We start from the raw sequence: 115,343 nt of genomic DNA, 5'->3' as shown, positions 1-115,343 counted from the left end.
ATACAACTGATCCAGGTTACCCGGCTCGGGCGCGCGCCCGCCGCGGCGCGGGAACAGGGCGAAACGGAAGCCGCCATGCTCGAACAGCGTCTCTCCATCGCGCACCAGGGGCGCCACCACCGGCACTTCGTGCTCGGCCAGCTCCAGGCTGAAGGCATGCTCTTCGCGTATGGCCGCATCGCTCCAGCGATCCGGGCGGTAGAACTTGGCGATCAGTGGCGTTTCCCCTTCGATGCCCACCTGATAGACGCGGTTTTCGTAGCTGTTCAGTGCCAGCACGCGGGCATCGCTCAGATAGCCGAGGCTCTCCACGGCATCGAGCACCAGATCCGGGGTGAGGGTGGCGAAGGGATGGCTCATGGCGGGCTCCTTGGGCATGGCTGCACAGTCTAGCGGCTTGGCAGGGGCGCGGGTTCGCTTCGCGGAAAATTCACGCCACCTAGCGCAGCCCGTAGCCCGGATGCAATCCGGGGCTTTGTCCGGGGTGACTCCCGGATTGCATCCGGGCTACAACTGCGTACCCAGCAGCACCTGGCTGGCAGCGAACTGCGCGCGTACCGCCGTGCCGACCGCCAGCCCCAGGCGCTGCAAGCGCTCGGCCTCGGCCTGGGCGCAGAGGGTCTGGCCGTTGGCCAGGGCGATACGCACTTCGCTGGGCCCGTCGCTGGCCGGGATGATCTGTTCGATCAGGCCTTCCAGGCAGTTATCGGCCACCACGCCGGCAGAGGACACAGGCTGCAGCTCCAGCCAGCCGGCCTTGATCAACGCCACCACGCTACTGCCGATCGCCAGTTGCAGGCGCTCGGTACTGCCGCGGGTGATCTGCGCGCGCAGGCTCAGGCCGCCAGGCAGTTCGATGTCGATGAGGTGGTTGTGGCCTTGGGCCTCGATGCCGCTTACCCGCCCGGCCAGTTGGTTGCGCGCACTGGTACGCAGCATCAGACGCCCCAGCAGTTGCAGGTCGGCATCGTCCTCGGCGGCCTGCAGCAATTGCGCTTGCAAGGCCTGCAGCCGTTGGTGCAGGGCCAGCAGGCGGGCACCGGCCGGGGTCAGGCTGGCGCCGCCGCCACCCTTGCCGCCGACGCTGCGGCTGACCAGCGGCTGGTCGGCCAGGTTGTTCAGCTCGTCGATGGCGTCCCAGGCGGCCTTGTAGCTCAGCCCGGCGGCCTTGGCGGCGCGGGTGATCGAGCCCTGCTTGGCGATCTGTTCCAGCAGGGCCAGGCGCTGCGGGCGGCGGTTGAGCATCTGCGCGAGAGGGTCGAGCTGCGGCATGGCGGATGGAGTCGGCAAGCGTGGGCGACAAGCATACCCAATCGCTGGCGCTCGTTCAGTCTCCGGGTGGCGGCGTGCGCGCCAGGCAGTAGACATCCACGCGCTCGGCACCTGCGCGCAGCAGCAGGCGGGCGAGGGTATTGGCCGTGGTGCCGGTGGTCAGCACATCGTCGACCAGAGCCAGATGTTGCCCTGCGATCTTCGCGGCGTCGACCACCTGGAAGGCCTGGCGCAGGTTGCGTTTGCGTGTGGCGGCGTCCAGGCCCTGCTGAGCGGGTGTGTCCTGCGTGCGCACCAGCCAGTCGTCGGGCGCGGGAATCTGCAAGGCACGGCCCAGCCAGTCGGCGAGCATGCGCGCCTGGTTGAAGCCACGCTGGCGTTCACGTCTGCGCGCCAAGGGCACGGCCAGTAGCGCCTGTGGGCGTGGCAGGCCCTCGTCGTAGGCATGCTGCAGGTGTTCGGCCAGCAGCTCGCCGAGCAGACGGCCGAAGGGCCATTGCCCCTGATGCTTGAAGCGGGTGATCAGGTTGTCCACCGGGAAGGCGTAGCGCCAGGGCGCCTCGACACGGGCGAAGGCGGGTGGCTTCTTCTGGCAGGCGCCGCAGATCATGCCCTGAGCGGGCAATGGCAGCGCGCAGATCTGGCAGTGGCTGCCAAGCCAGGGCAGCTCGGCCTCGCAGGCCGTGCAGATGTCATGGCGCGGATGATCGGTGGTTTCGTCGCAGAGCTGGCAATGACGGCGCGGCGCCAGCCAGGCGGGGCGTTGCAGGGGGAAAAGTCGCAGTGGGGCCATGCTCGCTCCTCCCTGAGGCGAAGCCCTCAGCCTAGTCGCACATCAGCGAATCAGCCAGCCCATCACCATCAGCCCCAGCAGCAGCCAGATCACTCCGCCGATGATGGAGCGCCTGAGCAGGGCGCGCACGCCGTTGTAGAGAAACAAGAGGCCAACGATCAGCAGGAGGATGCTGAAGATCGAACTGTCCATGCCGATGGCGTTGGCCAGGCCATGGAGGAAGTCGTCGATGGCATCGGCCACGGCGCTCAGCGCGCCGGAGAGCATGTCGACGACGAAGCGGATGACCCGGCCGAGCGCCTCGCCCAGTCCCTCGAAGAAACCTTCTACCTGCATGTCGTGCTTCCTGTTCTGCGTTGATCATTGGGCCTTGGGCCATCAGGGAAGTTCTGTGGCTATTTTTTGCTCATATGTAAACTCGTGTCTTTTTGGTGGTTGACAGCGTTCCAAGGCTTTCTATGATGGCCTCAGCCTGAATGCCCCCCCATGGGCCCGACAACAGACGCAAGCAAGCGTCGAGGGACTTCGCTGATGAGCGCAACCGCCACCCCCACCCGTCACGACTGGACGCTCGCCGAAGTGCGTGCGCTGTTCGAGCAACCCTTCAACGACCTGCTGTTCCAGGCGCAGAGCGTGCATCGTGAGCACTTCGACCCCAACCGCGTGCAGGTTTCCACCCTGCTGTCGATCAAGACCGGCGCCTGCCCGGAAGATTGCAAGTACTGCCCGCAGTCCGGCCACTACAACACCGGCCTGGACAAGGAAAAACTGATGGAGGTGCAGAAGGTGCTGGAGGCGGCCGCCGAGGCCAAGGCCATCGGCTCCACGCGCTTCTGCATGGGCGCGGCGTGGAAGCATCCGTCAGCCAAGGACATGCCCTACGTGCTGGAGATGGTCAAGGGCGTGAAGAAGCTCGGCCTGGAAACCTGCATGACCCTCGGCCGCCTGGATCAGGAGCAGACCCAGGCGCTGGCCGACGCCGGCCTGGACTACTACAACCACAACCTCGACACCTCGCCGGAGTTCTACGGCAACATCATCACCACCCGCACCTATGGCGAGCGCCTGCAGACCCTGGCCTACGTGCGCGAGGCGGGGATGAAGATCTGCTCCGGCGGCATCCTTGGCATGGGCGAGTCGCTGGATGACCGCGCCGGCCTGTTGATCCAGTTGGCCAACCTGCCGGAGCACCCGGAAAGCGTGCCGATCAACATGCTGGTCAAGGTCAAGGGCACGCCGCTGGCCGAGGAGAAGGACGTTGACCCCTTCGACTTCATCCGCACCCTGGCCGTGGCACGCATCATGATGCCGAAGTCCCACGTGCGCCTGTCCGCCGGTCGCGAGCAGATGAACGAGCAGATGCAGGCCCTGGCTTTCATGGCCGGCGCCAACTCGATTTTCTACGGCGAGAAGCTGCTGACCACTGGCAACCCCCAGGCGGATAAGGACATGGCTCTGTTCAAACGTCTTGGCATCAAGCCGGAGGAACGCGAGGAGCATGCTGATGAGGTACACCAGGCGGCCATCGAGCAGGCACTGGTCGAGCAGCGCGACTCCAAGCTGTTCTACTCGGCCGTCTGACGACGGCCGCCATGAGCCGCAAGTGTCGCTTGCTTGCCTCTTGAAGCTTGTGGCTTGCCGCTTGGAGCTTTGTAATGCCTTTCGATTTATCCGCCCGCCTGGCAGAGCGCCAGGCCGCCGATCTGTTCCGCCAGCGCCCGCTGCTGCAGAGCCCGCAAGGGCCGCAGGTGCATGCCGATGGCAAGCAACTGCTGGCCTTCTGTTCCAATGACTATCTAGGCCTGGCCAATCACCCGGACGTCATACGCGCGCTGCAACTGGGGGCGCAGAAATGGGGCGTCGGCGGCGGCGCCTCGCATCTGGTGATCGGCCACAGCACACCGCATCACGAGCTGGAAGAGGCGCTGGCCGAATTCACCGGCCGGTCGCGTGCACTGCTGTTTTCCACCGGCTACATGGCCAATCTGGCTGCCGTCACCGCGCTGGTGGGGCAGGGCGACAGCGTGCTGGAGGATCGCCTCAACCACGCCTCGTTGCTCGACGCCGGCTTGCTGTCCGGCGCGCGCTTCTCCCGTTATCTGCACAACGATGCGGTCAGCCTGGCCAGTCGTCTGCGCAAGGCCAGCGGCAACTGCCTGGTGGTCAGCGATGGGGTGTTCAGCATGGACGGCGACCTGGCCGATCTGCCGGCACTCTGCGCTGAGGCACGCGCCCGCCAGGCCTGGGTGATGGTGGACGATGCCCATGGCTTCGGCCCGCTGGGGGTGAGCGGTGGCGGTATCGTCGAGCATTTCGGTCTGGGTCAGGATGACGTGCAGGTGCTGGTTGGCACCCTGGGCAAGGCCTTCGGCACGGCCGGGGCGTTCGTCGCCGGCAGCGAGGAACTGATCGAAACCCTGATCCAGTTCGCCCGGCCCTATATCTACACCACCAGCCAACCACCCGCCGTGGCCTGCGCCACCCTGAAGAGCCTGGAGCTGCTGCGCAGCGAGCACTGGCGTCGGGAGCATCTGAACCGGCTGATCTCCCGCTTCCGCCAGGGGGCTGCCGAGATCGGTCTGCACCTGATGGAGAGTCCTACGCCGATCCAGCCGATTCTGGTGGGCGACAGTGCCCGTGCGCTGAAGCTTTCCGCTCTGCTCAAGGAACGCGGTCTGCTGGTGGGCGCCATTCGCCCGCCGACGGTGCCGGCAGGCAGCGCGCGGTTGCGCGTCACGCTGTCCGCCGCGCACAGCGAGGCGCAGCTCGAACGCCTGCTGGAGGCTTTGTCCGAGTGCTGGCCGCTGGTGAGCCCCGATGACTGAGCGGCTGATCCTGTTGCCAGGCTGGGGGCTGGACGGTGCGCTGCTGCAACCTCTGGCCCAAGCCCTGGGCGATACCCTGCAGGCAGAGATTGCGCCATTGCCAAGGCTGACTACGGCAGACCCCAACGCCTGGCTCGACGAGCTGGAGGCGCGGCTGCCCAGCGATTGCTGGCTGGCCGGTTGGTCGCTGGGCGGCATGCTGGCCAGCGCTTTGGCGGCGCGCCGTGGCGCGCGCTGTCGTGGGCTGATCAGCCTGGCCAGCAATGCCTGCTTCGTCGCGCGCGAGGATTGGCTCAGTGCAATGCCTGCTGACACCTATGCCGCCTTCCATGCCGGCTGCGAGGCCACTCCAGCCGCCACCCTCAAGCGCTTCGCCCTGCTCTGCGCCCAGGGCGCTGCCGATGCACGCGGCCTGTCACGACAACTGCAGGCTCACCTGCAGACGCACGCTGACGAGCACCTGCTCGCCGGGCTCGAGGTGCTGGCCCGCCTGGACAACCGCAACGCCCTGGCGAGCTATGCCGGGCCGCAACTGCATCTGCTGGCCGAGCAGGACGCCCTGGTGCCGGCGGCGGCCGGCGAAGCCTTGCTGGCGCTGCTGCCGGCAGGCGAGGTGGACGTGCTGGAGGGGTGCAGCCATGGCTTCGTGCTGGAGCAGCCAGCCAGCCTGGCCGCACTGATGCTCGACTTCATCTGCGAGGCCCATGATGGTGACCTGTAGGGTGCGCCCTGCGCACCGGCTGCCTGAATCTCAGGAAGCACAGCCCGGACTGCTGCCGGACAAACGCCAGGTAGCGGCGTCCTTCTCCCGTGCGGCGGCCAGCTATGATGCCGTCGCCGAATTGCAGCGCAGTGTCGGTGACGAGTTGCTGGCGCGCTTGCCGACGGATATGCAGCCAAGGCGTTGGCTGGATCTGGGCAGCGGCACCGGGCACTTTACCCGGGCCTTGGCTGCGCACTTCAACGCCGAGGGCCTGGCCCTGGACATTGCCGAGGGCATGTTGCGCCACGCCAGACCCCTGGGTGGCGCTGCGCACTTCATCGTCGGCGATGCCGAGGCGTTGCCCTTGCAGGACGCCTGCCTCGACCTGCTGTTCTCCAGCCTGGCGCTGCAATGGTGCGCCGACTTCGCCCTGGTTTTGCAGGAGGCCACGCGGGTCTTGCGGCCAGGTGGCGTGCTGGCCTTTTCCAGCCTGTGCGTCGGTACCCTGCAGGAACTGCGTGATAGCTGGCAGGCGGTCGATGGCTTCGTCCACGTCAACCGTTTCCGTCACTTCGAGGACTACCAGCGTCTATGCGCGGCCAGCGAGCTGCAGGTGCTGAGCCTGCAACGCCAGGCCCATCGCCTGCATTTTCCCGATCTGCGCAGCCTGACCCGTTCGCTCAAGGACATCGGCGCGCACAACCTCAACCCCGGGCGCCCGGATGGCCTCACCGGCCGCGCCCGTATCGCCGCGCTGCTGTCGGCCTACGAGCGTTATCGCGAGACGGACGGCCTGCCGGCCACCTACCAGGTGGTCTATGGCGTCCTGCGCAAGCCCTTCTGAACCCTCCTGCGCAACGGAGAAACAACCTGCCATGCCCCATGCCTATTTCGTCACCGGCACCGATACCGAGATCGGCAAGACCACCATCGCCGCCGGCCTACTGCATGCCGCGCGCCTGCGCGGCCTGAGTACGGCGGCGGCCAAGCCGGTGGCCTCCGGCTGCGTGATGACGGCGCAGGGCCTGCGCAACGACGACGCCCTGGCACTGCTCGGTGAGTGCTCGCTGCCGCTGCGCTACGAGGAGGTCAACCCGCTGGCCTTCGCCCCTGCCATCGCCCCGCACCTGGCCGCCCGCGAAGCGGGGGTGACGCTGGATGTCGCCACGCTGCAAAAGGCGGTGGAGGCCATACTGGAGCGTGGCGCGGACTTCACCCTGGTGGAAGGGGCGGGTGGCTGGCGCGTGCCGCTGGCAGGGCAGCAGACCCTGTCCGACCTACCCGTGGCATTGAACCTGCCGGTGATTCTGGTGGTGGGCGTGCGCCTGGGCTGCATCAACCACGCTGTGCTCAGTGCCGAGGCCATTGCCCGTGACGGCCTGCACCTGGCCGGTTGGGTGGCCAATATCGTCGATGCCGATACCTCGCGCCTCGCGGACAACCTCGCCACTCTTGGCGAACGCCTGCCAGCCCCCTGTCTGGGGCAGGTGCCCTGGCTGAAGCAGGCCACGCCAGCGGCTGTCGCCAAGCACCTATACCTTGATGGCCTGTCGCTATCGTAATAAGCGGTAACGCGAGCATAGCCATTTCTCTGTACATTTTTTAGGCAGTATCTGCTTCAATACAGTCCATCAGCTTCCAACCCCGCGAGGGCGTTCATATGGAAATTTCTTCCAGCGCATTCAGTTCCGGTCTCAGTGGCATTCAGTCCGGTCAGCGCCGCGCTGAGCAAGCCGCCGCCGAAATTGCCGGCAACAGCCTGCCCGCTGCCCAACCGGCGAACCCGAACCCTGCGCAGAATCAGGTCAATCCGACCCGGCAGAGCGCCGAGCCGACCAGCCCCGATTTGACCGAAAGCCTGGTCTCGCTACGTGTTGCCGAAAACGAAGTACGTGCCAACTCCAAGGTGGTCAAGACCGCCGACGAGGCGTTGGGCACCCTGATCGATACCCGCGCCTGACGGCGGCCTCGTGCCCCGGTCGTTGGCTGTCATGCGGGAAGGTAGGCACAGATGCAGATTGCCAGCAGCACGGCCTATATCCCCGCCCAGCCGATAGCCTCAGCGGCCCGGCCGCTTTCTTCCGACGCCACTCCCGACCTCGCTCGCTCCGATCTGGCTCCGGCCGCGCCGACGCAGGAGGCGCAGGCCGATAATGCCGCTTCACCCCGCGAAGAGGCCGATCAGTCCCCTACAGATGGCCAGTCCGCCAGGCGCGATCAGCAACTGCTCCAGGAACAAGCCGAAATCTCCCAACTGAGCCGACGTGACCGCGAGGTGCGTGCGCACGAGCAGGCGCACGCCGCCGTGGGTGGGCAATACGCCGGCGCCCCCACTTACGACTTCAAGCGCGGGCCCGATGGCCAGCGTTATGCGATATCCGGTGAAGTCAGCATCGACGTCAGCCCGGTGCCCAACGATCCCGCAGCGACCCTGCAGAAAATGGAGATCGTCCGGCGCGCCGCGCTGGCCCCTGCCGAACCCTCCGCCCAGGATCTGAGCGTTGCCGCCATGGCGCAGGCGCAGGCGGCCCAGGCGCGCGTGGAGTTGGCGCAACAGCGCCGCGAAGAAACCACCGAAGCCAGCGACGAAACGCAGCAGGGCGAGGAGCAGGCGGCGGATGGCGAGAAGCCCACCAGCAGCGATTCCCAGCAGCCCTCCACGGCAGCACCTAGTCTTGATCTATATCGGCGCATCGGTGCCGAGCAGACGGTGGTATCGCGCATCGATCAGGTCGCCTGACCAGCCGATTGCCAGTGCTTGACAAAGGGTGAGCCCTAAACGTATGTTTCAAACGCCTGTTTGATTGCCGGCCCGCTTTCAGTGGCTAGGCAGCCGGGAGCGATCCCGCAGAGACCGAGAATCCGGTCACCCTGACAACTGACTCCATCGCAGAGGTTTACCGTTATGCCTGACTACAAGGCCCCCTTGCGTGACATTCGTTTCGTTCGTGACGAGCTGCTGGGCTACGAAGCTCACTACCAGAGCCTGCCAGGTTGTCAGGACGCCACCCCGGACATGGTCGATGCCATCCTCGAAGAGGGCGCCAAGTTCTGCGAGCAGGTACTGGCTCCGCTGAATCGTGTGGGTGACACCGAAGGCTGCACCTGGAGCGAGTCTGGCGTGAAGACCCCGACCGGCTTCAAGGAAGCCTATCAGCAGTTCGTCGAAGGTGGCTGGCCGAGCCTGGCGCACAGCGTCGAGCACGGTGGCCAGGGCCTGCCGGAATCCCTCGGCCTGGCCGTCAGCGAGATGGTCGGTACCGCCAACTGGGCATGGGGCATGTACCCCGGTCTGTCCCATGGCGCGATGAACACCATCGAATCCCACGGCACCGACGAGCAGAAGCACACCTACCTGACCAAGCTGGTGTCCGGCGAGTGGACCGGCACCATGTGCCTGACCGAGCCGCATTGCGGCACCGATCTGGGCATGCTGCGCACCAAGGCCGAACCTCAGGCCGACGGCACCTACAAGGTCAGCGGTACCAAGATCTTCATTTCCGCGGGTGAGCACGACATGGCCGAGAACATCGTCCATATCGTGCTGGCGCGCTTGCCCGATGCACCGGCCGGTACCAAGGGTATCTCCCTGTTCATCGTGCCCAAGTTCCTGCCCAATGCCGAAGGCGGCGTGGGTGAGCGCAATGCCGTGGCCTGTGGCTCCATCGAGCACAAGATGGGCATTCACGGTAACGCCACCTGCGTGATGAACTTCGATGGCGCCACCGGCTTTCTCATCGGCCCGGCCAACAAGGGCCTGAACTGCATGTTCACCTTCATGAACACCGCTCGCCTGGGCACCGCGCTGCAAGGCCTGGCCCATGCCGAAGCCGGTTTCCAGGGTGGTATCAAGTACGCTCGCGAGCGTCTGCAGATGCGTTCGCTGACCGGCCCGAAAGCGCCGGACAAGGCCGCCGACCCGATCATCGTGCACCCCGACGTGCGTCGCATGCTGCTGACCATGAAGGCCTTCGCCGAAGGCAACCGCGCCATGGTCTACTTCACCGCCAAGCAGGTGGACATCGTCAAGTACAGCCAGAGCGAAGAAGAGAAGAAGGCCGCTGACGAACTGCTGGCCTTCCTCACCCCGATCGCCAAGGCCTTCATGACCGAAGTGGGCTTCGAGTCCGCCTCCCACGGCATGCAGATCTACGGCGGCCACGGCTTCATCGCCGAGTGGGGCATGGAGCAGAACCTGCGCGACTGCCGCATCTCCATGATGTACGAAGGCACCACCGGCATTCAGGCGCTCGACCTGCTGGGCCGGAAGGTGCTGATGACCCAGGGCGGTGCGCTGAAGAACTTCACCAAGATCGTGCACAAGTTCTGCCAGGCCAACGAAGGCAACGAAGCCGTCAAGGAATTCGTCGAGCCGCTGGCCAAGCTGAACAAGGAGTGGGGCGACGTCACCATGAAGATTGGCATGGCGGCGATGAAGGATCGCGAGGAAGTCGGTGCCGCTTCGGTGGATTACCTGATGTACTCCGGTTACGCCTGCCTGGCCTACTTCTGGGCCGACATGGCGCGTGTGGCCGCCGAGAAGCTGGCAGCCGGCGAAGGCGATGCCGCGTTCTATCAGGCCAAGCTGCAGACTGCGCGCTTCTACTTCGCGCGCATCCTGCCGCGTACCCGTACCCATGTCGAAGCCATGCTTTCGGGTGCCAGCAACCTGATGGACATGGACGAAGAGCACTTCGCGCTCGGCTTCTAAGTTTCAGCCTGCTGCAAGAGGAGCGCCGCCCACTGGGCGGCGTTCCCGTTTCTGCCTTAGCAGGCTGTTGAAAAACTACCTGCGTTGGCAATACTGCGTTAAAAACAGCCTCGTGTGCGAGCCCAGTCAAAATGCTCATTTACAGCACGTAAACTGCGCTTTTTCGGCTGTTTTTGCCTTGTCTTGCCTGCCTCGCCTACGTTTTTCAACTGCCTGCTAGGAATGTCGCATTCCGTCGCTGTTTTCCTCCTGGGAAGCAGGCAGAATGCTTGCATCTTCCATCTCGGGTGCCGCCGTGATTCGTCTGGCCCGCTTGCGCTTCAGCCATTTCGTCTCGTCGTTGCCGTTTCTGCTCGGTGGCATGGTGGCCGCGCGCCTGCCCGTGCTCAACGAATTCTTCATTTCCCTGTTCAACGTGTTGCCGACCCTGCTGTTGCTGCTCGGTGGCGCCTTCTGCATGGTCTATGGCCGGCAACGCGAAGTCGTGCTGCTGGCGCTGCTTTATATCGGCTACTTCCTGCTCGATATCCAGGTCGATCACTTCCGCGAACATGGCCAGGTGCGCAGCGATGCGGTGCTGGTGTTCCACCTGATCTGCCTGCTGCTGCCTGCGCTCTATACCCTGTATGGCTGCTGGCAGGAGCGCTCGCATCTGCTGCAGGATCTGTTCGCCCGCGCACTGGTGCTGCTGGCGGTTGGCGCGGTGGCGCTCGGCCTGGCGCGACGCTATCCGCAGGGCATCGCCGACTGGCTGGTGCAGGTGCACTGGCCGGCGCTGCACGGTAGCTGGATGAGCCTGGCGCAACTGAGCTATGGGATGTTCCTGGTCGCCTTCATCGCCTTGCTGGTGCAGTACCTGCGTCTACCCAGGCCGCTGCATGCCGCACAACTGGTGGGGCTGCTCGGCCTGCTGTGGATGCTGCCGCAAGTGTTCATCCTGCCCCATGCATTGCAGGTGATGAGCAGCATGGTGATGCTGGTGCTGGTTGCCGCCGTGGCCCACGAGGCCTACCAGATGGCCTTTCGCGACGAACTCACCGGCCTGCCGGGGCGGCGTGCGCTCAACGAGCGTTTGCAGCGTCTGGGGCGTGACTACGTGATCGTCATGGTCGACGTCGATCACTTCAAGAAATTCAACGACACCCACGGCCATGACGTCGGTGATCAGGTGCTGCGCCTGGTCGCCAGCCTGTTGCGCAAGGTGGGCGGCGGTGGCAAGGCCTATCGTTATGGTGGCGAGGAGTTCACCCTGCTCTTTCCCGGCAAGAGCCTGGAGCAGTGCATGCCGCACATGGAAGCCGTGCGCCTGGCCATCGAGCAGTACCGCATGCAGTTGCGTGACAAGCAGAACCGGCCGCGCGACGATCGTCAGGGCAAGCAGCATCGTACCGGCAAGAGTGCCAACGAAGTTTCGGTGACCGTGAGCATGGGGGCGGCCGAGCGCCAGGCGCAGCAGCGCCGCCCGCAGGAGGTGATCAAGGAGGCGGACAATGCCCTGTACAGTGCCAAGGCGGCCGGGCGCAACTGCATTCGCAGTGCCGCGCAGCGGCGTGGCGCGGTGCGGGTGGTGGTGGACGGGGACTGAGCCTGGCTGCGTTCGCCCATGCTGGCAGAATGCATACGGATGCTGAATGTTTGGTCACAACACGACCCTATGTGTCTGTCGAGTTGTTGTATTAAGCTCGGTCTCCTGTCGTCAGTCCGTTTCCCGAGGATATGCCATGGCCGATTACAAAGCCCCCCTGCGCGACATGCGCTTCGTGCTCAATGAAGTATTCGAGGTCTCCAAGCTCTGGGCCGAGCTGCCGGCCCTGGCCGAGGTGGTGGACGAAGACACCGCCAATGCCATTCTCGAAGAGGCCGGCAAGGTCACTGCCGGCAGCATCGCCCCGCTGAACCGCAGCGGCGACGAGGAAGGTTGTTCCTGGGACAACGGCGTGGTGAAGACCCCCGCCGGTTTCCCCGAGGCCTATCGCACCTACGCCGAAGGCGGCTGGGTCGGCGTCGGTGGTTCGCCGGAGTTCGGCGGCATGGGCATGCCCAAGGTGATCGGCGCCCAGGTCGAGGAGATGGTCAACTCGGCCAGCCTGTCCTTCGGCCTGTACCCGATGCTGACCGCTGGCGCCTGCCTGTCGATCCTCAATCACGCCAGTGAAGAGCTCAAGGCGCAGTACCTACCGAACATGTATGCCGGCGTCTGGGCGGGCTCCATGTGCCTGACCGAGCCGCACGCCGGCACCGACTTGGGCATAATCCGTACCAAGGCCGAACCGCAGGCCGATGGCAGTTACAAGGTCAGTGGCACCAAGATCTTCATCACCGGCGGTGAGCACGACCTGACCGAGAACATCATCCATCTGGTATTGGCCAAGCTGCCGGACGCACCGGCTGGCCCGAAAGGCATTTCGCTGTTCCTGGTGCCCAAGATCATGGTCAATGCCGACGGCTCGCTGGGTGAGAAGAACGCCCTGGGCTGCGGCTCCATTGAGCACAAGATGGGCATCAAGGCCTCGGCCACCTGCGTGATGAACTTCGACGGCGCCACCGGCTACCTGGTGGGCGAAGTGAACAAGGGCCTGGCGGCCATGTTCACCATGATGAACTACGAGCGCCTGGGCGTCGGCATCCAGGGCCTGTCCCTTGGCGAGCGCAGCTATCAGAGCGCCATCGAATACGCCCGCGAGCGCATCCAGAGCCGCGCCCCGACCGGCCCGGTGGCCAAGGACAAGGCGGCCGACCCGATCATCGTGCACCCCGACGTGCGTCGCATGCTGCTGACCATGAAGGCGCTGAACGAGGGGGGGCGTGCCTTCTCCAGCTACGTCGCCATGCAGCTCGATACGGCCAAGTACAGCGAGAACAAGGACACCGCCAAGCGTGCCGACGAACTGGTGGCGCTGCTCACCCCGGTGGCCAAGGCCTTCCTCACCGACATGGCGCTGGAAACCACCGTGCATGGCCAGCAGATTTTCGGTGGCCACGGTTTCATCCGTGAGTGGGGTCAGGAGCAGTTGGTGCGCGACTGCCGCATCACCCAGATCTACGAAGGCACCAACGGCATCCAGTCGCTGGACTTGATGGGGCGCAAGATCGTCGGCAGCGGCGGCAGCTTCTACAAGCACTTCGCCGACGAGATCAAGGCCTTCATCGCTTCGGCCGATGCCAGCCTCGCCGAGTTCACCCAGCCACTGGCCGCTGCCGTGCGGAACCTCGATGAGCTGACCACCTGGGTACTGGAACAGGCCAAGAACAACCCCAACGAGATCGGTGCGGCCTCGGTCGAATACCTGCAGGTGTTCGGCTACACCGCCTATGCCTACATGTGGGCCTTGATGGCGCGAGCTGCGCTGGGCAAGGAAGGCGAGGACGAGTTCTATGCCAGCAAGCTGGGCACCGCACGCTTCTACTTCGCCCGCCTGCTGCCGCGCATTCATTCGCTGAGTGCTTCGGTCAAGGCGGGTAGCGAGTCGCTGTATCTGCTGGATGCTGCGCAGTTCTAAGCGCTGTCGCTACATCCCGAACCCCGGCCTTCGCGCCGGGTTTTTTTATGGGTTGTTCGTGCGGGGCTCGGGAAGTCAGTGTGATACTGGACTGGCAAGTTTGTGTGTTGGCTTGTTCGGGTGCTTGTTCCGGATTGCCGCGTTTTTGCTGATATTTCTGGTTTCGCCCTCCCGGGCGAGTCACTTTGCGGGCAAAGTAACCAAACCCTCCGCCCTTTCATCCGGCCCTGGCTGCGCCAGGGTTCGCTCACTCCATCGCCGCTCCAGAGGCCCGCCGCGGTGGGCCATCCCTGGCCCATCGCGGCTCTCGCGACATCCATGTCGCTCAACCTCTTCCACGACGATTCCGTTCGCCCTCCTGGGCGGGCTCTGCACGCGCCTGAACCCTAGGTAACCCAGAAGTAGTGTGGAGTGCTTGAAGATTGGGTCAGCCGTAGGGCTGACCGGGATGCAGGCTGAAAACCGGCAAGCTATCCAGGCGAATGAAACTACGTGAATGAAAGTTTTGGTTTAACTCGACGACCCAATCGCGACTTCATCGCTACTAGAACACGCCGAGCAACCTATGGAGTGCATACTCGTTCAGGCGCGCGAATGGCCCCTTCAGGAGGGTGAGTGGAATCGTTGCGCAGAGGGGCGAGCCGCAGGGATGCGGCGAGAGGCTTAAAGGGCCAGGGACGGCCCTTGTAAGCCGACCCTCGGAGCGACGATGGAGCGAACGAACCCCGGCGAAGCCGGGGCCGGATGGCGGGGCCAAGCCTTTTTGCCTTCTTTTGTGGCGTTTGACAAAAGAAGGTCGCCGGGGGGCGAAACGGGAGACATCAGCTAAACGCTGATAAGCAGCTTAAACACCGAAACAACTGAAAACCAGCACACAAACTTGCCAGTCCGGTATCAACCAAGCATTCCCCACAAAATGCGATGAACCTTCTTGTTTTCAGGGGGCGGCGTTCCTGTCGACAGGCGGGGAGGTTGGTCGTGGACTGACGTAGTCGCCTTGCCTTGTTTAATGTATATACATATTGCTCTGGCCCTTTCTCACCAGAGGTGCCCTTTCCACAGCAGACGCTAAGAAGACTCCGGTGGTGCATTGGTTTATACGAGAGCGATGATCCAGACGGATGTCGCTTGACGTCCATTCGATCTGCTCATAATGTATATACAAATTGAGCCGAGAGAATCCCATGCCGATGCAATCCACCGCGAAACAGCTCTGGCGCGATGTACAGGTCTTCGATGGCCTGACGCAACTGGACGAGGCGATGAACCTGCTGGTCGAGGACGGTTGCATTGCCGGCCTGTGGCCGTCGCGCACCTTCGACGAGGCGCTGGCTGAGGGCGCTGTCGAAGCAGGGCGCGGCGGCGTGATGACGCCCGGTCTGGTCGATTGCCACACCCATCTGGTGTACGCCGGCAATCGTGCCGGTGAATTCGAGCAGCGTCTGGAAGGCGTCAGCTACGAAACCATCGCCCGCAATGGCGGCGGCATTCTCAGCAGCGTGCGCGCTACCCGTGCCGCCAGCGAGGACGAGTTGATCGCCGCCAGCCTGCCGCGTCTCGATGCGCTGCTGGCCGATGGCGTGACCACGCTGGAGATCAAGTCCGGCTATGGGCTGACCGTCGCAGACGAACTGAAGATGCTGCGCGTGGCCCGCCGCCTCGGCGAGCTGCGCCCGGTGCGGGTGCTCACCACGCTGCTCGGCGCCCATGCCCTGCCACCGGAATATGCCGGCCGCGCCGACGACTACGTCAGCCTGGTCTGCGACGAGATGATTCCGGCCGCTGCTCGTGAGCGGCTGGCCGATGCGGTGGACGTGTTCTGCGAAGGCATCGGTTTCTCCCCGGCGCAGTGCGAGCGTATCTACCAGGCAGCCCAGGCCCACGGCCTGGCGATCAAGGCCCATGCCGAGCAACTGTCCAACCTCGGTGGCAGCGCCCTGGCTGCAAGCTATGGCGCGTTGTCCACCGACCATATCGAGTACCTGGATGAGGCCGGTGTGCAAGCCATGGCCGAGGCGGGCACCGTGGCGGTGCTGCTGCCCGGCGCCTTCCACGTGCTGCGCGAAACCCAACTGCCGCCCATCGACCTGCTGCGTCAGTACGGCGTGCCGATGGCGGTGGCCAGCGACGCCAACCCCGGCACCTCACCGATCTGCATGCCGACGCTGATGGCCAACCTGGCCTGCACGCTGTTTCGCCTCACCCCGCGCGAAGCCCTGGCCGGCATGACCGCCCACGGCGCCCGCGCCCTCGGCCTGCCCGACCTCGGTCGCATCGCAGTAGGGGCGCCGGCGGATCTGTGCCTGTGGGATATCCAGCAACCGGCCGAACTGGCCTACGCGGTGCAGGCCGGGCGTCTGCGTCAGCGCGTGTTCAATGGAGTCGTGACCTATGCTCGCTGATCGTCACTCGATGGCCGCCTGGAGCGGTCGCACCGACCCGGAAGCCGACAGCGCGCGCTGGCACCAGCGCATCCAGGTGCTCGCCGAAGACAGCCAGCCGGGCCTGGCCTTGCTCGGCTTCGCCTGCGATGAAGGTGTGCGCCGCAACCATGGCCGGGTCGGCGCCGCCGCTGCGCCACAAAGCGTGCGCAAGGCCCTGGCCAACCTGGCCTGGCATCGTCAGGCGCCGGCCTTTGACGCCGGTGACGTGACCTGCGAGGACGGCGACCTGGAGGCGGCCCAGGCGCGTCTCGGCCAAAACGTCTGCGCGCTGCTGGACGCCGGCCATCTGCCGCTGGTGATCGGCGGCGGGCATGAAGTGGCCTTCGGTAGCTGGTCAGGCCTGGCCGAGCATCTGTCTGGCAACCCAGCTCCTAAAATCGGCATCATCAATTTCGACGCCCATTTCGACCTGCGCGACCCGGCCCATGTGCACTCCTCCGGCACGCCCTTCGCGCAGATCGCCGAGCAGTGCGCCGCACGCGGCTGGCCGTTTCGCTACGCCTGCCTCGGCGTCAGCCGCGCCAGCAACACCCGCGCGCTGTTCGCCCGTGCCGCCGAGCTGAACGTGCTGGTGCGCGAGGATAACGAGATCCGCGAGTCGACCCTCGATGCCATCGGCGCCGAGCTGGACGCCTTCACCGCCGAGTGCGACGCGCTCTACCTGACCATCGATATCGATGTGCTGCCGGCTTGCGAAGCGCCGGGCGTCAGCGCGCCAGCCGCCCGTGGCGTGCGCCTGGAGCTGCTGGAGCCGCTGCTCGAACGGCTCAAGGCCAGCGGCAAGCTGCGCCTGGCCGACCTGGCCGAGCTCAACCCCGAATACGACATCGACAACCGCACCGCCAAGGTGGCGGCGCGGCTGATCCATCTGCTCAGTCTCTGAGCTGGCAAGGACCGCGCTTCCCGCACAACAACAATTACGAGGAAACCCCGATGTTCATCACCGCCCGCCGCGGCCAGGAGCCGCGTCATGTCTGAATCCCTGCCATTGAGCGGCAGCGTGTCGCGCCCACGTGCCCTGGCGCGCTTGCTGGGTTACAGCCTGATTGGCCTGCTGCTGTTCTTCGTGCCGTTCGAGATCGCCGGGCGCTCGACCATCCTCCTCGACCACGCGGCCAGCGCCCTGCAGCTGCATGCGCGGCCACTGGTGATCGGCGTGGCGCTGCTGTTCATGCTCTACGGCGCGCTGGCGCCCTGGCTCGACGGTAGCTGGCGGCGTAGCCTGACCCACAGCGTATTCAGCGTGCTCAAGGTGTTTGGCCTGCTGATCGGCGCCGTTTACCTGCTGCAGCTCGGCCCGCAGGCGCTGTACCAGCCGGACATGCTGCCGTTCCTGTTCGACAAGCTGGTGCTCAGTCTAGCGCTGATCGTGCCGCTGGGTTCGCTGGCCCTGGTGTTCCTGATCGGCTTCGGCCTGCTGGAGCTGATCGGCGTGCTGATGCAGCCAGTGATGCGGCCGATCTGGCGCACGCCGGGCAAGTCGGCCATCGATGCCGTGGCGTCCTTCGTCGGCAGCTACTCGGTGGGCCTGCTGATTACCGACCGCATGTACCAGCAGGGCCACTACAGCGTGCGCGAGGCGGCGATCATCGCCACCGGGTTCTCCACCGTGTCGGCGCCGTTCATGGTGATCATCGCCAAGACCCTGGGCCTGATGGGCCAGTGGAACCTGTATTTCTGGGGCGCCATGGCGGTGACCTTCGCCGTCACCGCGATCAGCGCGCGCCTCTACCCGCTGTCGCGCCTGCCGTCCGAGTCCACGCCCGAGGCGCAGCTGCAACCCGGTGAAAGCCGCCTGGGCAGCGCCTGGCGCGCCGGCATGCAGCAGGCCAGCGTGGCGCCATCTCTGGGCTCGGCGCTGCGCGAAACCTTCGTCGATGGCCTGCGCATGACCGCCGCCATCCTGCCGAGCATTCTCGCCGTCGGCCTGCTCGGCTTGCTTGCCGCCAAGTACACGCCGCTGTTCGACGCGCTCGGCGTGCTGCTTTACCCGCTGACCTGGCTGTTCGGCCTGGAAGAACCCATGCAGGTAGCCCGCGCCATCTCCGCCGGGCTGGCGGAAATGTTTCTGCCGGCAATGCTGCTCAAGGATGCCGACGTGCTGGTGAAGTTCGTCAGCGCCATCGTCTCGGTCAGCAGCGTGCTGTTTCTCTCCGCCTCGATTCCCTGCGTGCTGGCCACGCGAATTCCCCTGAGCCTGGGCCACCTGCTGCTGATCTGGCTGCAACGCACCCTGCTCAGCCTGCTGCTGGCCATCCCGCTGGCCTACCTCGCGCAATTTTTGGGTTGGCTCTGACCACCCACCCCTGACCCGTTCCCACAGGAGCCCGCAACATGACCAAGTTCCGCGACACCGAAATCCGCGCCCCGCGCGGCACCACGCTCACCGCCAAGAGCTGGCTGACCGAAGCGCCGCTGCGCATGCTGATGAACAACCTCGACCCGGACGTGGCCGAGAACCCCAAGGAGCTGGTGGTGTATGGCGGTATCGGCCGCGCCGCGCGCAACTGGGAGTGCTACGACAAGATCGTCGAGAGCCTGACCAGCCTGAATGACGACGAGACCCTGCTGGTGCAGTCCGGCAAGCCGGTCGGCGTGTTCAAGACCCACAGCAACGCGCCGCGCGTGCTGATCGCCAACTCCAACCTGGTGCCGCACTGGGCGAGCTGGGAGCACTTCAACGAACTCGACGCCAAGGGCCTGGCCATGTACGGCCAGATGACCGCCGGCAGCTGGATCTACATTGGCAGCCAGGGCATCGTCCAGGGCACCTATGAAACCTTCGTCGAAGCCGGTCGCCAGCACTACGCCGGCAACCTCAAGGGCCGCTGGGTGCTGACCGCAGGCCTCGGCGGCATGGGCGGTGCCCAGCCGCTGGCCGCCACCCTGGCCGGCGCCTGCTCGCTGAATATCGAATGCCAGCAGAGCAGCATCGACTTCCGCCTGCGCAGCCGTTACGTCGACGAGCAGGCCACCGATCTGGACGACGCCCTGGCGCGCATCGCCAAGTACACCGCAGAGGGCAAGGCCATCTCCGTCGCCCTGCTGGGCAATGCCGCCGAGATACTGCCGGAACTGGTACGCCGTGGTGTGCGCCCGGACATGGTCACCGACCAGACCAGCGCCCACGACCCGCTCAACGGCTACCTGCCGATCGGCTGGACCTGGGAGCAGTACCGCGACCGCGCGCAGACCGACCCACAAGCGGTGGTCAAGGCCGCCAAGCAGTCCATGGCCGTGCATGTGCAGGCCATGCTCGACTTCCAGAAGATGGGCGTGCCGACCTTCGACTACGGCAACAACATCCGCCAGATGGCCAAGGAAGAAGGCGTGAGCAATGCCTTCGACTTCCCCGGTTTCGTCCCAGCCTACATCCGCCCGCTGTTCTGCCGGGGCATCGGCCCGTTCCGCTGGGCGGCGCTGTCCGGCAACCCCGAGGACATCTACAAGACCGACGCCAAGGTCAAGGAACTGATCCCGGACGACGCCCACCTGCATCGCTGGCTGGACATGGCCCGCGAGCGCATCGCCTTCCAGGGCCTGCCGGCGCGTATCTGCTGGGTTGGCCTGGGCCAACGCGCCAAGCTCGGCCTGGCCTTCAACGAAATGGTGCGCTCCGGTGAACTGAGCGCGCCGGTGGTGATTGGCCGCGACCATCTGGACAGCGGCTCGGTGGCCAGTCCCAACCGCGAGACCGAGGCCATGCAGGATGGCTCCGATGCCGTGTCCGACTGGCCGCTGCTCAACGCCCTGCTCAACACCGCCAGTGGTGCGACCTGGGTGTCGCTGCACCACGGCGGTGGCGTGGGCATGGGCTTCTCCCAGCATTCGGGTATGGTCATCGTTTGCGATGGCACCGACGAAGCCGCCGCGCGCATTGCCCGCGTGCTGACCAACGACCCGGGCACCGGCGTGATGCGTCACGCCGACGCCGGTTACCAGATCGCGATTGATTGCGCCAAGGAGCAAGGTCTGAACCTGCCGATGATCGGCTGAAGCTCGACGCCGGCCCGCTGGGCCGGCCCATCAATCACTACACGTATCGCGATTTCAGCCATCATTCGGCTCTGATTCGCCAGGCGCGAACTCACCCCGTGGAAGAACAGAACATGACCACCCTGAACCTGAAACCCGGCCAACTGACCCTGGCCGACCTGCGCGCCGCCTACCAGGCGCCCGTGCATCTGACCCTGGACGCCAGCGCCCACCAGGCCATCGACGCCAGCGTCGCCTGCGTCAACCAGATCATCGCCGAGGGCCGCACCGCCTACGGCATCAACACCGGTTTCGGCCTGCTGGCCTCGACCCGCATCGCCAACGACGACCTGGAAAAGCTGCAGCGTTCGCTGGTGCTGTCCCATGCCGCCGGCATCGGCGAGCCGCTGGATGACGCCATGGTGCGCCTGATCATGCTGCTCAAAATCAACAGCCTGGCGCGTGGTTTCTCCGGCATTCGCCGCCAGGTGATCGAGGCGCTGATCGCCCTGGTCAACGCCGAGGTCTACCCGCATATCCCGCTGAAAGGCTCGGTCGGCGCCTCCGGTGACCTGGCGCCGCTGGCCCATATGTCGCTGGTGCTGCTCGGCGAAAGCCAGGCGCGGCACAAGGGTCAATGGCTGCCGGCCAGCGAGGCGCTGGCCATAGCCGGCCTGGAGCCGATGACCCTGGCTGCCAAGGAGGGCCTGGCCCTGCTCAACGGCACTCAGGTGTCCACTGCCTATGCCCTGCGCGGCTTGTTCGAGGGCGAAGACCTGTACGCCGCCGCCAGCGTCTGCGGCGCGCTCAGCGTCGAGGCGCTGCTCGGCTCGCGCTCGCCCTTCGATGCACGCATTCATGCCGCCCGTGGTCAGCGCGGGCAGATCGACGCGGCGGCTGCGTTCCGTCACCTGCTCGGCGACAGCAGCGAGATCGGCCGTTCCCACGCCGCCTGCGACAAGGTGCAGGACCCGTATTCGCTGCGCTGCCAGCCGCAGGTCATGGGCGCTTGCCTGACCCAGTTGCGCCAGGCTGCCGAAGTGCTCGGCGTCGAGGCCAATGCGGTGTCGGACAACCCGCTGGTGTTCGCCGCCGAAGGCGAGGTGATTTCTGGTGGCAACTTCCACGCCGAGCCGGTGGCCATGGCCGCCGACAATATCGCCCTGGCCATCGCCGAGATCGGCTCGCTGTCCGAGCGGCGCGTCTCGCTGATGATGGACAAGCACATGTCGCAACTGCCGCCGTTCCTGGTGGCCAATGGCGGCGTGAACTCCGGCTTCATGATCGCCCAGGTCACCGCTGCGGCCCTGGCCAGCGAGAACAAGGCACTGTCCCATCCGCACAGCGTCGACAGCCTGCCGACGTCGGCCAACCAGGAAGACCATGTGTCCATGGCCCCGGCTGCCGGCAAGCGCCTGTGGGACATGGCCGCCAACACCCGTGGCGTGCTGGCCGTGGAATGGCTGGGCGCCTGCCAGGGCCTGGACTTCCGCGAAGGGCTGAAGAGTACGCCGGCACTGGAACAGGCCCGGCAGGCGCTGCGCGCCAAGGTGCCGTACTATGTCGAGGATCGCTTCTTCGCCCCGGATATCGCCGCCGCCGACGAGCTGCTGGCCGAGCGGGTGCTGACGCCGTTGCTGCCGGCCGGCATGTTGCCGTCCGTGAGCTGAACTGCGTAGCCCGGATGCAATCCGGGAGCCTCAAACTCAGGCCCCGGATTGCATCCGGGCTACGGCGCTGGGAGCGGAGCGCTTAGCTCCGCTATCATCCGCGCACTCGGTCTTGCCAAGGAGCTTTCGTGACCACCACCCCGCGCTACAAGGCCATCGAGGCATTCCTGCTGGATCGCATCCAGGGCGGCGCGTTTCCGGTCCATCATCAGATCCCGCCGGAGGAGCAACTGGCGCGCGACTTCGGCGTCAGCCGCATGACCGCCAACAAGGCAATCCAGAATCTGGTGCAGCAGGGTTACCTGATACGCCAGGCCGGCCTGGGCACCTTCGTCACTGACCGCAAGGCCGAGTCGCCGCTGCACGAGGTGATGAACATCGCCAGCGAAGTGCGCGGCCGTGGTCACACCTACGGCAACCGCGTGTTGCGCTGCGAAGCCATCGCCGCCGACGATGAGGTCGCCTTGCGTCTGGGAGTGCGCCTGGGTACCGAGGTGTTCCACAGCGTGCTGGTGCACCTGCAGGACGGCCTGCCGATCCAGCTAGAGGATCGCTTCGTCAACCCGCGCTGGGTGCCCGATTACCTGCAAACCGACTTCAGCCAGCGCACGCCCAACGAGGTGCTGGTAGCCAGCAGCCCGATGTCGGACGTCGAGCATGTGGTCGAGGCCGTGCTGGTGGATGCGCAAACCGCCGAGCATCTGCAGATCGATCCGGCCATGCCCTGTCTCAGCGTGATTCGTCGCACCTGGTCCGGCGATCACCTGATCAGCTACGCGCGGCTGCTCCACCCCGGCGAGCGCTACAAGCTGCGTTCGCTGCACAAGCGGCGGGGATAACCGCTGTAGGGTGCGCCGTGCGCACCGCGTCCTCGGTTGCCGGTGGTGCGCACAGCGCACCCTACGCGGCGGGGATATCGAAAGCAGCGAGACCTCAATCGGCGATCAGTCGATCCACCAGTGACGGGTCGTCGATAAAGCGATTACGCGTTCCTTGCAGCGCCTCGATCCTGTCGTTGCGGGCTTTCTCTTCAGCATCCGGCGGATCCAGCCTGTGCCAGGCCTTGTACATCGGCACCAGGCCGACGATGGGCAAGTCGTACTCGACATGCATGTAGAAGATCGCCCGGGCGATATTGCCCTTGGCTTCGTCGCGCGGCTCCACCAACTGGTAGCTGGTCTTCATATCGCAGTCGATATCGGCGAAGGTGCTCGGTACATCGTCGCTCAGTTCGGCGAATTGCGCGTTGCGCCGCTTCAGCTCGACCCGCGCGAGGGCCGGGTAATGGTTGTGCAGATCCGCCTCGATGAAGGGATAGCGCGGATTCATGATGGTGCATTGGCGTTCGGTGATGCAGCGCATTGCGCGCTTGAGCTGCTTGATGCTGTAGATCGGGCTGGCGACCAGGGTGCCGTCTTCACCGGTGAATGCCTTGCCGCAGTAGAGGGTGCTGCCGCCCTGGCCGTAGAGATCTTTCCAGAAGGCCTGGGCGATGGCCTGTTTGGGGTCGCTTAGCTGATTCTGGCCGCCGGCCAGGACGACAGTGCCGATGCAGGTTGCCAGGCAACTCAGAAGCAGGGTGACGACGCGCATGCTCTAGCCTCGGTGACCGCCGTGGTCGGGGGTCTGTTGTTGTTCTACGACGCGGGCAGTCTAGCAAGAGGCTTGTAGGGAATAAACGCGCCCCATCGATTGCCAATCCTAGGGTATGGCAGCGTCGTGCTGCGGGCTGGGTCACGGCTCGATCGTGAAGACGTCGTGGTTCGAGGGCATGTAAGCCATGGCTTACATGTTGTCGCGATGATCGCCGCTTTCAGGCGATGCGGTACGGGCGTACTGTGCATCCATGGATTCGGCGCAGGAAGCGCATCGACGATCAAGGACACACTGGACAGCCACCAGGACGGTGAGCAGATCAAGGACGTCAGGACAACAGTCTGCAGAGCCCCGCTAATGCGGGGTTTTCTTTTTTCTGCCTGGCGCTTTTCCACCGGCTCCTGCTTTCGAGCCGCTCGCTGTTCGAGGCGCAAGCGCTCGAACCAGTCCAGGGGCTCGTCCCATAGCTGCTGCGCCGCAGGGCGGAAATATCCCCTATGACCGATAGTGCCCAGGCCCTCGGCTTCGGAGTCGAGCGTGCGCGCCTGATAGGGCGCGTTGACGTAGGCAGCCATGAAGGCAGCGCGTGAGGCGGGAGCCACAGGTCGTCCAGCGTATTGAGCGCCACGATGGGGAGGCACCTGAGCGAAGCGTTTGGCCGGCCCCAGGGCGAGCGCTGTCTTGCCACCGGGGAAGTGGTGGTAAAGGCTGCCCTTGGGCGCTTCGGCGATGGCCAGCAGTTCGTTCAGGCCGAGGCCATGCAGGCCGCTGATCAGGCCATATCGGCATCGGTCCCGCTTCAGGGCGTTTCCCAGGCGCCGTCGAGCGCGCTGCGCAGCAGGTCGATCATCGCCTGCTGGCGCTGTGCATCGCGATACACCAGGCCGACCTGTAGCGGGATGCGTGGCTCGCTCAGGGGCTTCCAGAGCAGGCCGTGGTGGGCATGCATCTGCCTGGCGCGCCCGGGCAGCACGCTGGCCAGGGTGGTGTGCGGCAGGCTGTCAAGAATGCCGTTCATGTGGTTCAGCTCCGCCTGCACGTGTGGCCTTCGGCCGAGCAGGGCGAGCTGCTCCTGCCAGATCTGGCGGATGCGAAACTCCTCGCCCAGCAGCAGCATCGGCAGGTCCGCTGCCTGGCTCAGCGACACCTTGCGGAAGTCGCGCAGGGGATGGTTCTCCGGCACCACCGGCTGTAGCTCGTCCTCGTACAGCGCCAGGCTATGCAAGCCCGGCTGACGCGGCGGCAGGAAGCCGATGCCAATGTCCAGGCCGCCGCTGAGCAGGCGCCGCTCGATGTCCACGCCCGAGAGTTCGTAGAGCTTGACCACTAGCTGCGGCTGGGCCTGCTGCAGGCGTTCCAGCAGTAGCGGCACCAGGCTGGCGTTGACCGTCTGCAGGACACCGATGGACAGGCTGCGTGGCCCCGGTCCGCGGAAGCTGCGCAGTGCCTCGCGCGCGCGCTCCATGCCATCGAGCAACGGTACGGCGTGGTTGTACAGGGTGTGTGCGGCCAGTGTGGGCAGCAGGCGCCTGCCGCTGCGCTGGAACAGGCCGACATCCAGATCGCCTTCTAGCTGGCGGATCTGTTGTGACAGTGCCGGTTGGGAAATGCTCAGGCGCTCGGCAGCACGGCCGACATGGCCCTCCTCATAGAGCGCGACGAAATAGCGAAGTTGACGAAAATCCATAAGATTCCGTTATGAATCAAGCAGGGAAATCGAAATGTCAAAATTGCCCGAAGCTCCTTAGTCTAGCGGCATGATCAACAGCCGATAAGGCCGGAGCGGTCGGTGAAGCAGGTCGAGATTCAAGGTGTATTCATAGGGAAATCCGAAGAAATTGGCGGTGGGCTCAGTGTCGCGCAACGCAAGCAACGGGTCGATCATCGCCTGTGGTTGTGGCCGCAGGGCCTCGGCCAGGACGAGCAGGGCGACGCCCGCTTCCACGGCGGCCCCGAGCGCGCCCTGCACCACTACCCGGCGGAGCACTATGAGCACTGGCAAGCGCTTTACCCGCAGCTGGACTGGTCACGGCCGAGCTTCGGCGAGAACCTCTCCAGCCAGGGGCTGACCGAGGCACAGGTGTGCATTGGCGATGTGTTTCGGTGGGGCGAGGTGCTGCTGCAGGTCAGCCAGCCACGCTCGCCTTGCTATCGCCTCAACCGTGAGGGGCTGCACCCGGAACTGGCCCAGGTGGTTCAGGACAGTGGTCGCTGCGGCTGGTTCTATCGCGTACTCAAGCCGGGCTTCGTCAGTGTCGAGCTGCCATTCGAGCTGGTGCAGCGCCGCTATCCCAGCCTGAGCGTGGCGCGGGCGCTGCAGCATTTCTATCACTCGCCCATGGAGCGAGCCGGCCTGCAGCAGTTGCAGCTATGCCCGGCGCTATCGGCGCGCTGGCGTGAAATCGCCGCGCAACGTTTGCGCAGCGGCCGTCTGGAAAGCTGGTCGGCGCGTCTGCTCGGCCTGCCGCTGGAGGGGGCGGTCGCCGAGGTGGAGCGTCGTTATGCGTGATGGCATGGCACGGCTGCAACTGATGGGCGAGCACGCTGCACCTCTGTTCGTGCGCGGGCAGGGCTCCTGGCTGTGGGACGCCGACGGGCGCGCCTATCTGGATTTCGACCAGGCGCAGGGAGGCAACAGCCTGGGCCACAGCCCGACCCTGCTGCTGGATGCTCTGCGCCGTCAGGCCGAGCAATTGATCGGCCTTGGGCGCGAGCAGTGCAGCCGGGGGCAGCTCAAGCTTGCCTCACGCCTATGCCAGGCCACGGGTAGCGAGCAGGCAGCGTTCTGCAGCGACGCCGCGCAGGCCAATGCGCTGGCCGTACGCCTGGCCTTGCAGACGGCGGCAGAACAGAAACCCGCGGCCGATACCCTGGTGTTGCTCGATGGCAGCCACCTCGGCTTATCGCCTCAGCCGGGGGCGAAGCGGGTAGTGCGGGTGCCGTTCAACGATCTCGACGCCCTGGTCGCCGTGGTCGATCTGCATTGCGCCGCCGTATTGCTCGAACCGGTGCAACAGGCTGCTGGCGTGGTACCGGCGACTCTGGAATACCTGCAAGGCGCGCAGCGGCTCTGCCGCGAGCAGGGCGCCGTATTGATCCTCGACGAGACTGGCAGCGGTATGGGGCGTTGTGGCGCGCTGCTGGCCGAGGAGCTGTACGGCGTGCGCGCCGACCTGTTGACCCTTGGCGGCGCGCTCGGCGGCGGCCTGCCCCTGGCCGCCGTGCTGGCCCGTGGGCGGATCGCCGAGGCGTCTGCGGCCTTGCTGCCCGTCTATCCAGCCGAAGCGTTGCTGACAGCCGCCGGTGTTGCGGTGCTCGGCGCTGTGCTCGAAGGCAGTTTCTTCAGCCAGGTGCGCGACGTCAGCGAGCATTTGCGCGAAGGCCTGGCGCGATTGTCTCGGCGTCATGGCCATGGCTCGCTGCGTGGTCACGGCCTGTTGCTTGGCTTGCCCCTGATCGGGGTGTCGGCGCGTTCGGTGCAGCGTGCCGCATGTGAACAGGGGTTGTTGATCGGCGTTGCACGTAGTGACTGCCTATGCCTGTCGCCGGCCCTGACGGTGAGCCATGGCAACGTCGAGGAAATGCTGCGCCGACTGGGCCGGGCATTGCAGCGGGGCGAGCAGCGCTGCGAGGAGGTGGCCTGATGCGTATTGCGGTGATTCAGCACAGTGCGGGTGTAGGCCCTGCGGCAATGCAACAGTGGCTTGGCGGGCACCAGGTTAGCTGGCACCGGGTTTTCGCCGGTGAGCCCTTGCCGAGCCTGGAGGATTTCGAGCTGCTGCTGTTGCTCGACGGCTCGTTGAGCGTACATGACGAACGCCAGCACGGCTGGATGGGTGCAGAGAAGTGCCTGATTCACCAGTCGCTGATGGCGCGCAAGCGGGTGTTCGGCAGCGGCTTGGGCGCCTTGCTCCTGGCCGAAGCCTTGGGCGCACGCATCGCAGGTGGCCCGCAGGCAGCGCTAATCGGCTGGTGGCAATTGGAAAAGGACCCGCAATCGCGCCAGTCGCCCCTTGGCCGCATGCTGCCGCAGCGTCTGCTGGCGCTGCACTGGCAGCGTGAAAGTTGCAGCCTGCCGCACGGCGCGATCGCCCTGTACGGCTCTACGGCTGCGGCCTTGCAGGGCTTCGTCTGGCAGGAACGCGCCATCGGTTTGCTCTGCCAGCTAGAAAGCGATGCCGAGAGTCTCGATGAGCGCCTGCCGCGGGCGTCTGCCGATCTCGCTCTGCCGGGCGAGGTGCAGGATCGCGCCAGCATTCGTGACGGCGCGCCACATGCCGCATCGACCAACGCCACCCTGTTCCGCCTGCTCGATTACCTCTCGGGTGCCCACGCCCATATGACCTGAACACCCTTTTGCGAGTCTGTCGCAGCGCCCCGTTCTACCGTCGGGGCGTTTTTCTATCCTTATCTGCGTCTGGCATGTAGCGTTCCAGAAGCATGGCGACTCCTTGTTCATAATCGTCGGTATCCATCACGCGACTTTGCTTGGGCAGCACATAGGCAACGCCCATCAACTTTTGAGCCCGAGTGGCCAGGCGATAAAAGCTGGCTGTCTGGCTTAAGTGAACGAGAGGACGTCTGGGAATCACGCTCTGTTGCCCATTGGGCAATACGATCTGCAGCGTGTCGGGGGTGATGTGCCAGGTATGCACGCCTGGCAACGTGGTACGAGCATGTTCCATCCGTTTGCGCATGCTGGCACTCAGAGAAGTATGGCTGCGCAGACGGATACGCTGTTCCCGTTCCTGGCCTCTTTTTTGGCAGAACGCTACGAGGTCAGTGCTGTAACGCCGCAGGATGATGAACGCCAATGGTAATACGAGCACCAGAGCAATGATGCTCTCCACCGTATAGCGGCCATATAGCAGCCAGGGCGACAGTGCTGCGCCGAGCAGGCCCAAGCCCATGAGCAGCCTGGCCAGGTAACGTCCTTGCCAGTCGGTTAATGCAGTGAAGTATGTGCCGTTGCGTTTCACCCGAGCATCGACGGTCTCGTCGATCAGTGTCTGAACGTCCTCCGGGGTTAGTTCAAAATGGACTTCCATATCGCGTCATTCTCTGAGTGAAATAGGCCTGCTTAGGCTATTCGGGATGATTCAGGCACTGCTCGCTGCCTTGTGCTGAGCAGTGCCTGATCCTGGCTTAACCGAGGTGCTTGGCCACCCACGCCGCATAGGCGTCGATGAATTTCTGCAGGAAGGGTTTGATATCGTCGCTGAGCTTGCCGTCATCATCGAAGAAATTGCCGGCACCGCCGAGATAGGCCTCCGGTTGCTGCAACACATGCACGTCGAGGAACACCAGGCACTGACGCAGATGGTGGTTGGCACCGAAGCCACCGATGGCACCAGGCGAGGCGCTGAGCACGGCGCCCGGCTTGCCGCTGAAACCGCTCTGGCCGTAGGGACGCGAGCCCACGTCGATGGCGTTCTTCATCGCCCCGGGAATCGAACGGTTGTACTCGGGGGTGACGAACAGCACCGCATCGGCCGCCTTGAGCTTGCTGCGAAAGGGCGCGTAGGTCGCCGGTGCGTTGTCGCCGTCGGCATCTTCGTTGTACAGCGGCAGGTCGCCGATCTCGAGGAGTTCCAGCTTCAGCGAGGCGGGCGCCAGGTCGGCCAGCGCCAGTGCCAGCTTGCGGTTGATGGAGGCCTTGCGCAGACTGCCAACCAGTACGGCGACGTTGTAGGTCTTGCTCATGTTTACTCCAGAGGCTGTGGTGGGGAAGGAACAATCACTATAGACCCCGGATGTTTCCGCAGGTGCCGGGCATGGGCATCATCAGGGCGCTGGATGCGTCCGAGCGAGCTCCGCTCGCTAGCCTCCGTCGCATCGGTAGATACAAAAAAGCGGGCCCGTTCAGGCCCGCAAGTTCACGCTCAAAGGCTTTGCAGGCACCGCGCCAGGCCGATGAGCTCTGGCTTGAACAGCCGCGCTTCCATCAGCTTCGGCTCACGCACGAGGGGGGCGAAGTCCATGCGCGCGAGGATGTCGCGCTCGATGTCCACGCCCGGCGCCACTTCGATCAGTTCCAGCCCTTCGCCGGTCAGACGCAGCACGCAACGTTCGGTGACGTAGAGCACCGGCTGGCCACGTTCGGCGGCCAGACGCCCGGCGAAGGTGCGGTGTTCCACTTCGGTGACGAACTTGCGCAAGTCGCCGTCCTGGACGATACACAACTGACCGTGCTCGATGCGGATATCCTGCGCGCCGGCGCTGAAGGTGCCGACGAACACCACCTGCTTGGCGTTCTGGCTGATATTGATAAAGCCACCGGCGCCGGCCAGGCGCGAGCCGAATTTCGATACGTTGAGGTTGCCCGCCGCATCGGCCTGGGCCAGGCCGAGGAAGGCGATATCCAGGCCGCCGCCGTCGTAGAAGTCGAACTGGTAAGGCTGGTCGAGCAGGGCGCTGTGATTGCTCGCCGCGCCGAAGTCCAGGCCCGAGGCTGGCACGCCGCCGATCACGCCAGGCTCGGCGGTCAGGGTCAGGCGCTCGATCACGCCTTCTTCGGCGGCGACTGCGGCGACGCCTTCGGGCATGCCGATGCCGAGGTTGACCACCGCGCCGGCTTGCAACTCCAGCGCGGCGCGGCGGGCGATCAGCTTGCGCACGTCCAGCGGCATCGGGGCCAGGCTGTCCACCGGTACGCGGGTCTCGGCGGCGAAGGCAGGGTTGTAGGCGGTGGCGAAGGTCTGCTGGTGATTGGCCGGCTCGGCCACCACCACGCAATCCACCAGGATGCCGGGGATCTTCACCTGGCGCGCATTCAGCGAGCCGCGCTCGACGATGCGCTCGACCTGGGCGATCACCAGGCCGCCGCTATTGCGCGCGGCCATAGCGATGGCCAGGCTCTCGATGGTCAGCGCCTCGCGCTCGAAGCTGAGGTTGCCGTCAGGGTCGGCGCTGGTGGCGCGAACGATGCCGACGTTGATCGGGAAGGTTGGGTAGAACAGGTAATCCTCGCCATCGATGGGCATCAGCCGCACCAGATCGACGCGGGTGCGTTCGTTGAGCTTGCCGCCGCCATGGCGCGGGTCGACATAGGTGCCCAGGCCGACGCGCGACAACTGCCCCGGCTTGCCGGCGGCGATATCGCGAAACAGTTGGGAGATCACCCCCTGCGGCAGGTTGTAGGCCTCGATGCGGTTATCCACCGCCAGTTTCTGCAACCCCGGTACCAGGCCCCAGTGGCCGCCGATCACCCGGCGCACCAAGCCTTCGTGGGCCAGATGATTGAGGCCGCGACCCTTGCCGTCGCCTTGGCCGGCGGCATACACCAGGGTCAGATCGCGCGGCGCCTGTTCAGCCATGAAGCGCTGCTCCAGGGCGATGGCGATCTGCTCGGCGAAGCCGATGCCGACGAAGCCGCCAGTGGCCAGGTTGGCGTTGTCCGGGATGCGCGCCACGGCTTCGGCGGCGGTCATGATCTTGCTCATTGCGGGTACTCGAAAGCGATTGAACAGAGTTCGGTACAGGGCGCGTCAAAGCGTAGCGAGCGAAGGTCAGGCAAGGCGCGTTCAGGCGAGGATGCGCAGTGTACTGATGTACATGAGCAATCCGAGTCTGAGCGCAACGCCGTATGACCGAGCGCAGTAGCTTTGTCGCGTCCTGTCAGAAGCTGCCGAACAGCGTGCCTAGGGTAATGACCACAGCCAGTGCCATCAGCGGGAAGGCCACGGTGTTGACGAAGATGAACTTGTACGACTCGCGGTGGGTAAGCTTGCAGATCGCCAGCAGCGAGATCACCGCGCCGTTGTGCGGCAGGGTGTCCATGCAGCCTGAGGCCATGGCGGCGACGCGGTGCAGCAATTCGGGGCTGATGCCGGCGGCGTTGGCCATTTCCAGGTACTGCGCGCCGAGGGTCTTCAGGGCGATGGACATGCCGCCAGAGGCGGAGCCGGTGATACCCGCGAGGATGTTCACCGCGACCGCTTCGGAGATCAGCGGGTTGCTGGAGACGCCCAGTACCAGGTCGCGGATGATGACGAAGCCGGCCAAGGATGCGATCACCGTGCCGTAACCCACCTCGGCGGCGGTGTTGAGGATCGGCAGCATGGAGCCGAAGGCGCCGTCGTTTACGCTCTTCTTCAGATCCATCCAGCGCTTCCAGTGCAGGGCGATCAGCAGCACGATGGCGGCGCCCAGGGCAGCGATGATCGACCAGATGCCGATCAGCGACTTGGCATCCTGCAGACCACCGTATTCCGGCTTGGCCAGGTAGCTGGTGTCGACGGCTGGCAAAATCTGCTTGGCCATCAGGAAGTTCAGCACGATCACCACGAAGATCGGCAGCAGTGCCAGCCAGAAGCCTGGGATGTCGCGGCGCTCCTCACTCACCGGGTCGTCGCGGTGCTCACCATAGCCTTCACCCGCGGCCATCAGCTTGCGCGACTGCGCGGTAAGCCACCAGGTGCCGAGGCCGAACATGATCAGGCCGCCAATCACGCCCAGGCCCGGTGCGGCGAAGGCGTCGGTGCCGAAGAAGGGGTTGGGGATGGCGTTCTGGATCGCTGGGGTGCCGGGCAGCGCGGTCATGGTGAAGGTGAACGCACCGAGAGCGATGGCGCCGGGCAGCAGACGCTTGGGAATGCCCGCCTCGCGGAACAGTGCGGCGCCGATCGGATAGACGGCGAAGGCCACCACGAACAGCGACACACCGCCGTAGGTGAGGATGCCGCAGGCCAGCACGATGGCCAGGATGGCGCGCTCGCTGCCGACCTTGGCGACTATGCCGTGGGCGATGGCGCGCGCCGACCCCGAGTCGTCCATCAGCTTGCCGAACAGCGCGCCGAGCAGGAATAGCGGGAAGAACTGGATCACGTAGCCGCCCATGGCCTTCATGAACACCTGGGTGTAGGTGGGCAGCAGCAGGGCGATGTCGCCGGCGAACAGCAACGCCAGCAGGGCCAGCAGCGGGGCGAGGATCAGGACGTTGATGCCGCGATAGGCGAGGTACATCAACAAGGCGAGGGAAATAAGAATACCGAGGGTACCCATGGGCGGTTCCTTTTGTTGTTGTTCTAGCGGCTCGAGGCCGTTTTATCGGGAAGGCGCAGATGCGTCAGCGCGCCTTTGCCGGATATAGAGCCAGAGTCGTGCCAGGCTGGGGTGAGGCTTTCGTCGATAAGGCTGGAGGGCTGATGGCCAGCGGGTCTCAGGCGGTTATGTCGGATACAGTGCTGCCAGGATGGATGTAGGTGACTGTCCAGTTTTCTGGATTAAGTCCATATTGTTGGACTCTATTTGATATGGATTCCAGAATTCTGGACGCGTAGCCCGGATGCAATCCGGGGCTTTTGCGGGGCCTGATCCCCGGATTTCATCCGGGCTACGCAATTGCGGCCGACAACGTTATCTCTAGGAGCGGCTTTAGCCGCGAAGCATTGTTGGGCACATCGTCGGCAAGCCGGCTCCTACAGGATGAGGCGCTTAGCCCCTGCGCCCCAGCCCATGCTGTGCCAGCTTGGCGTAGAGCCCGGCGCGGGAAATGCCCAGGCGTTCGGCGGCCAATTGGCGATTGCCGTCGGTAGCGGCCAGAGCCGCCAGCAGCGCCTGGCGCTCGGCCTGCGCCAACTGCTCGGCCAAGGTCTGCGCTGTGCTCGTTATCAGCGGCGCAACGGGCACCGGTTCACTCGGCGCCACTGGATCGACCAGCAAACCACGCAAAGCTTCTTCATCCAGTCGCCCATCGACCGCCAGTTGCGCCCGTTCCAGCAGGTTGCGCAGCTCACGCACATTGCCCTTCCACGGCTGCGCGCAGAGCAGGGCGAGGGCATCGTCCGTCAGCTCCATGGGTGCCAGGCCGGAGCGGTTGGCCAGGTCGTCCAGCAGGTGTTCGATCAGTGCCGGAATGTCGCTGGCACGCTCGCGCAGCGGCGGCACGCGCAGGGTCAGCACGTTGAGGCGGTAGTAGAGGTCGTCGCGAAACTGCCCGGCGGCCACTTTGGCTTCCAGATCGATATGAGTCGCCGCGATCACCCGCACGTTGAGCGGCTTGACCTGGTTGGAGCCGAGCGGCTCCACCTCCTGCTCCTGCAGCACGCGCAGCAGCTTGGCCTGCAATGGCAGCGGCAGGTCGCCGATTTCATCGAGAAACAGGGTGCCGCCGTTGGCCACCTCGAACTTGCCGATGCGCCCCTTGCGCTCGGCGCCGGTGAAGGCGCCCGGCGCGGTGCCGAACAGTTCGGCCTCCACCAGGGTTTCCGGGATCGCCGCGACGTTGACCGCGACGAAGGGCCCGTTGGCCCGTGGCGACAGGTTGTGGATGCCCTGAGCCAGCAGCTCCTTGCCGGTGCCGGTCTCGCCGCGGATCAGCACCGTGGCATCGAGTTGCGCAGCACGGCGGGCCTGGCGCTTGACCTCGCTGGCCGCACCGCTGGCGCCGATGAAGCCGGCGATGGTGTAGCGCGCCCGCCGCGCCTTGGCCAGCTCGTGCTGGGTGGCGAGTAGTTGCGTCTGCAGGTTGGCGTACTTGGCCATCAGCGGCTTGAGATGGCGGGCGCGGTCGAACAATACGAAGCCCAGGGCGCCGACCAGGGTGCCGTCCTCGTCGCGCAGCGGAATGCGGGTGACCACGAAATGCTCGTCGCCGAAGGCCATCAGATCGAGCATGCTCGGCTGGCCGCTTTCCACCACCTCACGTAGGCGGCTGGCCGGCAGCACTTCCTCGATTTCCTTGCCCAGCGCCGTGCGCGCATCGGCGATGCCCACCTTCTGCGCGTACTTGTCGTTGATCCAGACGATGCGCGCCTGGCGATTGACCGCGATGGTGCCCTCGCACTGGGCATCGAGGTGATCGAACAGCAGTGGCATGGCCACGGCGCGAAAGCGCTCGGGCGACACGCCGATGATCAGGCCGTGCTGGTCGAGGTCGTCGCGAGAAATGGCCATGGGCGAATGTCCGGTATGAAATGCCGCCGATTATGGGCAGTGCCAATCACGACGGGCAATGTCGACGGACATCAGACAATGGCATTCGTTGCACGCTTCTGGAATAGTTGGGCGGCTGCGCGTAACCCGCGGCACCTGCCGAACGCCCACAAGGCCTGCCCGGCAGCCGAGACACCTGCCGTGTCCCTTTCGCATGCCGACCGGGCATGCCTGGCGAGCCAACCGCCCGCCGCTGGATCCGCACCGCTGTGCCGGTGCCACAACGACAACACCAAGATCCACACAAGGACGCCCCATGAAACTCAAGCGACTCTTCTCCGCGCTCGCCGCCGGCGCTGCGCTGACCGCCCTGTGCGCCACCGCGCAGGCGCGTGAATACTCCGTTTCCACCGTGCTTTCGGATGCCTTTCCCTGGGGCCAGGCCGCGCAGAAGTGGGCCGATCTGGTCAACGAGCGCTCTGCGGGGCGCATCACCCTGCGCGTGTACCCCAACGCGCAACTGGTCGCCGGCGACCAGACCAAGGAATTTTCCGCCATGCGCTCGGGCCTGATCGACATGGCCGTGGGCTCGACCATCAACTGGTCGCCGCAGGTGCCGGAGCTCAACCTGTTCTCTCTGCCGTTTCTGATGAAGAACGACGCCGACCTCGACGCCATCACCCAGGGTGAAGCCGGCAAGCTGGCCTTCGCCGCCATCGAGCAGCGCGGCATCGTGCCGCTGGCCTGGGGCGAGAACGGCTTCCGCCAACTGTCCAACTCGGCCAAGCCGGTACGCAGCCCGGCCGATCTGGTGGGCCTAAAGATCCGCGTGGTCGGCTCGCCGCTGTTCCAGGACACCTTCACCGCCCTCGGCGCCAACCCCACGCAGATGAGCTGGGCCGACGCCAAGCCGGCGCTGACCACCGGCGCGGTGGACGGCCAGGAAAATCCGCTGTCGGTCTTCGACGTGGCGCGTATCGACCAGGTTGGCCAGAAGTACCTGACCCTGTGGGACTACATGGCCGATCCACTGATCTTCGCCGTCAACCAGCGCGTGTGGAAATCCCTGCCCGAGGAAGATCGCGAGCTGCTCAGCCAGGCCGCGCGTGACGCCGGCAAGTGGGAGATCGAGCTGTCGCGTGGCGCTCAGTCGAAGCGCCTGGCCGACATCCGCGAGCGTGGTGTGGAAGTGATCGAGCTGACCGACGCCGAGCGCGCCGCCTTCGTCGAGGCCACTGCCAGCGTGCAGGAGAAATGGGCACCGCGCATTGGCGACGCGCTGATGGAAGCCGCGCGCAAGGCCGTGGCTCAGCCCTGATTCGTTTTATCTGACCGGAAGCTCCCTTAGCCTGCTCCGCTCCCCTCTCCCATTCCTGGAAGGGGGGCGGGGGAGGGCAGGGGGCGCCGCCGCGCGATCACATTGCTCCGGTCATTCGAGGTTCCTATGAGCAAACAAGTCGACGCGCCGCTGGAGCGCGTGCTCGCCACCCTGGCCCTGGTGATCATCAGCCTGATCAGCCTGGCCAACGTGGTGGTGCGTTATTTCACCGATGCATCCTTTGCCTTCACCGAGGAAATCTCGGTGTTCCTGCTGGTCATCCTCACCTTTGCCGGTGCCTCGGTGGCCATGCGCAGCAACCGACACATCCGTATCGGCCTGCTCGAGCGCCTGTTCCCGCGCCTGCGCACGCCTTTGATCCTGCTGCAGTGGCTGGCCGGCGTGCTGGTGCTGGGGCTGGTGTGCTGGTACGGCGGCCAGTTCGCCTGGGAGGAGTTCCAGTGGGATTCCGAATCGCCCGGCCTCGGCCTGCCCAACTGGTGGTACGTGATCTGGCTGCCGATCCTGGCGCTGCTGGTATTCGTGCGTTTGACCCAGATGACCCTTGATCGTCTGCGTGGGAGGATCAGCGATGAGCCCTGATCTCTGGCTGATCCTCAGCTTCGTCGTGCTGCTGGCGCTCGGCGTGCCGGTGGCCTTCGCCCTCGGCCTGTCCGGCGCCATCGGCATCATCGCCGGCCTGTCGCCGGACATGCTCGCCACCCTCGGCACCAACACCTACAACGGCGTGGCCAAGTACCCGCTGATCGCCATTCCTCTGTTCATCCTCACCGGCCTGGTGTTCGAGAAAGCCGGCGTGGCGCTCAGACTGGTGCGCTTCGCCCAGGCGCTGATCGGCCCACGGCATGGCGGCCTGGCCTTGGTTGCGGTGCTGGTGTGCCTGATCATGGGCGGCATGAGCGGTTCCGGCCCGGCCGATGCTGCGGCCGTGGCCATGGTGATGCTGCCGAGCATGACCAAGGCGGGTTATCCCAAGCCGTTCTCGGCCACCCTGATCGCCGCCTCGGCCTCCACCGCCATCCTGATTCCGCCGTCGATTGCGCTGATCCTCTACTCCATCGTGGTGCCAGGCGTCGACCTGCGCGCGCTGTTCGCTGCCGGCCTGTTCCCCGGCATTCTCGCCGGCCTGGTGCTGTTGCTGCCGGCCTGGCTGCTGTCACGTCGTTATGGTTGGGAATCCCCGGAGCAGGGCGAGCGTCCGGCCATCGGCGCGAGCTTCAAGCAGGCGCTGCCGGCGTTGTTCGCCCCGGTACTGATCCTCGGCGGCCTGCGCAGTGGCCTGTTCACACCGACCGAAGCCGCCGTGGTCGGCGTGGCCTACGGCGTGGCGATCGGCCTGTTCGTCACCCGCGAGCTGGACTGGCGCAGCCTCTGGCGCCTGTGCGGCGAGGCGGGGGTGATTTCCGGCGTGGTCATGCTGATCATTGCCCTGGCCGGCATCTTCGCCTGGGCCGGCACCCTGCTCGGCACCTTCCGCCACCTGGCCGAATGGCTGATCTCGCTGTCGGACAACGGCTGGGTGCTGCTGGCGCTGGTGATGCTCGCGGTGCTGCTGGCCGGCATGCTGCTCGATGCCATCTCCATCTACCTGATCCTGATGCCGATCCTGATTCCGGTGATGCAGCACTTCGGCTGGAACCCGGTGTGGTTCGGCATCCTGCTGGCGATGAACATCGCCATCGGCCAGTTCACCCCGCCGGTGGCGATCAACCTGATGGTGACGACGGAGGTGGCCAGGATACGCCTGGAGCAGACCGTCGGCTGGGCGGCGCTGTTCGTCGTGGTGATGGCCAGCGCTTTGCTGCTGGTGGCGATCTTCCCGGAAATCGCCCTGTGGCTGCCGCGCGTGCTGGGCTACGCGGTGTAAAGGCCTGTGTCGTTAGCCTGTCTACCAGAGGTGCGGTTAATGACGCCCCGAGCGTCCCTCTTCGGCTTGGCTGTTGGGAGGCTATACAGCCACACGGCCGCGCGAGAAGTAGGTCGAGAAACGCCCGCAAACAGCCAGGATAGACGGCTTCGGGCAGGAATACTGAAGATGCCTGGGACGATTTTTTACTGAACTCCTGAGCATCTGAATACTCGACTGTATAGACAAGAGAAATAATTCTATGCCGTCGAGAGGATGCTCGGTCGAGCCGAATTTCATGCGCGGAGAGGTGCTAGATGGAAAGAAAATAGCGAATCCGCAGGGGGTTGTCTTTGCCACTCATCAATTGGTAATGACAACCATAATGGAGTCTTTATGCCCAAAATCACTGACAAGTTCGTTCTACGAATGCCCGAGGCACTACGTAACCAGATTCACGAAAAAGCTGAATACAACTATCGCAGCATGAACAGCGAAATCGTCTTCCGCCTGGAGCGGTCGGTCGATTGCGAAGCCGAACTGGTACACCAGAAACAACTGGTGCAGTTGCTGGCCAATCAGCTCGAGGAATCGCGCAACTCGGCATGAGCCTTGCCGCTCACGCCTTAGTCCTGTCCCTCCCCCACTTACTGCCTAGCAGAACGCACAAAGCCGCGCATTGCGCGGCTTTGTGCGTGAGATGGGCGATTGCTACTCGTCGCCTGCAGAGAAGTCGTAATCCATGGACTGGCTGGGGCCCTGCAGGTAGTAGCCCTGGATGAAGTTGACCCCGGCCTGCCACAGGGTAGCCAGCATGCTGGCGCTCTCGACGAAGGGCACGATGGTCAGCTTGGCCTGGGAATGCAGGCTGGCAAGCAGGGTCTTGAGCGCCTCCTGATTCTCGGCCTTGCCCAGATCCTGAGTGAAGGAGCCGTCAACCTTGACGAAGTCGATATGCAGGTGCTTGAGCGCATTGAATGGGTTGATTGCACAGCCGAACTGGCTCAGCGCGACCTTGCAGTGCAGCTCGGCCAACCCCTGGGTGAGTGCCTTGGCCTGTTTGAGGTAGGCGATGGCATCGGGTTCGCTGAACTGGAACACCAGACAGTCGGACGGCAGGCGGGCGGCCTTGAGCGCCACGCTGAGCCAGGGCAGCAAGGTCTGATCCTGCAGGCTGGAGGTGGACAGGTGCACGAACAGGCGGGTGTTGTGGCCCTTGGCGCGATGGCTGGCGAGTATCTTGATCGAGTTGAGGATGACCCAGCGGTCGATCTTCTCGCCCAGGCCGGCATCGCGGGCAGCGGCCATGAACTGTGGCGGCGGCACCTCCTCACCTTGTGGGTTGAGCAGGCGTAGCAGTACTTCGTAGTGTTCGTGGGCGTCGCCACGCAGGCTGATGATGGGCTGGAACAGCAGGCGGAAGCTGTTGTTCTCCAGCGCCTGCTGCACCATGGCCTGCAGGTTGCCACGGTTGGCAGCAGCGGCCAGTTCCTCGGCGGGGTTGAAGATCTTGATGGCATTGCCGTCGCTCAGCTCATCGGCACAGCGATGGGCGCGCTCGATGACTTCCTGAACCTTGGCGGTCTTCTCGCTAAGACCGGCAACACCAATGGACAGCGTGGTTTGCGCCGTGCGCCCGCTGATGTCGAAGAGATGCCCTTCGACTTTCTTCAGCAGTTCCTTGAGCGCTGGTGTGCACTGTTCGGGCGTTTTTCCGGGTAGCAGCGCAGCGAACACATCGTCGCCGAAGCGAGCTAGCTGGGTTTCCACCGGGAAGTGCGCGCGCAGCAGGCCGGCGAGGTCGGTCAGCAGCAGGTCGATGCCGGCCAGGCCGATATCACCCTGCAGGCTGGCATAACGGTCGACGCGGATATAGGCGAGCGTGGCCGGCTGTTCCCCCTTGACCGCGCGTTCGGCGGCGACATCCATCAGCTCGATGAAGTGCACGCGGTTGAACAGGCCAGTCACCAGATCCTGACTGCTGATCTCGCGCAGTTTTTCCTCCAGCTCGGCATTCGAGGTTTCTGCGCGAATGACCGCCTGAATGCAGGGTTCGCCATCGTAGGTGGCAGGGGAGAGGCTCATCTGCGCGGCAAAGCTGCTGCCGTCGGCGCGCACGCCGTGGCAACTGAGGTCGGCGCTCCCTTCATCGTTCTGGTAATGCTTGAGGAAGTCCTTGAACGCCCCTTGGTCGGCACTGGCGATCAGGTCGATCATCGGCATGCCTTCCAGCTCGTCGGCATCGCTGTAGCCGAACAGCTCGAGATAAGCACGGTTGGCATAGATGTGCATGCCGTCGTGCACATAGGTGATGGCGTCCACCGAGCTTTCCAGCAGCAACTGGCAGCGTTTTTCCGCTTCACGCAGGGCCAGTTCGGCCGCGCGGCGGGCACGGCGCTCGGCCAGGTTGGCCAGCTCGCGCTTGGCCACCAGCACCAGGCGTTCGTCCTCGCCCTGGGGCAGCGCATCCTGAGCGCCGAACATCATGGCCTCGGTGATGGCTTCGGACTCGTTGTCGGCGACGAGCTGAATGACCGGAATGTCCTTGGCCAGGCGGCGAATGGCGGTGATCGCTTCGCTGGGCTCCAGCAGTTCGCTGCTTGGTGCACAGATCAGCAGATCCCAGGTGTTCTGCAAGGCTTCGGCCAGGTCATCGCTGGAGACCAGGCGGTGCACGCGGGTGGCATGGCCGGCGTTGCGGAACAGGCTGACCAGGCGCTCAGCCTCGTTCTGCGAATCCTCGAGGATCAGCAGGCGGATGGTTTTCTTGTCGATGGCCATAGGGGAGGGTCAATACCGCGCCGAACGGGCGCGAAAAGGCGACGAATGGTGAAGTTTCGGCAGCCTACAGCGACTTCCAGAGCGAGTCAAAATCTTCCTCTCCAGCAGGCTTCTGGCTTTGCGAGGCTGTGACGGGAGTCCCGCCCGTGACCTCTTCCTGGTTGGCGCGGTGGTACTCGAACTGGCTGAAACTGCCGGTGCTGAGCTGGCGCCGTGTCAACGTGGCGCGATGCTCCACGCCCTGGTTGTTGATCAGCACCTTGCTGCCTTCCTGGAAGGGCAGGCGGGGTGTGATCAGGCTGGCCGGGCGGGAAATGGCCGCGATCTCCGGCAGCAGCAAGGCACGCAGGTACTGGCTGTTCTGCTCGGTCTTGCGCAGCAATTGCAGGCCGCAAGGTTGCGCGTGCGGCGCGATCAGCTCGATGCCCATTTGCGTGCCGCCGCCACGCACCTGACGAATCCAGCGCACGATGGCCACACTCCAGCCCTGGCTGGGGTTGTCCTGGACGCCGAGCAACTCGCCAGCCTGAAGCTGGCTGGGCACGTCCTTGACCCAGGACAGGCAGTAGCCGCCCGGGCTGTGGTTGACGATCAGCAGCGGGTAGGTGGGATAGCTTTCCTCGGCGCTGGCTGCGGGTTCCTGCTCGCCTGGGGTGGTCTTGCTGTACTGGATTTCCTCGAAGTGAATCTCTTCGCTGGCCGTGCGTTGGGCATCGAAGGCATTCGACCAGATATCCGGCTCGCCCGTACTGGGCTTGAACACGGCAGCACCGACTTCCACCGGGCGCCTGAGCAGTTCGGCGAACGAGCGCTGCCCGGAAAGGAAGAAGTGCAGGGCGGTCATGCCGATACACAGCGTCAGGGTGCCCTGGCCTGGCGTGCGCTGGAAGGTACGCTCGGCGATATCGCCCCAGGCGGCTGCAACATGTTGCAGCAGATCCAGGCTGATACCCTCGGGCATTGGCAGGAGCGACTTCTTGCGTTCCTCTTCCGGTTGCGTCAGGTAATCCTTGATGGTGTCGACCAGCGGCTGCGGATCGATGCCCAGCAGCTTGGGCAGCTCGCTACTCTGATACAGCGATTTGTAACGCGGCGGACCGTCGACCTGTGGCGCCAGCACGAACAGGCTGCTGGGGTGATCGCCAGGTTGCAGGCGTACCAGTGCGCTCCAGGGCTCCAGCGCTTCGGCCAGGCGGGCGATGCCGCTCTGGCGCATCTGGTTGGTGCGCGCGCAGCCCAGCAGCAGGGCCATGCTGTAGGTCTGCTGCGTGCTCAGACCTTGCGTCTGGCGTGCCAGTGGGTCGCGGATGACCAGGTTCTGCATGCGTTGCTCGACCGCGATCTGATAGAGCAGGTGCAACTCCAGCCACAGCCCCTCCGGCACCGGGCAATAGAGCTGGCTGGCGCGGATCAGTGGGCTGTACAGGCTGTGCATGGCGCGCTGCAGGGCCACGGCCAGCAGTTGTTCACGATCCTTGCCGCTACGATTGATGGTGCGGGTGATGATCAGTTTGTAACCGATGGCCAGGTGGTTCTGCAGGGCCTGGCACAGGTTGGCCACCTTGCGTGGGCGCTCGTCGAGGACGATGGCCTGGTTGAGGAAGTGGCGTTCCAGATGCTGGCAGACGAAGTAGATTTCCGGTCGCAGCAGTTCCAGCAATTGCAGGCGGTTCTCGGAAGGCGTCAGGAGCTGGTTGATCTCCACCAGGCTCTGATAGAGCTGGCGTGCCGTTTCACCGATGTTGGCCTTGGGTAGACCAGCGATCCAGCGTTTCAGGTCACGCGGTGTCCCGTCGCAGAACCCCAAGCGCTCTTTGCTTGGGGTTGGCACGCGTAATGAAAGCAGGTGAGGACTCTGTCTATCCATAAAGCTTGGATGCTCCAGGCCACTGAAAAAGGCGAGCGGCTTCGAGGTTCATCGACCTCATGTTTTCCTGCACTCTAGCAGCATCTGTCGCTCATGGCAGCCCATACCCGGGGTGGGTGACGGGCTGACGCTGGATTGCCCGGTGCAGATGCCGTGTCGTCAGGTAGCATCGTGTGCCTGGCCCAGCAATTGCCCCATGCGCACGTTGCTGCCGGCGCCCAGGGCCTCGGCCCACTGCACCTGCTGCGGGCCGAACAGGACGATGGCGGTGGAGCCGAGTTTGAAACGACCCAGCTCGGCCCCCTTGGCCAGCTCGATCGGGGCGCGTGCCTCGGCGTCGTAACGGGTGCTCCTGAGTTCACGCTTGGGCGGCGTGACCAGGCCGGCCCAGACGGTTTCGATGCTGGCGACGATCATCGCGCCCACCAGCACCACGGCCATCGGCCCGCGCTCGGTGTCGAACAGGCAGACCACGCGCTCGTTGCGGGCGAACAGCTCGGGCACGTTCTCTGCCGTGGTCTGGTTGACCGAGAACAGGCGTCCCGGCACGTAGACCATTTCCCTCAGCGTGCCGGCCAGCGGCATATGCACGCGGTGGTAATCCTTGGGCGAGAGGTAGACGGTGGCGAACTGGCCGCCCATGAAGGGCGCGGCGCGCTCGGTGTCGCCACCGAGCAGTTCCACGGCGCTGAAACTGTGCCCCTTGGCTTGGAAGAGTCGGCCGTGCTCGATGGCGCCGAGCTGGCTGATGGCGCCATCGGCGGGGCAGAGAATGGCCCCCGGCGTCTCGTCCAGTGGGCGCGCACCCTCTTTCAGAGCACGGGTGAAGAAGGCGTTGAAATGCTCGTAGGCATGCAGGTCTTCGACCTGGGCCTCGCTCATGTCGACGCGGTACTGCTTGGCGAACCAGTCGATCAGCGGATTCTTCAACCAGCCGATGCGGCATTCGGCCACGCAGCCGATCAGGCGCGAGAGCAGGTGATGAGGCAGCAGGTACTGGCTGAGAATAAACAGGCGTTGTTTCATCGTGTGTCCTTGAAGGTTCAGCGTTCGATCGGCGTATCGGGCAGGTTGCCCCATTCCGACCATGAGCCGGCATAGGCCTTGACTCGTGGATAACCGAGCGCCTTGGCGACCACATAGGTGAAGCCGGAGCGGCGGTGGGTCTGACAGTGGGTGATCACTTCCTTGTCTGGCGTGATGCCGAGTGCGTCGAGCACCTCGGCCATGTCCGTGCGGATGCGCAGATCACGCTGGCCATCCATGCCGGCTGTCCACTCGAAGTTGATTGCGCCTGGAACATGCCCGCCCCTTGCCGAGTTGAGCTTTTCGCCGCGGTATTCCTCGGCGCTGCGCGCATCCCAGATGGCCAGGTCGGATGCGCCCAGGCGTGCTTGCAGGTAGTCGCGCGTGGCGGTCGGGGCTTCGCTCAGGCTCAACTGCACGGGGCTGTCGCCCGGCTCTGGCACGCTCTGGCTGAGCGGGCGGCCTTCGCCGATCCAGGCGCGCAAGCCACCGTTGAGAAAGTGCTGGCGGGGATGACCGATGACGTCCAGCAGCCAGATGAAGCGGCCGGCCCAGCCGCCGCCTTCATCGTCGTACACCACGTAGGTGGCATCCGGACGATGGCCCAGCTCGCTGAACAGCGCTTGCAACTGCGGCAACTCCGGGAGTAGCCCAGGCGCTGGGGGCTGGCCGAGCTGGGTGCGCTTGCTATCGACCCAGCGCGCGCCGGGAATATGCCCTTCGGCATAGCGTGCAGCGCTGCTGAGATCGACCAGTATCAAGTCGTCCGCATCCAGGCGTGCGGCGAGCTCGGCGGGTTCTATGACCAGCGGCAGATCGGCGAAGGGGGACATGGGGCCTCCCGCAATGGAAAGAGGCCGATTGTAGCGGAAAGGTCGCCAGGCTTGTGGCTTTGCCCTCAGCGTGAGCGTTTGCTGAAGTTGCTCAGGGCGCGCTCGATGCATTGCGCCGTTTTGGCAAAGGCCTGCAGGCCGCTCTTGGTGAACGGCTGCCCGCCCTGGTCGGCGAGCAGCAGCATGACCACTCGACCATTGTTGGCAAGTGAGCGCAGCAGCAGGTGCTCGCCCACGAACAGCGCCTTGAGTTCGCCTGGCAGCAGGGCCGAATACTGCGCGGCATTGTCCGGGGTCAGGCGCAACTGCCCAGGCTGGCTGAGCAGGCGGCGCAGGATATGGCTCTTGGCCGGGTCGAGGTTGAGCCCTTGTGCGGCCTTGCCCAGGCCAGCGCTCTGTTGCGCTTGCAGGCGCGTATGTTGGCGGTCGGCAAGCAGTAGCAGGATGCGCTGCAGACCACAGGCCTGGAGGGCATCGCGAGCGCAGGTGATCAATTGTTGCGAGTTGCTGAAGTCGCTGGGCTCGCGAATCAGGCGCATGCACTGCTGGCGCCAGGCCTCGGGCACGGCCTGCTTGGCCGCGCCCGCGCGCGGCTCGGCGGACACCAGATGGCGTGCCTGCCAGGGCCACAGCAGTGCTTGTGCCGGGTGCCAGAGGCTGGGATCGTGCCCGGTTCTAGCGCTGCTGACTGCCTGCTGGTGCACCTGCTGTTGCACGTCGCTCAGCGGTATCTGCAGATAGAGCCCGACCAGGCGTTGCCAGCGCAGGCAGTGGTCGGTATTCCAGGCATGGTGCGCCGACACGGCCAGGCCGTTGGCCAGCAATACGCAATTGCTGGGCTGGGTCAGCCAGTGGCGCAGAGGAATGTCGGCGTCGAGCATCTGCTGCTGATGCAGAGGATGTTCGTTGTCACGGGCGATATGCAGCGCCTTGACCAGTTGCCGGCGATCGCGGGCCAGTAGCTGGTAGCTGCGCACGATCCATTCCGGCAGGCGCCAGCGCTCGGCCAGTTTCAAGCAGAGCTGGATCAGCGAAACACCCAGAAGTTCATGTTCGACCTTGCTGGCCGGCTCGCCCTTGACCAGCACGCGCTGCTCCCAGGTGTTGAACAGTTGTGGGTAGCTGCTGAGCAGGGGCCACAGCGGTGCGAGAAACAGCAGGCTGCAACCATGCAGCTCATTCCACAAGCGGGCCAGGCGCGTGCCGAACAGGCCGCGCGCCTGTTGGCTGGCATGCTGGCTGATCAGCAGAATCTGGCGCAGGGACTGGGGAATTTCCGCTTCCGGTATCGAGGGCGTCTGCTTGAGCAGGTTTTCGCAGCGTGCAAGGCCCAGGCGGGCGAGGGCGGCTTCCAGGCTGTCGGCCGGCTCGCTCAGGCTGCCGCCGGACTGGTTGGCCTCACGCAATATTTGCAGCGCGAAGGTTGGGCTAAGCTCTATCTGGTCGGCCATGTCGCGCCAGGTCTTGCGGCTGTCGGCCAGGGTGCGGCAAAGATGCGCATGCTGCGTCTGCTCGAGAGGCAGGCGTAAAGGGCCCAGTAGCTGCAACCAGGCATCGAGACTGCGCGGCATGGGTTTGGGGGTCGGCATCTTCAACGTGAGCCAAACTGGCTTTTGACCTTAACTGGCTATAGTCTGGCGTATAAGTTCCGATAATTAGAAGGGTTGTTTTCAATAACCCATCCACTAGGCTCTGCAAGCGTTTATTCCATGGTAAAAATCATAGGCATCATTGTCGTTTTTGGCTGCGTGCTCGGTGGCTTCATACTTTCGGGCGGGAAGTTCATGGCATTGATCCACCCTTTCGAGGTTCTGATCATCGGCGGTGCGGCACTAGGGGCGTTCCTGCAGTCCAACCCGGGCAACATGTTCATGTTGGTGTTCAAGAAATCCCTGAGCATGTTCGGCACCCGCTTCACCCATACCTATTACCTTGAAGTGCTCAAGCTGCTCTACGAGATTCTCAACAAGAGCCGACGCGAAGGCATGATGGCCATCGAGGCCGATATCGAGGATCCCAACGCCAGCGCGATCTTCAGCAAGTACCCCGGGGTGATCAAGGATGCGCGCATGACCGCGTTCATCTGCGATTACTTGCGCATCATGTCGTCCGGCAACATGGCGCCGCACGAGCTGGAGGGGCTGTTCGACATGGAGCTGGCCAGCCTCAAGGAAGAACTGGAACACCCGGCCCATGCCGTGGCCAAGGTGGCCGACGGTATGCCGGCCATGGGTATCGTGGCGGCGGTACTGGGTATCGTGATCACCATGTCGATCCTGGCCGAGGCGGACAACGCGCAGATCGGTGAGAAGGTGGGTACGGCACTGGTGGGGACCTTCCTCGGCATTCTTGCCTCCTACGGTTTCTTCGGCCCGCTATCCAACGCGCTCGAGCACGATGCCAAGGAAGAGGTGAATCTCTACGAGGCGATCAAGGCGAGCCTGGTCGCTTCTGCTTCCGGCATGCCGCCGACGCTGGCCGTGGAGTTCGGTCGCAAGGTGCTGTACCCGGCCCATCGCCCGAGCTTCAGCGAGCTCGAGCAGGCCATGCGCGGCAGCTAAGCGATGGAGAACAACCAACCCATCATCGTCAAGCGGGTCAAGAAGACCGCGGGCGGGCACCATGGTGGTGCCTGGAAGATCGCCTTCGCCGACTTCGCCACCGCCATGATGGCGTTCTTCCTGGTGATGTGGCTGATGACCTCGGCCACCCCCGAGCAGAAGAAGGCCATCTCCGGTTATTTCCAGGATCCCATCGGCTTCACCGAAAGTGCCAGCCCCTACGCCATCGACCTGGGTGGCACGCCGACGCCGGCACCCGAGCGCACCCTCAACCCGGATGTCTCGGAAACGCCGGAGAGTCAGCCGGACGAAACCAGTGTCAGCGCCGATCAGATCGAGACCCTGGCCGACAAGATGGAGCGTGAGCGTCTGGAGCTGCTGCTGCAGGAGTTGCAGAACAAGGTGGAGGAAAACCCCGAGCTGCAGCGCTTCAAGGATCAGATCCTGTTCGAGATCACTCAGGATGGCCTGCGCATCCAGATCATGGATGCTGCGAACCGGCCGATGTTCGCCCTTGGCAGTGCCGAGCTGCAACCCTACTTCGAGGACATCCTGCTGGCCATGGCCGACACCATCAAGGCCGTGCCGAACAAGATCAGCATCAGCGGCCATACCGATGCCAAGCCCTTCGTTGGGCGCGGCGACTTCGGCAACTGGGAGCTGTCGGCCAACCGCGCCAATGCAGCGCGGCGTACTCTGGTCGCCGGTGGCTACCCGGACGAGCAGGTGGCACGGGTGGTGGGCTATGCCTCGTCGGCGCTGTTCGACCGTGAAGATCCGTTCAATCCGGTCAATCGGCGCATCGATATCGTCGTTCTGACCAAGCGTGCCCAGCGCGATATCGAGGGTGAGCAGGGCAGTGAGGCCGCGCCTGCACAAGAGGGAGCGGCGCCGGCAGGAACGCCTGGCAGTGCGCCGGACAGTGGTGCCAAGGGCACCCCCGAGACTGACGCATTGCCCGCCGACCAGCTACGTCAGCGTCTGAACATCTTCGACAGCGGCGGCACCTCGCTCGACCAGCTCAACCGTCAGTAATCGTCCTGTGGCAGGCTGGCGATGATGTGCCGGTAGCTGGCCATGCGCTGCGGCTTGATGCGCCCATCCTCCAGGGCCTGCAGCAGGGCGCAGCCCGGTTCGCGGTCATGCTTGCAGTCGCGGAAGCGGCAGCGCCCGAGCAGTTCGTGGAACTCGATGAAGCCCGCTTCCACGTCGTCACGGCTGACATGCCCCAGGCCGAATTCGCGGATGCCGGGCGAGTCGATCAATTGGCCGCCGCCAGGGAAGTGGAACAGGCGCGCCGTGGTGGTGGTGTGCGTTCCCTTGCCGGTCAGCTCCGACAATGCACCGACCCGGGTATCGACGCCCGGCAGCAGGCTGTTGACCAGCGAAGACTTGCCGACACCGGACTGGCCGACGAAGACACTGACATGGCCGTTCAGGCGCTCCTGCAGTCGCTCCATGCCCCCGCCCTGGCGTGCCGACACCTCCAGCAGCGGATAGCCCAGCTCGCGATAGACTTCGAGCAGGGCGCTGAGCGCCTCGCTGTTGCCAGCGTCGATCAGGTCGGCCTTGTTCAGCAGCAGCAGGGGTTGGATGCCGGCATGCTCGGCGGCCACCAGGTAGCGGTCGATCAGGTTGGCATGGGGTTCGGGCAGGGGCGCGAAGACGATGACGATCTGGTCGACGTTGGCCGCCACCGGCTTGAGCTGGCCGCGCATGTCTGGGCGGCACAGCTCGCTGTTTCTCGGCAGTTGCGCGACGATCACACCGTCACCCTGGTTGCCTGGGCGCCAGACCACCTGATCGCCGGTCACCAGGGTTGGCAGGTTGGCGCGCAGGTGGCAGCGAAACACCTGACCGCTGCTTTCGCCCTGCAGCGCTTCGACTTCCACCTGTACGCCGAAGTGGGCGATTACCAGGCCGGTCTGCTCGGGACCCAGATCGCCGCCTTCCAAGGCTTCGACGGCACGAGATTCGCGCTTGGCCGCGCGGGCGGCGCGCTCGCCCTGGATTTTTTCGATGCGCCAGCTCTGGCGGCGGTTGAGTTGGCGTTTGGCCATGGAGCGTCCGGGTGGTGGAGTGTCGGTCGCGGCGAGTTTAGCATGGCGCTCTGGCGCCGATTCGGTCGCCTTGATCGAGGACGTGCAATGCAGACAGATGAGCGGATGAGCCTGGTACACCTGCCGGTGATGCGAGCCTTGCTGGCGCAGGGAGTCGCCGTTGCTCTGGTGGTGGTGCTGGTCTATCTGCTGGCGCTGTGGCCCTGGCGCCTGTCGTGGCTGTCGGTGGCCGTGCTGCAGGGCGCGCTGGCTGCGCTGATCGGCTGGCGTCTGGGCTTGTCGCGCTGGTGGGGCTGGATCAATTTCGCCTTCGTGCCGGCGCTGCTGCTCATGCAACGCTTCGGGCTGCCCGACTGGGTCTATCTGCTGGGTTTCGTGGTGTTGCTGCTGGTCAACTGGAACAGTTTGCGCGAGCAGGTGCCGCTGTACCTCAGTGGGCGGCGTGCGCAACAGCATCTGCAGGACTTGCTGGCCGAGCGCGAGCCGCCGCTGCGCTTCATCGATCTGGGCTGCGGCACGGCCGGCACCCTGCTGCAGTTGGCGCGGCGTTTTCCGCGTGGCCAGTTCGTTGGTGTCGAGACGGCGCCGCTGGTGTTTCTCTGCGCCTGGCTGCGTTGTTTGTTGCAGGGCAATTGCCGCGTCCGCTACCTGAACCTGTGGCAGGTGGATCTGGCGGATTTCGATGTCGTCTATTGCTTTCTCTCCCCCGTGCCCATGCCGCGCCTGTGGGCCAAGGCGCAGGCCGAGATGCGCCCGGGGAGCTGGTTGATCAGCAACAGCTTCGAGATTCCCGGTGTGCCGGCCGATCGACTGCTGGCAATCAACGAGGGGCGGCAGACCCAGTTGCTGCTGTGGCAGATCAAGGGTGCCGATATCCGTTAGCAGGTAGTTTTTCAACGGCCTGTTAGACTGCGCGTCTGAGCCAAGGAGCCTCCCATCATGCAGAACCCCAACAACCTGATCTGGATCGACCTGGAAATGACCGGCCTGGAGCCGGAGCGCGACGTGATCATCGAGATGGCCACCATCGTCACCGACAGCGAACTCAACGTGTTGGCCGAAGGCCCGGTGATCGCCATTCACCAGAGCGACGAGACCCTGGCTGGCATGGATGAATGGAACACCCGCACCCATGGCCAGAGCGGCCTGACCCAGCGCGTGCGTGAAAGCCGCATCGACACGGCCACGGCCGAGGCGCAGACCATCGCCTTCCTCGAACAGTGGGTGCCCAAGGGCAAGTCGCCGATCTGCGGCAACAGCATCGGTCAGGATCGGCGCTTCCTGTACAAGTACATGCCGGCGCTGGAAGCCTACTTCCACTACCGCTACCTGGACGTCTCAACCCTGAAGATTCTTGCCGGCATGTGGGCGCCGGAGGTCAAGGACAGCTTCCAGAAGACCGCCACCCACCAGGCGCTGGATGACATCCGCGAATCCATCGCCGAGCTCAAGCACTACCGTCAGCATTTCCTCAAGGCTTGAAAGCAGCGGCAAGCTTCAAGCCGCAAGCTAAGAGCAAGAGCGGCGTAGCCCGGATGCAATCCGGGGATGGCGGGGTGTGCGGCTTTTACTTGTTGCTTGCAGCTTGAGGCTTGTGGCTGCTTTCCCCATGGCGCTCCAGCGCCCATTGCACATGTTCGCGCACCAGCTCGGACGGATGTTCGCGGCGTGCATTGAGGGCCTCCAGCACCGGGATGGTGGAGGGGGCGTTGCCCAGGCCGACCGCCAGGTTGCGCAGCCAGCGCTCGTAGCCGGCACGGCGCAACGGCGAGCCTTCGGTGCGGCTGAGAAACTCTTCTTCCGTCCACAGGAACAGCTCGGCCAGGCCAACATTGTCCAGGCCGTGGCGCGGCTGGAAATCGCCCTGTTCGGTGGGGCGGGCAAAGCGGTTCCAGGGGCAGACGATCTGGCAGTCGTCGCAGCCGAATACGCGGTTGCCGATGGGCGCGCGCAGTTCCTCGGGGATCGAGCCTTTCAGTTCGATGGTCAGGTAGGAGATGCAGCGCCGCGCATCCAGGCGGTAAGGCCCGGCAAACGCATTGGTCGGGCAGATGTCCAGGCAGGCGCTGCAACGTCCGCAATGCTCGCTGCCATGCGCGGCGTCCACTGGCAGCGGCAGGTCGACGAACAGCTCGCCGAGGAAGAACCAGCTACCGGCCTTGCGATTGAGTACCAGGGTGTTCTTGCCGATCCAGCCCAGGCCGGCCTTTTCCGCGATGGCCTTTTCCAGCACCGGGGCGCTGTCGACGAAGGCACGGTAGCCGAACGGGCCAATGGCCTGCTGGATACGCTCGGCCAGTTGCTGCAGGCGCTTGCGGATCAGCTTGTGATAGTCGCGGCCCAGGGCATAACGCGAGATATAAGCCTGTTCGTGCTGGGCCAGGCGCTGGCTCATCTGCGTGTCGCCCGGCAGGTAGTCCATGCGCAGCGACACCACACGCAGCGTGCCGGGCACCAGTTGCTCCGGGTGCGCGCGCTTGCTGCCGTGGGCGGCCATATAGTCCATCTCGCCCTGATAGCCGGCCTCCAGCCAGCGCTGCAGATGGGCCTCGTGCTCGCCCAGCTCGACATCGCTGATGCCGACCTGCTGAAAGCCCAGCTCGCGCCCCCAGTCTTTGATGGACTGCGCCAGGTTGTCGAGATCGAGGCTGTGTTCAGGCATGAGGCGGGCGCGGATGGTTGAGGTGGGTATAATTCTGCCAGACATCCGCCGTGAGCGAGCCATGCAACCGCATTCCACACCCTTACCCTGCAGCCTGCACAGTGCCGCACAGGTGCGCCAGCTCGATACCCGCCTGATCGCCGCTGGCACCCCCGGCTTCGAGCTGATGAGCCGAGCCGCCCATGCCGCCTGGCGCGCGCTGCGCCGGCGTTGGCCCGAGGCGGGCGAAATCACCGTTCTGACCGGGCGTGGCAACAATGCCGGCGATGGTTACCTGATCGCCGCATTGGCCCAGCGCGCCGGTTGGCGGGTGCGCGTGCTGGCCGTGGGCGACCCGCAAACGCTGCAGGGTGATGCCGCCCAGGCCTGCCGCGAGGCGACCAGCGCGGGTGTCGAGATCCTGCCCTGGAGTGTGTCCGTGCCGCTGGCGGGGGTGCTGGTCGATGCCTTGCTCGGCACCGGCCTCAGCGGCGCCGTGCGCGAGCCTTATGCCCAGGCCATCGAGGCGATCAATGGCAGCGGCCTGCCGGTACTGGCGGTGGACATTCCCTCCGGTTTGCATGCCGACAACGGCGCCTGCCTGGGCGTCGCGGTGCAGGCGGATCTGACTCTGACCTTCATCGCCCTCAAGCTCGGCCTGTTCACCGGGCTGGGGCCGCAGCTATGTGGCGAGCTGCAATTCGATGACCTACAGGGTGATGCCGAGTTGCTGGCGCAGGCCCCTTGCCTGGCGCAGCGTCTGGATTCTGCCAACGTGCCGCGGCTGTCGGCACGCTCGCCGTTGGCGCACAAGGGCCAGCTCGGCCATCTGCTGGTGGTGGGCGGCGACCTGGGCATGGGCGGTGCGGCCCTGCTCTGCGCCGACAGCGCCTTGCGTGCCGGTGCGGGGCTGGTGTCGCTGGCGACACGGACGGAGCATGTTGGCGCGTCCCTGGTGCGGCGCCCCGAGATCATGTGCACGGGCGTGGCGTCGGCCAATCAGTTGCTGGCGTTGCTCGAGCGCGCCGATGTCTGCGCAGTTGGCCCGGGCCTGGGGCAGAGCGGCTGGTCACGCAGCCTGCTGTCCGCCGTCGCCGGGCGCAGCCTGCCCCAGGTGTGGGATGCCGATGCGCTCAATCTGCTGGCTGCCGGCCAGGTCACCGCGCCGCGCCAAATCGTGCTGACGCCCCATCCGGGCGAGGCCGCACGCTTGCTGGGGCTGGATACTGCTGCCGTGCAGGCTGATCGCCCGAGCGCCGCGCATGCTCTGGCGCAACGTTACAGCGCGGTGGTGGTGCTCAAGGGGGCTGGCAGTCTGATCGCTGCCCCGGATGGGCGCCTGGCACTGTGCGACCGGGGCCATCCGGCCATGGCGGGGGCGGGCCTGGGCGATGTCCTGACCGGCTTGATTGCTGCCTTGCTGGCGCAGGGTATGGTCGCCTTCGATGCTGCCTGCCTGGCGGTCTGGCTGCATGCTTGCGCGGGCGAAGCACTCGCGTTGCAGGGCCGTGGTCTGGCCGCCGGTGATCTGCCGGCGACCATTCGTCTGTTACTGGAGGAGTTCTGTCCTTGTCTGAGTTGACCCTCGAAGCCGCCGACGAAACGGCGATGCTGGAGCTGGGGGCGCGTATCGCCCAGGTCAGCGCCGGCGTTGGCATCATCTATCTGCATGGCGACCTGGGGGCCGGCAAGACCACCCTGTCGCGCGGCATCCTGCGTGGGCTAGGCCATGCCGGGGCGGTGAAGAGTCCTACCTTCACCCTGGTCGAACCCTATGAAATCGGCACAGTGCGCGCCTTTCATTTCGACCTCTATCGCCTGGTCGATCCCGAGGAGCTGGAGTTCCTGGGTATCCGCGATTACTTCGAGGGCGACGCCCTGTGCCTGATCGAGTGGCCGCAGCGTGGCGCCGGCGTTTTGCCAAAGCCGGACATGGACATTACCATTAGCCCCCAAGCGGGCGGCCGTTCGCTGTTGCTGCAGGGGCATGGGGCTCGAGGGGAGGCCTGGTGCAAGGCCCTGAGCGGCAAGCAATGAACAAGAGTCGATGGGGTTGGTTATGCGCATAGGCGCGCTGGTTACCGCTGTGATGCTGTTGTGGGCGGCCCTCGTCGCCGAGGCGCTGGCCGCCTCCGACGTGCGCGGCGTGCGGCTTTGGCGCGCTCCCGACAATACGCGGCTGGTGTTCGACCTGTCCGGGCCGGTGGAGCACAGCGTATTCACCCTGGCTGCGCCCGATCGCATCGTCATCGATATCAGCGGCGCCAAGCTGGCGACCAATCTGGATCAACTTGCTTTGAGCAACACGCCGATCACCAGCATTCGTTCGGCGCAGCGCAGCGCCGATCAGTTGCGTGTGGTCATTGACCTGTCGGCGCAGGTCACCCCCAAGAGTTTCGCCCTGGCGCCCAACCAGCAGTATGGCAATCGCCTGGTGGTTGACCTGTTCGACCAGCCCAGCGCCGCCGACGCCGCGACCCAGCCGCCGAGCCCGCCTGCCAGCACGCCAGCCATGCCGGTGACGCCGACTCAGGCGCCGCCCAAGCTCACCCCTGTACCCAATGGCAAGCGCGATGTGGTCATCGCCATCGATGCCGGCCACGGTGGCGAGGATCCGGGGGCGCTGTCGCCGGTCAAGGGGCAGTACGAGAAGAACGTGACCCTGGCCATCGCCAAGGAGCTGCAGCGGCAGATCAATGCCGAGAAGGGCTTCCGCGGCGAACTGGTGCGCACCGGCGACTACTTCATTCCACTGCGCAAGCGCACCGAGATAGCACGCAAGAAGGGCGCCGACCTGTTCGTCTCCATCCATGCCGACGCCGCGCCGCGCTCTTCGGCGTTTGGCGCCTCGGTGTACGCCTTGTCCGAACGTGGCGCCACCTCGGAGACCGCGCGCTGGCTGGCCGATGCCGAGAACCAGTCCGACCTGATCGGCGGTGCCGGCAACGTCAGCCTCGACGACAAGGACAAGATGCTCGCCGGCGTCCTGCTGGATCTGTCGATGACCGCCTCGCTGACCTCCAGTCTGAATGTCGGGCAGAAGGTATTGAGCAACATGGGGCGCATCACCCCGCTGCACAAGCGGCGCGTCGAGCAGGCCGGCTTCATGGTGCTCAAGTCCCCGGACATTCCGTCGATCCTGGTGGAGACCGGCTTCATCTCCAACCCCAACGAGGCGAGGAAGCTGCACACCGCCAGCCATCAGCAGGCGCTGGCGCGTTCGATCACAAGCGGGGTCAAGCAGTTCTTTCACCAGAATCCGCCGCCCGGCACCTATATCGCCTGGCTGCGTGACGAAGGCAAGATCGCCTCGGGCCCGCGCGAGCATGTGGTGGCGCGTGGCGACAGCCTGGCGCTGATCGCCCAGCGTTATCAGGTCAGCCTGGCTGCCCTGCGCAGTGCCAACCAGCTCAACGGCGACGTCATCAAGATCGGCCAGACTCTGCAGATACCCGCCACGTCGCTGGCTGCCCAGTAGTGAGTTCCATGTCCCGTATTCATTTGCTCAGCCCTCGCCTGGCCAACCAGATCGCCGCAGGCGAGGTGGTCGAACGCCCGGCTTCCGTCGCCAAGGAATTGCTGGAAAACAGCCTGGACTCCGGAGCCCGGCGCATCGATGTGGACGTCGAGCAGGGTGGGGTGAAGCTGCTCAAGGTGCGCGATGACGGCAGCGGTATCGCTCCCGACGACCTGCCCCTGGCACTGGCGCGCCACGCCACCAGCAAGATTCGTGAGCTGGAAGACCTCGAAGCGGTGATCAGCATGGGCTTTCGCGGCGAGGCGCTGGCTTCGATCAGTTCGGTGTCGCGCCTGACCCTGACCTCGCGCACGGAAGGTGCCGAGCAGGCCTGGCAGGTGGAAACCGAAGGCCGCGACATGGAGCCCCGGGTGCAGCCGGCCGCCCATCCGGTGGGCACCTCGGTGGAAGTGCGCGACCTGTTCTTCAACACCCCGGCGCGGCGCAAGTTCCTGCGCGCCGAGAAGACCGAATTCGATCACCTGCAGGAAGTCATCAAGCGCCTGGCGCTGGCCCGTTTCGACGTGGCCTTCCACCTGCGCCACAACGGCAAGACTGTGCTCGCCCTGCACGAGGCCGGTGACGAGATGACCCGCGCGCGACGTGTGGCCTCGGTCTGTGGCCCGGCCTTTCTGGAGCAGGCGCTGCCCATCGAGATCGAGCGTGGCGGCCTGCGTTTGTGGGGCTGGGTGGGGTTGCCCACTTTCTCCCGCAGTCAGGCCGACCTGCAGTACTTCTACGTCAACGGGCGCATGGTGCGCGACAAGCTGGTGGCCCATGCCGTGCGCCAGGCCTATCGCGACGTGCTGTTCAACGGTCGCCATCCCACCTTCGTGCTGTTCCTCGAGATCGACCCGAGCACGGTGGACGTCAACGTGCACCCGACCAAGCACGAAGTGCGCTTCCGCGACAGTCGCATGGTGCATGACTTCCTCTACGGCACCCTGCATCGCGCCCTGGCCGACGTGCGCCCCGAGGATCAGGTGGCGGCGCCGGCAGCCGTGACGCCCATGGTGCGCGCAAGCGGCGCGGCGGCTGGCGAGTTTGGCCCGCAGGGTGAGATGGGCCTGGCTGCCAGCGTGCTGGAAACCCCGCAGGCCAGCCCGCAGCCGGCCTGGCGCGGTGCCGGGGCGGGTTACCAGGCGCCTGCCAGCAATCCGGGGGTGCCGGTTGCCGAAGCGCAGGCGGCCTACCGCGACTACTACGCGCCGCTGCCTACTGCCCCGGCACAACCGCTGCCGCAGGAGCAGGGCGATATTCCGCCGCTGGGCTATGCGGTGGCGCAGCTCAAGGGCGTCTACATCATCGCCGAGAATGCCCAGGGCATGGTGGTGGTGGACATGCACGCCGCGCACGAGCGCATCACCTACGAGCGCCTCAAGCAGGCCATGGCCAGCGAGGGCCTGCGCGGCCAGCCGCTGCTGGTGCCGGAAACCATCGCCCTGAGCCAGCGCGAGGCTGATTGCGCCGAGGAGCACGCCGAGTGGTTCCAGCGCCTGGGCTTCGAGCTGCAGCGCCTGGGCGAGGAAAGCCTGGCGATCCGCCAGATTCCGGCCTTGCTCAAGCAGGCGCAGGCCACGCAACTGGTGCGTGACGTGTTGGCCGATCTGCTCGAATACGGCACCAGCGACCGTATTCAGGCCCACCTCAACGAGTTGCTGGCGACCATGGCCTGCCACGGTGCGGTGCGTGCCAACCGACGCCTGACCCTGCCGGAGATGAACGCCCTGCTGCGTGACATGGAGCAGACCGAGCGCAGTGGTCAGTGCAACCATGGTCGTCCGACCTGGACGCAACTGAGCATGGATCAGCTCGACAAGTTGTTCATGCGCGGCCAGTAATCGAGCCCGTGAGGCCCTGCAGTCAGGGCTTCTCCCATTTTCGTGTTTCGAGTCATGTCGATGTCTTCGCTTCCTCCCGCAATCTTCCTGATGGGCCCGACCGCCGCCGGCAAGACCGATCTGGCCCTGGAGCTGGCGCGCGTGCTGCCGTGCGACCTGATCAGCGTGGACTCGGCGCTGATCTATCGAGGCATGGATATCGGCACGGCCAAGCCGGACAAGGCTGTGCTCGCCGAATTTCCCCACGCCCTGATCGATATTCGCGACCCGGTCGAGAGCTACTCGGCAGCCGAATTTCGCGCCGATGCGCTGGCGGCGATGGCCGACAGCACGGCTCGCGGGCGCATCCCACTGCTGGTTGGCGGCACCATGCTGTATTACAAGGCCTTGCTCGAGGGGCTGGCCGATATGCCCAGCGCCGACCCGGCCGTGCGTGCCGAGCTGGAGGCGCGCGCGGCGGCAGAAGGCCTGGAGGCACTGCACCGTGAGCTGGCTGAGGTCGACCCGGAGTCGGCTGCGCGTATCCATCCCAATGATCCGCAGCGGCTGGTGCGCGCCCTGGAGGTCTATCGTGTCAGCGGCCTAAGCATGAGCGAGCACCGGCGTCGTCAGGCTGCAGGAAATCCCGATTGCGACACGCCGGGCGGCGGACAATTGCCCTATACTGTCGCGCAGTTCGCCATCGCGCCGGCCGAGCGGCAGATTCTGCACGCACGTATCGCCCAGCGTTTTCATGCGATGGTGGAACAGGGCCTGATCGGCGAGGTCAAAGCCCTGCGCGAACGAAGTGACTTGCATCCGGGGTTGCCGTCTATACGGGCGGTGGGCTATCGCCAGGTCTGGGATTACCTTGACGGCAGGCTTTCTCGAAGCGAAATGCTGGAGCGCGGCATCATTGCCACTCGACAGCTAGCCAAGCGGCAGTTTACCTGGCTGCGGGGGTGGGAGAATCTGCACTGGCTGGACAGTCTGGCCTGCGACAATCTGTCTCGCACCTTGAAATACCTGGCCAGCGTCTCCATATTGGACTAAGACCTTGCCGCCGCTGACCGTCTATCCTCGAAGATGGCGGCCTGAAGCCATTGTTCACCTACTAAAACTATTGAAAATTGATCCTTGAAAGGAGTGCGGCACATGTCAAAAGGGCATTCGCTACAAGACCCTTACCTCAATACCCTGCGTAAGGAACGCGTCCCGGTTTCCATTTATCTGGTCAACGGCATCAAGCTGCAGGGTCAGATCGAATCTTTCGACCAGTTCGTCATTCTGCTGAAGAACACTGTCAGCCAGATGGTCTACAAACATGCCATCTCCACCGTCGTGCCCAGCCGTCCGGTGCGCTTGCCCAGCGCTGGCGACTCCGAGCACAGCGAAGGCGACGCGGGTAACGCCTAAAGGGGGCTGCTTTGTTCTTCGAGCGTCATGAAGGCGGTGAACGGGCCATTCTGGTGCATCTGGAGGGCCAGGACTCCGAGGCGAGCGAAGATCCCCAGGAGTTTCAGGAATTGGCCATGTCGGCAGGTGCCGACATGGTCGCTTTCTTCAGCGTCCCCAGCAGCCGCCTGACCGCCAAATATCTCATCGGCAGTGGCAAGGTCGAGGAGCTGCGCGACCAGGTTCAGGCCGTCGAGGCCGATCTGGTCATCTTCAATCACACCCTCACGCCCAGTCAGGAGCGCAACCTCGAGCGCGCCTTCGAGTGTCGTGTGCTCGACCGTACCGGGTTGATCCTGGACATCTTCGCCCAGCGCGCGCGTACCCACGAAGGCAAGCTGCAGGTAGAGCTGGCGCAGCTCGACCACATGAGTACGCGCCTGGTGCGTGGCTGGACTCACCTGGAGCGGCAGAAGGGCGGTATCGGCCTGCGCGGCCCGGGTGAAACCCAGCTGGAAACCGACCGTCGCCTGCTGCGTGTGCGCATCCGCCAGATCAAGCAGAAGCTGGAAAAGGTGCGCAGCCAGCGTGAACAGGCGCGTCGTGGGCGCAGGCGTGCGGATATTCCCTCGGTGTCGCTGGTGGGCTATACCAACGCTGGCAAATCTACCCTGTTCAATGCCCTGACCACCTCCGAGGTCTACGCCGCCGACCAGTTGTTCGCCACCCTCGATCCGACCCTGCGTCGCCTCGAGCTGGATGACCTGGGGCCCATCGTGCTGGCCGATACCGTGGGTTTCATCCGCCATCTGCCGCACAAGCTGGTCGAGGCCTTTCGCGCTACGCTGGAAGAGTCGAGCAATTCCGACCTGCTGCTGCACGTGATCGATGCCCACGAGCCCGAGCGCATGGCGCAGATCGAGCAGGTGCAGAATGTGCTGCAGGAGATCGGTGCGCACGAGTTGCCGATGCTGGAGGTATACAACAAGCTGGATTTGTTGGAAGGTGTCGAACCGCAGATCCAGCGCGATGGGGATGGCAAGCCCGTCAGGGTCTGGCTGTCGGCGCGCGAAGGGCGGGGCCTGGATTGCCTGCGTCAGGCGGTTGCCGAGTTGCTCGGCGAGGATCTGTTCGTCGCGACCCTGCAGTTGCCGCAGGCGCTGGGGCGCCTGCGGGCGCAATTCTTCGCCCTGGGGGCGGTGCAGGACGAAATGTATGACGAGCAAGGGCAGAGTCTGCTGTCAGTGAGGCTGCCACGGGTTGAACTCAATCGCCTGGTCAGCCGCGAGGGGTTGGAGCCGCAACGCTTCATCGAACAACATACTTTGCAATAAAGCCTGGATCGCGTGCTTTGCCGTCGGGACAGGGCTTTGGGTAGCATTGGCCGGCGCGCCGTGGGCGCGCCTTCGCTTTATCAGTACGGAGAACGCTATGGCTTGGAATGAGCCGGGTGGAAACTCGAACAATCAAGACCCTTGGGGCGGCCGCAAAGGCGGTGGGCGCCAGGGCCCGCCGGATCTCGACGAAGCGTTCCGCAAACTGCAAGAAAGCCTCAACGGCTTGTTCGGCGGCGGCAAGAAGCGCGGTGGCGATGACTCCGGGCGCGGCGGTGGCGGTGGCTTCGGCCTGCTGTTCGTCGGTCTCGGCCTGTTGGCCGTGATCTGGCTGTACAGCGCCATCTATGTCGTTGACGAGCAGGAGCAGGCGGTGGTGCTGCGCTTCGGCAAGTACCATGAAACCGTCGGCCCGGGTCTGAACATCTACTTCCCGCCGTTCGACCGCAAGTATCAGGAGAACGTCACTCGCGAGCGTGCCTACACCAAGCAGGGGGCGATGCTCACCGAGGACGAAAACATCATCGAAGTGCCGCTGACGGTGCAGTACCGCATCAGCAATCTGAAGGACTTCGTGCTCAACGTCGATCAACCCGAAGTCAGCCTGCAGAACGCCACCGACAGCGCCGTGCGCCATGTGGTGGGTTCCACCGAGATGGATCAGGTGCTGACCGAAGGGCGTGAGCTGATGGCCAGCGAAGTACGCGAGCGCCTGCAGCGTTTCCTCGACAACTATGCCACCGGCATCACCGTCACCCAGGTGAACATCCAGAGTGCGGCCGCACCGCGTGAGGTGCAGGAAGCCTTCGATGACGTGATCCGTGCCCGTGAAGACGAACAGCGCGAGAAGAACCAGGCCGAGTCCTACGCCAACGGCGTGATTCCCGAGGCGCGCGGTCAGGCTCAGCGCATGCTGGAAGAGGCCAACGGTTATCGCGACGAAGTCATTGCCCGCGCTCAGGGTGAGGCCGATCGCTTCACCAAGCTGGTGACCGAGTACCGCAAGGCCCCCGAGGTCACTCGAGAGCGTCTGTACCTCGACACCATGCAGGAAGTGATGAGCAACACCAGCAAGGTACTGGTCACTGGCGACAAGGGGCAGAACAACCTGCTCTATCTGCCGCTGGACAAGATGATCGACAGCAGCCGCAGCGGTGCTTCGACCGGCAGCTCGGCAAGCGGCAGCAGTGCTGCGGCAAGAGACTCGGTCGTGCCCATGAGCAGCGATCCATCCCAGCGTAACCTGCGTACCCGGGAGAGCCGTTGATGAGCAACAAGTCCCTGATCGGCCTGATCGTGGCCGTGGTTCTGGCCCTGGTGGCCTGGAACAGCTTCTACATCGTGGCGCAGACCGAGCGTGCGGTATTGCTGCAGTTCGGTCGCGTGGTCAACCCGGACGTCCAGCCCGGTCTGCACGTGAAGATCCCTTACGTCAACCAGGTGCGCATCTTCGATGGTCGCCTGCTGACCCTGGATTCCACCTCGTCGCGCTTCCTCACCCTGGAGAAGAAGGCGCTGATGGTGGACGCCTACGCCAAGTGGCGGGTGAAGGATGCCGAGCGTTTCTATCAGTCGACATCCGGCTTGAAGCAGGTCGCCGACGAACGCCTGGCGCGTCGTCTCGAGGCCTCGCTGCGTGACCAGTTCGGTAAGCGCACCCTGCACGAGTCGGTGTCCGGCGAGCGTGACGCGCTGATGGCGGACGTGACCGCGACCCTCAACCGTGCTGCCGAGCGTGAGCTGGGTATCGAGGTGGTGGACGTGCGGGTCAAGGCCATCGACCTGCCGCGCGAGGTCAACCGCAGCGTGTTCGAGCGGATGAGCACCGAGCGTGAGCGTGAAGCCCGCGAGCACCGCGCCAAGGGCCGTGAGCTGGCCGAGGGGATTCGCGCCGATGCCGACCGTCAGCGCCGGGTGATCATCGCCGAAGCTTATCGTCAGTCCGAGGAGCTGCGCGGTGATGGTGATGCGCAGGCGGCTGCCATCTACGCCAAGGCTTATGGCCAGGATCAGGAGTTCTATGGCTTCTATCGCAGCCTGAAGGCCTATCGCGAGAGCTTCGCCGACAAGCGCGACGTGCTGGTGCTCGATCCGGGCAGCGATTTCTTCCGCTACCTGGAGAAAGCCAAACCCTGAGAACGGCTCCGAGCTGCAAGTCACAAGCTGCAAGTGGGCGCCGGTCGCTTACTTGCGGCTTGAAGCTTGCGGCTTGTAGCTTCGAGCGTGTTATCATGCGGCAGCCGGGAAAATCCCGGCTTTTTTGCGTCTGTGGGAATCATGTGGCAGGAACTCGGCATCGCTCTTTGTCTGGTACTGGTGCTGGAAGGCATCCTGCCCTTCCTCTATCCGCGCCACTGGCGCGGGGCGGTCATGCTGGCGGCACGCCTGCCCGACCGTCGATTGCGCCTGATGGGGCTGACCAGCATGTTGCTGGGAACAGCTCTTCTTTATCTGCTTCACTGAAGGCTTGTGCCGCCCGGATCAAGAGGGGAATGGCGAAATGGCAACGGTAGACCGCTGGCTGCTGCCAGATGGCATCGAAGAAGTTCTGCCGCCGGAGGCGGCGCGTATCGAGGCAGCCCGCCGTCAGGTGCTGGATCTGTTTCAACGTTGGGGTTACGAGTTCGTCGTCACCCCCCATATCGAATACCTGGAATCCTTGCTGACCGGCGCAGGTCAGGATCTCGACCTGCGCACCTTCAAGGTCACCGATCCCCTTTCGGGTCGGCAGATGGGCTTTCGTGCCGATATCACGCCACAGGTGGCGCGCATCGACGCCCATACCCTGCGCCGTGAAGGGCCGAGCCGCCTGTGCTACGCCGGCAGCGTGTTGCATGCCAAGCCGCGCGCGTTGACCACCTCGCGCAGCCCGATCCAGCTCGGCGCCGAACTGTATGGTGATGCCAGCCCGGCCAGTGACATCGAGGTGATCAGCCTGCTGGTGGAAACCCTGGAGCTGGCGGCCGTGCCGGATCTGCACATGGATCTCGGTCATGTCGGCATCTATCGCGGCCTGGCTCAGGCCGCCGGCTTGTCTGGCGAGGCCGAGCAGCAACTGTTCGATGCCCTGCAGCGCAAGGCCATGGACGAGATCGGGACACTGACCGCAGCCCTGCCGGCTGGCCTGGGCAACATGCTGCGCTCGCTGGCCGAGCTGTGCGGCGGGCGCGAAGTATTGGATCTGGCTCAGGCGGCTCTGGTCGAAGCGCCGGATGCGGTACACGGCGCACTGGACGAGCTGATGGCCATTGCCGATGCGCTGGAGCTGCGTTACCCCGAATTGCCGTTGTATTTCGATCTGGGCGAGCTGCGTGGCTACAACTATCACACCGGCGTGGTGTTTGCTGCCTTCGTGCCGGGCGAGGGTGGCGCCATCGCTCAGGGGGGGCGTTATGACGACACTGGTGCGGTGTTCGGCCGTGCGCGTCCGGCGACCGGCTTTTCCACCGATCTGAAGACCCTGGTGACCCTGGGCAGCATGCGCCTGGAAGAGCCGGCGGCAGGGGTCTGGGCGCCGGACAATCATGATCTGTATCTGTGGCAGGCCGTGCGTCGCCTGCGCGGTGAGGGCGTGCGTGTGGTTCAGGCGCTGCCCGGGCAAAGCGAGGCGGATGCGCGTGAGGCAGGCTGTGATCGGCTGCTGACGCTGCGCGACGGTCGTTGGCAAGTGGCGCCGTTGGCGCTCTGATTTCATTTTCGCCGGCTGCAGGCCGGCATCGAAGCTTGCGCGAAGAGGACAAGTTTATGGGTAAGAATGTCGTCGTCCTGGGCACCCAGTGGGGTGATGAGGGCAAGGGCAAGATCGTCGACCTGCTCACCGAGCAGGCCGCTGCCGTGGTGCGTTATCAGGGCGGTCACAACGCCGGCCACACCCTGGTGATCGACGGTGAGAAGACCGTCCTGCACCTGATTCCGTCCGGTATCCTGCGTGAAGGCGTCGAGTGCCTGATCGGTAATGGCGTGGTGGTGGCCCCCGACGCCCTGCTGCGCGAGATCACCAAGCTGGAAGAGAAGGGTGTGCCAGTGCGCGAGCGCCTGCGTATCAGCCCGGCCTGCCCGCTGATCCTGTCCTACCACGTGGCCCTGGATCAGGCGCGCGAGAAGGCGCGTGGCGATGCCAAGATCGGTACTACCGGCCGTGGCATCGGCCCGGCCTACGAAGACAAGGTGGCGCGTCGCGGGCTGCGCGTCGGTGACCTGTTCCACCGTGAGCGCTTCGCTGCCAAGCTGGGTGAGCTGCTGGATTACCACAACTTCCAGCTAGTGCATTTCTACAAGGAACCGGCCATCGACTTCCAGAAGACCCTGGACGAGTGCATGGAGTACGCCGAGCTGCTCAAGCCGATGATGGCTGACGTGACGGCCGTGCTGCATGACCTGCGTCGCAGCGGTCGCGACATCATGTTCGAGGGCGCCCAGGGGTCGCTGCTGGACATCGACCACGGCACCTACCCCTACGTCACCAGCTCCAACACCACTGCTGGCGGTATCGCCACCGGCTCCGGTTTCGGCCCGCTGTACCTGGATTACATCCTCGGCATCACCAAGGCCTACACCACCCGCGTCGGTTCCGGCCCGTTCCCGACCGAGCTGTTCGACGACGTCGGCGCCTTCCTCGCCAAGCGTGGTCACGAGTTTGGTGCCACCACTGGCCGTGCCCGTCGTTGCGGCTGGTTCGATGCCGTGATCCTGCGTCGCGCCATCGAGATCAACAGCATCTCCGGTCTATGCCTGACCAAGCTGGACGTGCTCGACGGTCTGGAAACCATCCGTATCTGCACCGGCTACAAGGATGCGGATGGCCAGGTGCTGGTCGATGCGCCGACCGATGCCGACAGCTACCTCGGCCTGCAACCGGTGTACGAGGAAATGCCAGGCTGGAGCGAATCCACCCTGGGCGCCAAGACCCTGGAAGACCTGCCGGCCAATGCTCGCGCCTACATCAAGCGCGTGGAAGAGCTGGTCGGTGCGCCGATCGACATCATCTCCACCGGCCCGGATCGCAACGAAACCATCGTGCTGCGTCATCCGTTCGCCTGATCGCGGGTTCGATCGCTGAAAAGACCGCCTTCGCAGGCGGTCTTTTCGTATCCGGGCTCGGGCATGAAGCTTGCGTGGGCTAAATGTTTTTCGCCAACCGCCGCTATAAATGGCCTGGGTCTCGAGGAGTAATGCCTGTGTTCGCCATGCTTTCCATGTTGCGCAGCCGTTTGTTGCGCCCTGTCTTCATCGCGCTGGGGCTCGCCATGTTGGTGCAGGTGGGTTTGGCGCTGTGGTTGATGCGCGCCTCGGTGGACGAAATGGTGGCAAACCTGGCGCAGCGCCTGGGCGGTGAGAGTCAGCGCCTGGGGCAGGAGCTCAAGGGCGCGCAGCAGGAAATGAGCCAGGGGTTGACGACGCTGTCGCAGAACACCCGAGTGCGCCTGGTCGATGGCTTGTCCGGGCAGCTCAAGAGCGAGCAGGCACAGTTGCGCCAGGTGCTCGAAGGCAGCCTCAAGCAATCCGGCCAGTCGTTGGCGCAACTGCTGGCCGGGGTCGCCCCCAAGGCCATCTGGGATCTGGACATTCCAGCGTTGACGGCACTGACGCGTATCGCCCAGAAGGATCCGGCGGTGCTCTTCGCGGTGATCTACGATGGCGAAGGCAAACGTCTGACCCGCAATTTCAACCGCAGCAATGCCAAGGTGCGTGAGCTGGTCGCTGCCGGGCAGGGCGATACGCCTCTGGATCGACTGGTGGAAGCCGCCTCGCGCGACCCGCAGGTCTATGTGGTCGAGGCTGATATCAGCCCCATGGGGGCGTCCATCGGCAAGGTCCAGCTAGGACTTTCCCTGGATCGAGTGGAAGAAGAACTCAAGGCCTTGGATGGCCGTTTCAATAAGCTGGTCAGCGGTGCCGGAGCCCTGGTCGATGGCAGTTTGTCCGGTGCTTCGGAGGAGGCCACACGGGCGCTGCGTGAACGCCTGCAGGCGGCCGAGCATTACACCCAGGAGATGGCGCGCAATGGCGGCGAGTCGGTGCGCCTGGCAGCCGATGACCTGCGTTGGAGTATCGCTCTGGGGCTGCTTCTGGTCGGTGCCCTGGCGTTGGGCGTGGTGACTCTGGTGTTGGGTTGGCGGGTGCTGAGTCGTCTGCGTCTGCTCAGCGATGCGCTCAACGATCTGGCTGCCGGTGAGGGCGATCTGACCCGGCGAGTCGAGATCCACAGTCGCGATGAAGTGGGGGAGATGGCGGCTGCGGTCAACCGCTTCATGGACAAGCTGCAGCCCATAGTGCGTGAATCCGGCGAAGTGGCGCTGCGTACCGGCGAGCAGATTCGCAGCCTGACCCAGCGCGGCGCCGCGGCCGAGTCTGCGGCTGCGCGCCAGCGTGACGAGGTGGCGGGCAGTCTGCAGGCGCTGGAGCAGATGGCCGATGAGGCGCAGGCCGAAAGCCAGGCCATGCAGGAGGCGCTGTTGCGAGTCGATAGCATCCGTCAGGCGGCTCATGAGAATGCCGTTATTGCTCAGCGTCTGTCGGCCCTGATCGAAGGGCTGGTGGCGCGTGTCGCGGATGGTTCGGCGGTGATCGAACGCTTGGCCAGGCAGAGCGAGCAGATCGAAGTGGTGCTGACGGTGATCCAGTCCATCGCCGAGCAGACCAACCTGTTGGCGCTCAACGCTGCCATCGAGGCGGCGCGTGCAGGCGAAAGCGGCCGTGGTTTTGCCGTGGTGGCCGACGAAGTGCGTGCGCTGGCGAGCAAGACGCAACAATCGACCGGTGACATCCAGACCCATATCACGGCATTGCAGCAGGGCGCGCAGGAGGCGGTGGCGACCATCGCTCAGGCGGGCGCGCAGGGCAGTGAGGGTCTGCAGGTGCTGCGCGACAGTGCGCGACTGCAACAGTCGGTGCAGCAGTCGGTGGACGAAGTGCATGGCGCCATCAATGCGGCCACTCAGGCGGCGGCTCACCAGGCCGAAGGGGCGGGCGCGGTGCGCGGGCGTGTCGAGGTGATCCATGCCGAGGCGCAGCATGCCGCCGAGGCCGTGGCGGCGATTGCCGATAATGCGCGTGCGCTGGACGAACTGGCAGCGCAACTCAAGGCCAGCCTGGGGCAGTTCAGGGTATAGGGGCAGCTACAAGTCGCAAGCCTCAAGCCCCAAGTTAAAATGCGCTCCGGGGTCGCCTGGCAGTGGCCGAAAGGCTTGCTGGGTAATGGCTCGCGAAACACGCTGATCTTTGCAGCTTGCAGGGGGGGGCGGCCCTCCGCCTTGCAGCTTGCAGCTTTCTTTGGGGCAATAAAAAACCGAGTCATTCGACTCGGTTTTTTGAATTTTGGTGCCCAGGAGAAGACTCGAACTTCCACGGTGTTGCCACCACTGATACCTGAAACCAGCGCGTCTACCAATTCCGCCACCTGGGCACACTGCAATGTTCGTCGTTGCCGACACGGAGCGTTGCATCCGTTATTTGCAAAATGGCTTATCAAACCACTTCACGAAATTTGGTGCCCAGGAGAAGACTCGAACTTCCACGGTGTTGCCACCACTGATACCTGAAACCAGCGCGTCTACCAATTCCGCCACCTGGGCACTGAAACCGATGAATCATCATCCGCTTCGTGTTACAACGTCTCCTCGACGCTGTGGGCGCGAACTATACGGGCGGGCATTTACCTTGTAAACCCCTGACCCTGAAAAAATTATTGTCGCCGGAAAAGCTGCCGTGAACGCCGTTTTCGCGCTTCAATAGGCAGATGGCATACACCTCTATACATAAGCATAGGTAATCCTTCTTACATGGCCGATTGGCAATCCCTCGATCCCGAGGCCGCCCGCGAGGCGGAAAAATACGACAACCCCATTCCCAGCCGCGAACTGATCCTGGCCCATCTGGCCGAACGTGGTTCGCCTGCCAGCCGCGAGCAACTGGTCGAAGAGTTCGGCCTCGATACCGATGATCAGCTCGAAGCGCTGCGCCGCCGTCTGCGCGCCATGGAGCGTGACGGCCAGCTCATCTACACCCGTCGGGGCACCTACGCGCCGGTGGACAAGCTCGACCTGATCTGCGGCCGCATCAGCGGCCACCGCGATGGCTTCGGCTTCCTGGTGCCGGACGACGGCAGCGACGATCTGTTCCTCAGCCCGGCGCAGATGCGCCTGGTCTTCGATGGCGACCGTGCCCTGGTGCGCGTGGCTGGCCTCGACCGGCGCGGGCGCCGCGAGGGCGGCATCGTCGAAGTGATCAGCCGTGCCCACGAGAGCATCGTCGGCCGTTATTACGAAGAGAACGGCATCGGCTTCGTCGTCGCCGACAACCCCAAGATCCAGCAGGAAGTGCTGGTCACCCCCGGTCGCACCGCCGGTGCACGCGTCGGCCAGTTCGTCGAGATCAAGATCACCCACTGGCCCACGCAGCGCTTCCAGCCGCAGGGCGACATCGTCGAGGTGATCGGCAACTACATGGCGCCAGGCATGGAGATCGACGTGGCGCTGCGCAGCTACGACATCCCCCATGTCTGGCCCGAGGCGGTGGTCAAGGAAGCGCGCAAGCTCAAGCCCGAGGTGGAAGACAAGGACAAGGAGAAGCGCGTCGACCTGCGTCATCTGCCCTTCGTTACCATCGACGGTGAAGACGCGCGCGATTTCGACGATGCGGTGTACTGCGAGAAGAACAACAGTCGCTGGAAGCTGTTCTCCGGTGGCTGGAAGCTCTACGTGGCCATCGCCGACGTGTCGCACTACGTCAAGGTTGGTTCGGCGCTGGACGCCGAGGCGGTCGAGCGCGGCAACTCGGTGTATTTCCCCGAGCGCGTCGTGCCGATGCTGCCGGAGGAGCTATCCAACGGCCTGTGCTCGCTCAATCCGCATGTCGATCGCCTAGCCATGGTCTGCGAAATGACCATGTCCAAGAGCGGCCAGATGGTCGACTACAAATTCTACGAAGCGGTGATCCACTCCCATGCGCGCCTGACCTACAACAAGGTCAGTCTGATGCTGGAAGATCCCAAGAGCAGCGAGGGCAAGGCCCTGCGCAGCGAGTACAAGGACGTCCTGCCGCACCTCAATCAGCTCTATGCGCTGTATCAGGTGCTGGTCGCGGCTCGCCACGAGCGCGGCGCCATCGACTTCGAGACGCAGGAGACGCGCATCGTCTTCGGTACCGACCGCAAGATCGACGAGATTCGCCCGACCCAGCGTAACGATGCGCACAAGCTGATCGAGGAGTGCATGTTGGCCGCCAACGTGGCCACCGCGCGTTTCATGCAGGATCACGACATTCCTTCGCTGTACCGTGTGCATGATGGCCCGCCGCCGGAGCGTCTGGAAAAGCTCAAGCAGTTCCTGGGAGAGTTGGGCCTGTCGCTGCAGCGTGGCAAGCCCAAGGACGGCCCGTCGCCCAAGGACTACCAGCGTCTGTTGGAAAGCATCCGCGAGCGCCCGGACTATCACCTGATCCAGACCGTGATGCTGCGCTCCCTGAGCCAGGCGGTGTACAGCGCGCAGAACGAAGGGCACTTCGGCCTCAACTACGAGGCTTACACCCACTTCACTTCGCCGATCCGTCGCTACCCCGACCTGCTGGTGCACCGCGCCATTCGCAGTGTGATCCGCTCCAAGCGCGAAACCAAGCACGTGGAGCGTGCGGGCGCGGCGAGCATGCCCAAGGCGCGCATCTATCCCTACGACGAAGCCGCCCTGGAAAAGCTCGGCGAGCAGTGCTCGATGACCGAGCGCCGCGCCGACGAGGCGACCCGTGACGTGGTCAACTGGCTCAAGTGCGAGTTCATGCAGGATCGTGTCGGCGAGACCTTCGCCGGGGTGATTACCGCCGTGACCGGCTTCGGTATCTTCGTCGAGCTGCGCGATATCTATGTCGAGGGGCTGGTGCACGTCACCGCATTGCCGGCGGACTACTACCACTTCGATCCGGTTCATCATCGCCTGTCCGGCGAGCGCAGTGGCCGCAGCTTCCGTCTCGGCGACAGCGTCGAGGTCAAGGTCATGCGCGTCGATCTGGACGAGCGCAAGATCGACTTCGAGTTGAGCCAGGGCAAGGCGACCAAGGGCGACGATGGGCGTCGTGGCGGTATGGGCAATACCGACGTGCACAAGAGCCGCGAGGTGAAGAAGGCGCTGCTCGACAGCGCCAAGAAGAGCGGCGGCAAGGGAGCGTCCAGCAAGGCCTCTGGCCATCGCAAGGGAGCCCCGGCGGCCAAGGGCAAGGCCGAGACGGCCGCCAGCAAGCCGAGCAAGCGTAAGGCGAAACGATGAGTCAGTTGGAAAAGGTCTACGGCGTGCATGCCGTGGAGGCGCTGCTACGCCACCACCCCAAACGGGTCAAGCAGTTGTGGCTGGCCGAGAGCCGCCAGGCGCCGCGCATCCAGCCCATGCTGGAACTGGCGGCGCAGTACCGGGTGCCGGTCGGCCACAAGGAGCGTCAGGAGCTGGACGAGTGGGCCGAAGGCGTGCACCAGGGCGTGGTCGCCGAGGTCAGCCCGAGCCAGGTCTGGGGCGAGAACATGCTCGACGAGCTGCTCGAGCGCAGCGAGGGCGTGCCCTTGCTGCTGGTGCTCGATGGCGTTACCGACCCGCATAACCTGGGCGCCTGCCTGCGCACCGCCGATGCCGCTGGCGCGCTGGCGGTGATCGTACCCAAGGACAAGTCCGCCACCCTCAACGCCACCGTGCGCAAGGTGGCCTGCGGTGCGGCCGAGGTCATCCCGCTGGTGGCTGTGACCAATCTCGCGCGCACCCTGGAGAAGCTGCAGAAGAAGGGGCTATGGGTGGTCGGCACCGCTGGCGAGGCCGAGCAGGAGCTGTATCAGCTCGACATGACCGGCCCGACAGTGCTGGTGATGGGCGCCGAAGGCAAGGGCATGCGTCGTCTGACCCGTGAGCACTGCGATTACCTGGTCAAGCTGCCCATGGGCGGCAGCGTCAGCAGCCTCAACGTCTCGGTCGCCACCGGCGTCTGCCTGTTCGAGGCGGTGCGCCAGAGAAGCAGCGGCAAGCTTCAAGCTGCAAGCCGCAAGTAGAGGCAAGAGCGCAGCGCTTGATCGTCCCGGGCCGGCTCTTACCCTGATTCGCTTGGAGCTTGGAGCTTGGAGCTTGGAGCTTGGAGCTTGGAGCTTGGAGCTTGGAGCTTGGAGCTTGGAGCTTGGAGCTTGGAGCTTGGAGCTTGGAGCTTGGAGCTTGGAGCTTCTGTTCAAATATTCACCAATTCACCTTGCGTGCAGCTAGGGGCTTCTCTAGAATGGCGCCCCTTGCTGTGACGGCAGGCCTTTTTGCGCCTGTCGGCCGGTGAGCTCATCACGAGAAAAAACCACTCCTTGCCTGACCACCTGAGTTGGCAGGCTACAACCCGTAAGGAGCATTTATGCGTCATTACGAAATCATCTTTCTGGTTCACCCGGATCAGAGCGAGCAAGTCGGCGGCATGGTCGAGCGTTACACCAAGCTGATCGAAGAAGACGGCGGCAAGATTCACCGCCTGGAAGACTGGGGCCGTCGTCGGCTGGCTTACGCCATCAACAACGTCCACAAAGCCCACTACGTGATGCTCAACGTAGAGTGCACCGGCAAGGCCCTGGCCGAGCTGGAAGACAACTTCCGCTACAACGACGCCGTGATCCGTAACCTGGTCATCCGTCGCGACGAGGCCGTCACTGGCCAGTCCGAGATGCTGAAGGCCGAAGAAAACCGCAGTGAGCGCCGCGAGCGTCGTGAACGTCCTGAAAACGCTGAAAGCAACGACAGCGATGACAGCGACAGCAACGACAGCGACAACGCTGACGAGTAATTCACGGATCTATTGAGGAGCCAATCACATGGCACGTTTCTTCCGTCGTCGTAAATTCTGCCGTTTCACCGCTGAAGACGTGAAAGAGATCGATTTCAAAGATCTCAACACTCTGAAGGCCTACATCTCGGAAACCGGCAAGATCGTTCCTAGCCGTATCACCGGTACCAAGGCTCGTTATCAGCGTCAGCTGGCCACCGCTATCAAGCGCGCCCGCTTCCTGGCCCTGCTGCCCTACACCGACAGCCACGGCCGCTGAGATCGGACAGTCGACAAGCGTTAAGGAATAGATCACATGCGTGCCCTGGCTGAATACATCATGCGCGGCCGCATGCAGGCCACCCTCGTGGTGGTGGGATCGGCAGCGATGCCGCTGTTGTTCTGGTTGAGTGCCGCTGCCGGCAGCCTGGTGCTGCTGCGGCGCGGAGCCAGTGATGCCCTGGGCATCCTGGCCTGGGCCATGCTACCGGCGATTGCCTGGTGGTATTTCGGCGAACCGCGCACCTTGCTGGTGCTCGTCGGTGCGCTGAGCCTGGCGTTGTTGTTGCGCGCCAGTTGGTCCTGGAGCCGCATACTGCTGTGCAGTGTGGCGCTGGGCTTGGTGTATGGCTTGGTTCTTGGGGCGGTGTTCCGCGAACCCATCGCGGCCATGGCCGGTGAGCTGCAAAAGCTGCTGCCGACCATGTTCGAGGGGGCTCACCAGCAGATGACGGTGAGCGAGCGCGAGCGCTTCGAGGCCTTGATCGCACCGGTGCTGACCGGATTGCTGGCGGCTCTGCTGCAGATCCTCAGCTTGCTGAGCCTGATTCTTGGGCGTTACTGGCAGGCCGTGTTGTACAACCCAGGCGGTTTCGGTCGCGAGTTCCGCGAACTGAGACTGTCGCTGCCGCAGGCGTCGTTGCTGCTGGCGGGCATGCTGCTGGGGCCCAATCTGGGGCCGCAACTGGCCATGCTCACGCCGTTGTGTAGCGTGCCGTTGCTGTTCGCCGGGATTGCCCTGGTGCACGGCCTGGTGGACAAGGGGGGGCTCGCTCGCTTCTGGCTGGTGGGCATGTACATCACGCTCCTGCTGTTCATGCAGCTGATCTATCCGCTTCTGGTGGTCTTGGCCATCGTCGACAGTCTGTTTGATTTCCGTGGTCGCCTGGCGCGCAAGAACGGCCCAGGCTCTACGGACGGTGAAGGTTAAAAGTTAAGAGGTAAGACCCAAATGGAAGTCATCCTGCTGGAAAAAATCGCCAACCTGGGCAACCTGGGCGACAAAGTGAACGTCAAGGCCGGTTACGGCCGTAACTACCTGCTGCCGCAAGGCAAGGCCACCGCTGCTACCGCTGAGAACGTGGCTGCATTCGAGGCCCGCCGCGCCGAGCTGGAAAAAGCCGCTGCCGAGAAGAAGGCTTCTGCCGAAGCTCGCGCTGCTCAACTGGCTGAGCTGGAAGTCACCATCACCGCCGTCGCTGGCGATGAAGGCAAACTGTTCGGTTCGATCGGTACCCACGACATCGCTGACGCCCTGACCGCCTCCGGCGTGGAAGTGGCCAAGGCCGAAGTTCGCCTGCCCAACGGTACCATCCGTCAGGTCGGCGAGTACGACGTTGCGCTGCACCTGCACACCGACGTCGAAGCCACCGTGAAAGTGATCGTGGTCGCTGCTTAAGAGCCGCCCCTGATCTGCTGCGCGTCGGCTCTGCTGCGTTGAAAGTGGGTTCGCAATGCTCATTTACTACTCGTAAACTGCGCTTGCTCACCCACTCTCGCCTTGCAGGGCTCTAGCTCGCCAGATCACGAACTGACTCTTGTAGCAGTGGTCATGGCAGCCCTTGCACTCAGGTGCCGGTCTGCCAAAATCGGGCACGTCATTGCGCAAGCGGTGACGTGCCCGTTGTTTTTCTACCGCCGTATCTTTGCGCCCCGAGCTTATGAACGACATCAGCATTCCCGAGCAATACGATCTGCAGACCGCTGCCCTGAAGGTGCCGCCGCACTCCATCGAGGCAGAACAGGCGGTGCTGGGTGGCCTGATGTTGGACAACAACGCCTGGGAGCGCGTGCTCGATGCGGTGTCCGATGGCGATTTCTACCGCCACGACCATCGCCTGATCTTCCGTGCCATCTACAAGCTGGCCGAGCGTAACCACCCCTTCGACGTGGTGACCCTCTCCGAACAACTGGACAAGGAGGGGCAGCTTTCCCAAGTCGGTGGTCTCGCCTATCTGGGCGAGTTGGCGAAGAACACGCCATCGGTGGCCAACATCAAGGCCTATGCGCAGATCATTCGCGAGCGCGCCACGCTGCGTCAGCTCATCGGCATCAGCAACGAGATCGCCGACAGCGCCTACGCGCCTGAAGGTCGCACCGGCGAGGAGATTCTCGACGAGGCCGAACGCAAGATCTTCGAGATCGCCGAGGCCCGGCCCAAGACCGGTGGCCCGGTGGGCATCAACGATATCCTGGTCAAGGCCATCGACCGCATTGACCAGTTGTTCAACATGGGTGATGCGATCACCGGTCTGTCCACCGGCTTCGACGACCTGGACGAGAAGACCAGCGGCCTGCAGCCTGCCGATCTGGTGATCGTCGCCGGCCGTCCGTCCATGGGTAAGACCACCTTCGCCATGAACCTGGTGGAAAATGCCCTGATGCGCAGTGACAAGGCGATCCTCGTCTACTCGCTGGAGATGCCTTCGGAGTCCATCGTGATTCGTATGCTCGCCTCGCTGGGGCGTATCGACCAGACCAAGGTGCGTGCCGGCCAACTCGACGACGACGACTGGCCGCGTCTGACCAGTGCGGTGAACCTGCTCAACGACCGCAAGCTGTTTATCGACGATACGGCGGGGATCTCCCCCAGCGAAATGCGCGCCCGTACCCGACGCCTGGCTCGCGAGCACGGCGAGATCGGCCTGATCATGGTCGACTACCTGCAGCTCATGCAGATTCCCGGCTCCAGCGGCGACAGCCGGGTCAACGAGATTTCCGAGATCTCGCGCTCGCTCAAGGCTCTGGCCAAGGAGTTCAACTGCCCGGTCATCGCCCTGTCGCAGCTCAACCGCTCGCTGGAGCAGCGCCCCAACAAACGTCCGGTGAACTCCGACCTGCGTGAATCCGGAGCGATCGAGCAGGACGCCGACATCATCATGTTCGTCTACCGTGACGAGGTGTATCACCCGGAAACCGAATACAAGGGCGTGGCTGAGATCATCATCGGCAAGCAGCGTAACGGCCCCATCGGCACCGTGCGCCTGGCCTTCCTTGGCAAGTATTCGCGCTTCGAGAATCTGGCACCGGGTAGTTATCAGTTCGACGATGAATAAAGCAGCTTCAAGCCACAAGCCACAAGTAAGAGCCAAAAGCGATACGGCATGTTTGCCGATTCTGGTCGCGGGCTAGATGCTTGCAGCTTGCAGCTTGCAGCTTGCAGCCTGTAGCTGATCCTGCTCAATGAAAACGGGTGCCCAACGGTTAAGATGGGCACCCGTTTTTTCGTTCAGGCTTTTCCCCATGCGTCCGCTTGCTGCTATCGTCGATCTTGCCGCCATTGCCCACAATTACGCCGCTGCCAAGCGCTGTGCGCCGGGGCGGCAGGCATTTGCGGTGGTCAAGGCCAATGCCTACGGGCACGGCGTGCGGGAGGTGGTGACGGCACTGCAGGATGTCGCCGACGGTTTCGCCGTGGCTAGCCTGGAGGAGGCGGCTGAGGTGCGGGCGATGCACGGCGAGGCGCGCATCCTGCTGCTCGAAGGCTGCTTCGAGTCCAGCGAATACGCCATCGCGGCGCAGCTCGGTCTGGATCTGCTGGTGCAAAGTGCGGCACAGGCCAGGGCGCTGATCGCCAGTGAATTAGCGCGTCCGCTCAACGTCTGGCTCAAGCTGGACTCCGGCATGCACCGTCTGGGGTTCGAGCCTACTGAGTTGCGTCTGTGGCATGCCTGTCTGCAGGACGCTGCTCAGGTTGCCGAACTCAACCTGCTCAGCCATTTCGCCTGCGCTGACGAGCGTGGCCATCCGCTCACCGAATTGCAGGTCGAGCGCTTCCTCGATTTGCTGGATCTGGATTTCAACCATCGCTCGTTGGCCAACTCGGCGGCGGTACTGACCATTCCCGCCGCGCACATGGATTGGCTGCGCCCCGGCATCATGCTCTACGGTGCCACCCCCTTCGCTGAGCTCAGCGCCCATGATCTCGGCCTCAGGCCAGCCATGACCCTGGCGGCGCGAGTCATCGCCATACGTGAGGTGGCAGTGGGCGAGAGTGTCGGTTATGGCGCCGCCTGGATTGCCGAGCGCCCATCGCGCATCGCAACGGTCAGTTGCGGCTATGCCGATGGTTATCCACGCCACGCGCCGAGCGGGACGCCGGTGCTGGTCGAGGGGCAGCGTGCGCCACTGGCGGGTAGGGTGTCGATGGACATGCTGGCCGTGGATATCACCGAGCTGAGCGAAGCCGGCATCGATTCGCCAGTGGAGCTATGGGGCGCGAACCTGCCGGTGGATGAGGTGGCAGCCGCCTGCGGCACCATCGGCTACGAACTGCTGACCAAGGTCACCACACGCGTGCCCCGGCGCTATATCGGTTGAGTTGATGTAGCCCTGATGCACTCCTAGGCCAGGCCGCTCGGCACCTTGAGCACGTCGAGCTGCAGGCAGGCCTGTTCGCTGAGCTCGCCATCGTCGCCGTAGATGCGCGAGCCCGAACGGCCCAGCTCCTTGACCCGATACAGCGCCTGATCGGCGGCCTTGTACAGGCCTGTGAAGTTCTTCGCGTGGCGCGGGTACAGGGCGCCGCCGATGCTGATGGTCACGCGCAGACGTTCGGCACCGTAATGCACCGGCTCGGACAGCTCTGCCAGCAGCCGCTGGGCGATCTCCCGGGCCTGGTTCTCGGCGTCGTTGCCGCAGATCAGCGCGGCGAACTCGTCACCACCCAGGCGGGCCACCGCATCGCCTGCGCGAACATGTTCGCGCAGGCGCTTGGCAATCACCTGCAGCATCAGGTCGCCGGCGGCATGGCCGAAACGGTCATTGATCGGCTTGAAGTGATCCAGGTCGATCAGCAGCAGCGCGACGCTCTCCTTGTGTCGTTCGGCATGGGCCAGGGCCGATTCGCAGCGTTCGACCAGGTAGCGACGGTTGGGCAGTTCGGTCAGCGGATCATGAAAGGCCGCATGCTGCAGCTCGCGCTCACGTTCGCGTAACTGGGCATTGGTCGCCGCCAGTTCGGCAGTGCGCTCGGTCACGGCGTTCTGCAGCTCTTCTGCGCTGGCCTGCAACTGTGCCAGGCGTGCGGTCTTCTCGCGGTCGGCCTGCTGCAGGGCTTCGGCCCGCTCCTGTTTGAGGATCTGGATGCGGTAGGCGAGGGCGAAGGAGAACAGGATCGATTCGGCTGCCACCGCCAGTGGGAACACATAGGCATTCCATTCGGCCGGTTGCAGCACGCCGGTGGTGCGCAGCAGCAGAATGGCCACGCCACCGAGCACCAGGCCATAGCCATAGAGATACAGTTGCGCCGGGAAGAAGCCTTGGCGCCAGCGAATTATGGCACTGCCGAGTGCCGCAGGGATGCTGGTCAGCGACAGCAGGGCGATGGCCCAGGCAGCCAGGTAGCGGTGTTCAAACAGGGTCAGGGCGATGGCGATGAGGTAGACCACGCAGGCCATGTTCAGCAGGTGATGCGCCCAGCGCACATGGATGCGCGTCTGCAGCAGGGTCTGGGTGAAGCGGCTGGCGCACAGCCCCCAAAGCGAGGGCAGGGTGATGCGGTCGAGCCAGGCCGGCACCGGATGGTTCGGCCACAGGTACTGCGCGCCATGGCCGGTCATGCTCATGATGAAGAGCAGAGCGAAGGCGGTGGTCAGCACGTACCAGAAGTAGGCCTTGTCGCGTAGCGAGATGAGGATGAACAGGTTGTACAGCAACAGCGCGAAGACTACCCCGTAGATGGCGCCAAGCCCCAGATTCTCGCGCACGGCCAGTTGCGTGAGGTCATCGAGTTGCCAGATGCGCAGCGGGAAGGAGTTGCCGGCGGGGTCGAAAGCGCGCAGGTAGAAGGTGCTCGGTTGTTCGCCGATTTCGGGTAGATCGAACACCATGCGCCGGTAAGGGTGGTCACGACTCTCGCTGAAGGCCACGCGCTCACCAGCCTGGCGCTGGTGCCAGCCGCCCTGGCCATCGGCCTGATAGAGCTGCAGGTCGAGCTGGGTGACCGAGCCGACTTCCAGTACCCAACGTGAGGGGGCAGTAGTCTCGCGTTGCAGGCTGAGCCTGATCCACCAGGGGTTGAGACTCTGACCGACGCTGGCACGGCCCTTGCCCGGCTGGAAACGGCTCTGCACCAGTGGGTCGGCCATGTCGGCGATGCTGAGCCGGCCGCCGACATCTTCCAGAAGCTCGATGTAGCCGTTCAGCGAATGGCCGCTGCTATTGTCGTCCAGCACGGCAGGAGCTGCGCACGCAGCGGCCACCAGACCGAGCAGCAGGACGATCGATAAGACTAATCGCTGCACTACACGCACTCCGTGAACCCGGCTGTCGCTGCCGATGCTTTACTGCGTCGAGTAAGCCATAAGGGGGACTGTGATCACAAGCTTGGTGACAGGTATAGCCCAGCCTGACGATCGCCATGATCCCGCTTTGCTTCAATGCACCTCTCCAGGCTTCAGGCCTGGCGGCAGGCGGCGGGTAAACAGGATTGCCACCACGCTGATCACCAGCGCACAGCCCATGATATGGAAGGCCTCGTTGTAGGCAAGGATCGAGGCCTGCTCGCGGGTTTCCTGGCTGAGCACGGCGAGGGCGCGCTGCGTGCTGCCGAGTTTTTCCGTGAGCCATTCGAGTCGCTCCAGGGCCTGAGGGTTGAGGTTGCTGAGCGATTCGCCGAGGTACTGGTAATTGCGGCTGGTGTCGTTCTGCAGCATGGTCATCAGCAGGGCGATGAAGATCGCACCGCTGAGATTGCGCAGGATATTGAACAGCGCCGAGGCGTCGCCCGCGTCCTTGTGTTCGATGTAACTGGTGGCAATCAGCGACGAGGTGATCAGGATCAGCGGCTGACCGATGGCACGGATTAGCTGGATATGCAGTAGCTGCGGGCCTGACAGGTCGGGGTTGAGCGAGCCGCTGATGAAGCTGGCATAGCCGAACAGCATGAAACCTATGGCGCACAGCAGGCGTGGGTCGATGAAGCGCATCAACAGCGGCACGAAGGGGATCAGCGCCAATTGCGGCAGGCCCATCCACATGATCAGCTCGCCGATCTGCAGCGGGCTGTAATTCTGAATCTGCGACAGATACAGCGGCAGCGCGTAGATCGAGCCATACAGGCCGATGCCCAGGCCCACGGTGGCGATGCAACTGAGGGCGAAGTTACGGTTCGCGAGAATGCGCAGGTTGAGCAGTGGATGCTGGCGCGATAGCTGAATGATGAGAAAGCAGCCCAGGCTGACGAAGGCGATCAGTGCCAGCACCACGATCAATCGTGAGCTGAACCAGTCGCTGCGATAACCCTCCTCGAGAAATACCTGCAAGCAGCCCAGGCCGAGCGCCATGCTGCAGATACCGGCGTAGTCGGCACGACGTATCTGCCGCCAGTCGATGGCGCGTTTCTCCAGGCCGTAGAGCAGCCCGCAGATCATCAGCAGGCCCGGCGGCAGGTTGATGTAGAACAGGTATTGCCAGCCCAGGTGCTCCGTCAGCCAGCCGCCGATGGACGGGCCGATGGCCGGGGCGAAGGTGGCGGTGACGGCGAACAGCGCCATGCCGATCGGGCGGCGATGGGGCGGCAGGCGCGTCAGCACCATGCTGAAGGCCAGCGGAATGAAGGCGCCGCCGCACAGCCCTTGCATGGCACGAAAGGCGATCATGCTGTGCAGTGACCAGGCGTGCGAGCAGAGTAACGAGGAGACGATGAAACCGATCGACAGCCAGACGGTCAGGCGGCGCGCGCCCAACAGGTTGGTCAGCCAGACCGTCAGCGGGATGATGATGATCTCTCCGACCAGATAAGAGGTGGATATCCACGAGCCTTCGCTGATGGTGGCGCCGAGGGCGGCCTGGATCTCCTTGAGCGAGGCGTTGGTGATGAGGATATCGATGACCGCCATGAAGGCCCCGAGCATGGCACTGAGCACTGCGATCCAGTCGCGCAGGCTGGGCTCGCGTTGCGCCAGCGCTTGCTCAGTCACGGCTGTCCACCGTCGCGATGACCGACATGCCTGGGCGTATGCGCTCCAGTTCGGGAATGTTTTCCGGCAGGCGGATCTTCACCGGCACGCGCTGGATCACCTTGGTGAAGTTGCCGGTGGCGTTGTCCGGCGGCAGCAGGCTGAATTCGGCGCCCGTGGCCGGGTACAGGCTATCGAGGGTGCCTTGCAGGCGCAGGTTGGGGAGGGCGTCGAAGCGCAGCTCGACCTTTTGCTGTGGGTGCATGCGCGCGACCTGGGTTTCCTTGAAGTTGGCCTGCACCCAAAGCTCGCGTGGCACCAGGGCGAGCAGCGCCTCGCCCGGACGCACGTACTGCCCCTCGCGTAGCGAGCGGTTGCCGACCCGTCCGGCGATCGGCGCGACTATCCGCGTGCGGGCCAGGTTCAGACGTGCCTGGGCCAGGTCGTTGTGGGCGCCGTCGAGCTGATTCTGCAATTGCTGGCGGCGATTATCGAGCTGCTCGAGTTCTAGGTGATAAGCCTTCAGCCCGGCCTTGGCCTTGTCGACGTTGGCGCGGGCTACTGCGACATTGGCGCTGAGGCTGGAAAACTGCTCCTCCGAGACGAAGCCGTTGCGGCGCAGGGCGCGCAGGCGTTCGAGATTGTCCTGCTGGCGACCGAGTTCGGCGCTGCCGGCCTGAACCTCGGCGGCCTGCGCCTCGATTCGCGCCTGTTGCTGCGCCTGCTGATTGGACAGGCTGTGCAACTGAACCTGCAGGTCGTTGATCTGCGTCTGGATGCGCTGCTCCTGATAGACGTAGTCGGCGTCGTCGAGGCGGGCCAGCACATCACCGGCCTCGACCCATTGGTTGTCCTGCGCCTGTACGCGCGTGATGCGCCCGGCAAGCTGGCTGGAGACCTCGACGATATCGGCGCGCACATAGGCATTGTCGGTGGTTTCCAGAAAGCGTCCTTGCAGCAGCCAGTACAGTCCGAAAGCCAGGGCGATGCAGAGCAGCACGGCGGCGAACAGGGCGAGGCGGCGCAGGGTCTTGGCATCCATGGCGTAGCCTGAGTCCAGGTCGACTGGTTTGGCTGCGAGGGGGCGTGCAGGTTCGGCGTGGGTCATGGTGGTGTGACTCTCACAAGCGGGCGATTTCGACATGGCGGTGGCCGTGCGCCTGGGCCGGGCGCGGGTCGTGGTCGTAACTGAGGAGGAAGTGGCGGCTGTGCAGGGTCTGGCGCCGGTAACGGCTGACGACTTGCGCCAGTGGGTCATCGTCGAAGAAGCCGCACACCAGGCTTTGCCGAGGCTGTACCTGGTGGGCCAGGACATGTTCGAGCAGTGCCTGGAAAACCAGCGGGTCGTCGTTGCGTACGCTCAACCCGTGCAGGTGCAGGTAGTCGAAGGTGTCGCCGACGGCGGGCAGGTGCAAGCCACCGAACAACCGGCTGTAGAGGTTGTAGGGCCTGCGCAGGGCGGCCAGCCATGGGCTGTAGCGGGCCACGCGGGTCTGCTTGAAAGCCTTCTGCTTCCAGACGCCGACCACGCCGACCACCTGCCCGTCGAGGCAGGCCAGCCAGTAGTCTTCGATGCGCAGCCCCAAGTAATAAGGACTGCCCGCCAGTAGCGCCTCGACCTCATAGACCGGGAAGCCCTGGCGGCTGGCGGCCTGCTGCCAGAGCTGTTGCATGGCCTGCGCATCCGCATCCGCAGCGCTCGCAGCGCGGATCTGCAGGCCACTGTCGGCGTGGCGGCGGGACTGGCGACCGGGCAACAGGCTGGTGGTGATGCGCCCGTTCGGATAGAAGTTGGGCAGCCCGGCGCGGCCGCGGCCGACGATACCCAGGGGGATCAGGTTGTCTTCGAGAATGACGGCTTCCATCCAGCTACCGGGCGTCTGCATGGCCGTGGCGATGGCGCGAAACAGTGCGCCCAGCACGCGGCCGCCGCGTCCTTCGGCGGCGATACGCAGGTCATGCAGGTAGCCGACCCTGCAGGGTTGGCCATTGATGTACTGCTGGCGCTGGCCGATATCCACCATGCCGAGCAAGTGGCCTGGGCGTTCGCCGTGTTCGGCGACCAGCACCTGCGGCGCTTCGCAGGCCACCAGGGCGCCACTGAAGAAATCCGGCTCGCGCTCGAAGGTCAGGGTCACGCTGCCCATCTGCGGCGTGCGCCGCAGCAGGTCGAGCAGCGCCGCATTGTCATCGGGCCGGGCCGGGCGTACCAGAACCTCGCGATTGTCCGCCATCAGCTCACCTGCAACAGTGGGCGCAGGCTGGCGGGCAGTTCGCCGGGCCAGTGGCGCAGAGCTTCGAGCTTGATATTGCCTTCCAGCATGCCGCGCGCCCGGGCCTGCTCCAGATATAGCTGGCGCATCTGCGGCTGGGCGATGCAGCGCGCGGCAGCGAGCTGGCCGAGGTCGCGGGCCAGGCGGTAGTGGAAGTTGTCGAGCAAGGCGTTTTCCAACTGCTGGGCCAGATCCTGCAGTGCGAGCGAGCGTGGCTCGATGTTGCTTTCGAGCAGCAGCACATAGCCGGGGCGCCCCTCGCCGCTGTCGTCCAGGGCCAGCAGGGTGATCGGCAGGTAGCCGGCATAGTCGAGGCGGTCGAGTACGTTTTGCGCCAGGGTCGCACTGATCTTCTCACCGACCAGATCGACGCCATCGTTGCGCCCGAGGAAACGGAAGCAGGGCAGCGTGCGCCAGTGGCCGCTGACCTCCAGGATGTCGTTCATCCGATAGCGAGCGAAGCCGCTGCCGGTGGTCAGCAGCGGCATCACCTGCTGGCCCTGGCGCAGGGCCCAGGGTGGCAGGATCTTGCCGCTGTCGAGATCCTCGAACTCGTAGACATGGCTGCGGTAGGCCAATGGGTAGCAGCCACGAAACGGGAAGGTGACCACGCCTTCCGTGGCCCACAGTCCTTTACCTTGGAACCCCGCCTGCGGCAGTAGCTGGCGCAGGCGTTGGGCCCAGGGCGCGGCGGCGGCGGTATCCCAGGCGCTGACCAGGGCCAGTTGTGGCCAGAGTTCGGCGAAGAAGGCTGGATCGGCCTGGCCATCCCAGGCGCGCAGGCGCTGGGCGGCGGCTGTCGAGCGTGGGCAGCGCAGCGCGGCCATGGCGGCGCTGCGCTGGCCCCAATGGCCGCGGCTGAGCACGTCGGCCAGTTCTTCGCGGCACTGGCCCAGTTGTTCCAACAGGCCAAGGCCGAAGGTCGGGCTCCAGATCGACATCACACTCAGGCGTGTATCGGCGACCAGGAAGGCCAGGGTGGCGAACAGCGAGTCGTCGGCGCTGCCGGCCAGGGCGATGCCGGGTGGCGCGGTCTGGGTCAGGCCGGCGATCAGGCGTTTGCCCAGCGACATCAACTGCATGTCGTCGTTGAGGTCGGCGCTGCTGCTTTCGCGCAATGCGCTGGGAATCCATGACAGCGACCAGTAATGGCTGCCCTGGGCGATCTGCGGGTATTGCCGGTAGAGGTCGCCGATCCAGGGACTGATCGCCTGGTCGAGCTCGCCGAGAAAGGCCCGGGTGTAGGGGATCCACTTGATCGCCGAGGTGGAGCCGCTGGTGGGCTGATAGCGACTGATGGGGCTGTCGATCAGGCGTTGCTGGTTCTCCCGGCGTTGCCGCTCGAGGTCGTCCTGATAGTCGCGGTAATGGCTGCCGGGCAGGCGTGCGGTTATCTGCTCCCAGCTATCATCGGGGCGAATGCCGCTGTTGCGGCCACGCGGGGAGCGTACGAAGCGTTGGCTCCAGTCGCGCAGCAGGCGGCGCTGCACGGCCTCAAGGTCGTGTGCCTGACGCTCGAAACGCTGCAGCCCACCTTGCATGAAGGCCTTGAGCAGGCCGTGGCCGCAACGGCTGGCGATCACTGCGCTCATTGGCTCAGCTCGGCCGAGCCGTCCTGGATGACGCTGGCTTGTGCCGAGGGCTGGGCGGCAGTTGTGGCCGCTCGCCAATTCAGATTGCGGCGCAGCAGCTTCAGCGCCAGGCGCGAGCAATAGCGTAGCAGGGCGGAGTAGGACACTTCCCCTGCACAGGGCAGCTCGGTGCCGCGCCGCCAGGACGGGTTGCGTTGCTCGAAGTAGGCGATGTCGGCGTCTTGTTCGCACAGCTCTGGGGTAATGCTGGCGACTTCCTCTTTCAGATGCTGTGCGCCCTCGCCAAAGTCCAGCAGCATGCGTTGTGGGTCGAAGGCCTTGGGGAAGAGCTGTTGGCTGTAGGCCGCGACCACCTGCTTCAGCGGGCTGTCGGGCGTGTTGCGGTCGGGGTAGTAGGCGTAGAAGTTGCGAGTCAGCAGCAGATAGGTCTTGTAGCCCTTGGAAATCAGCAACCAGTAGAGCGGGGTCAGCGGATGGCGCAGGCGTGCGCGTATCAGTTGCGCGTAGAAGGCCACATGCAGGCAGCGAGAGCCCCAGTACGCCGGCTCGACTATGGTGTCACCGCTGAACAACCCCCTGGCGCGTTTGCCGCCGACGTTGATGTCGAAGTGCGTGAGGGTCGAAAAGCCGACGATACGCTTGCTCTTGCGGGTGCGTGCGAGGATCACGCCGCTCTTGCGCGAGAGGTCGTCGAGAAAGGTCTGCTGCGTGGTGTTCTGGTAGTACTGCGAGAAGACCGCGTACATCTGCTGGGTATCGGCAGGAGTCAGGCGCTGCAGGGGTACATAGCGGCTGCTAAGTTTTTCGGCAGGTACAAGCATGGGTGTGTCCCTCAATGGACGTTGTCATTTATCTGGGCAGGTGTTTCCTCTAACTGCTGGGTGGGCCTGCATCTCTCAGGGCCTCTCCAACCACGCAACGAGATTGGAGAGATCTGCGCGAGGGAGGAGTTTTCAGTCGATGGCCAGGCGGGGCCATTGATCCAAAGTTCGGCAGCGTCAAACTTGCGCGCTGTGCCATTTCCCGTCCTGGGCGGCGTGTTGCCAAACGACCCAAACGGCTCGACGCCTTGGCGCGCGCACCCGCTTTTGGATGGGGGAGGACGGCTGCCGGAGGGGGACAGATAGGTAAAAGCCCGAGCGGAGGGCTCGGGTTTGGTTAAAATTTGTGCTACATTTCGCGCCCGCGATTTTTCCTACCCGTTCGCTACCGCCGGTCTCTCTCCATGTCCATGCAAGCCGCCAAGCCCCTGTTCGACTATCCCAAGTACTGGGCCGAATGTTTCGGGCCCGCACCCTTCCTGCCGATGAGCCGGGAAGAGATGGATCAGCTCGGCTGGGACAGTTGCGACATCATCATCGTCACCGGTGATGCCTATGTGGATCATCCGTCGTTCGGCATGGCCATCATCGGCCGTCTGCTCGAGGCCCAGGGCTTTCGCGTCGGCATCATCAGCCAGCCGGACTGGCGTAGCAAAGACGACTTCATGAAGCTCGGCGAGCCGAACCTGTTCTTCGGTGTCGCAGCGGGCAACATGGACTCGATGATCAACCGTTACACCGCGGACAAGAAGATTCGCAGCGACGACGCCTATACACCGGGTGGCCTCGCCGGCAAGCGCCCTGATCGTGCCAGCCTGGTCTACAGCCAGCGCTGCAAGGAGGCCTACAGCCACGTGCCGGTGGTGCTCGGTGGCATCGAGGCGTCGCTGCGTCGGATCGCTCATTACGATTACTGGCAGGACAAGGTGCGCCGCTCGATCCTGATGGACGCCACCGCCGACATCCTGCTCTACGGCAACGCCGAGCGCGCTGTGGTGGAGATCGCCCAGCGCCTGTCGCGGGGCGAGCAGGTCGAGGCCATCACCGATGTGCGCGGCACCGCTTTCATTCGGCGCGATACGCCAGCGGGCTGGTTCGAGGTGGATTCCACCCGTATCGACCGCCCCGGCCGCGTCGACAAGATCATCAACCCCTACGTCAATACCCAGGACACCGAGGCCTGCGCCATCGAGCAGGCCAAGGGCGAGGTCGAAGACCCCAACGAAGCCAAGGTCGTGCAGATACTCGAAAGCCCGCGCATGACCCGTGACAAGACGGTGATCCGCCTGCCGTCCTTCGAGAAGGTGCGCAACGACCCGGTGCTCTATGCGCACGCCAACCGTGTGCTGCACCTGGAAACCAACCCGGGCAACGCCCGTGCGCTGGTGCAGAAGCACGGTGACATGGACATCTGGCTGAACCCGCCACCCATTCCCATGACCACCGAGGAAATGGACTACGTGTTCGGCATGCCCTACGCACGGGTGCCGCACCCGGTCTATGGCAAGGAGAAGATCCCGGCCTACGAGATGATCCGTTTCTCGGTGAACATCATGCGTGGCTGCTTCGGCGGCTGCACCTTCTGTTCGATCACCGAGCACGAAGGCCGCATCATCCAGAACCGTTCGCACGAGTCGATCATCCGCGAGATCGAGGAGATGCGCGACAAGGTGCCAGGCTTCACCGGCGTGGTCTCCGACCTCGGAGGGCCGACCGCCAACATGTATCGCATCGCCTGCAAGGATCCGGAAATCGAGCGTCACTGCCGCAAGCCGTCCTGCGTGTTCCCCGGCATCTGCGAGAACCTCAACACCGATCACTCGTCCCTGATCGAGCTGTACCGCAAGGCGCGCGCACTACCCGGTGTGAAGAAGATCCTGATCGCCTCCGGTCTGCGCTACGACCTGGCCGTGGAGTCGCCGGAATACGTCAAGGAGCTGGTCACTCACCACGTCGGCGGTTACCTCAAGATCGCCCCGGAGCACACCGAGCGTGGCCCGCTGGACAAGATGATGAAGCCGGGCATTGGCAGCTATGACCGCTTCAAGCAGATGTTCGAGAAGTACTCGAAGGAAGCGGGCAAGGAACAGTACCTGATCCCCTACTTCATCGCCGCGCACCCCGGCACCACGGACGAAGACATGATGAACCTCGCCCTGTGGCTCAAGCGCAACGGCTTCCGTGCCGACCAGGTGCAGGCCTTCTACCCGTCACCGATGGCTACCGCCACCGCCATGTACCACTCGGGCAAGAACCCACTGCGCAAGGTCACCTACAAGAGCGACGGCGTGACCATCGTCAAGAGTGAGCAGCAGCGCCGCCTGCACAAGGCCTTCCTGCGCTACCACGACCCGAAGGGCTGGCCGATGCTGCGCGAGGCGCTGGAGCGCATGGGCCGTAGCGATCTGATCGGCAACGGCAAGCACCACCTGATCCCCACCTACCAGCCGCAGACCGACGAGTACCAGAGCGCGCGGCGCAAGAACTCCACGCCGGCCGGCAGCAAGAAGGTAGGCGGTGGTGGCAAGCTGCTCACCCAGCACAATGGCCTGCCGCCGCGCGCCAGCGATGGCAGCAAGCCCTGGGACAAGCGTGAACAGGCCAAGGCCGCGGCCTTCGCCAAGTTGCAGGAACAGAAGAAGGGCAGCGGCAAGGGCACAGGCGGGAAGAAGAAATCACGCCCGGTAGCGCCGCGCTGAGGGGCAAAGCTGGGCGTGTCTGTCGGCCTCAGTGACCGACAGACACGCCTGTCGAGATTACATCTGCCCTGACTGCCATTGCGCTTCGCGGCTGGCCAGCGCGGCAGCGATGTCCTCGATGCTGTCGGAGGCGATGCTCTCCGGCAACGGGTCGAAGCCCACGCTGGCGAACAACTGGCCATAGCTGTTGCGCAGCTCGGCATAGGCCAGGTCGCGCCGCAGGTCGGCCTGCAGGGTGTTCAACTCGCCCTGGATCAACTCCAGTTCACCGATGCCCTGGGCCTGGTAGCGGTTACGCAACTGCTCGACGATCTGGCTATCCAGGCCTGCCAGTTGCTGGCTGGTCTGGAACTGGCGCTGAGCTTCGCGGAAGTTGGCATTGGCCACGTGCAGTTGCGCCAGAATCGCCATCGACATCGCCTGGCGGCGCGCGTCGGCGACTTCCTGGCCGGCCTTGGCCACGTCGATGGCCGCTGGCGCGGAAAGCACGTTGAACAGGTTCCAGGTGACCTTCACGCCGTAGTCGGCCCAGCTCTGATTGACCAGGAAGGAGTTGCTGTCGTAATGACCGCCAGCCGAGAACTCCAGGCCAGGCAGCAGGCGCAGCATGGCCTTGCGGGTTTCGGCGGCGCTGATGCGTGCCTGATAATCCTGCTCGCGCAGTTCCGGACGGCTGGCCAGGGCTTCCTGTTCGAGCTGGCTGAGTTCGACCTTGAGCTCCGGCATCTGATAGCCGGCATCGGGCGCCAGTTCGACGTCGGTGCCCAGGGGCAGGTTGATCAAGGTCGCCAGTTCGGTCTTGGCCAGGGACAACGCGCGGCGTTGTTCTTCCAGTTGGCGGGTGGCTTCGATCAGGGCGCGCTGGTAGCTCAGGGCCTGGATCGGGTCGCCGATGCGCTGTTCGCTGAGGCGCTGGCTGTTGTCACGGGCCTGGACGACCCGGTTCATCAGGCTGTCGATCTGGGTGAGCAGGCGGTCGGCTGCCATTGCGCGCCAATAGGCCGAACGCACATCCTGAATGATGGTGTGCAGCACCTTGCGCCGACGTTCCTGCACGATCAGGCGCTGGTCGCCCTGTTGCTTGGCGCTGACGTAGCTGACGCCGAAGTCGAGCACGTTCCACACCATGGTCAGGTCGGCGACGTCGCGGTCGCGATCCTGCGAGGTGGAGGGCTCCAGCGATTGGGTGCCGGTGCGGATGCTCTCGCTGCTGGAAGCACTCATGTTGCTACGCCCGGCGTAGCCAGCCGACAACGCCATGCGTGGCAGCATGTCGAAGGTGGCCAGGTCGACCTGGCGCTGCGCCATGGCCTCCTCCATGACCTTCAGGCGCGCCTCGAGGTTATATTTCACCGCACGAGCCATGGCCTCATGCAAGGTCAGCGGGCCATTGAGCGGCTCCTGATCCTTGAACATGACCGCCAGATCCTGTTGTGCCCTTTGTTCACTGACGCTGCGGTCAATCGGCTTGCTGGTGACGGCGCAGCCGCTGATAGCCAGCGTCAACAAGCTGATCGTGAACAATGTTTTCGTGTTACCCATCCTTGAACTGCCCCCTAGTACGGTGTTCATTCGATTCTTATAGGTTTCGCCGATCAGGCCTGTGGCATTTGCGCGGACAACTGCCCCAGCGCCCAGGCGAGGTCTCTTATCTGGCGTTGTTCGCTTGCGCCTATCTCTTGCAACTGCTGGCCCAATGTCGGTGCCCCGGTCACCGCTCCGAGGTCATTGCCGCCAAGGCTGCCGCCCCAGCGTAGCTGGATATCTCCCGATTGCTGGGGCACCTCCTTGCTGAACAGGCCGGAGAAACTGCTACTGCCGAATACGCTGGCATCGCCACCGCCAAATCCGAGGAAGCCCACGGCGCTGCCGCTGCCGCTCCCGCTGTCACTGCTGGAGAAGACCTGGGCAATGTAGCTGGGCGCCAGAGCACCATTGTTGATGAAGATGTTGCCGAGGGTAGGAATACCGCTGCCCAGGGTCGGTAGATCGAACAAGGGCGGTGGTAACAGTGGCGAGGCGATGATCGGAGCCGGGGCTGGCGGTAGAGCCGTATCGGGCTGCGAACCGGGCTCCGTAGGCAGGATGTTGTCCCCTGGGTTGCTGCGGAACTCGGGGTCCCCTTCGGTTTGATTTTGGGTATAGGGCTGACCGACCAAGCCACCTGTAAGCGTGTTGCCGGCCGAATCGCTGATGCCGGTGCCGCTGCTATTGAGTGACAGGGCCAGGCTGCCGCTGCCGACAACGTTGCTAATGCTGATCTGGTAGGTGCGTGCATCGATCTGCACCAGGCTGCTGAGGTTACCCTGGGCGCTGCCGGTACTGACCAGGCTGAAGTCCGACAGGTCGACGCCGCTCACGTCTTCGCTGAAGGTCAGCGTGTAGCGTACATTGCCGGCACTGCTGGAGGCTTGATCCAGGGTGAGGGTTGCAGTGGGCACTGTGGTGTCGATGCGCACGCCCGAGGTGTCTCCGACATTGTTCAGGGTCAGATTCATGGCATTGCCAGTGGCATCGCGCAGGCTGCCACCATTGTTCTGCAGACCCGTCACGGTGATGCCGTCCGCATCGTTCAGACCCGGTTGCACGTTGTACTGGAAGACCAACGTAGTGGTGCCAGAGCCTGCCACGTAGTCTGCGAAGATCGTGGTGCCGCCGATATCCAAGGCAAGCCTTGGCGTACCATTGACCAGAACGGCTTCGCTGGCGTTGACCACGAAGGTCAGGGTATCGCCTGCGTTGTACTGTACGCCGGCTGGTACGTTGACACTGCCAATAAGCGGAACCACGGTGTCGACGGCATAATTGCTCGATAGGGTACCGCCAATGCCGGCATTACCTGCTGCGTCCTGCACGGCCGTGTTGTTCAGGGTGATCAGGTTGCTACTCGCGGTGACGTTGGCGTCTGGCGTCAGGGTAGCTGTCCAGGTGATGCCGCCATCGTTGCTGCTGAGCCCGCTGAGAGTGCCATTGGTTGCGCTGAGGTCAGCCAGGCTCAGACCCGTTACCGCTTCGTTGAAGGTTATGGTCACGGTTGCGCTCTCACCGGCAGCCAGCGCGGTGTCGCTGAGCTGGATGGTCGCGCTCGGGCGTTGGGTGTCGATGGCGTAGTTGTTGGAGTTGGTACTAGCGCTGCCGATATTGCCAGCGGCGTCCTGTACCCCGGTGTTATCTAGGGTAATGACGTTGCTGCCGTCGGCAATGTTGCCGTTGGGCGTCAAGATCGCCGTGTAGGTGATGTTGTCCGAGGTGCTCAGGTTGCTCAGGGCACCGTTGGCCACGCTGAAATCGGCTAGGCTCAGGCCCGTCACGGCTTCGTTGAAGGTGATGGTCACGGCTGTGGTTTCACCGATGGCCAGCGCTGTGTCGTTGACCACGATGGTCGCAGTTGGACGCTGAGTATCGATGGCGTAGTTGTTCGATGCGGTGGTGCCGGTACCGGTATTGCCAGCAGTATCGGTGTAACCAGTGTTGTTCAGGGTGATCAGGTTGCTGGCATCGGTGACGCTGGCGTTCGGCGTCAGGGTCGCTGTCCAGGTGATGCCGCCATCGGAGCTACTGAGCCCTCTGAGACCGCCGTTGGCCACGCTGAAGTCATCCGTGCTCAGTCCTGTCACGGCCTCGCTGAAGGTAACCGTGACCGTGGTGCTCTGCCCGGCCTTCAGCGCAGTATCGGCGACCACGATGGTGGCGGTGGGTCGCTGGGTGTCGATGGCGTAGTTGCCCGAATCGGTGCTGCCCGTGCCGGTGTTGCCGGCCAGGTCGGTTATGCCGGTATTGTCCAGAGTGATCAGGTTGGTCGTGTCGGTGACGTTGGCGTTCGGCGTCAGAGTGGCAGTCCAGGTGATGCCGCCGTCGTTGGAGCTTAGGCCGCTGAGGCTGCCGTTGGCGACGCTGAAGTCGGTGATGGTCAGCCCGGTGACCGCTTCGCTGAAGGTGATTGTGACGCTTGTGGTCTGCCCGGCCTTCAGCGCGGTATCGCTCACCACGATGGTTGCTGTGGGGCGTTGGGTGTCAATGGCGTAATTGTTCGAGTTGGTACTACCAGTACCGATGTTGCCAGCGGCATCCTGAACACCAGTGTTATCCAGGGTGATCATGTTGCTAGTGTCGGTAACGCTGCTGCTTGGCGTCAGGGTGGCGGTATAGGTGATGTTGTCCGAGGTGCTCAGATTGCTCAGGGCACCGTTGGCCACGCTGAAGTCGGTCAGGCTCAGGCCTGTCACTGCCTCGTTGAAGGTAATGGTCACGACAGAGGTTTCACCGATGGCCAGCGCGGTGTCGTTGACCACGATGTTCGCAGTTGGGCGCTGGCTATCGACGGCGTAGTTGTTGGAGTCGGTGGTGCCGGTGCCGGTATTGCCGCCGGCATCGGTGTAGCCGGTGTTGTCCAGGGTGATCAGGTTGGTCGTGTCGGTGACGTTGGCGTTCGGCGTCAGGGTTGCTGTCCAGGTGATGCCGCCGTCGCTGGAGCTAAGGTTGCTGAGCGCGCCGTTGGCCACACTGAAGTCACCCGTGGTCAGGCCGGTCACCGCCTCGCTGAAGGTAACCGTGACCGTGGTGCTCTGCCCGGCCTTCAGAGCAGTATCGGCGACCACGATGGTGGCGGTGGGTCGCTGGGTGTCGATGGCGTAGTTGCCCGAATCGGTGCTGCCCGTGCCGGTGTTGCCGGCCAGGTCGGTTATGCCGGTATTGTCCAGAGTGATCAGGTTGCTGCTGTCGGTGACATTGGCGCTGGGCGTCAGGGTGGCGGTATAGGTGATGTTGTCCGAGGTGGACAGATTGCTGAGGGTGCCGTTGGCCACGCTGAAGTCACCCGTGGTCAGTCCGGTGACCGCTTCGCTGAAGGTGATGGTGACCGTGGTGCTCTGGCCTGCCTTCAGCGCACTGTCGGCGACCAGGATACTGGCGGTCGGGCGCTGGGTGTCGATGGCGTAGTTGGCCGAGTCGGTGCTGCCGCTGCCGATGTTGCCGGCAAGGTCCATCACGCCGCTGTTGTCGAGGGTGATGATGTTGCTGGCATCGGTGATGTTGCTGCTGGGCGTGAAGGTGGCGGTCCAGGTCAGGCCGCCATCGCTGCTGCTGAGGCCGCTGAGGCTGCCGTTGGCCACGCTGAAGTCAGCGATGTCCAGACCCTGCACGGCCTCGTTGAAGGTCACGGTGACGGTGGCGGTCTCGCCGATGCGCAGGGCTGTATCGCTGAGGGTGATGCTGCTGGCGGCCGGGCGCACGCCGTCCACCACCAGGGCCTTGTTGGCGCCCAGGGAACCGGCAGCGCCGGGTGTTGGCAGGGTGAGGAGGGCGGCCTGGCTGGTGCCGTCCTGAATGCTGCCGCCGTTTAGGCTCAGGGCCGAAGTGGAGGCGTAGTCGAGGTCGGCGGAGCTGTCACCGGCTTGTATGGTGTAGCTGAAACTCAGGGTGTCGCTGCCCGAGCCGGAGAGGTAGTTGAGTACGCGATCGGTGGTGCCGGTTTCCAGGGTCAGGGTCGGGGTGCCAGTGACGTTCACGGTGCTGCTGAACTGGACGGTGACGACTATGGTGTCGCCGATCTTGTAGGTACCGTTGGCCGTGCTGGACGAGACGCTGGTGACCGTCGGCGCGGTGGGGGCGGTCAGGGTCAGGTCATTGGTGCCAGTGCCGCCGGCATAGCTGGTGGTCAATTGGGTGCCATTGCCCGCCGCGTTGAAGGTGCCACCCTCGCTGAGGCCACTGAAGGTGCCGACGATGGCATCGGCGGCATCATTGAGGATGACCTCATAGATCTCGCCATTGCCGGCCGCATAACCGTGGGTGACCGACAGCGTCGCGCCGGAAACGTCGACGTTGCCATTGACCACGATCTGATCGTAGCCGGTGCCCGCACTGGTGCCATTGATATCCAGTGCCAGGGTGCTGCCTGCATCCAGGGTCAGGTTGCCATTCACGGTCAGGGTGCCGGCGCCGCCGTTGCCTGGGGAGAGGGTGCCACCGTTCTGCACGGTGACGTCGCCACCCAGGGTGCCGCCGCCAGCCAGGGTGGCGCCATTGGCCACGGTGGTGGCGCTACTGGTGCTGCCGTCGACCAGCAGAGTACCGGCGGAAACTGTGGTACTGCCGGTGTTGGTATTGCTGGCCGAGAGACTCAGGCTGCCGCTGCCCGTCTTGGTCAGGCCGCCGCTGCCGCTGATTACCCCGGAGAGTGTCGCGGCGGCGCCAGCATTGATGGTGGCCACGCCGGTCAATGCCAGGGCATTGTCGATGGTGGTGTTGCCCGTGATCAGCAGGGTGGTGCCATTGGCCAGGTTGAGGCTGCCGGCGCCGAGGTTGCCGTCACCGGCGACGCTCAGGGTGCCGGCATTGACGTTGGTGCTGCCGTTGTAGCTGTTGCTGCCGCTCAGGGTCAGGGTCGCGGCGCCGGTCTTGGTCAGGTTGTTGCCGCCGCTGATCACGCCGGAGAGCGTGGTGTCTGCGCCGGTATTGACCGTGGCGTTGCCGCTCAGGGCAATGGCGTTGTCGATGGTGGTGGCGTTGCTGGTGGCCAGGGTGCTGCCAGCCGCCAGAGTCAGCGTGCCGTTGCCCAGGTTGGCGTCGCTGGCCACGCTCAGGGTGCCGGCGCTGACGGTAGTGGCGCCGTATGTGTTGGTGCCGGACAGGGTCAGGGTCGAGGCGCCCGCCTTGGTCAGGGTATAGGCACCGCTGACCACGCCGGACAGGGTGGCGTTGGCCGCTGCCGTGACCGTGGCGTTGCCGCCGAGGACGATGGCGTTGTCGATGGTGGCCGCGCCGGTGAGCGCCAGCGTGGTGCCCGCAGCCAGATTGACCGTTCCCGAGCCCAGGTTGCCGTCGCTGCTTACGCTCAGGGTGCCGGCATTGACGAAAGTGGCGCCATAGCTGTTGTTGGCGGACAGGGTCAGGGTACCTACACCGGTTTTCGTCAGGTCGTAGGCGCCGCTGATGGCACCGCTGATGGTGACGGCGTTGCTGTTGTCGATGGTGCTGTTGCCGGTGAGGGCAATGGCATTGTCGATGGTCGTGGCGCCGGTGATTGCGAGCGTGCTGCCAGCCAGGGTCAGGCCGCCCGTGCCGAGGTTGCCATCACCGGCGATCGACAGCGTACCGGCGGAGACGGTGGTGGTGCCGCTGTAGCTGTTGCTGCCAGCCAGGGTGAGAACGCCATTGCCCTGCTTGATCAGCGAACCGCTCCCGGAAATGATCCCGGAGACGCTGGTTGAAGTGTTGTCGCCCCCACTGGTGAGGGTATGGCTGCCAAGCTGGATGCTGGCGTTGGCGTTGTTGCTGGCCAGGCTGCCGATGGTCTGATCCGAGAGCAGGGTCAGCACGCTGTTGCCGTTGACCCGTACCGCACTGTTGCTGGACACCGAGGCGTCGCCATCGAGCTTCAGCCAACCGTAATTGAGCAGAGTGGTGCTGCCGCTGTAGCTGTTGCTGCCGGAGAGGGTCAGTGCATGGCTGGCCGAGCCTGTCTGGCTGATAGACAGGCCACCGTTGCCACTGATATTGCCGGAGAAAGTGGTGTCCGCAGTCTGGGTTGTCGTCAGGGTGCTGCTGCCCAGGTTGATCGCCCCCGCCCCGGAGAGATTGCCGATGGTTTCGTTACTGTTCAGCGCCAGGGTGGCGCCTGCGGCGATCGACACGCTGCTGTTATCGGCAATGGCATTGCCGTTAGCGACGGTCAGGGTGCCGGCGGCGATGTTGGTGGCCCCGGAGAAGCTGTTGGCCGCGCCGCTCAGGGTCAGGTTGCCGGCCCCGGCCTTGGTCAGTGCGCCACTGCCGGCGACCACTCTGATGATGGACGCGGTATCACCCGAACCGTTGCTGAAGGTCTGGGTGGTACCCCCGCCCAGGGTGATGGTGCCGCCGGTGAGGGTCAGGCCACTGACCTGATCCAGATCGAAGGTCAGGCTCTCGTTGATCGATACGGCGTTGAGGTTCAGCGTCTGCCCGGCCAGTGAGGAGTCGAAGACAATGGTCTGGCTGCCGGTGTTGTCAGCGGCTGCGATGGCGACGGCCTCGCTGAAGCTCACACCGTTACTCACGTTGATGGTGGCCGTGTCGGTGTTGTTGGTCACGTAGATGGTATCGCTGGTGACCGTGGTTGTGGCGCTGGCGCTACCCCCTGCGCCGTCATTGAGGGTGAAGCGGATGGTGGCGTCGCCCGCTGGGGTGTCGTTGCGGTAGGTGATGCGCTGTGCCACGTCGTTGACCAAGGCCGTGGTGGCGTTGGTGCCGCTGCTGGTGAAGTTGACGGTCAGCACGCCATTGCTATTGGTGAAGGTGGCGAAGGTCTGCCCGTTCGCTTGCAGGTTGCCGTTGCTGACGGTGAACAGGGCGCCATCGGTGTCGAAGCCCAGTATGTCGCTGGCCACTGCCGTGCCGTTGCGCTGGATCACCAGGCTAGCGCCGGACCAGTTGCCGTTGCCGCCGTTCAACGCGCCCAGCTCGGTGTCGGTCAGGCTGGCATTGCTGCCCAGGTCGAGGTGCACTGTATTGCCGGCGCCGTTCCAGGCGACACTGTCGCCATTCAGATTGCCGATTGTGGGAGCGCTGTTGGCCCCTTTCAGGTCGGCCAGGATCAGTTGCTGCAGATCCATGTTGGCTACCGATGAGGCACCAACGAGATTGGTCACGCGCAGGGTGAAGGAGGAGATGTCGTTGTATTTGGAGGCGTTCAGGTCGATGGTCAGCGGCCCCTGAGCACCGCTGTAGGTAAATGAGTCATCGACAGCGATTCCGCCCGAGGTGGCGCTGAAATCGAGGCGATATTCACCGCCGAAGCTCTGGATCACCATGCCGTCGAGGTCGAATGTGCCCAGGTCGACATTGTCTGCGGTCCAGGTCAGCTCGTAATAATAATTGCCGTCGCCATCCATCTGCGGGCTGGTATTGAAATAGATGGAATCAGGTGAGCTGGCCCGGGTTGCACCGGTTGATTCGGTAATGTTGAAACCGTCGACGGTGTTGCCGCCGGTATTGTTGTTCCAGTAGGTATCGCCAAACGACTGGGTAGCTGAGGGCAGCGCCAGCAGGTTGTCGTAGTTTGCCAGTTGCGCCATGTCCAGCACGTCATGAGCGGCGATTTCGCCACTCTGCCGCTCCAACTCCCAGTCGCCGCCCATGGCGGCAGCGCCGGTTCTGTCGGAGGAGGCCGCGATGTCGGCCTGGGTCAGCGTCGCCAGTTGCTCCACCAGGGCGGCACCGCTGTCGCTACGACCGATGTCGCAGCCATAAAGGAGGATGTCGCCGTCGCTGCTGAGGCTGGCACCGATCGCGGCCAGCTCGGTCGAGCGGCTGGCGACGTTCTGGTTGTCCAGCGTGGCGCTGCCCAGTTTCAGCAGGCCCTGCTCGCCATGGCTGAAAATATGGATGGCATCGATGTCCTGCCGGCCTTGCAGATAGTCGGCGATCTGTTGCAGGCCATCACGGTTGCCGTCGAGTACCACCACCTCGACTCCCGGGCGTAGCGAGGCGATCAGTTGCTCCTTGTCGGCCACCTTGCCATCGATGAACACCAGATCCTGACGCTGATCGGCCGTGGCACTTTCTGACGCTGCGGCCAGGGTGTCGTGCGAGGCGTCGGGGCTGCTTGCCGCATCCGGGGTATCGGTGGGCTGGCTGGCGGTGGTCTCGGCGACGGTAGCGGCCACGGCGCCGTCGAACATCATGCGGGCTTCGAGGCTGATGGCCAGAGGAGCATGCAGTGAGTCAGTCTGGGGTTTGCTGCGGGTCGAGACTTTCGGCAGATTGCGGAACATTTTGAACTTCCTCCCTGGACTCACCGCTCATGTTTCCTCTACTGCCGAGGCTCTACGTGGGTTGGTGAATGGGCATGCAAGTGTGACTGGTGGCGGTATGCCTTCAGTGGCCGTAAAAGCAGTCTAGTTGTTTCTCCGGCAATGACTAGGAGGGCCGAGAAATAAATCTTCGCCTGCACGGATGTCAGCTATGGTTCTTTACGGCTCGGGCCGCAAGGAAGAAGTCGGCGGCTCGGGCGACTCCGTGATCACGCGACCATAATCGAAAAGGAATAGTCATGAGCGATCAGTCCTACATTGGTGCGATCAGTGGTTGGGCACCCAACTTCGCGCCCCGTAACTGGGCTTTCTGCCAGGGGCAGTTGCTGCCCATCAATCAGAACCAGGCGCTCTTTGCCGTCATCGGCACGACCTATGGGGGGAACGGCCAGAACAACTTCGCCCTGCCCAACCTGCAAGGCCGTGTACCCATGGGGGCGGGGCAGTCGCCAGGCACCACACTACATCCTCTGGGGCAGCAGGCAGGCCAGGAAACCATGACCCTGACACAACTGCAGATGCCCGCGCACAACCATGCCACCACGGTTTCGGCCAGCGCGTCCTTGCCGGCCAGCAGCGCGGCTGCCACCACGGCCACGCCGACAGCCAGCACCGTGTTGGCCAGTGCCACCGGTGCTTATGGCCGCGAGACAGTCGATGTGAAGATCTACGCGCCGGCCCCCGGTTCGGTCAGCGTACCCCTCAGCACGACGGCTACGGTCACCGTGGCTAATACTGGCGGCAACCAGCCGTTCTCCATCCTCCAGCCCTTCACCGTCATCAACTACATCATCTGCCTGCAAGGGATCTTCCCCCCACGCGACTGATGGCTCGAGGAGTATTGCAATGGATATCGACAGCTACATGGGGGTAGTCGCCCCCTTTGCCGGCAACTTCGCGCCGCGCGGCTGGATGACCTGTAGTGGGCAGCTTTTGTCGATTGCCCAGTTCGATGCACTGTTTTCTCTGCTAGGTACTACCTATGGAGGTAATGGCACGACCACCTTCGGCTTGCCCAACCTCAATGGACGGGTGGCGGTGGGGGCCGGCGGGCAATATGAACTTGGCGAGATGACCGGGACGGAAAGCACCACACTGCTGATGAACAATCTGCCACAGCACCAGCACGATGCCGTTAGCCAGTTGAGCGTGGCCCTGCAGGAAGCGGACGTCCCCGCCACTGCAAGCCAGGCGTCGGCCACCAGCACGCTCGGGCAAAGCCTTGGCAACTATGGTCGCGAGAGCGCCGCGGTACAGATCTACGCGCCCGCGCCAGGGTCTGTGCAGTTGCCCGCGCAACTGCAGCTAAACGTTCAGCTAGCCGTCAGTGGTCAGAACCAGCCGGTGAGCATAGTGCAGCCAGTACTGGCCCTGACGCAGTGCATCTGTGTCGAGGGGCTCTATCCACCTCGGCAGTGATCGGTCGCCACTATCAGGCCTAGTTGAACTGGGCCTGATAGTGACGCAGGCCGTCGCCAGGGGAGACGATCGGGCTCAGGTAGAGCATGTATTCGCGACCGCTGGCGCTCTTGAGGCGGTACTGTGCTTCCAGCAACAGCACGTTCATGGGTGTGGTGAAGATCAGCGAGAAGGGTGTGCGATAACCATTGCTCGCCACGGCTCCCTCTACCAGCCTGTGCAGGGTCAGTTGGACGGGATCGGGAACGGTCTCTGCCGTGAACAACTGGCCGATTTCCGCGTTGAAAGACCGAGCCGTGAGGCCTTGGGTATCGATGAGCATGGGTCACTCCCTGTGCTTAGGAATAATTGGCATTGCCGCCAGGCAGGGGAAATATAGCAGCCCATGAGCGAGATGAAGGCCGGCGGAGAGCTCAAGCGACGTGTCGCCTGCGCGGCGGACGAACCCTGGCTGCGCCAACTCTTCGCCCAACTGCGGGGGCTGCAGCCTGAACTGCTGGCAGTCTGTCCTCAATTGCTGGAGCAGCAATGGCAACTGCAGCGCCAGGTTTTCGCCAATCATTACCCGGATGCCCGTACTGAGGTCGTGCTGCTCGATGCTGAGCCGGTCGGAGCACTTACCTGGCACGAGGGGGCACAAGCCATTCGCCTGCTGGATATCGGTCTGCAGGAACGCTACCGCGGGCAGGGCCTGGGCGAGCGACTGCTGAAGGCGCTGATCGACCAGGCCGACCTGCAGGGCAAGGCGCTGGAGCTGGCGGTGATGCGCCACAACCCCGCGCTGCGTCTCTACCAGCGCTTGGGGTTTCGTGCGCAAGCCAGTGCGGAGGATGAGGTTCAGCTCCAGATGCGCCGTGAGCCGCAGCCAGTGGTCTAACGCACCTCAGAAACCGCTTTCGCGCACACCGAGCGCCGCGATTCGCCGCCAGGCCGCGCCCAGCAGGGACTGGCGCTCACCCTCGAGCAGCACCACGCCACGTAACGGATGATCGGGGTGGATGTCGTCTTCGAGCAGCATCAGGCGTACCCCGTATTGTGCCTGCACGGGCTCGGCGCGATGTTGCGCGTCGCGGCGCACGGCGATGGGGCCACCATGATCGGAGCTGAGCGCCTCCAGCTCCAGGTAGGCGGCAGCGGTGGGGTTCACTTCGTCCAGGCGCACCGGCATGGCCGGGCGTGCTGGGTCATCGGCAATGAAACGTCCGCTGCTGCCAGCCTCGACCCGCCAGAGGTTCTCTTCGGCCAGGTAGCCGCGCAGGCGCAGCCCAGGCTCGACGATGCGCGCCAACGGCTCGGCAGGGTGCAGCCAGCGATCCACACTCAGGTCGCGTTGCAGGTCACGCACCACGCCGGCCTGTGGCGCGCGTAACTGCAGGCGCTCACGTTGCGCAGCGAGGCCGCGGTATTCGGCCACGGCCTCGGCCAGGCGCTGTTCGAGAACGCCAGCGTCGGCCGCCGTCTCGCTGCGTGCCGACAGGCGGCGTAGTTGCAGTTGCAGAATGTCGATCTCGCGGCGGACGATGGCTTGCCGCGAGTCCAGATCGGGCGAGTCCAGTTCCAGCAGCAGGTCCCCGGCCGCCACGCTCTGCCCGTCCTGCACGTGCACCGCCTTCAGGCGCGCAGCCACCGGAGCGTGCAGGGCATGGGTGCGGGAGGCTTCGAGCAGGGCCGGTATCTCCACCGAACTGCGCCAGGGCACCACCAGCACCAGCAGTATCGCGCCCAGGCCCAGGCCGGTGAGCAAGGCCTTGTGCGGATTGGCCTGTTCGCGGCGTTGCCACCACTCGCCCAGTTCGCGCCAGATCGGCAAACCGATGAACCAGAGCAGCTCCACCAGCATGAGGAAGATGCCCAGCACCTTGAAGAACAGGTGATAGACCGCGAGGGCGATGCCGAGAAACAGGATCGCGCGCCAGATCCATGAGCCATAGCCCCAGATCAGCAGGCGTTTGCGCATGGCTGGCGACCAGGGCTCGGGGGCCGGTTCGCCATAACCGAACAGCGCCTCGCGCAGGCGCCAACGGCACAGGGCGAAGGCGCGTTGCTGCAGGTTGTCCACGCCCCACAGGTCGCTGATCAGAAAGTAACCATCGAAGCGCATGAAGGGGTTGAGGTTGATCACCAGGGTGGTGATCCAGGTGGCACTGGCCAGCATGAAGGCCGCGGTGCGCGCCGGGCCGTCCGGCAGCAGCGACCAGGCCAGCAGCGCCAGCACCGCCAGCGACAGCTCGGCGAGCACGCCGCCGGCGCCGATCAGCAATCGCGAGCGGCGGTCACGCACGCGCCAGGCGTCGCTGACATCGGTGTAGAACATCGGCAGCAGCACCATGAACGCCAGGCCCATGCTCTGCACCCGGCAGCCGGCGCGCTTGGCCATGAAGGCATGGCCGAATTCGTGACAGAGCTTGGCGAAGGTCAGCGCCACGCCAAAGGCCAGGGCGCCGCCCAGACTGAACAGATGGGGAAAGGTGGTGAGGAAACGCTGCCAGTCGCGAATCACCAGGAACAGGCCGAGTAAGAAGACCAGCGGCAGGCCCCAGCGCAGCAGCCAGGGGCCGTGACGCTCTAGCACCGGCCAGGCGCGATTGAGAAAGGGATCCGGGCGCCACAGCGGGATGCGAAAGAACAGGTACTGATGCAGTACCCGTTTCCATGGGCTCTGGCGCTGGGCGGCGGCTTTCATGGCGTAGCTGGCGCGCTGCTTGTCATCCTGGGCGGCGATCAGGTCATGCTGGCTGAGAAAGCTCAGCATTTCTTCCAGCTCGGCTTGGCCCAGGGGCAGGCCGGGCTCGCCGTTGGCCGCTGCCAGCACGCGCTGCGGCTCGCCCAGCGTCCAGTGGCGCAGCAGGCGCACGGCCGCGGCGCCAAGCTTGAAGTAGCGGCCGCGCAGGGGATCGGCAAGCGTCCATTGTGGCGCGCCATCGAGGCCGGGGGCGGCCGGTGATAGCTGCAGGTCGGGCCGCAGCGCGGGCAGCATCACAGGCCCAGGCTCTGCCGCAGCGTGGCCAAAGGCCGGCGCAGCAGGTAGTAGGCCAGCGGCGCGCGGTCGCCGAACAGCTTGGCGGTGCCGCGCAAGCCGATACGCGGCGGCGCTTCGACGAAGGCGGCGTCGAGGCGATAGGCCAGTTGTCCGGCGGCGGTGCTTTGCGCCTCGTAGGCGGCGCGCTCCAGCCGAGCCGCATGACGATGCAGCGGATCGCTGTCGAGAAACAGCGCCACCTCGGCGCCGGGCTGCAGGGCGATGGCGTCACCCACTGGCAGCTCGATGCGCAGTTCGGCCTGGTTCGGATCGGCAATCTGCATCAGTCGCTCGCCGGTCTGCACAGGTTTGCCGGTGAGGCGCTCGGCATCGGCGAACACCGCGATCCCCGCGCGCTCGGCGCGTACCTCGCTGCGCGCCAGCAACTGCTGGGCATAGTCGCGCTCGGCGCGCTTCTGCTCGACGCGCGCGGCGAGAAGATCCAGGCGGGCACTGGATTCGGCATCGGCGAAGGCGCGTTGGCTGTTGGCCTTGAGTTCCGCCTCGGCCACGCCCAGGGTGCGTTCGGCAACATCGGCCTGGGCCTTGAGGCTGGTGGCATCGAAACGCACCAGTACGTCTCCGGCGGCCACCTGCTGGTTGGGTTTGACCAGGAACTCGGCGATCACCCCATCCAGTGGGGCTGCCACCACACGCCCCCCTAGGGGCACCACTTCGGCAGGGGCCAGTACCGACTGGCGTACCGGGATCAGCAGCAGCAAGCAGAGCGCGGCCGCCACGGCCAGCAGCTTTCTGCGTGGCCAACGCAGGCGCCAGGGTTGGCGTGGTTGCAGGGCCAGCCAGGCATGGGCGTAGCTGCCGGCCAACTGCGTCAGCAAGGATTGCTCGGCGTCGTTGAAGGGTTGCTCGCGGGCCAGCCACAGGCCGCCGAAGGTTTCGCCGCTGCGGTTCTTCAACGGCAGCCAGTAGGCGTGTGGGGTGGACAGTTCGTTCATGTCCAGGCGAGTCTGCTCGTCCATCTGCGCCGGGTCGACGTTATGGCCCTCGTCCAGGCGCTCTTGGTCGCGCAGGGCCGAGGTGGCGCGTTCGACGAACGCGACGAAAGGGGAGTGCGCTTCCACCACACTGATGCCGGTCAGCGCCTGTACCTTGCCGGCGATCAGCAGGGCGGCATGACGGAAACCGAACAGCGCCTGGCCGTCATTGACCATGGCGAAGGCCAGTTGCTCGGTATTGGCAGCCTTGCGTGCTTGCTGCTCGAGCCCGAGAAACAGGGCGAAGATGCGCTCCGCCGTGGCCGGCAGTGGCGCGTTCATGGTGACTCCTGGAACTGCGCAGTGCCGCTCATGCCGGCCAGCAGGCCCTTGGCATCCTCGGGCAGGCTACCGATCAGCAGCAGGGTCTGGCTGCCCTCGTCGATGCGTGCGCCCAGGCGTTTGATCCTGGCCTGCAGTGGCTTGCCGGTCTCGTCGGGAATGAACTCGAAGGCCTGCCCCGGTTGCAGGCGGCTGAGCCAACTGGAGGGCACCAGCAGGTAGATTTCCAGCGTGGTGTTATCCACCACTTCCAGCAGCGGCGCGCCACTGGCGACACTTTCGTGGGGTTGCGCACGGCGCTGTACCACGTTGCCGGCGAAGGGCGCGGTGACGCTGCAGCGCCTGACCTGCACCTGGTACACCTGGGTCTCGGCCTGGGCCTGGGCCTGGCGGGCTTCGGCCAGCGCCACCTCGAAGCGGCCGACCGAGTTGAGGGCGGCCAGTTGCTTCTTGTGGTTCAGCTCTTCACGGGTGGCGCGCGCGGCGGCCTGCGCAGCGTTGAGCTGGGCCTGGTAGGCGCTGCAGTCGAAACGGGCGAGCAGATCACCCTTGGCGAAGCTCTGGCCATCGCTGTAGGGCATCTCGACGATGCGCCCGGCCAGTTCGCTGCTGATCACCGCCTGATTGCGCGCACGCAGTACCCCGCGCACCTGGCGTTCGCCACTGCTGGCGGTGGTTTGATCGAGGGGGGCGAGCAACGGGTCTTCTGCCCAGAGCGAGGGGCTCAGGACGAGCGTCAGGATAGCGAGGGGCAACCAGCGGACAGAGCGGAGGGGCATGACACACATCCTTGATGAGATGTGTGCAGTCTAAGGCAGGCTGCGGCTATGGCAAATCCAATGCGATGTTCGTTAGGGCACCTCTAAAAACTACCTGCGTTGTCATCGCCGCGTTAAAAACAGGCTCAAAATGCTCATTTACAGCTCGTAAACTCCGCTTTTTCGCCTGTTTTCGTCTTGCGCTGACTGCCTCGCTTACGTTTTTAGAGGCGCCCGTTATTGGTGCGTCAACGCGGCTCTGGTGCGCACCTGGCTCCTTGCTGGTGCGTTGAGGTTATGATTGCGCCTGATTGAGTCGTGCCCCGCGCTCTGGCATAAGTCTTGCGCTGCACGGAGCATCGTCCAGGCTAGCAGGAGGCCGCCGTGTCGATTCATGTCGCGCTGCACCATGTTACCCACTACCGCTACGACCGCGCGGTCAACCTTGGCCCACAGGTAGTGCGCCTGCGCCCGGCACCGCACAGCCGCACACGTATCCTCTCCTACGCACTGAAGGTCGAACCGGGTCAGCACTTCGTCAACTGGCAGCAGGATCCGCAGGGCAACTACCTGGCGCGTCTGGTCTTTCCGGAAAAGACCCGCGAGTTCAAGGTCGAGGTGGATCTGGTCGCCGAGATGGCGGTGTTCAACCCCTTCGACTTCTTCCTCGAGCCCTACGCCGAGCGCATTCCCTTCGCCTACACCGAAGGCGAGCAGCGTGAGCTGGCGCCCTACCTGGTCAAGCTGCCGGCGACGCCATTGTTCGCCAAGTACCTGGCCGGCATTTCCCGCGAGCCGAAGCCCAGCGTCGATTTTCTTGTCGAGCTGAACCAGCGTCTGTCCAGCGACATCCGCTACCTGATTCGCATGGAGCCGGGCGTGCAGACGCCCGAGCAGTCGCTGGAGCTGGCTTCCGGCTCGTGCCGCGACTCGGCCTGGCTGCTGGTGCAGTTGCTGCGTCACCTGGGCCTGGCCGCGCGTTTCGTTTCCGGCTACCTGATCCAGCTCACCGCCGACGTCAAAGCCCTCGACGGGCCCAGCGGCACCGACAAGGATTTCACCGATCTGCACGCCTGGTGCGAGGTGTACCTGCCCGGCGCCGGCTGGATCGGCCTCGATCCTACCAGCGGCTTGTTTGCCGGTGAGGGCCATATCCCCCTGGCCTGCAGCCCGGAGCCGTCCTCGGCGGCGCCGATCACCGGCGGCCTGGACGAATGCGAGGTGGAATTCGAGCACCTGATGAGCGTCGAGCGTGTGTGGGAGGCGCCGCGCGTCACCAAACCTTACAGCGAGGCGCAGTGGCAGGCGATCCTGGCCCTGGGACGGCAGATCGACGATGACCTGAGCAAGCATGACGTGCGCCTGACCATGGGCGGCGAACCGACCTTCGTCGCCCTCGACTATCCCGATGACGACGAGTGGAACACCGCCGCGCTGGGGCCGAACAAGCGGCACCTGGCCGCCGACCTGTTCCATCGCCTGCGTGAGCATTACGCGCCGCATGCGCTGGTGCATTTCGGCCAGGGCAAGTGGTACCCGGGTGAGCAGTTGCCGCGCTGGTCACTGAACTGCTTCTGGCGTCGCGATGGCGAACCGCTGTGGCACGACCCCAGGCTGCTGGCCGACGAGAAGCGCGGTTACGGCGCCACCGCCGAAACCGCCGCGCGCTTTCTCGCCAGCCTGGCCGCACGGTTGGGAGTGGATGGCGACAACGTCTTCCCGGCTTATGAGGACTGGTTCTACTACCTGTGGCGTGAGCGCAAATTGCCGGACAACGTCACCCCGGACGACCCGCGCCTGAGCGACCCGCTGGAGCGCGAGCGCCTGCGCAAGGTGTTCGATCAGGGCCTCGACGCCGTGGTTGGCCACGTGCTGCCGCTGGCGCGCCAGGTGGTGGGCGAGGGCTGGCAGAGCGGGCGCTGGTTCCTGCGTGACGAGCATTGCCGGCTGCTGCCGGGCGATTCGCCGTTGGGCTACCGCCTGCCGCTGGATTCGCTGCCCTGGGTCAGCCAGACCGACTACCCCTATATCAATCCGCTCGACCCCAGCCAGGCGCTGCCACCGCTGCCCAGCCCGGCGCAGATCCAGCGCCAGGTGCGTGGGGTCTGGCGTGGCGCCAACGCCAACGTGCAGAGTACACGCCCTGCCAGCGGGCAGTCTGCAGCGGGCATCGTGCGTACCGCGCTGTGCGCCGAGCCGCGCGAGGGCCGTCTGTATCTGTTCATGCCGCCGCTGAGCCATCTCGAAGACTATCTGGAGCTGGTCGCGGCCATTGAGACGGTGGCTGCCGAGCTGAACTGCCCGGTGCTGCTGGAAGGCTACGAGCCACCGCTGGATCCGCGCCTGCTGCACTTTCGCGTTACTCCCGACCCCGGCGTGATCGAGGTGAACATCCATCCGGCTGCAAACTGGGACGAACTGGTGGAGCGCTGCGAATTCCTCTACGAGGCCGCGCGCCAATCACGCCTGTCCAGCGAGAAGTTCATGATCGACGGACGCCATACCGGCACCGGCGGTGGCAACCACTTCGTCCTCGGTGGCGCGACGCCCAGCGACTCACCCTTCCTGCGTCGCCCCGACCTGTTGCGCAGCCTGATCAGCTACTGGCACAACCATCCGTCGCTGTCCTACCTGTTCAGCGGCCTGTTTATCGGCCCGACATCGCAGGCGCCGCGTGTGGATGAAGCGCGCAACGATGCCTTGTACGAACTGGAAATCGCCTTCGCGCAGATGCCCGAGCCGGGTCGCGATTGCCCGCCCTGGCTGGTCGACCGCTTGCTGCGTAACCTGCTGGTGGACGTCACCGGCAACACTCACCGCGCCGAGTTCTGCATCGACAAGCTGTACTCGCCGGATTCGGCCACTGGTCGCCTCGGCTTGCTGGAACTGCGTGCCTTCGAGATGCCGCCGCATGCGCAGATGAGCCTGGCTCAGCAACTGCTGCTACGTGCACTGATCGCGCGTTTCTGGCAGGAGCCCTACCGCCCGGCCAAGCTGGTGCGCTGGGGCACCGAACTGCACGACCGCTTCCTGCTGCCGCATTTCGTCGAGCAGGATTTCGCCGACGTGCTGCAGGAGCTGGGCAGTTTCGGCTATCGCCTGCGTAGCGAGTGGTTCGCGCCGCACCTGGAGTTCCGTTTCCCCAAGGCTGGCGATTTCGCCGTCAAGGGTATCGACCTGGAGCTGCGCCAGGCGCTGGAGCCCTGGCATGTGCTGGGCGAGGAGGGGGCCGTCGGCGGCACGGTGCGCTACGTCGACTCGTCACTGGAACGCATGCAGGTGAAGGTGGGCGGCATGGCGCCGGATCGCTACGTGCTCACCTGCAACGGCGTGCCGGTGCCACTGCGGCCCACCGGCAAGGTCGGCGAGTTCGTCGGTGGCGTGCGCTTCCGCGCCTGGCAACCGGCCAGTTGCCTGCAGCCGACCATCGGCGTGCATGCGCCGCTGGTGTTCGATCTGGTCGACACCTGGATGCAGCGCTCGTTGGGCGGTTGCCAGTACCATGTGGCGCATCCCGGCGGGCGCAACTACGACAGCCTGCCGGTCAACGCCTACGAGGCCGAGAGCCGGCGCCTGGCGCGCTTCTTCCGCCTGGGCCACAGCCCGGGCAAGCGCCCGGCCCTGCAGCCGATAGACAATAATGAGTTGCCGATGACCCTGGATTTGCGGCGCGTCTGACCACATGTTGCGCACATGAATGTCGGTTGCCGCGATCAGTTCCCTCGCCTCTCTGGGGAAAGGGCTAGGGAGAGGGGAGCGTCAAGCCGTACCGCCTTGCCACTGCCGAGCCTGCCATGCACGACCTGCTAGCCGATTACCCGCCTACTGCCGGGGCCTACCACGAACTGCTCGACGGCAAGGGCAACGTGCGCCCGCACTGGCGGCGCTTCTACGAACAGCTAGCGCGCAGCCGCCCGGAGCAGTTGGCCCAGCGTGAAGCCATGCTGACGCGGCAGATTCAGGAGAACGGCGTCACCTACAACGTCTATGCCGACCCCGAGGGGGCCGACCGACCCTGGGAACTCGACCTGCTGCCCAACCTGATCCCGCTCGACGAGTGGCAACAGATCGCCGCCGGCGTGGCGCAGCGCGCGACCCTGCTCAACCGCGTGCTGGCCGATCTCTATGGCCCGCAGAAGCTGATCGCCGAAGGACTGCTGCCCACCGAACTGGTGTTCGGCCACAACAACTTCCTCTGGCCCTGTCAGGGCATGCAGGCTCCGGGCGGCACCTGGCTGCACCTGTACGCGGTGGATCTGGCCCGCGCACCGGACGGCCGCTGGTGGGTCACCGCCGACCGCACGCAGGCGCCGTCCGGCGCCGGTTATGCGCTGGAGAACCGGCAGATCGTCTCGCGCGCCTTCCCCGAGCTGTACCGCGACCTGCGTGTGCAGCACCTGGGCAACTTCTTCCGCACCCTGCAGGACACCCTGGCGCGCCAGGCGCCGAGCGGTGGCGAGACGCCGCTGGTGGTGCTGCTCACGCCGGGGCGTTTCAACGAAAGCTATTTCGAGCACCTGTACCTGGCGCGTCAGCTCGGTTACCCGCTGGTGGAAGGCAGCGACCTGACCGTGCGCGACGCCACCCTCTACCTCAAGACCCTGGCCGGCCTGCGCCGCGTGCATGCGGTGCTGCGCCGTCTCGACGACGACTATTGCGACCCGCTGGAGCTGCGCACCGACTCCGCCCTCGGCGTACCCGGCCTGCTCGAAGCGGTGCGCCGTGGCCGCGTGCTGGTGGCCAACGCCCTGGGCAGCGGCGTGCTCGAGTCGCCCGGCCTGCCCGGCTTCCTGCCGGCGATCAGCGAACACCTGCTGGGCGAGGAACTGCTGCTGCCGTCCATCGCCAGTTGGTGGTGCGGTGAGCCGCCGGTACTGGAAGAGGCGCTGGAAAAACTCGACCAGTTACTGGTGCGCCCGGCCTTCCCCTCGCAGAGCTTCACCCCGGTATTCGGTCGCGACCTGGACGAAGCGCAGCGGGCCAAGCTGGCCGCACGCCTCAGGCAGCGCCCCTACGCCTATGTGGCGCAGGCGCGGGCCAAGCTGTCGCAGGCGCCGGTGTGGGATGGCAGCGGCCTGCAGCCGCGCGCCATTGGCATGCGCGTGTTCGCTGTGGCCAGCAGCGAGGGCTACCGGGTGATGGTCGGTGGCCTGACCCGCGTGGCGGGCGAAGCCGATGCCGAAGTGGTGTCGATGCAGCGTGGCGGGGCGAGCAAGGACACCTGGGTGCTCGGCACCCGCAACAGTAGCGGCGAGCCCTGGCACACTCCGCGCACCCTGGGCAGCGCCGACCTGGTACGCAGCGACCCCTTCCTGCCGTCACGGGTGGTGGAAAACCTGTTCTGGTTCGGCCGTTACGCCGAGCGTTGCGAAGACAGCGCGCGCCTGCTGCGCATCATGCTGGCGCGCTATGTCGATGACGACGACGACCCGCAGGCACTGCAGAGCGCCCTGGCCCTGGCGCAGAGCCTGGGGCTGCTGGCCGATCCGGATGAAGGTGAACTGGAGGCACGCCTGCTGCAAGCCTTGCTCGGCAGCGACTGGCCAGCCAGCCTGCGCGCCAACCTGCAACGCCTGCAGTGGGCCGCCGGCAGCGTGCGCGGCAAGCTGTCCCAGGCCAACTGGCAGGCATTGGTGGAGCTGCAGCGCGAGGCGCAACTGCTCGAGGGGCAGCCGGCCGACTTTGGTGAACTGCTGGACTTTCTCAACCGCATGCTGATGTCGCTGGCGGCGCTGTCGGGGTTCGCCCTGGACGACATGACCCGCGACGATGGTTGGCGCTTCCTCATGCTCGGGCGTTACGTCGAGCGCCTGCAGTTTCTCTGCGACAGCTTCGCCGGCTTCCTGCGCAGCAGTTCGGCCACCGACCAGTCGGCGCTGGAGTGGCTGCTGGAGCTGGGTAACAGCAGCATCACCTACCGCACCCGCTACCTGGCCTCGGCACAACTGATTCCGGTGCTCGATCTGCTGTTGCTGGACGATCAGAACCCGCATGCCGTGATGTTCCAGCTACGCACCTTGTTGCGCTCCCTGCAGGGGATCAACGAGCGTTTCGAGCTGCCGGTCGAACGCTACCTGGTCTATCTCGAACAGCAGCTCGCCGCCTTCAACCTGAACAGCCTGGAGAGCCCGTTGTTCGGCCCGGGCAGCACCCGTGCCGTGCTCGAAGGCCTCGCCGACCTGCTGGGCGCCATCAGTGAGGCTGCCGGTACGGCCTCCGATCACCTGGGGTTGCGTTTCTTCGCCCACGTCGATGTCAGCCAGCGGACGCAATCCTCATGAGCAGCGCCTCGTATCAGATCCTTCACGACACCCATTACCGTTATTCGGCGCCGGTTTCCCTGGCCCAGCAACTGGCCCACCTGTGGCCGCGCGAATGTCCCTGGCAGCGTTGCCATGAACGGGAGCTGCGCATCGACCCGCAGCCCTGCCAGCGCCGTGATGGCCTGGACGTGTTCGGCAATCCGCTGACGCGCCTGGTGTTCGAGCGCCCGCACGAGGCGCTCAGCGTCAGTGCGCGGCTGCGGGTCGAGGTGCTGGCGCGCCCGCCGCTGGAGCTGGAGGACTCGCCCGCCTGGGAGGCGGCCTGTGCCGCACTCAGCTACGCGGGCCAGCCCATGGAGGCGGCGCTGCTGGAGGCGGCGCGTTATCGCTTCGAGTCGCCCTACGTGCGCCTCAAGCAGGTGTTCGCCGACTATGGCGACGATTGCTTCACGCCGGGGCGACCGCTGCTGGAGGCGGGCCAGGCGCTGATGCAGAAGATCTTCGACGAATTCAGCTTCGACGCCGGTGCCACCCAGGTGGCGACGCCCCTGCTGCAGGTGCTGGAGGAAAAGCGCGGGGTCTGCCAGGACTTCGCCCATCTGATGCTTGCCTGCCTGCGCTCGCGCGGCCTGGCGGCGCGTTACGTCAGCGGCTACCTGCTGACCCAGCCGCCTCCCGGTCAGCCACGCCTGATCGGTGCCGATGCCTCGCATGCCTGGGTGTCGCTGTATTGTCCGCGTCAGGGGTGGGTGGATTTCGATCCGACCAACAACGTGCGTCCGGCGCTGGAACACATCACCCTGGCCTGGGGCCGGGATTTCGCCGATGTATCGCCGCTGCGCGGGGTGATCCTGGGAGGTGGCAGCCACGACCCGGAAGTGCAGGTCACGGTATTGCCGCTTGGGTAGGCGGGATCAAGGGCCTCGCTCGAGGCCCTTGCCGGAGGGCTCAGTCGACCAGCTTCACGCTGCCTTTCATCAGTGAGTAGTGGCCAGGGAAGGAGCAGAAGAAGCTGTAGTCTTCGCCGGCTGCCAGTTTGCTCACGTCGAAGGTCACCGAAGTGCTTTCGCCACCGCCGATCAGGTCGGTATGGGCGATCACGCGCCCGTCGCCGGCCTTGATGTAGTTGGCGGCAGGGCCGGCACCGATACCGTCGCTGGCGATGCCGGGCATGTCGGCGGTCTTGCTCAGTACCCAGTTGTGCCCCATGGCGGTCTTGGGCAGGGAGCCTACGTGCTTGAGATTGACGGTAAAGGTCTTGCAGCTCTTGCTGATGGAGATGGCTTGGGTGTTGTAAGTCATCTGGTCGGTGGATTCGACATCCACCGCGCATTCGGCAGCGAGAAGCGGAGTGCTGGCCAGGCCTAGCACAGCCAGCAGAGCAAATTTACGCAACATCTTTGAAGCCTCCAGATTCTGAGTTTCCGGTCAGGTCTGGACAGGTTCGCACAGCTCGATACCTTCGAGGATGCGACCGAACGCCACGTCTGGTTATCCCGAAAATCTGTGGATAACTCTGTCGATAAGCTCTGGGAGGCTCTTCCAGAGCGCTATTTCTTGGGCTTTTTGGGCGCTTGGTCAGGTTTTGCCCAGGGCTCCTGTGCCGAGTGAAAAGTCCTTTGTAATGAATCGATTGGCCGGCCATGAAGGGGCTGAGTGGCGTGCGGCCGTGCTGCTGTGGCTTATCCCCGAAACCTGTGGGGCAAGCTGTGGATAAGCCTGGGGAAAGTGCGTGCCGGCCGCGCCTGGCAGAGGGCGCGACCGGTTGCTCGAAAAATGTTCGCCTCAGTTGGTCTGGGAAGGGCGCAGCCTTTGCCATAGGCGCGTGGCAAGGCTGACCAGTGGCACGCTGAGCAGACCCACGACTATGCCCAGCAGGGCATTGAGCAGGGCGGGTACCGCCAGCGAAAGCAGGTGCCCGGCATCCTCGGCGACCCACTCGGCTGCAAGGTGCACGGCGCTGTCCACGGCCGGCAGGCCATGGCTGAGAATGCCACCACCGACCAGAAACATTGCCGCCGTGCCGACCACCGAGAGCGTCTTCATCAGCCAGGGCGCGAATGCCAGAATGCCGCGCCCACAGGCCTGAGCGAAGGCACTGCCGCGCTGGCTGAGGTAGAGCCCGGCGTCGTCCAGCTTGACGATGCCGGCCACCAGTCCATAAACGCCAAGGGTCATGACCAGGGCGATGCCGCTGAGTACCAGCACCTGATTGAGAAAGCTGGCGGTGGCGACGGTGCCCAGGGTGATGGTGATGATCTCCGCCGAGAGAATGAAATCGGTGCGCACCGCACCACGGATCTTGTCGCGCTCGAAGGCCACCAGATCCACTTCGGGGTTGGCCAGGGCTTGCCTGTGCGCCTGTTTCTCCTCATCAGCGTCGTGACGATGCAGCAGCTTGTGCAGGAGTTTCTCGGCGCCTTCGTAGCAGAGGAACAGGCCGCCGAGCATCAACAGTGGCACCACCAGCCAGGGGGCGATGGCGCTGATCAGCAGCGCTGCCGGCACCAGGATCGCCTTGTTGATCAGCGAACCCTTGGCCACCGCCCAGACCACCGGCAGTTCACGGTCGGCACGCACGCCTGTGACCTGCTGGGCATTGAGCGCCAGGTCATCACCGAGCACGCCAGCGGTCTTGCGCGCGGCGATCTTGGTCATGGTGGCGACATCGTCGAGTACCGTGCTGATGTCGTCGATCAGGGCGAGCAGGCTGCTTCCGGCCATTGTCGGGCTTCCGTGTTGAAGAAAGAGGCAGAGCCTAGCATCCTCGGCCACGGCAGTACCGCGCCGTGCGTCGAAAGCCGGCATTGATTCACGTGCTGGGTTCAGGCCGGCGTTCTGTCCACCCACTTGGGTGCCACGGTCGGCTGCCAGGCCGCTAGGGCGTCGATCAGGCTGTGTGGCGAGTCGGCTATTTGCAGCATCTCGCGGTGCTGCGCGCGGACGAAGCGCTCGGCTACCAGATGGTCGAGGAAGTCGCCGAGCTTGGCGTAGAAGCCATTCACTTCCAGCAGGCCGAGCGGTTTGGCGTGATAGCCGAGCTGGCCCCAGGTCCATACCTCGAACAGCTCTTCCAGGGTGCCGAGGCCGCCGGGCAGGGCGATGAAGGCGTCGGCCAGTTCTGCCATGCGCGCCTTGCGTGCGTGCATGCCATCGACCACTTCCAGGTGGGTCAGGCCGCGATGACCGATCTCGGCGCGCTCCAGGCTTTGCGGAATGATGCCGATGACTTCGCCGCCGGCATTCAGCGCCGCATCGGCCACCACTCCCATCAGGCCGACCGCACCTCCGCCATAGATCAGGCGCAGGCCGCGCTCGGCGAGGTGCTGGCCGAGCGCTTCGGCGGCCTCGCGATAAACCGGGCTGGCACCAGGGCTGGCGCCACAGAAAACACAGATGCTGCGCAGGGACATGCCGCGACTCCTCGACGGAAAAGGGCCAAGGTTAGCGAGTCGCCGCGTTGTCACCAAGGGGAACAGGCCGTGGAAAAACGTAGGCGAGGCAGCCAGTGCAAGGCAAAAACAGCCGAAAAAGCGCAGTTTACGTGTTGTAAATGAGCATTTTGACTGGGCTCGCACGCGAGGCTGTTTTTAACGCAGCAATGGCAACGTAGGTAGTTTTTCAACGGCCTGTTAGTGGCGGGTATCGATACCACAGGCGGCGCAGGCGTAGCTGGCGAGCAATTGGCGTAGATCGTCGAGGGACATGGCAAGGCTTCCTTATCTGGCGGTAGTCAGAAGGCTAGCCGGGATGCCGTTGGGTTGCCCTTAGATTGTTTCGATCAGGGTCATAGGAGTAGCCAGAAGGTTTGCTTCTTCTAGCTAGGGGGGAAGTCAGGCTTGGGCAACCGGACTGGCAAGTTTGTGTGCTTTTGCCCGTCAAAAGTGACTCGCCCAGGAGGGCGAAACCAAAAACATCAGCAAAAACACGGCAATTCGGAACAGGCATTAAACCCCCGAAACAACCGGAAACCCAACACACAAACTTGCCAGTCCGGCATCAAACCAAGCATTCCCCTCAAAATCTGAATAAGTTTTCCCCGGTAGCTGTGGGCAATCTTGTGGATAAGCTGGTAGTTCCTTTATGAAGCACCGAAATCCTGCCCCCTGGCAAAGGCTGGGCAATCTTTGATCAGGGCATAAAATCCTTTGTTCACAAGGGCTTGACATTTTATTCGGAGATCGCGCCAGGGGCGCCGAGTTTTCCCCGAAAACTGTGGGTCTTCTTGTGGATAAGCTCTTGAAGGCAGCCGTAAGGCCAGGTGATTAGCGGGTTTGAGGTGGTTGGCGGATTAATGAGCAGGTGCACAAGAGCGTGCGCGAGGCTGGCGGGAGGGGCCATTCACGGCGCAGAGGGACATGCGTCGTGCAGGTTATCCTCAGATTCTGTGCATGCCTCTGTGAGTTATCTGGGGATAACCAGGTTTGGGCAAGAGAGCATGGGGATATCCCGAGCTGGCGAACATTCATGCAGCCAGAGGCGAAGTTCGTCCGCCTCCTCGGGGCAGAGGCGGACGGCAGGGACTCAACTGGCCAGCAGCCAGACGCCGGTCAGTGCCGAGGCGGCGCCAGCGATGCGCACCAGCGGTGCGGCTGCCTGGGGCAGGAAGCGCACCAGGGCGTAGCCGAAGGCGTGCAGGGCGGCGGTGGCGATGACGAAGCCAGCGGCATAGCCCAGCGGGCTGGCCAAGTCCGGTAGTTCCAGGCCATGGGCAACACCGTGGGTGAGAGCGAACAGGGCAGTCAGGGCAATGGACAGGATCATCGGCAGGCGCGCGGCTACCGCCACCAGCAGACCGAAGGCCAGCACCGAGCCGGCGATGCCGGTTTCCATCAGCGGAATCTCCACCCCGGAGAAACCCAGCAGGCCGCCGATGAGCATGGTGCCGACGAAGGTCAGCGGCAGTGCCCAGCGTGCTGCGCCGTTTTGCTGTGCGGCCCACAGGCCGACGGCGAGCATCGCCAGCAGGTGATCCAGACCGAATACCGGGTGGGCCAGGCCGGAGAGCAGGCCCGATTCGCCATGGCCGGGGTGGGCGAAGGCCAGCGCTGGGGTGCAGAACAGGGCGATGGCGGAAAGGGTTTTGCGCAGATTCATATAGGTCTCCTTGACTCAATGGGTAAGGAGAGAGGCGGCCCTCTCTCCCGCAGGCGGGACAGGGGAGGTTCAGGCCGCGGTCAGCATGCCCTGGCGTTCGATGAAGGCGATGATCTCGTCGAGACCCTGGCCGACCTTCTGGTTGCTGAAGACGAAGGGCTTTTCGCCGCGCATCTTCAGGGTGTCGCGTTCCATCACCTCCAGCGAGGCGCCAACCATGGGCGCCAGGTCGATCTTGTTGATCACCAACAGGTCGGACTTGCAGATGCCCGGCCCACCTTTGCGCGGCAGCTTGTCGCCGGCGGCGACGTCGATCACGTAGAGGGTCAGGTCGGAGAGTTCCGGGCTGAAGGTGGCCGAGAGGTTGTCGCCGCCGGATTCGACGATGATCAGATCCAGGCCGGGGAAGCGCCGGTTGAGCTGCTCCACCGCCTCCAGGTTGATCGAGGCGTCCTCGCGGATGGCGGTATGCGGGCAGCCGCCGGTTTCCACACCGATGATGCGCTCGGGCTCCAGGGCTTCGTTGTGCACCAGGAACTGGGCGTCTTCCTGGGTGTAGATGTCGTTGGTGACCACGGCGATGTTGTAGCGCTCGCGCAGGGCGCGGCACAGCGCCAGGGTCAGGGCGGTCTTGCCGGAACCGACCGGGCCGCCGATGCCGACACGCAGGGGTTGGCTGTTCATTTGCTTTGTTCCTCGTCAGGAGCGGAAGAGACGTGAGTACTGGCGCTCGTGCGCCATGCTCGCCAGGGCCAGGCCGAAGGCGGCGCTGCCCCAGTGTTCGGGAGAGAGTTCGGCGGCCTGTCGCTGGGCAGCATCGAGCTGCGGCAGCAGGCGGCTGGTCAGGCGCTGGGCGGCCTGTTGGCCCATGGGCAGCACTTTCATCAGCACGGCGAGCTGGTTTTCCAACCAGCCCCAGAGCCAGGCGGCCAGGGCGTCGTCCGGGCGGATCTGCCAGGCGCGCGCAGCCAATGCCCAGGCCATGGCCAGGCCGGGTTCGTCCTGGC

At 64.5% G+C, this 115,343-nt stretch carries 91 protein-coding genes and 2 tRNA genes (2 of these 93 cut by a window edge); 55 read left to right on the top strand and 38 right to left on the bottom strand.

From position 1 onward, the window contains the following. The 4 genes from PVE35_RS22225 to PVE35_RS22210 form a co-directional block, all read right to left on the bottom strand. On the bottom strand, nt 1-360 hold the start of the coding sequence (locus PVE35_RS22225) for a serine/threonine protein kinase (RefSeq protein ID WP_277373004.1). Its footprint begins 615 nt before the window's first position; the window shows 360 of its 975 coding nt (coding positions 1-360); it begins with the start codon at nt 358-360; its stop codon lies beyond the left edge, outside the window. 147 nt (nt 361-507) lie between these two features. Next, nucleotides 508-1,272: a TOBE domain-containing protein gene (locus PVE35_RS22220; RefSeq protein ID WP_277373003.1), complete on the bottom strand. Its 765-nt coding sequence runs from the start codon at nt 1,270-1,272 to the stop codon at nt 508-510. Nucleotides 1,273-1,327: 55 nt separating this feature from the next. After that, entirely contained in the window at nt 1,328-2,065 is a 738-nt protein-coding gene (locus tag PVE35_RS22215; RefSeq protein WP_277373002.1) for a ComF family protein, read from the bottom strand. Nucleotides 2,066-2,107: 42 nt separating this feature from the next. Continuing rightward, nucleotides 2,108-2,401, bottom strand: a complete 294-nt coding sequence (locus PVE35_RS22210; protein WP_277373001.1) for a hypothetical protein — start codon at nt 2,399-2,401, stop codon at nt 2,108-2,110. Nucleotides 2,402-2,596: 195 nt separating this feature from the next. Between PVE35_RS22210 and bioB the strand changes: the two genes are divergently transcribed. From bioB to hutC, 16 genes are all read left to right on the top strand, one after another. Next, a complete protein-coding gene (gene bioB / locus PVE35_RS22205) occupies nt 2,597-3,646 on the top strand; it encodes a biotin synthase BioB (protein ID WP_268179246.1) in 1,050 nt (349 codons plus the stop codon). 74 nt (nt 3,647-3,720) lie between these two features. Next, a complete protein-coding gene (bioF, locus tag PVE35_RS22200; RefSeq protein ID WP_277373000.1) occupies nt 3,721-4,890 on the top strand; it encodes an 8-amino-7-oxononanoate synthase in 1,170 nt (389 codons plus the stop codon). Continuing rightward, nucleotides 4,883-5,611: an alpha/beta fold hydrolase gene (locus tag PVE35_RS22195; RefSeq protein WP_277372999.1), complete on the top strand. Its 729-nt coding sequence runs from the start codon at nt 4,883-4,885 to the stop codon at nt 5,609-5,611. The genes bioF and PVE35_RS22195 overlap by 8 nt, the downstream gene beginning before the upstream one ends. Next, the gene (gene bioC, locus PVE35_RS22190) at nt 5,598-6,437 is read left to right on the top strand and encodes a malonyl-ACP O-methyltransferase BioC (RefSeq protein WP_277374926.1); all 840 of its coding nucleotides are present in this window, start codon (nt 5,598-5,600) and stop codon (nt 6,435-6,437) included. The genes PVE35_RS22195 and bioC overlap by 14 nt, the downstream gene beginning before the upstream one ends. Nucleotides 6,438-6,468: 31 nt before the next feature. Then, a complete protein-coding gene (bioD, locus tag PVE35_RS22185; RefSeq protein ID WP_268179243.1) occupies nt 6,469-7,155 on the top strand; it encodes a dethiobiotin synthase in 687 nt (228 codons plus the stop codon). Between the two features lie 98 nt (nt 7,156-7,253). Further along, nucleotides 7,254-7,553 (top strand): hypothetical protein, encoded by a 300-nt coding sequence (locus PVE35_RS22180; protein ID WP_277372998.1) that lies wholly within the window; start codon nt 7,254-7,256, stop codon nt 7,551-7,553. Between the two features lie 51 nt (nt 7,554-7,604). Further along, complete coding sequence (locus PVE35_RS22175) at nt 7,605-8,333, top strand: putative metalloprotease CJM1_0395 family protein (protein ID WP_277372997.1); 729 nt, start codon at nt 7,605-7,607, stop codon at nt 8,331-8,333. A 165-nt stretch (nt 8,334-8,498) separates the two neighbouring features. After that, nucleotides 8,499-10,304, top strand: coding sequence for a phenylacyl-CoA dehydrogenase (locus PVE35_RS22170; RefSeq protein WP_268179240.1), 1,806 nt, complete (start codon nt 8,499-8,501; stop codon nt 10,302-10,304). A gap of 295 nt (nt 10,305-10,599) precedes the next feature. After that, a complete protein-coding gene (locus tag PVE35_RS22165; RefSeq protein WP_277374925.1) occupies nt 10,600-11,889 on the top strand; it encodes a GGDEF domain-containing protein in 1,290 nt (429 codons plus the stop codon). A 136-nt stretch (nt 11,890-12,025) separates the two neighbouring features. Next, nucleotides 12,026-13,804 (top strand): acyl-CoA dehydrogenase C-terminal domain-containing protein, encoded by a 1,779-nt coding sequence (locus PVE35_RS22160; RefSeq protein ID WP_277372996.1) that lies wholly within the window; start codon nt 12,026-12,028, stop codon nt 13,802-13,804. A gap of 1,184 nt (nt 13,805-14,988) precedes the next feature. Further along, on the top strand, nt 14,989-16,206 hold the full coding sequence (gene hutI, locus PVE35_RS22155) for an imidazolonepropionase (RefSeq protein ID WP_277372995.1): 1,218 nt from the start codon (nt 14,989-14,991) through the stop codon (nt 16,204-16,206). After that, complete coding sequence (gene hutG, locus PVE35_RS22150; protein WP_277372993.1) at nt 16,196-17,131, top strand: formimidoylglutamase; 936 nt, start codon at nt 16,196-16,198, stop codon at nt 17,129-17,131. The genes hutI and hutG overlap by 11 nt, the downstream gene beginning before the upstream one ends. An 87-nt stretch (nt 17,132-17,218) precedes the next feature. Beyond that, nucleotides 17,219-18,544: a YjiH family protein gene (locus PVE35_RS22145; protein ID WP_277372992.1), complete on the top strand. Its 1,326-nt coding sequence runs from the start codon at nt 17,219-17,221 to the stop codon at nt 18,542-18,544. Between the two features lie 38 nt (nt 18,545-18,582). Beyond that, nucleotides 18,583-20,244: a urocanate hydratase gene (gene hutU / locus PVE35_RS22140; protein WP_277372991.1), complete on the top strand. Its 1,662-nt coding sequence runs from the start codon at nt 18,583-18,585 to the stop codon at nt 20,242-20,244. A gap of 113 nt (nt 20,245-20,357) precedes the next feature. Beyond that, nucleotides 20,358-21,893 (top strand): histidine ammonia-lyase, encoded by a 1,536-nt coding sequence (hutH, locus tag PVE35_RS22135; RefSeq protein ID WP_277372990.1) that lies wholly within the window; start codon nt 20,358-20,360, stop codon nt 21,891-21,893. Between the two features lie 128 nt (nt 21,894-22,021). Beyond that, complete coding sequence (gene hutC, locus PVE35_RS22130; protein ID WP_268179233.1) at nt 22,022-22,732, top strand: histidine utilization repressor; 711 nt, start codon at nt 22,022-22,024, stop codon at nt 22,730-22,732. A 94-nt stretch (nt 22,733-22,826) separates the two neighbouring features. Here hutC and PVE35_RS22125 read toward each other — a convergent pair whose 3' ends face one another. Further along, nucleotides 22,827-23,486, bottom strand: a complete 660-nt coding sequence (locus PVE35_RS22125; RefSeq protein WP_277372989.1) for an endonuclease — start codon at nt 23,484-23,486, stop codon at nt 22,827-22,829. An 802-nt stretch (nt 23,487-24,288) separates the two neighbouring features. Then, nucleotides 24,289-25,176, bottom strand: coding sequence for a LysR substrate-binding domain-containing protein (locus tag PVE35_RS22120; RefSeq protein ID WP_277372988.1), 888 nt, complete (start codon nt 25,174-25,176; stop codon nt 24,289-24,291). A 102-nt stretch (nt 25,177-25,278) separates the two neighbouring features. Between PVE35_RS22120 and PVE35_RS22115 the strand changes: the two genes are divergently transcribed. Genes PVE35_RS22115 through PVE35_RS22105 form a run of 3 tightly spaced genes read left to right on the top strand, consistent with a single transcriptional unit; the run spans nt 25,279 to nt 27,837 of the window. Next, the gene (locus tag PVE35_RS22115) at nt 25,279-25,998 is read left to right on the top strand and encodes an MOSC domain-containing protein (RefSeq protein ID WP_277372987.1); all 720 of its coding nucleotides are present in this window, start codon (nt 25,279-25,281) and stop codon (nt 25,996-25,998) included. After that, a complete protein-coding gene (locus PVE35_RS22110; RefSeq protein ID WP_277372986.1) occupies nt 25,991-27,133 on the top strand; it encodes an aminotransferase class III-fold pyridoxal phosphate-dependent enzyme in 1,143 nt (380 codons plus the stop codon). Before PVE35_RS22115 ends, PVE35_RS22110 begins: the two co-directional genes overlap by 8 nt. Further along, nucleotides 27,133-27,837: a type 1 glutamine amidotransferase gene (locus PVE35_RS22105; protein ID WP_277372985.1), complete on the top strand. Its 705-nt coding sequence runs from the start codon at nt 27,133-27,135 to the stop codon at nt 27,835-27,837. Before PVE35_RS22110 ends, PVE35_RS22105 begins: the two co-directional genes overlap by 1 nt. A 34-nt stretch (nt 27,838-27,871) precedes the next feature. Here PVE35_RS22105 and PVE35_RS22100 read toward each other — a convergent pair whose 3' ends face one another. The 5 genes from PVE35_RS22100 to PVE35_RS22080 all read right to left on the bottom strand — a co-directional run bounded on the left by PVE35_RS22100 (nt 27,872) and on the right by PVE35_RS22080 (nt 34,385). Next, entirely contained in the window at nt 27,872-28,537 is a 666-nt protein-coding gene (locus tag PVE35_RS22100) for a hypothetical protein (RefSeq protein WP_277372984.1), read from the bottom strand. Between the two features lie 97 nt (nt 28,538-28,634). Next, a complete protein-coding gene (locus PVE35_RS22095) occupies nt 28,635-29,192 on the bottom strand; it encodes an NADPH-dependent FMN reductase (RefSeq protein ID WP_277372983.1) in 558 nt (185 codons plus the stop codon). Nucleotides 29,193-29,371: 179 nt separating this feature from the next. After that, complete coding sequence (locus PVE35_RS22090) at nt 29,372-30,931, bottom strand: acyl CoA:acetate/3-ketoacid CoA transferase (RefSeq protein WP_277372982.1); 1,560 nt, start codon at nt 30,929-30,931, stop codon at nt 29,372-29,374. 175 nt (nt 30,932-31,106) lie between these two features. Beyond that, complete coding sequence (locus PVE35_RS22085) at nt 31,107-32,492, bottom strand: GntP family permease (RefSeq protein ID WP_277372981.1); 1,386 nt, start codon at nt 32,490-32,492, stop codon at nt 31,107-31,109. Between the two features lie 432 nt (nt 32,493-32,924). Continuing rightward, a complete protein-coding gene (locus tag PVE35_RS22080; RefSeq protein ID WP_268179223.1) occupies nt 32,925-34,385 on the bottom strand; it encodes a sigma 54-interacting transcriptional regulator in 1,461 nt (486 codons plus the stop codon). Between the two features lie 295 nt (nt 34,386-34,680). Here PVE35_RS22080 and PVE35_RS22075 point away from each other — a divergent pair, with 295 nt between their 5' ends. From PVE35_RS22075 to PVE35_RS22060, 4 genes are all read left to right on the top strand, one after another. Continuing rightward, entirely contained in the window at nt 34,681-35,682 is a 1,002-nt protein-coding gene (locus tag PVE35_RS22075) for a DctP family TRAP transporter solute-binding subunit (protein ID WP_268179222.1), read from the top strand. Nucleotides 35,683-35,808: 126 nt separating this feature from the next. Further along, a complete protein-coding gene (locus PVE35_RS22070; RefSeq protein ID WP_074939869.1) occupies nt 35,809-36,285 on the top strand; it encodes a TRAP transporter small permease in 477 nt (158 codons plus the stop codon). Beyond that, nucleotides 36,275-37,570, top strand: a complete 1,296-nt coding sequence (locus PVE35_RS22065) for a TRAP transporter large permease (RefSeq protein ID WP_268179220.1) — start codon at nt 36,275-36,277, stop codon at nt 37,568-37,570. Before PVE35_RS22070 ends, PVE35_RS22065 begins: the two co-directional genes overlap by 11 nt. Before the next feature lie 375 nt (nt 37,571-37,945). Further along, nucleotides 37,946-38,158, top strand: coding sequence for an Arc family DNA-binding protein (locus tag PVE35_RS22060; protein ID WP_268179219.1), 213 nt, complete (start codon nt 37,946-37,948; stop codon nt 38,156-38,158). Nucleotides 38,159-38,260: 102 nt separating this feature from the next. Here PVE35_RS22060 and PVE35_RS22055 read toward each other — a convergent pair whose 3' ends face one another. From PVE35_RS22055 to PVE35_RS22035, 5 genes are all read right to left on the bottom strand, one after another. Beyond that, the gene (locus PVE35_RS22055) at nt 38,261-40,330 is read right to left on the bottom strand and encodes an EAL domain-containing protein (RefSeq protein ID WP_277372980.1); all 2,070 of its coding nucleotides are present in this window, start codon (nt 40,328-40,330) and stop codon (nt 38,261-38,263) included. Between the two features lie 64 nt (nt 40,331-40,394). Further along, complete coding sequence (locus tag PVE35_RS22050) at nt 40,395-42,197, bottom strand: molecular chaperone (RefSeq protein ID WP_277372979.1); 1,803 nt, start codon at nt 42,195-42,197, stop codon at nt 40,395-40,397. 159 nt (nt 42,198-42,356) lie between these two features. Further along, on the bottom strand, nt 42,357-43,223 hold the full coding sequence (asd, locus tag PVE35_RS22045; protein ID WP_268179216.1) for an archaetidylserine decarboxylase: 867 nt from the start codon (nt 43,221-43,223) through the stop codon (nt 42,357-42,359). A gap of 17 nt (nt 43,224-43,240) precedes the next feature. Continuing rightward, nucleotides 43,241-44,056: a rhodanese-like domain-containing protein gene (locus PVE35_RS22040; RefSeq protein WP_277372978.1), complete on the bottom strand. Its 816-nt coding sequence runs from the start codon at nt 44,054-44,056 to the stop codon at nt 43,241-43,243. A gap of 65 nt (nt 44,057-44,121) precedes the next feature. Further along, nucleotides 44,122-45,645: an HDOD domain-containing protein gene (locus PVE35_RS22035; protein ID WP_277372977.1), complete on the bottom strand. Its 1,524-nt coding sequence runs from the start codon at nt 45,643-45,645 to the stop codon at nt 44,122-44,124. Nucleotides 45,646-45,765: 120 nt separating this feature from the next. Here PVE35_RS22035 and motA point away from each other — a divergent pair, with 120 nt between their 5' ends. Beyond that, on the top strand, nt 45,766-46,617 hold the full coding sequence (gene motA / locus PVE35_RS22030; RefSeq protein ID WP_268179213.1) for a flagellar motor stator protein MotA: 852 nt from the start codon (nt 45,766-45,768) through the stop codon (nt 46,615-46,617). 3 nt (nt 46,618-46,620) lie between these two features. After that, nucleotides 46,621-47,652, top strand: a complete 1,032-nt coding sequence (motB, locus tag PVE35_RS22025; RefSeq protein WP_268179212.1) for a flagellar motor protein MotB — start codon at nt 46,621-46,623, stop codon at nt 47,650-47,652. Here the strand turns inward: motB and rsgA are convergent. Further along, nucleotides 47,646-48,677, bottom strand: a complete 1,032-nt coding sequence (gene rsgA, locus PVE35_RS22020; RefSeq protein ID WP_277372976.1) for a small ribosomal subunit biogenesis GTPase RsgA — start codon at nt 48,675-48,677, stop codon at nt 47,646-47,648. The genes motB and rsgA overlap by 7 nt on opposite strands. Nucleotides 48,678-48,782: 105 nt before the next feature. On the opposite strand from rsgA, the gene PVE35_RS22015 reads away from it, so the two are divergent. Further along, a complete protein-coding gene (locus PVE35_RS22015; RefSeq protein WP_277372975.1) occupies nt 48,783-49,559 on the top strand; it encodes a class I SAM-dependent methyltransferase in 777 nt (258 codons plus the stop codon). Between the two features lie 57 nt (nt 49,560-49,616). Beyond that, on the top strand, nt 49,617-50,159 hold the full coding sequence (gene orn, locus PVE35_RS22010) for an oligoribonuclease (RefSeq protein WP_268179209.1): 543 nt from the start codon (nt 49,617-49,619) through the stop codon (nt 50,157-50,159). 85 nt (nt 50,160-50,244) lie between these two features. On the opposite strand, the gene queG is transcribed toward orn, so the two are convergent. Then, nucleotides 50,245-51,339: a tRNA epoxyqueuosine(34) reductase QueG gene (gene queG / locus PVE35_RS22005; RefSeq protein WP_277372974.1), complete on the bottom strand. Its 1,095-nt coding sequence runs from the start codon at nt 51,337-51,339 to the stop codon at nt 50,245-50,247. A gap of 61 nt (nt 51,340-51,400) precedes the next feature. On the opposite strand from queG, the gene PVE35_RS22000 reads away from it, so the two are divergent. The 13 genes from PVE35_RS22000 (at nt 51,401) to PVE35_RS21940 (ending at nt 66,496) form a co-directional block, all read left to right on the top strand. Then, complete coding sequence (locus PVE35_RS22000) at nt 51,401-52,900, top strand: NAD(P)H-hydrate dehydratase (protein ID WP_277372973.1); 1,500 nt, start codon at nt 51,401-51,403, stop codon at nt 52,898-52,900. Next, nucleotides 52,888-53,355, top strand: coding sequence for a tRNA (adenosine(37)-N6)-threonylcarbamoyltransferase complex ATPase subunit type 1 TsaE (gene tsaE, locus PVE35_RS21995; protein WP_268179206.1), 468 nt, complete (start codon nt 52,888-52,890; stop codon nt 53,353-53,355). The genes PVE35_RS22000 and tsaE overlap by 13 nt, the downstream gene beginning before the upstream one ends. Before the next feature lie 10 nt (nt 53,356-53,365). After that, complete coding sequence (locus PVE35_RS21990; protein WP_268179205.1) at nt 53,366-54,796, top strand: N-acetylmuramoyl-L-alanine amidase; 1,431 nt, start codon at nt 53,366-53,368, stop codon at nt 54,794-54,796. Beyond that, nucleotides 54,796-56,676, top strand: a complete 1,881-nt coding sequence (gene mutL / locus PVE35_RS21985) for a DNA mismatch repair endonuclease MutL (RefSeq protein WP_277372972.1) — start codon at nt 54,796-54,798, stop codon at nt 56,674-56,676. Before PVE35_RS21990 ends, mutL begins: the two co-directional genes overlap by 1 nt. A 60-nt stretch (nt 56,677-56,736) precedes the next feature. Next, nucleotides 56,737-57,708 carry a tRNA (adenosine(37)-N6)-dimethylallyltransferase MiaA gene (gene miaA, locus PVE35_RS21980; protein ID WP_277372971.1) on the top strand — a complete coding sequence of 324 codons (972 nt, stop codon included), beginning with the start codon at nt 56,737-56,739 and terminating at the stop codon, nt 57,706-57,708. A 102-nt stretch (nt 57,709-57,810) separates the two neighbouring features. Next, nucleotides 57,811-58,071, top strand: a complete 261-nt coding sequence (gene hfq / locus PVE35_RS21975; RefSeq protein ID WP_268179202.1) for an RNA chaperone Hfq — start codon at nt 57,811-57,813, stop codon at nt 58,069-58,071. A gap of 11 nt (nt 58,072-58,082) precedes the next feature. Continuing rightward, complete coding sequence (gene hflX, locus PVE35_RS21970; protein ID WP_277372970.1) at nt 58,083-59,384, top strand: ribosome rescue GTPase HflX; 1,302 nt, start codon at nt 58,083-58,085, stop codon at nt 59,382-59,384. A gap of 97 nt (nt 59,385-59,481) precedes the next feature. After that, nucleotides 59,482-60,651, top strand: a complete 1,170-nt coding sequence (hflK, locus tag PVE35_RS21965; RefSeq protein ID WP_268179200.1) for an FtsH protease activity modulator HflK — start codon at nt 59,482-59,484, stop codon at nt 60,649-60,651. Continuing rightward, on the top strand, nt 60,651-61,520 hold the full coding sequence (hflC, locus tag PVE35_RS21960) for a protease modulator HflC (protein WP_268179199.1): 870 nt from the start codon (nt 60,651-60,653) through the stop codon (nt 61,518-61,520). The genes hflK and hflC overlap by 1 nt, the downstream gene beginning before the upstream one ends. A 141-nt stretch (nt 61,521-61,661) precedes the next feature. Continuing rightward, nucleotides 61,662-61,847 carry a DUF2065 family protein gene (locus PVE35_RS21955; protein ID WP_268179198.1) on the top strand — a complete coding sequence of 62 codons (186 nt, stop codon included), beginning with the start codon at nt 61,662-61,664 and terminating at the stop codon, nt 61,845-61,847. 37 nt (nt 61,848-61,884) lie between these two features. Beyond that, nucleotides 61,885-63,072: an ATP phosphoribosyltransferase regulatory subunit gene (locus tag PVE35_RS21950; protein WP_268179197.1), complete on the top strand. Its 1,188-nt coding sequence runs from the start codon at nt 61,885-61,887 to the stop codon at nt 63,070-63,072. A gap of 56 nt (nt 63,073-63,128) precedes the next feature. Continuing rightward, nucleotides 63,129-64,424: an adenylosuccinate synthase gene (locus PVE35_RS21945; protein WP_268179196.1), complete on the top strand. Its 1,296-nt coding sequence runs from the start codon at nt 63,129-63,131 to the stop codon at nt 64,422-64,424. Nucleotides 64,425-64,561: 137 nt separating this feature from the next. Beyond that, nucleotides 64,562-66,496, top strand: a complete 1,935-nt coding sequence (locus PVE35_RS21940) for a methyl-accepting chemotaxis protein (protein WP_277372969.1) — start codon at nt 64,562-64,564, stop codon at nt 66,494-66,496. A 206-nt stretch (nt 66,497-66,702) separates the two neighbouring features. Here PVE35_RS21940 and PVE35_RS21935 read toward each other — a convergent pair. Continuing rightward, nucleotides 66,703-66,789 (bottom strand) — tRNA-Leu (locus tag PVE35_RS21935). Between the two features lie 82 nt (nt 66,790-66,871). Further along, nucleotides 66,872-66,958 (bottom strand) — tRNA-Leu (locus PVE35_RS21930). 207 nt (nt 66,959-67,165) lie between these two features. On the opposite strand from PVE35_RS21930, the gene rnr reads away from it, so the two are divergent. The 8 genes from rnr to alr all read left to right on the top strand — a co-directional run bounded on the left by rnr (nt 67,166) and on the right by alr (nt 75,746). Beyond that, nucleotides 67,166-69,640, top strand: coding sequence for a ribonuclease R (gene rnr / locus PVE35_RS21925; protein WP_277372968.1), 2,475 nt, complete (start codon nt 67,166-67,168; stop codon nt 69,638-69,640). Further along, nucleotides 69,637-70,404 carry a 23S rRNA (guanosine(2251)-2'-O)-methyltransferase RlmB gene (gene rlmB, locus PVE35_RS21920; RefSeq protein ID WP_268179193.1) on the top strand — a complete coding sequence of 256 codons (768 nt, stop codon included), beginning with the start codon at nt 69,637-69,639 and terminating at the stop codon, nt 70,402-70,404. Before rnr ends, rlmB begins: the two co-directional genes overlap by 4 nt. A 341-nt stretch (nt 70,405-70,745) precedes the next feature. Then, nucleotides 70,746-71,168 carry a 30S ribosomal protein S6 gene (gene rpsF, locus PVE35_RS21915; RefSeq protein WP_277372967.1) on the top strand — a complete coding sequence of 141 codons (423 nt, stop codon included), beginning with the start codon at nt 70,746-70,748 and terminating at the stop codon, nt 71,166-71,168. Nucleotides 71,169-71,196: 28 nt separating this feature from the next. Then, nucleotides 71,197-71,427: a 30S ribosomal protein S18 gene (rpsR, locus tag PVE35_RS21910; RefSeq protein WP_003246847.1), complete on the top strand. Its 231-nt coding sequence runs from the start codon at nt 71,197-71,199 to the stop codon at nt 71,425-71,427. Nucleotides 71,428-71,463: 36 nt separating this feature from the next. Beyond that, nucleotides 71,464-72,357 (top strand): hypothetical protein, encoded by an 894-nt coding sequence (locus tag PVE35_RS21905; protein WP_268179192.1) that lies wholly within the window; start codon nt 71,464-71,466, stop codon nt 72,355-72,357. A gap of 21 nt (nt 72,358-72,378) precedes the next feature. Continuing rightward, complete coding sequence (gene rplI, locus PVE35_RS21900) at nt 72,379-72,825, top strand: 50S ribosomal protein L9 (RefSeq protein WP_268179191.1); 447 nt, start codon at nt 72,379-72,381, stop codon at nt 72,823-72,825. Nucleotides 72,826-73,087: 262 nt separating this feature from the next. After that, the gene (gene dnaB, locus PVE35_RS21895) at nt 73,088-74,482 is read left to right on the top strand and encodes a replicative DNA helicase (protein ID WP_268179190.1); all 1,395 of its coding nucleotides are present in this window, start codon (nt 73,088-73,090) and stop codon (nt 74,480-74,482) included. Nucleotides 74,483-74,669: 187 nt separating this feature from the next. Next, the gene (gene alr, locus PVE35_RS21890; RefSeq protein WP_277372966.1) at nt 74,670-75,746 is read left to right on the top strand and encodes an alanine racemase; all 1,077 of its coding nucleotides are present in this window, start codon (nt 74,670-74,672) and stop codon (nt 75,744-75,746) included. Between the two features lie 23 nt (nt 75,747-75,769). Here the strand turns inward: alr and PVE35_RS21885 are convergent, their stop codons facing one another. From PVE35_RS21885 to PVE35_RS21860, 6 genes are all read right to left on the bottom strand, one after another. Beyond that, entirely contained in the window at nt 75,770-77,671 is a 1,902-nt protein-coding gene (locus tag PVE35_RS21885) for a diguanylate cyclase (protein WP_277372965.1), read from the bottom strand. Between the two features lie 132 nt (nt 77,672-77,803). Further along, nucleotides 77,804-79,348 (bottom strand): DHA2 family efflux MFS transporter permease subunit, encoded by a 1,545-nt coding sequence (locus tag PVE35_RS21880; RefSeq protein WP_268179187.1) that lies wholly within the window; start codon nt 79,346-79,348, stop codon nt 77,804-77,806. Beyond that, the gene (locus tag PVE35_RS21875) at nt 79,341-80,435 is read right to left on the bottom strand and encodes an HlyD family secretion protein (protein ID WP_277372964.1); all 1,095 of its coding nucleotides are present in this window, start codon (nt 80,433-80,435) and stop codon (nt 79,341-79,343) included. Before PVE35_RS21875 ends, PVE35_RS21880 begins: the two co-directional genes overlap by 8 nt. A 13-nt stretch (nt 80,436-80,448) precedes the next feature. Further along, nucleotides 80,449-81,561, bottom strand: a complete 1,113-nt coding sequence (locus PVE35_RS21870) for a hypothetical protein (protein WP_277372963.1) — start codon at nt 81,559-81,561, stop codon at nt 80,449-80,451. Further along, nucleotides 81,561-83,192 (bottom strand): GH3 auxin-responsive promoter family protein, encoded by a 1,632-nt coding sequence (locus tag PVE35_RS21865; protein ID WP_277372962.1) that lies wholly within the window; start codon nt 83,190-83,192, stop codon nt 81,561-81,563. The genes PVE35_RS21870 and PVE35_RS21865 overlap by 1 nt, the downstream gene beginning before the upstream one ends. Then, nucleotides 83,189-84,013: a hypothetical protein gene (locus PVE35_RS21860; RefSeq protein WP_268179183.1), complete on the bottom strand. Its 825-nt coding sequence runs from the start codon at nt 84,011-84,013 to the stop codon at nt 83,189-83,191. Before PVE35_RS21860 ends, PVE35_RS21865 begins: the two co-directional genes overlap by 4 nt. A gap of 410 nt (nt 84,014-84,423) precedes the next feature. On the opposite strand from PVE35_RS21860, the gene PVE35_RS21855 reads away from it, so the two are divergent. Beyond that, entirely contained in the window at nt 84,424-86,712 is a 2,289-nt protein-coding gene (locus PVE35_RS21855) for a YgiQ family radical SAM protein (RefSeq protein WP_277374924.1), read from the top strand. Between the two features lie 57 nt (nt 86,713-86,769). On the opposite strand, the gene PVE35_RS21850 is transcribed toward PVE35_RS21855, so the two are convergent. Together PVE35_RS21850 and PVE35_RS21845 are read right to left on the bottom strand one after the other, a co-directional pair. Beyond that, complete coding sequence (locus PVE35_RS21850; RefSeq protein WP_277372961.1) at nt 86,770-88,254, bottom strand: TolC family protein; 1,485 nt, start codon at nt 88,252-88,254, stop codon at nt 86,770-86,772. A 53-nt stretch (nt 88,255-88,307) separates the two neighbouring features. After that, on the bottom strand, nt 88,308-96,464 hold the full coding sequence (locus tag PVE35_RS21845) for an Ig-like domain-containing protein (RefSeq protein ID WP_277372960.1): 8,157 nt from the start codon (nt 96,462-96,464) through the stop codon (nt 88,308-88,310). Between the two features lie 278 nt (nt 96,465-96,742). Here PVE35_RS21845 and PVE35_RS21840 point away from each other — a divergent pair, with 278 nt between their 5' ends. Continuing rightward, complete coding sequence (locus tag PVE35_RS21840) at nt 96,743-97,330, top strand: tail fiber protein (protein WP_277372959.1); 588 nt, start codon at nt 96,743-96,745, stop codon at nt 97,328-97,330. A 19-nt stretch (nt 97,331-97,349) separates the two neighbouring features. Next, nucleotides 97,350-97,922, top strand: a complete 573-nt coding sequence (locus PVE35_RS21835) for a tail fiber protein (protein WP_268179179.1) — start codon at nt 97,350-97,352, stop codon at nt 97,920-97,922. Between the two features lie 19 nt (nt 97,923-97,941). Here the strand turns inward: PVE35_RS21835 and PVE35_RS21830 are convergent, their stop codons facing one another. Continuing rightward, entirely contained in the window at nt 97,942-98,244 is a 303-nt protein-coding gene (locus PVE35_RS21830) for a hypothetical protein (protein WP_268179178.1), read from the bottom strand. A gap of 63 nt (nt 98,245-98,307) precedes the next feature. On the opposite strand from PVE35_RS21830, the gene PVE35_RS21825 reads away from it, so the two are divergent. Then, nucleotides 98,308-98,799, top strand: a complete 492-nt coding sequence (locus PVE35_RS21825) for a GNAT family N-acetyltransferase (RefSeq protein ID WP_277372958.1) — start codon at nt 98,308-98,310, stop codon at nt 98,797-98,799. A gap of 6 nt (nt 98,800-98,805) precedes the next feature. Here PVE35_RS21825 and PVE35_RS21820 read toward each other — a convergent pair whose 3' ends face one another. The 3 genes from PVE35_RS21820 to PVE35_RS21810 are packed head-to-tail and all read right to left on the bottom strand — an operon-like array spanning nt 98,806 to nt 103,006. Beyond that, nucleotides 98,806-100,902, bottom strand: a complete 2,097-nt coding sequence (locus tag PVE35_RS21820) for a biotin/lipoyl-binding protein (RefSeq protein WP_277372957.1) — start codon at nt 100,900-100,902, stop codon at nt 98,806-98,808. After that, nucleotides 100,899-102,218: an HlyD family efflux transporter periplasmic adaptor subunit gene (locus PVE35_RS21815; protein WP_277372956.1), complete on the bottom strand. Its 1,320-nt coding sequence runs from the start codon at nt 102,216-102,218 to the stop codon at nt 100,899-100,901. Before PVE35_RS21815 ends, PVE35_RS21820 begins: the two co-directional genes overlap by 4 nt. Continuing rightward, the gene (locus tag PVE35_RS21810; RefSeq protein WP_268179174.1) at nt 102,215-103,006 is read right to left on the bottom strand and encodes an efflux RND transporter periplasmic adaptor subunit; all 792 of its coding nucleotides are present in this window, start codon (nt 103,004-103,006) and stop codon (nt 102,215-102,217) included. The genes PVE35_RS21815 and PVE35_RS21810 overlap by 4 nt, the downstream gene beginning before the upstream one ends. 354 nt (nt 103,007-103,360) lie before the next feature. Between PVE35_RS21810 and PVE35_RS21805 the strand changes: the two genes are divergently transcribed. The 3 genes from PVE35_RS21805 (at nt 103,361) to PVE35_RS21795 (ending at nt 110,147) form a co-directional block, all read left to right on the top strand. Continuing rightward, the gene (locus PVE35_RS21805) at nt 103,361-106,654 is read left to right on the top strand and encodes a transglutaminase family protein (protein WP_268179173.1); all 3,294 of its coding nucleotides are present in this window, start codon (nt 103,361-103,363) and stop codon (nt 106,652-106,654) included. A gap of 116 nt (nt 106,655-106,770) precedes the next feature. Further along, entirely contained in the window at nt 106,771-109,257 is a 2,487-nt protein-coding gene (locus tag PVE35_RS21800; protein ID WP_268179172.1) for a circularly permuted type 2 ATP-grasp protein, read from the top strand. After that, nucleotides 109,254-110,147, top strand: coding sequence for a transglutaminase family protein (locus PVE35_RS21795; RefSeq protein ID WP_268179171.1), 894 nt, complete (start codon nt 109,254-109,256; stop codon nt 110,145-110,147). Before PVE35_RS21800 ends, PVE35_RS21795 begins: the two co-directional genes overlap by 4 nt. Before the next feature lie 40 nt (nt 110,148-110,187). Here PVE35_RS21795 and azu read toward each other — a convergent pair whose 3' ends face one another. The 6 genes from azu to PVE35_RS21765 form a co-directional block, all read right to left on the bottom strand. Continuing rightward, entirely contained in the window at nt 110,188-110,637 is a 450-nt protein-coding gene (gene azu / locus PVE35_RS21790) for an azurin (protein WP_268179170.1), read from the bottom strand. Between the two features lie 387 nt (nt 110,638-111,024). After that, complete coding sequence (locus tag PVE35_RS21785; RefSeq protein ID WP_268179169.1) at nt 111,025-111,963, bottom strand: DUF808 domain-containing protein; 939 nt, start codon at nt 111,961-111,963, stop codon at nt 111,025-111,027. Nucleotides 111,964-112,064: 101 nt separating this feature from the next. After that, a complete protein-coding gene (locus PVE35_RS21780; protein WP_277372955.1) occupies nt 112,065-112,652 on the bottom strand; it encodes a TIGR00730 family Rossman fold protein in 588 nt (195 codons plus the stop codon). A 1,111-nt stretch (nt 112,653-113,763) separates the two neighbouring features. After that, a complete protein-coding gene (locus PVE35_RS21775; RefSeq protein ID WP_277372954.1) occupies nt 113,764-114,336 on the bottom strand; it encodes a HupE/UreJ family protein in 573 nt (190 codons plus the stop codon). Nucleotides 114,337-114,405: 69 nt separating this feature from the next. Beyond that, nucleotides 114,406-115,020 (bottom strand): urease accessory protein UreG, encoded by a 615-nt coding sequence (ureG, locus tag PVE35_RS21770; protein WP_277372953.1) that lies wholly within the window; start codon nt 115,018-115,020, stop codon nt 114,406-114,408. Between the two features lie 15 nt (nt 115,021-115,035). Next, nucleotides 115,036-115,343, bottom strand: partial view of an urease accessory UreF family protein gene (locus PVE35_RS21765; RefSeq protein ID WP_268179165.1) — the end only. Its footprint extends 367 nt past the window's final position; only the last 308 of its 675 coding nucleotides appear in the window; its start codon lies off the right edge, out of view; it ends in the stop codon at nt 115,036-115,038.

It is taken from the genome of Pseudomonas sp. AA-38, from assembly GCF_029457475.1.
Lineage (GTDB): Bacteria > Pseudomonadota > Gammaproteobacteria > Pseudomonadales > Pseudomonadaceae > Aquipseudomonas.
The sequence above is the reverse complement of the archived record's forward strand: the minus strand, read 5'-3'. Positions and strand labels throughout refer to the sequence as shown.

Bases quoted from the DNA above. Each gene is read 5' to 3' on its own strand.
- hfq (WP_268179202.1), top strand. From the start codon at position 57,811: ATGTCAAAAGGGCATTCGCTACAAGACCCTTACCTCAATACCCTGCGT.
- PVE35_RS22040 (WP_277372978.1), bottom strand. From the start codon at position 44,056: ATGTCCCCCTTCGCCGATCTGCCGCTGGTCATAGAACCCGCCGAGCTC.
- PVE35_RS21810 (WP_268179174.1), bottom strand. From the start codon at position 103,006: ATGTGTGTCATGCCCCTCCGCTCTGTCCGCTGGTTGCCCCTCGCTATC.
- PVE35_RS22120 (WP_277372988.1), bottom strand. From the start codon at position 25,176: ATGGATTTTCGTCAACTTCGCTATTTCGTCGCGCTCTATGAGGAGGGC.
- rsgA (WP_277372976.1), bottom strand. From the start codon at position 48,677: ATGGCCAAACGCCAACTCAACCGCCGCCAGAGCTGGCGCATCGAAAAA.
- PVE35_RS21865 (WP_277372962.1), bottom strand. From the start codon at position 83,192: ATGAGCGCAGTGATCGCCAGCCGTTGCGGCCACGGCCTGCTCAAGGCC.
- PVE35_RS21945 (WP_268179196.1), top strand. From the start codon at position 63,129: ATGGGTAAGAATGTCGTCGTCCTGGGCACCCAGTGGGGTGATGAGGGC.
- PVE35_RS22215 (WP_277373002.1), bottom strand. From the start codon at position 2,065: ATGGCCCCACTGCGACTTTTCCCCCTGCAACGCCCCGCCTGGCTGGCG.
- PVE35_RS21950 (WP_268179197.1), top strand. From the start codon at position 61,885: ATGGCAACGGTAGACCGCTGGCTGCTGCCAGATGGCATCGAAGAAGTT.
- PVE35_RS22110 (WP_277372986.1), top strand. From the start codon at position 25,991: ATGCGTGATGGCATGGCACGGCTGCAACTGATGGGCGAGCACGCTGCA.
- miaA (WP_277372971.1), top strand. From the start codon at position 56,737: ATGTCTTCGCTTCCTCCCGCAATCTTCCTGATGGGCCCGACCGCCGCC.
- PVE35_RS22015 (WP_277372975.1), top strand. From the start codon at position 48,783: ATGAGCCTGGTACACCTGCCGGTGATGCGAGCCTTGCTGGCGCAGGGA.
- alr (WP_277372966.1), top strand. From the start codon at position 74,670: ATGCGTCCGCTTGCTGCTATCGTCGATCTTGCCGCCATTGCCCACAAT.
- PVE35_RS22060 (WP_268179219.1), top strand. From the start codon at position 37,946: ATGCCCAAAATCACTGACAAGTTCGTTCTACGAATGCCCGAGGCACTA.
- PVE35_RS22105 (WP_277372985.1), top strand. From the start codon at position 27,133: ATGCGTATTGCGGTGATTCAGCACAGTGCGGGTGTAGGCCCTGCGGCA.
- PVE35_RS22000 (WP_277372973.1), top strand. From the start codon at position 51,401: ATGCAACCGCATTCCACACCCTTACCCTGCAGCCTGCACAGTGCCGCA.
- rpsR (WP_003246847.1), top strand. From the start codon at position 71,197: ATGGCACGTTTCTTCCGTCGTCGTAAATTCTGCCGTTTCACCGCTGAA.
- PVE35_RS22095 (WP_277372983.1), bottom strand. From the start codon at position 29,192: ATGAGCAAGACCTACAACGTCGCCGTACTGGTTGGCAGTCTGCGCAAG.
- hutI (WP_277372995.1), top strand. From the start codon at position 14,989: ATGCCGATGCAATCCACCGCGAAACAGCTCTGGCGCGATGTACAGGTC.
- rplI (WP_268179191.1), top strand. From the start codon at position 72,379: ATGGAAGTCATCCTGCTGGAAAAAATCGCCAACCTGGGCAACCTGGGC.
- rnr (WP_277372968.1), top strand. From the start codon at position 67,166: ATGGCCGATTGGCAATCCCTCGATCCCGAGGCCGCCCGCGAGGCGGAA.
- PVE35_RS22065 (WP_268179220.1), top strand. From the start codon at position 36,275: ATGAGCCCTGATCTCTGGCTGATCCTCAGCTTCGTCGTGCTGCTGGCG.
- PVE35_RS21990 (WP_268179205.1), top strand. From the start codon at position 53,366: ATGGGGTTGGTTATGCGCATAGGCGCGCTGGTTACCGCTGTGATGCTG.
- azu (WP_268179170.1), bottom strand. From the start codon at position 110,637: ATGTTGCGTAAATTTGCTCTGCTGGCTGTGCTAGGCCTGGCCAGCACT.
- bioF (WP_277373000.1), top strand. From the start codon at position 3,721: ATGCCTTTCGATTTATCCGCCCGCCTGGCAGAGCGCCAGGCCGCCGAT.
- PVE35_RS22170 (WP_268179240.1), top strand. From the start codon at position 8,499: ATGCCTGACTACAAGGCCCCCTTGCGTGACATTCGTTTCGTTCGTGAC.
- PVE35_RS21845 (WP_277372960.1), bottom strand. From the start codon at position 96,464: ATGTTCCGCAATCTGCCGAAAGTCTCGACCCGCAGCAAACCCCAGACT.
- motA (WP_268179213.1), top strand. From the start codon at position 45,766: ATGGTAAAAATCATAGGCATCATTGTCGTTTTTGGCTGCGTGCTCGGT.
- ureG (WP_277372953.1), bottom strand. From the start codon at position 115,020: ATGAACAGCCAACCCCTGCGTGTCGGCATCGGCGGCCCGGTCGGTTCC.
- PVE35_RS21780 (WP_277372955.1), bottom strand. From the start codon at position 112,652: ATGTCCCTGCGCAGCATCTGTGTTTTCTGTGGCGCCAGCCCTGGTGCC.
- PVE35_RS21855 (WP_277374924.1), top strand. From the start codon at position 84,424: ATGCAAGCCGCCAAGCCCCTGTTCGACTATCCCAAGTACTGGGCCGAA.
- PVE35_RS22070 (WP_074939869.1), top strand. From the start codon at position 35,809: ATGAGCAAACAAGTCGACGCGCCGCTGGAGCGCGTGCTCGCCACCCTG.
- PVE35_RS21815 (WP_277372956.1), bottom strand. From the start codon at position 102,218: ATGAACGCGCCACTGCCGGCCACGGCGGAGCGCATCTTCGCCCTGTTT.
- PVE35_RS22145 (WP_277372992.1), top strand. From the start codon at position 17,219: ATGTCTGAATCCCTGCCATTGAGCGGCAGCGTGTCGCGCCCACGTGCC.
- PVE35_RS22075 (WP_268179222.1), top strand. From the start codon at position 34,681: ATGAAACTCAAGCGACTCTTCTCCGCGCTCGCCGCCGGCGCTGCGCTG.
- PVE35_RS21875 (WP_277372964.1), bottom strand. From the start codon at position 80,435: ATGACCCACGCCGAACCTGCACGCCCCCTCGCAGCCAAACCAGTCGAC.
- motB (WP_268179212.1), top strand. From the start codon at position 46,621: ATGGAGAACAACCAACCCATCATCGTCAAGCGGGTCAAGAAGACCGCG.
- hutG (WP_277372993.1), top strand. From the start codon at position 16,196: ATGCTCGCTGATCGTCACTCGATGGCCGCCTGGAGCGGTCGCACCGAC.
- PVE35_RS22220 (WP_277373003.1), bottom strand. From the start codon at position 1,272: ATGCCGCAGCTCGACCCTCTCGCGCAGATGCTCAACCGCCGCCCGCAG.
- PVE35_RS22195 (WP_277372999.1), top strand. From the start codon at position 4,883: ATGACTGAGCGGCTGATCCTGTTGCCAGGCTGGGGGCTGGACGGTGCG.
- PVE35_RS21800 (WP_268179172.1), top strand. From the start codon at position 106,771: ATGCACGACCTGCTAGCCGATTACCCGCCTACTGCCGGGGCCTACCAC.
- PVE35_RS21840 (WP_277372959.1), top strand. From the start codon at position 96,743: ATGAGCGATCAGTCCTACATTGGTGCGATCAGTGGTTGGGCACCCAAC.
- hutH (WP_277372990.1), top strand. From the start codon at position 20,358: ATGACCACCCTGAACCTGAAACCCGGCCAACTGACCCTGGCCGACCTG.
- PVE35_RS22090 (WP_277372982.1), bottom strand. From the start codon at position 30,931: ATGAGCAAGATCATGACCGCCGCCGAAGCCGTGGCGCGCATCCCGGAC.
- PVE35_RS21825 (WP_277372958.1), top strand. From the start codon at position 98,308: ATGAGCGAGATGAAGGCCGGCGGAGAGCTCAAGCGACGTGTCGCCTGC.
- PVE35_RS22050 (WP_277372979.1), bottom strand. From the start codon at position 42,197: ATGGATAGACAGAGTCCTCACCTGCTTTCATTACGCGTGCCAACCCCA.
- PVE35_RS21850 (WP_277372961.1), bottom strand. From the start codon at position 88,254: ATGGGTAACACGAAAACATTGTTCACGATCAGCTTGTTGACGCTGGCT.
- bioC (WP_277374926.1), top strand. From the start codon at position 5,598: ATGGTGACCTGTAGGGTGCGCCCTGCGCACCGGCTGCCTGAATCTCAG.
- orn (WP_268179209.1), top strand. From the start codon at position 49,617: ATGCAGAACCCCAACAACCTGATCTGGATCGACCTGGAAATGACCGGC.
- PVE35_RS21795 (WP_268179171.1), top strand. From the start codon at position 109,254: ATGAGCAGCGCCTCGTATCAGATCCTTCACGACACCCATTACCGTTAT.
- PVE35_RS21775 (WP_277372954.1), bottom strand. From the start codon at position 114,336: ATGAATCTGCGCAAAACCCTTTCCGCCATCGCCCTGTTCTGCACCCCA.
- PVE35_RS22085 (WP_277372981.1), bottom strand. From the start codon at position 32,492: ATGGGTACCCTCGGTATTCTTATTTCCCTCGCCTTGTTGATGTACCTC.
- PVE35_RS21785 (WP_268179169.1), bottom strand. From the start codon at position 111,963: ATGGCCGGAAGCAGCCTGCTCGCCCTGATCGACGACATCAGCACGGTA.
- hflC (WP_268179199.1), top strand. From the start codon at position 60,651: ATGAGCAACAAGTCCCTGATCGGCCTGATCGTGGCCGTGGTTCTGGCC.
- PVE35_RS22080 (WP_268179223.1), bottom strand. From the start codon at position 34,385: ATGGCCATTTCTCGCGACGACCTCGACCAGCACGGCCTGATCATCGGC.
- hflK (WP_268179200.1), top strand. From the start codon at position 59,482: ATGGCTTGGAATGAGCCGGGTGGAAACTCGAACAATCAAGACCCTTGG.
- PVE35_RS21860 (WP_268179183.1), bottom strand. From the start codon at position 84,013: ATGCTTGTACCTGCCGAAAAACTTAGCAGCCGCTATGTACCCCTGCAG.
- dnaB (WP_268179190.1), top strand. From the start codon at position 73,088: ATGAACGACATCAGCATTCCCGAGCAATACGATCTGCAGACCGCTGCC.
- rlmB (WP_268179193.1), top strand. From the start codon at position 69,637: ATGAGTCAGTTGGAAAAGGTCTACGGCGTGCATGCCGTGGAGGCGCTG.
- queG (WP_277372974.1), bottom strand. From the start codon at position 51,339: ATGCCTGAACACAGCCTCGATCTCGACAACCTGGCGCAGTCCATCAAA.
- bioD (WP_268179243.1), top strand. From the start codon at position 6,469: ATGCCCCATGCCTATTTCGTCACCGGCACCGATACCGAGATCGGCAAG.
- PVE35_RS22055 (WP_277372980.1), bottom strand. From the start codon at position 40,330: ATGGCCATCGACAAGAAAACCATCCGCCTGCTGATCCTCGAGGATTCG.
- PVE35_RS22100 (WP_277372984.1), bottom strand. From the start codon at position 28,537: ATGGAAGTCCATTTTGAACTAACCCCGGAGGACGTTCAGACACTGATC.
- rpsF (WP_277372967.1), top strand. From the start codon at position 70,746: ATGCGTCATTACGAAATCATCTTTCTGGTTCACCCGGATCAGAGCGAG.
- bioB (WP_268179246.1), top strand. From the start codon at position 2,597: ATGAGCGCAACCGCCACCCCCACCCGTCACGACTGGACGCTCGCCGAA.
- PVE35_RS22160 (WP_277372996.1), top strand. From the start codon at position 12,026: ATGGCCGATTACAAAGCCCCCCTGCGCGACATGCGCTTCGTGCTCAAT.
- PVE35_RS22210 (WP_277373001.1), bottom strand. From the start codon at position 2,401: ATGCAGGTAGAAGGTTTCTTCGAGGGACTGGGCGAGGCGCTCGGCCGG.
- PVE35_RS21905 (WP_268179192.1), top strand. From the start codon at position 71,464: ATGCGTGCCCTGGCTGAATACATCATGCGCGGCCGCATGCAGGCCACC.
- PVE35_RS21835 (WP_268179179.1), top strand. From the start codon at position 97,350: ATGGATATCGACAGCTACATGGGGGTAGTCGCCCCCTTTGCCGGCAAC.
- PVE35_RS21870 (WP_277372963.1), bottom strand. From the start codon at position 81,561: ATGGCGGACAATCGCGAGGTTCTGGTACGCCCGGCCCGGCCCGATGAC.
- PVE35_RS21955 (WP_268179198.1), top strand. From the start codon at position 61,662: ATGTGGCAGGAACTCGGCATCGCTCTTTGTCTGGTACTGGTGCTGGAA.
- PVE35_RS21830 (WP_268179178.1), bottom strand. From the start codon at position 98,244: ATGCTCATCGATACCCAAGGCCTCACGGCTCGGTCTTTCAACGCGGAA.
- PVE35_RS22035 (WP_277372977.1), bottom strand. From the start codon at position 45,645: ATGCCGACCCCCAAACCCATGCCGCGCAGTCTCGATGCCTGGTTGCAG.
- hutU (WP_277372991.1), top strand. From the start codon at position 18,583: ATGACCAAGTTCCGCGACACCGAAATCCGCGCCCCGCGCGGCACCACG.
- PVE35_RS22180 (WP_277372998.1), top strand. From the start codon at position 7,254: ATGGAAATTTCTTCCAGCGCATTCAGTTCCGGTCTCAGTGGCATTCAG.
- PVE35_RS22175 (WP_277372997.1), top strand. From the start codon at position 7,605: ATGCAGATTGCCAGCAGCACGGCCTATATCCCCGCCCAGCCGATAGCC.
- PVE35_RS22125 (WP_277372989.1), bottom strand. From the start codon at position 23,486: ATGCGCGTCGTCACCCTGCTTCTGAGTTGCCTGGCAACCTGCATCGGC.
- asd (WP_268179216.1), bottom strand. From the start codon at position 43,223: ATGAAACAACGCCTGTTTATTCTCAGCCAGTACCTGCTGCCTCATCAC.